The organism is Arthrobacter sp. D1-17 (assembly GCF_054130535.1).
Genome location: NZ_CP096382.1, coordinates 1881906 through 1997248, shown reverse-complemented (window position 1 = coordinate 1997248; position 115343 = coordinate 1881906). Strand labels below are relative to the sequence as shown.

General features: G+C 65.3%; 102 protein-coding genes (2 of these 102 cut by a window edge). 35 read left to right on the top strand and 67 right to left on the bottom strand.

The window, feature by feature from the left end; translation table 11 throughout:
* Together M1E01_RS09390 and M1E01_RS09385 are read right to left on the bottom strand one after the other, a co-directional pair.
* Positions 1-357, bottom strand: the beginning of a protein-coding gene (locus tag M1E01_RS09390; protein ID WP_457974755.1) for a lipid kinase. The gene continues 612 nt to the left of window position 1, outside the view; only the first 357 of its 969 coding nucleotides appear in the window; its start codon is at positions 355-357; the stop codon falls past the left edge of the window.
* Between the two features lie 93 nt (positions 358-450).
* Positions 451-1002 carry a dihydrofolate reductase family protein gene (locus M1E01_RS09385; protein ID WP_457974754.1) on the bottom strand — a complete coding sequence of 184 codons (552 nt, stop codon included), beginning with the start codon at positions 1000-1002 and terminating at the stop codon, positions 451-453.
* A 130-nt stretch (positions 1003-1132) separates the two neighbouring features.
* Between M1E01_RS09385 and M1E01_RS09380 the strand changes: the two genes are divergently transcribed.
* Entirely contained in the window at positions 1133-2647 is a 1515-nt protein-coding gene (locus tag M1E01_RS09380; protein ID WP_457974753.1) for an MFS transporter, read from the top strand.
* On the opposite strand, the gene M1E01_RS09375 is transcribed toward M1E01_RS09380, so the two are convergent.
* Together M1E01_RS09375 and M1E01_RS09370 are read right to left on the bottom strand one after the other, a co-directional pair.
* Positions 2617-2904, bottom strand: coding sequence for a dihydrofolate reductase family protein (locus M1E01_RS09375; RefSeq protein WP_457974921.1), 288 nt, complete (start codon positions 2902-2904; stop codon positions 2617-2619). The genes M1E01_RS09380 and M1E01_RS09375 overlap by 31 nt on opposite strands.
* Entirely contained in the window at positions 2892-3251 is a 360-nt protein-coding gene (locus tag M1E01_RS09370) for a dihydrofolate reductase family protein (protein ID WP_457974752.1), read from the bottom strand. Before M1E01_RS09370 ends, M1E01_RS09375 begins: the two co-directional genes overlap by 13 nt.
* Before the next feature lie 263 nt (positions 3252-3514).
* On the opposite strand from M1E01_RS09370, the gene M1E01_RS09365 reads away from it, so the two are divergent.
* From M1E01_RS09365 to M1E01_RS09350, 4 genes are all read left to right on the top strand, one after another.
* On the top strand, positions 3515-5113 hold the full coding sequence (locus tag M1E01_RS09365; protein ID WP_457974751.1) for a PucR family transcriptional regulator: 1599 nt from the start codon (positions 3515-3517) through the stop codon (positions 5111-5113).
* The gene (locus M1E01_RS09360) at positions 5110-6042 is read left to right on the top strand and encodes a glutaminase (RefSeq protein WP_457974750.1); all 933 of its coding nucleotides are present in this window, start codon (positions 5110-5112) and stop codon (positions 6040-6042) included. The genes M1E01_RS09365 and M1E01_RS09360 overlap by 4 nt, the downstream gene beginning before the upstream one ends.
* A 101-nt stretch (positions 6043-6143) precedes the next feature.
* Positions 6144-7691: an amino acid permease gene (locus tag M1E01_RS09355; protein ID WP_457974748.1), complete on the top strand. Its 1548-nt coding sequence runs from the start codon at positions 6144-6146 to the stop codon at positions 7689-7691.
* A 44-nt stretch (positions 7692-7735) separates the two neighbouring features.
* A complete protein-coding gene (locus tag M1E01_RS09350; RefSeq protein ID WP_457974747.1) occupies positions 7736-9499 on the top strand; it encodes a thiamine pyrophosphate-dependent enzyme in 1764 nt (587 codons plus the stop codon).
* 49 nt (positions 9500-9548) lie between these two features.
* Here the strand turns inward: M1E01_RS09350 and M1E01_RS09345 are convergent, their stop codons facing one another.
* Complete coding sequence (locus M1E01_RS09345; protein ID WP_457974746.1) at positions 9549-10523, bottom strand: SDR family oxidoreductase; 975 nt, start codon at positions 10521-10523, stop codon at positions 9549-9551.
* Positions 10524-10744: 221 nt separating this feature from the next.
* On the opposite strand from M1E01_RS09345, the gene M1E01_RS09340 reads away from it, so the two are divergent.
* A complete protein-coding gene (locus tag M1E01_RS09340; protein WP_457974745.1) occupies positions 10745-11905 on the top strand; it encodes an MFS transporter in 1161 nt (386 codons plus the stop codon).
* Between the two features lie 60 nt (positions 11906-11965).
* Entirely contained in the window at positions 11966-12763 is a 798-nt protein-coding gene (locus M1E01_RS09335; protein ID WP_457974744.1) for a GAF domain-containing protein, read from the top strand.
* Between the two features lie 13 nt (positions 12764-12776).
* Here the strand turns inward: M1E01_RS09335 and M1E01_RS09330 are convergent, their stop codons facing one another.
* Entirely contained in the window at positions 12777-14939 is a 2163-nt protein-coding gene (locus tag M1E01_RS09330) for a transglycosylase domain-containing protein (RefSeq protein ID WP_457974743.1), read from the bottom strand.
* A 232-nt stretch (positions 14940-15171) separates the two neighbouring features.
* On the opposite strand from M1E01_RS09330, the gene M1E01_RS09325 reads away from it, so the two are divergent.
* Entirely contained in the window at positions 15172-16635 is a 1464-nt protein-coding gene (locus M1E01_RS09325; protein WP_457974742.1) for a sugar porter family MFS transporter, read from the top strand.
* A 153-nt stretch (positions 16636-16788) separates the two neighbouring features.
* Positions 16789-17826 carry a LacI family DNA-binding transcriptional regulator gene (locus tag M1E01_RS09320; RefSeq protein WP_457974741.1) on the top strand — a complete coding sequence of 346 codons (1038 nt, stop codon included), beginning with the start codon at positions 16789-16791 and terminating at the stop codon, positions 17824-17826.
* Here M1E01_RS09320 and M1E01_RS09315 read toward each other — a convergent pair.
* Positions 17823-18296, bottom strand: a complete 474-nt coding sequence (locus tag M1E01_RS09315; RefSeq protein ID WP_457974740.1) for a VOC family protein — start codon at positions 18294-18296, stop codon at positions 17823-17825. The genes M1E01_RS09320 and M1E01_RS09315 overlap by 4 nt on opposite strands.
* Positions 18297-18407: 111 nt before the next feature.
* On the opposite strand from M1E01_RS09315, the gene M1E01_RS09310 reads away from it, so the two are divergent.
* On the top strand, positions 18408-18815 hold the full coding sequence (locus M1E01_RS09310; protein WP_457974739.1) for a DUF3054 domain-containing protein: 408 nt from the start codon (positions 18408-18410) through the stop codon (positions 18813-18815).
* Positions 18816-18881: 66 nt separating this feature from the next.
* Entirely contained in the window at positions 18882-19160 is a 279-nt protein-coding gene (locus tag M1E01_RS09305; RefSeq protein WP_457974738.1) for an Lrp/AsnC family transcriptional regulator, read from the top strand.
* Positions 19161-19191: 31 nt separating this feature from the next.
* Here the strand turns inward: M1E01_RS09305 and trpD are convergent, their stop codons facing one another.
* The gene (gene trpD / locus M1E01_RS09300; RefSeq protein WP_457974737.1) at positions 19192-20250 is read right to left on the bottom strand and encodes an anthranilate phosphoribosyltransferase; all 1059 of its coding nucleotides are present in this window, start codon (positions 20248-20250) and stop codon (positions 19192-19194) included.
* 112 nt (positions 20251-20362) lie between these two features.
* Between trpD and ctaE the strand changes: the two genes are divergently transcribed.
* The 4 genes from ctaE (at position 20363) to qcrB (ending at position 24730) form a co-directional block, all read left to right on the top strand.
* Positions 20363-21037, top strand: a complete 675-nt coding sequence (gene ctaE, locus M1E01_RS09295) for an aa3-type cytochrome oxidase subunit III (RefSeq protein WP_457974736.1) — start codon at positions 20363-20365, stop codon at positions 21035-21037.
* Between the two features lie 84 nt (positions 21038-21121).
* Complete coding sequence (gene qcrC / locus M1E01_RS09290; protein WP_457974735.1) at positions 21122-21910, top strand: cytochrome bc1 complex diheme cytochrome c subunit; 789 nt, start codon at positions 21122-21124, stop codon at positions 21908-21910.
* A 101-nt stretch (positions 21911-22011) separates the two neighbouring features.
* On the top strand, positions 22012-23082 hold the full coding sequence (gene qcrA, locus M1E01_RS09285; RefSeq protein WP_457974734.1) for a cytochrome bc1 complex Rieske iron-sulfur subunit: 1071 nt from the start codon (positions 22012-22014) through the stop codon (positions 23080-23082).
* Positions 23060-24730: a cytochrome bc1 complex cytochrome b subunit gene (qcrB, locus tag M1E01_RS09280; RefSeq protein ID WP_457974733.1), complete on the top strand. Its 1671-nt coding sequence runs from the start codon at positions 23060-23062 to the stop codon at positions 24728-24730. The genes qcrA and qcrB overlap by 23 nt, the downstream gene beginning before the upstream one ends.
* Before the next feature lie 107 nt (positions 24731-24837).
* Here qcrB and M1E01_RS09275 read toward each other — a convergent pair whose 3' ends face one another.
* On the bottom strand, positions 24838-25629 hold the full coding sequence (locus M1E01_RS09275; RefSeq protein ID WP_457974732.1) for a GntR family transcriptional regulator: 792 nt from the start codon (positions 25627-25629) through the stop codon (positions 24838-24840).
* A gap of 160 nt (positions 25630-25789) precedes the next feature.
* Here M1E01_RS09275 and M1E01_RS09270 point away from each other — a divergent pair, with 160 nt between their 5' ends.
* Positions 25790-26107 carry an HPr family phosphocarrier protein gene (locus M1E01_RS09270; protein WP_457974731.1) on the top strand — a complete coding sequence of 106 codons (318 nt, stop codon included), beginning with the start codon at positions 25790-25792 and terminating at the stop codon, positions 26105-26107.
* A 96-nt stretch (positions 26108-26203) separates the two neighbouring features.
* Here the strand turns inward: M1E01_RS09270 and M1E01_RS09265 are convergent, their stop codons facing one another.
* The 5 genes from M1E01_RS09265 to M1E01_RS09245 form a co-directional block, all read right to left on the bottom strand.
* Complete coding sequence (locus M1E01_RS09265) at positions 26204-26605, bottom strand: cytochrome c oxidase subunit 4 (protein ID WP_457974730.1); 402 nt, start codon at positions 26603-26605, stop codon at positions 26204-26206.
* The gene (gene ctaD / locus M1E01_RS09260) at positions 26602-28332 is read right to left on the bottom strand and encodes an aa3-type cytochrome oxidase subunit I (protein WP_457974729.1); all 1731 of its coding nucleotides are present in this window, start codon (positions 28330-28332) and stop codon (positions 26602-26604) included. Before ctaD ends, M1E01_RS09265 begins: the two co-directional genes overlap by 4 nt.
* A 10-nt stretch (positions 28333-28342) precedes the next feature.
* Positions 28343-29215: an aa3-type cytochrome oxidase subunit II gene (gene ctaC, locus M1E01_RS09255; protein ID WP_457974728.1), complete on the bottom strand. Its 873-nt coding sequence runs from the start codon at positions 29213-29215 to the stop codon at positions 28343-28345.
* Between the two features lie 188 nt (positions 29216-29403).
* Positions 29404-29793: a HesB/IscA family protein gene (locus tag M1E01_RS09250; protein ID WP_309076474.1), complete on the bottom strand. Its 390-nt coding sequence runs from the start codon at positions 29791-29793 to the stop codon at positions 29404-29406.
* 216 nt (positions 29794-30009) lie between these two features.
* The gene (locus tag M1E01_RS09245; RefSeq protein ID WP_457974727.1) at positions 30010-31440 is read right to left on the bottom strand and encodes a M20/M25/M40 family metallo-hydrolase; all 1431 of its coding nucleotides are present in this window, start codon (positions 31438-31440) and stop codon (positions 30010-30012) included.
* A 104-nt stretch (positions 31441-31544) separates the two neighbouring features.
* Between M1E01_RS09245 and M1E01_RS09240 the strand changes: the two genes are divergently transcribed.
* A complete protein-coding gene (locus M1E01_RS09240; protein WP_457974726.1) occupies positions 31545-32144 on the top strand; it encodes a DUF3043 domain-containing protein in 600 nt (199 codons plus the stop codon).
* A 123-nt stretch (positions 32145-32267) separates the two neighbouring features.
* Here M1E01_RS09240 and M1E01_RS09235 read toward each other — a convergent pair whose 3' ends face one another.
* Positions 32268-33344 (bottom strand): quinone-dependent dihydroorotate dehydrogenase, encoded by a 1077-nt coding sequence (locus M1E01_RS09235; RefSeq protein ID WP_457974725.1) that lies wholly within the window; start codon positions 33342-33344, stop codon positions 32268-32270.
* Between the two features lie 137 nt (positions 33345-33481).
* Here M1E01_RS09235 and M1E01_RS09230 point away from each other — a divergent pair, with 137 nt between their 5' ends.
* On the top strand, positions 33482-34483 hold the full coding sequence (locus M1E01_RS09230; RefSeq protein WP_457974724.1) for an alpha/beta hydrolase: 1002 nt from the start codon (positions 33482-33484) through the stop codon (positions 34481-34483).
* A 33-nt stretch (positions 34484-34516) separates the two neighbouring features.
* Here M1E01_RS09230 and M1E01_RS09225 read toward each other — a convergent pair whose 3' ends face one another.
* The 3 genes from M1E01_RS09225 to leuA form a co-directional block, all read right to left on the bottom strand.
* Positions 34517-35359, bottom strand: a complete 843-nt coding sequence (locus tag M1E01_RS09225; protein ID WP_457974723.1) for an isoprenyl transferase — start codon at positions 35357-35359, stop codon at positions 34517-34519.
* Positions 35360-35361: 2 nt separating this feature from the next.
* The gene (gene recO, locus M1E01_RS09220) at positions 35362-36114 is read right to left on the bottom strand and encodes a DNA repair protein RecO (RefSeq protein WP_457974722.1); all 753 of its coding nucleotides are present in this window, start codon (positions 36112-36114) and stop codon (positions 35362-35364) included.
* Positions 36115-36218: 104 nt separating this feature from the next.
* Positions 36219-37961: a 2-isopropylmalate synthase gene (gene leuA, locus M1E01_RS09215; RefSeq protein ID WP_457974721.1), complete on the bottom strand. Its 1743-nt coding sequence runs from the start codon at positions 37959-37961 to the stop codon at positions 36219-36221.
* A 254-nt stretch (positions 37962-38215) separates the two neighbouring features.
* Here leuA and M1E01_RS09210 point away from each other — a divergent pair, with 254 nt between their 5' ends.
* A complete protein-coding gene (locus M1E01_RS09210; protein ID WP_457974720.1) occupies positions 38216-40168 on the top strand; it encodes a M13 family metallopeptidase in 1953 nt (650 codons plus the stop codon).
* A gap of 53 nt (positions 40169-40221) precedes the next feature.
* Here M1E01_RS09210 and M1E01_RS09205 read toward each other — a convergent pair whose 3' ends face one another.
* From M1E01_RS09205 to M1E01_RS09185, 5 genes are all read right to left on the bottom strand, one after another.
* Positions 40222-41802 carry an LCP family protein gene (locus tag M1E01_RS09205; RefSeq protein ID WP_457974719.1) on the bottom strand — a complete coding sequence of 527 codons (1581 nt, stop codon included), beginning with the start codon at positions 41800-41802 and terminating at the stop codon, positions 40222-40224.
* Positions 41803-41987: 185 nt separating this feature from the next.
* Complete coding sequence (gene era, locus M1E01_RS09200; RefSeq protein WP_457974718.1) at positions 41988-42947, bottom strand: GTPase Era; 960 nt, start codon at positions 42945-42947, stop codon at positions 41988-41990.
* Positions 42931-44289, bottom strand: coding sequence for a hemolysin family protein (locus M1E01_RS09195; protein WP_457974717.1), 1359 nt, complete (start codon positions 44287-44289; stop codon positions 42931-42933). The genes era and M1E01_RS09195 overlap by 17 nt, the downstream gene beginning before the upstream one ends.
* The gene (gene ybeY / locus M1E01_RS09190) at positions 44286-44759 is read right to left on the bottom strand and encodes an rRNA maturation RNase YbeY (protein ID WP_457974716.1); all 474 of its coding nucleotides are present in this window, start codon (positions 44757-44759) and stop codon (positions 44286-44288) included. The genes M1E01_RS09195 and ybeY overlap by 4 nt, the downstream gene beginning before the upstream one ends.
* Positions 44756-45898, bottom strand: coding sequence for a PhoH family protein (locus tag M1E01_RS09185; RefSeq protein ID WP_457974715.1), 1143 nt, complete (start codon positions 45896-45898; stop codon positions 44756-44758). Before M1E01_RS09185 ends, ybeY begins: the two co-directional genes overlap by 4 nt.
* Before the next feature lie 388 nt (positions 45899-46286).
* Here M1E01_RS09185 and M1E01_RS09180 point away from each other — a divergent pair, with 388 nt between their 5' ends.
* On the top strand, positions 46287-47201 hold the full coding sequence (locus tag M1E01_RS09180) for a GerMN domain-containing protein (protein WP_457974920.1): 915 nt from the start codon (positions 46287-46289) through the stop codon (positions 47199-47201).
* Positions 47202-47264: 63 nt separating this feature from the next.
* On the opposite strand, the gene M1E01_RS09175 is transcribed toward M1E01_RS09180, so the two are convergent.
* Genes M1E01_RS09175 through hrcA form a run of 3 tightly spaced genes read right to left on the bottom strand, consistent with a single transcriptional unit; the run spans position 47265 to position 50236 of the window.
* Positions 47265-48035, bottom strand: a complete 771-nt coding sequence (locus M1E01_RS09175) for a 16S rRNA (uracil(1498)-N(3))-methyltransferase (protein WP_457974714.1) — start codon at positions 48033-48035, stop codon at positions 47265-47267.
* A gap of 2 nt (positions 48036-48037) precedes the next feature.
* A complete protein-coding gene (gene dnaJ / locus M1E01_RS09170; RefSeq protein WP_457974713.1) occupies positions 48038-49165 on the bottom strand; it encodes a molecular chaperone DnaJ in 1128 nt (375 codons plus the stop codon).
* 57 nt (positions 49166-49222) lie between these two features.
* Entirely contained in the window at positions 49223-50236 is a 1014-nt protein-coding gene (gene hrcA, locus M1E01_RS09165) for a heat-inducible transcriptional repressor HrcA (protein WP_457974712.1), read from the bottom strand.
* 209 nt (positions 50237-50445) lie between these two features.
* Here hrcA and M1E01_RS09160 point away from each other — a divergent pair, with 209 nt between their 5' ends.
* Positions 50446-51297: a DUF3097 domain-containing protein gene (locus M1E01_RS09160; protein WP_457974711.1), complete on the top strand. Its 852-nt coding sequence runs from the start codon at positions 50446-50448 to the stop codon at positions 51295-51297.
* Here the strand turns inward: M1E01_RS09160 and ftsH are convergent.
* Entirely contained in the window at positions 51294-53327 is a 2034-nt protein-coding gene (gene ftsH, locus M1E01_RS09155) for an ATP-dependent zinc metalloprotease FtsH (protein ID WP_457974710.1), read from the bottom strand. The two genes, M1E01_RS09160 and ftsH, sit on opposite strands and share 4 nt — an antisense overlap.
* Positions 53328-53499: 172 nt before the next feature.
* On the opposite strand from ftsH, the gene M1E01_RS09150 reads away from it, so the two are divergent.
* From M1E01_RS09150 to M1E01_RS09140, 3 genes are all read left to right on the top strand, one after another.
* Entirely contained in the window at positions 53500-53733 is a 234-nt protein-coding gene (locus M1E01_RS09150; RefSeq protein WP_457974709.1) for a hypothetical protein, read from the top strand.
* Positions 53734-53939: 206 nt separating this feature from the next.
* Entirely contained in the window at positions 53940-54095 is a 156-nt protein-coding gene (locus M1E01_RS09145) for a hypothetical protein (RefSeq protein WP_457974708.1), read from the top strand.
* Positions 54096-54363: 268 nt separating this feature from the next.
* Positions 54364-54783, top strand: coding sequence for a DUF4870 domain-containing protein (locus M1E01_RS09140; protein ID WP_457974707.1), 420 nt, complete (start codon positions 54364-54366; stop codon positions 54781-54783).
* A 133-nt stretch (positions 54784-54916) separates the two neighbouring features.
* On the opposite strand, the gene hemW is transcribed toward M1E01_RS09140, so the two are convergent.
* Together hemW and lepA are read right to left on the bottom strand one after the other, a co-directional pair.
* Positions 54917-56146, bottom strand: a complete 1230-nt coding sequence (hemW, locus tag M1E01_RS09135; protein WP_457974706.1) for a radical SAM family heme chaperone HemW — start codon at positions 56144-56146, stop codon at positions 54917-54919.
* A gap of 36 nt (positions 56147-56182) precedes the next feature.
* On the bottom strand, positions 56183-58036 hold the full coding sequence (gene lepA / locus M1E01_RS09130; RefSeq protein WP_457974705.1) for a translation elongation factor 4: 1854 nt from the start codon (positions 58034-58036) through the stop codon (positions 56183-56185).
* Between the two features lie 399 nt (positions 58037-58435).
* Here lepA and rpsT point away from each other — a divergent pair, with 399 nt between their 5' ends.
* Positions 58436-58696 (top strand): 30S ribosomal protein S20, encoded by a 261-nt coding sequence (rpsT, locus tag M1E01_RS09125; protein ID WP_457974704.1) that lies wholly within the window; start codon positions 58436-58438, stop codon positions 58694-58696.
* Between the two features lie 109 nt (positions 58697-58805).
* Here the strand turns inward: rpsT and holA are convergent, their stop codons facing one another.
* The 8 genes from holA to M1E01_RS09085 form a co-directional block, all read right to left on the bottom strand.
* Positions 58806-59822, bottom strand: a complete 1017-nt coding sequence (holA, locus tag M1E01_RS09120; RefSeq protein ID WP_457974703.1) for a DNA polymerase III subunit delta — start codon at positions 59820-59822, stop codon at positions 58806-58808.
* Positions 59756-61663 (bottom strand): ComEC/Rec2 family competence protein, encoded by a 1908-nt coding sequence (locus M1E01_RS09115; protein WP_457974702.1) that lies wholly within the window; start codon positions 61661-61663, stop codon positions 59756-59758. The genes holA and M1E01_RS09115 overlap by 67 nt, the downstream gene beginning before the upstream one ends.
* A gap of 118 nt (positions 61664-61781) precedes the next feature.
* Positions 61782-62885, bottom strand: coding sequence for a ComEA family DNA-binding protein (locus M1E01_RS09110; RefSeq protein ID WP_457974701.1), 1104 nt, complete (start codon positions 62883-62885; stop codon positions 61782-61784).
* A gap of 125 nt (positions 62886-63010) precedes the next feature.
* Entirely contained in the window at positions 63011-64105 is a 1095-nt protein-coding gene (locus M1E01_RS09105; protein ID WP_457974700.1) for a DegV family protein, read from the bottom strand.
* A gap of 71 nt (positions 64106-64176) precedes the next feature.
* Positions 64177-66702: a leucine--tRNA ligase gene (gene leuS / locus M1E01_RS09100; protein ID WP_457974919.1), complete on the bottom strand. Its 2526-nt coding sequence runs from the start codon at positions 66700-66702 to the stop codon at positions 64177-64179.
* A 359-nt stretch (positions 66703-67061) separates the two neighbouring features.
* On the bottom strand, positions 67062-68576 hold the full coding sequence (gene glpK / locus M1E01_RS09095) for a glycerol kinase GlpK (protein WP_457974699.1): 1515 nt from the start codon (positions 68574-68576) through the stop codon (positions 67062-67064).
* A gap of 105 nt (positions 68577-68681) precedes the next feature.
* Positions 68682-69428 carry an MIP/aquaporin family protein gene (locus M1E01_RS09090; RefSeq protein WP_457974698.1) on the bottom strand — a complete coding sequence of 249 codons (747 nt, stop codon included), beginning with the start codon at positions 69426-69428 and terminating at the stop codon, positions 68682-68684.
* A gap of 148 nt (positions 69429-69576) precedes the next feature.
* Positions 69577-71379 (bottom strand): glycerol-3-phosphate dehydrogenase/oxidase, encoded by a 1803-nt coding sequence (locus tag M1E01_RS09085; RefSeq protein ID WP_457974697.1) that lies wholly within the window; start codon positions 71377-71379, stop codon positions 69577-69579.
* 135 nt (positions 71380-71514) lie between these two features.
* Here M1E01_RS09085 and M1E01_RS09080 point away from each other — a divergent pair, with 135 nt between their 5' ends.
* Complete coding sequence (locus M1E01_RS09080) at positions 71515-72477, top strand: sugar-binding transcriptional regulator (RefSeq protein WP_457974918.1); 963 nt, start codon at positions 71515-71517, stop codon at positions 72475-72477.
* A gap of 117 nt (positions 72478-72594) precedes the next feature.
* Here the strand turns inward: M1E01_RS09080 and M1E01_RS09075 are convergent, their stop codons facing one another.
* Positions 72595-73269 (bottom strand): haloacid dehalogenase type II, encoded by a 675-nt coding sequence (locus M1E01_RS09075; protein ID WP_457974696.1) that lies wholly within the window; start codon positions 73267-73269, stop codon positions 72595-72597.
* 16 nt (positions 73270-73285) lie between these two features.
* Between M1E01_RS09075 and M1E01_RS09070 the strand changes: the two genes are divergently transcribed.
* The 4 genes from M1E01_RS09070 (at position 73286) to M1E01_RS09055 (ending at position 76904) form a co-directional block, all read left to right on the top strand.
* On the top strand, positions 73286-73573 hold the full coding sequence (locus tag M1E01_RS09070) for a hypothetical protein (protein WP_457974695.1): 288 nt from the start codon (positions 73286-73288) through the stop codon (positions 73571-73573).
* 435 nt (positions 73574-74008) lie between these two features.
* Positions 74009-74878 carry an aldo/keto reductase gene (locus M1E01_RS09065; RefSeq protein WP_457974694.1) on the top strand — a complete coding sequence of 290 codons (870 nt, stop codon included), beginning with the start codon at positions 74009-74011 and terminating at the stop codon, positions 74876-74878.
* Between the two features lie 11 nt (positions 74879-74889).
* On the top strand, positions 74890-75819 hold the full coding sequence (locus M1E01_RS09060; protein WP_457974693.1) for an alpha/beta fold hydrolase: 930 nt from the start codon (positions 74890-74892) through the stop codon (positions 75817-75819).
* Positions 75816-76904 (top strand): glycosyltransferase family 4 protein, encoded by a 1089-nt coding sequence (locus M1E01_RS09055; protein ID WP_457974692.1) that lies wholly within the window; start codon positions 75816-75818, stop codon positions 76902-76904. Before M1E01_RS09060 ends, M1E01_RS09055 begins: the two co-directional genes overlap by 4 nt.
* Here the strand turns inward: M1E01_RS09055 and M1E01_RS09050 are convergent.
* The 13 genes from M1E01_RS09050 to pyrR form a co-directional block, all read right to left on the bottom strand.
* Entirely contained in the window at positions 76901-79072 is a 2172-nt protein-coding gene (locus M1E01_RS09050) for a primosomal protein N' (RefSeq protein ID WP_457974691.1), read from the bottom strand. The genes M1E01_RS09055 and M1E01_RS09050 overlap by 4 nt on opposite strands.
* Before the next feature lie 154 nt (positions 79073-79226).
* On the bottom strand, positions 79227-80462 hold the full coding sequence (metK, locus tag M1E01_RS09045) for a methionine adenosyltransferase (RefSeq protein ID WP_457974690.1): 1236 nt from the start codon (positions 80460-80462) through the stop codon (positions 79227-79229).
* A 76-nt stretch (positions 80463-80538) separates the two neighbouring features.
* Positions 80539-81795, bottom strand: a complete 1257-nt coding sequence (gene coaBC, locus M1E01_RS09040) for a bifunctional phosphopantothenoylcysteine decarboxylase/phosphopantothenate--cysteine ligase CoaBC (protein WP_457974689.1) — start codon at positions 81793-81795, stop codon at positions 80539-80541.
* A gap of 42 nt (positions 81796-81837) precedes the next feature.
* Positions 81838-82098 (bottom strand): DNA-directed RNA polymerase subunit omega, encoded by a 261-nt coding sequence (gene rpoZ, locus M1E01_RS09035; protein ID WP_400480083.1) that lies wholly within the window; start codon positions 82096-82098, stop codon positions 81838-81840.
* 39 nt (positions 82099-82137) lie between these two features.
* On the bottom strand, positions 82138-82710 hold the full coding sequence (gmk, locus tag M1E01_RS09030) for a guanylate kinase (RefSeq protein ID WP_457974688.1): 573 nt from the start codon (positions 82708-82710) through the stop codon (positions 82138-82140).
* A 43-nt stretch (positions 82711-82753) separates the two neighbouring features.
* A complete protein-coding gene (gene mihF, locus M1E01_RS09025) occupies positions 82754-83071 on the bottom strand; it encodes an integration host factor, actinobacterial type (RefSeq protein WP_457974687.1) in 318 nt (105 codons plus the stop codon).
* A gap of 113 nt (positions 83072-83184) precedes the next feature.
* Complete coding sequence (gene pyrF / locus M1E01_RS09020) at positions 83185-83982, bottom strand: orotidine-5'-phosphate decarboxylase (RefSeq protein WP_457974686.1); 798 nt, start codon at positions 83980-83982, stop codon at positions 83185-83187.
* Positions 83983-84055: 73 nt separating this feature from the next.
* The gene (carB, locus tag M1E01_RS09015; protein WP_457974685.1) at positions 84056-87355 is read right to left on the bottom strand and encodes a carbamoyl-phosphate synthase large subunit; all 3300 of its coding nucleotides are present in this window, start codon (positions 87353-87355) and stop codon (positions 84056-84058) included.
* On the bottom strand, positions 87355-88689 hold the full coding sequence (gene carA, locus M1E01_RS09010; protein WP_457974684.1) for a glutamine-hydrolyzing carbamoyl-phosphate synthase small subunit: 1335 nt from the start codon (positions 88687-88689) through the stop codon (positions 87355-87357). Before carA ends, carB begins: the two co-directional genes overlap by 1 nt.
* Positions 88670-89185: a PH-like domain-containing protein gene (locus tag M1E01_RS09005; protein WP_457974683.1), complete on the bottom strand. Its 516-nt coding sequence runs from the start codon at positions 89183-89185 to the stop codon at positions 88670-88672. Before M1E01_RS09005 ends, carA begins: the two co-directional genes overlap by 20 nt.
* Positions 89185-90558 (bottom strand): dihydroorotase, encoded by a 1374-nt coding sequence (locus tag M1E01_RS09000; RefSeq protein ID WP_457974682.1) that lies wholly within the window; start codon positions 90556-90558, stop codon positions 89185-89187. The genes M1E01_RS09005 and M1E01_RS09000 overlap by 1 nt, the downstream gene beginning before the upstream one ends.
* Entirely contained in the window at positions 90558-91553 is a 996-nt protein-coding gene (locus M1E01_RS08995; protein ID WP_457974681.1) for an aspartate carbamoyltransferase catalytic subunit, read from the bottom strand. The genes M1E01_RS09000 and M1E01_RS08995 overlap by 1 nt, the downstream gene beginning before the upstream one ends.
* Entirely contained in the window at positions 91550-92134 is a 585-nt protein-coding gene (gene pyrR, locus M1E01_RS08990) for a bifunctional pyr operon transcriptional regulator/uracil phosphoribosyltransferase PyrR (protein ID WP_457974680.1), read from the bottom strand. Before pyrR ends, M1E01_RS08995 begins: the two co-directional genes overlap by 4 nt.
* Positions 92135-92283: 149 nt before the next feature.
* Here pyrR and M1E01_RS08985 point away from each other — a divergent pair, with 149 nt between their 5' ends.
* Positions 92284-93552: a PrsW family intramembrane metalloprotease gene (locus M1E01_RS08985; RefSeq protein ID WP_457974679.1), complete on the top strand. Its 1269-nt coding sequence runs from the start codon at positions 92284-92286 to the stop codon at positions 93550-93552.
* Between the two features lie 78 nt (positions 93553-93630).
* On the opposite strand, the gene nusB is transcribed toward M1E01_RS08985, so the two are convergent.
* From nusB to M1E01_RS08915, 14 genes are all read right to left on the bottom strand, one after another.
* Positions 93631-94041, bottom strand: a complete 411-nt coding sequence (gene nusB / locus M1E01_RS08980; protein WP_400480072.1) for a transcription antitermination factor NusB — start codon at positions 94039-94041, stop codon at positions 93631-93633.
* Positions 94041-94604 (bottom strand): elongation factor P, encoded by a 564-nt coding sequence (gene efp / locus M1E01_RS08975; RefSeq protein ID WP_400576102.1) that lies wholly within the window; start codon positions 94602-94604, stop codon positions 94041-94043. The genes nusB and efp overlap by 1 nt, the downstream gene beginning before the upstream one ends.
* 158 nt (positions 94605-94762) lie before the next feature.
* Positions 94763-95269 (bottom strand): tetratricopeptide repeat protein, encoded by a 507-nt coding sequence (locus M1E01_RS08970; RefSeq protein WP_457974678.1) that lies wholly within the window; start codon positions 95267-95269, stop codon positions 94763-94765.
* Positions 95269-96357, bottom strand: a complete 1089-nt coding sequence (gene aroB / locus M1E01_RS08965) for a 3-dehydroquinate synthase (RefSeq protein WP_457974677.1) — start codon at positions 96355-96357, stop codon at positions 95269-95271. Before aroB ends, M1E01_RS08970 begins: the two co-directional genes overlap by 1 nt.
* The gene (locus M1E01_RS08960; RefSeq protein ID WP_457974917.1) at positions 96354-96923 is read right to left on the bottom strand and encodes a shikimate kinase; all 570 of its coding nucleotides are present in this window, start codon (positions 96921-96923) and stop codon (positions 96354-96356) included. The genes aroB and M1E01_RS08960 overlap by 4 nt, the downstream gene beginning before the upstream one ends.
* A gap of 59 nt (positions 96924-96982) precedes the next feature.
* Complete coding sequence (gene aroC, locus M1E01_RS08955; protein WP_457974676.1) at positions 96983-98182, bottom strand: chorismate synthase; 1200 nt, start codon at positions 98180-98182, stop codon at positions 96983-96985.
* A 26-nt stretch (positions 98183-98208) separates the two neighbouring features.
* Entirely contained in the window at positions 98209-99069 is an 861-nt protein-coding gene (locus tag M1E01_RS08950) for a shikimate dehydrogenase (protein ID WP_457974675.1), read from the bottom strand.
* Positions 99066-100769, bottom strand: a complete 1704-nt coding sequence (gene mltG, locus M1E01_RS08945) for an endolytic transglycosylase MltG (protein ID WP_457974674.1) — start codon at positions 100767-100769, stop codon at positions 99066-99068. Before mltG ends, M1E01_RS08950 begins: the two co-directional genes overlap by 4 nt.
* A complete protein-coding gene (ruvX, locus tag M1E01_RS08940) occupies positions 100766-101365 on the bottom strand; it encodes a Holliday junction resolvase RuvX (protein ID WP_457974673.1) in 600 nt (199 codons plus the stop codon). The genes mltG and ruvX overlap by 4 nt, the downstream gene beginning before the upstream one ends.
* Before the next feature lie 7 nt (positions 101366-101372).
* Positions 101373-104051: an alanine--tRNA ligase gene (gene alaS / locus M1E01_RS08935; protein WP_457974672.1), complete on the bottom strand. Its 2679-nt coding sequence runs from the start codon at positions 104049-104051 to the stop codon at positions 101373-101375.
* A 121-nt stretch (positions 104052-104172) separates the two neighbouring features.
* The gene (locus tag M1E01_RS08930; RefSeq protein ID WP_457974671.1) at positions 104173-104403 is read right to left on the bottom strand and encodes a DUF6167 family protein; all 231 of its coding nucleotides are present in this window, start codon (positions 104401-104403) and stop codon (positions 104173-104175) included.
* Positions 104404-104420: 17 nt separating this feature from the next.
* The gene (locus M1E01_RS08925; RefSeq protein ID WP_457974670.1) at positions 104421-104795 is read right to left on the bottom strand and encodes a DUF948 domain-containing protein; all 375 of its coding nucleotides are present in this window, start codon (positions 104793-104795) and stop codon (positions 104421-104423) included.
* 145 nt (positions 104796-104940) lie between these two features.
* Positions 104941-105567 (bottom strand): 30S ribosomal protein S4, encoded by a 627-nt coding sequence (gene rpsD, locus M1E01_RS08920; protein WP_400576083.1) that lies wholly within the window; start codon positions 105565-105567, stop codon positions 104941-104943.
* A 170-nt stretch (positions 105568-105737) separates the two neighbouring features.
* The gene (locus M1E01_RS08915) at positions 105738-107246 is read right to left on the bottom strand and encodes a replication-associated recombination protein A (RefSeq protein ID WP_457974669.1); all 1509 of its coding nucleotides are present in this window, start codon (positions 107244-107246) and stop codon (positions 105738-105740) included.
* A gap of 63 nt (positions 107247-107309) precedes the next feature.
* Here M1E01_RS08915 and M1E01_RS08910 point away from each other — a divergent pair, with 63 nt between their 5' ends.
* Positions 107310-108014, top strand: coding sequence for an acVLRF1 family peptidyl-tRNA hydrolase (locus M1E01_RS08910; RefSeq protein ID WP_457974668.1), 705 nt, complete (start codon positions 107310-107312; stop codon positions 108012-108014).
* A gap of 92 nt (positions 108015-108106) precedes the next feature.
* On the opposite strand, the gene aspS is transcribed toward M1E01_RS08910, so the two are convergent.
* Positions 108107-109894 (bottom strand): aspartate--tRNA ligase, encoded by a 1788-nt coding sequence (gene aspS / locus M1E01_RS08905; RefSeq protein WP_457974667.1) that lies wholly within the window; start codon positions 109892-109894, stop codon positions 108107-108109.
* 96 nt (positions 109895-109990) lie between these two features.
* On the opposite strand from aspS, the gene M1E01_RS08900 reads away from it, so the two are divergent.
* The gene (locus tag M1E01_RS08900; RefSeq protein WP_457974666.1) at positions 109991-111265 is read left to right on the top strand and encodes an APC family permease; all 1275 of its coding nucleotides are present in this window, start codon (positions 109991-109993) and stop codon (positions 111263-111265) included.
* Positions 111266-111358: 93 nt separating this feature from the next.
* On the opposite strand, the gene hisS is transcribed toward M1E01_RS08900, so the two are convergent.
* Entirely contained in the window at positions 111359-112711 is a 1353-nt protein-coding gene (hisS, locus tag M1E01_RS08895) for a histidine--tRNA ligase (RefSeq protein ID WP_457974665.1), read from the bottom strand.
* A gap of 261 nt (positions 112712-112972) precedes the next feature.
* Here hisS and M1E01_RS08890 point away from each other — a divergent pair, with 261 nt between their 5' ends.
* Both M1E01_RS08890 and M1E01_RS08885 read left to right on the top strand, forming a co-directional pair.
* Positions 112973-113767 carry a peptidylprolyl isomerase gene (locus M1E01_RS08890; RefSeq protein WP_457974664.1) on the top strand — a complete coding sequence of 265 codons (795 nt, stop codon included), beginning with the start codon at positions 112973-112975 and terminating at the stop codon, positions 113765-113767.
* Positions 113768-113837: 70 nt separating this feature from the next.
* Positions 113838-115343 carry the 5' portion of a DUF349 domain-containing protein gene (locus M1E01_RS08885; RefSeq protein ID WP_457974663.1) on the top strand. It continues 189 nt past the right edge of the window, so the window shows 1506 of its 1695 coding nt (coding positions 1-1506); the start codon lies at positions 113838-113840; its stop codon lies beyond the right edge, outside the window.

The window sequence follows — 115343 nt, the reverse complement described above, 5'->3', positions numbered from 1 at the left end:
GCCTGCGACGGCAGCGCACGCCTTGTCCAAATCAGTTGGTATCTCAAGCGTGCGGGCGAGGTCGTTTGCAGTGCCGAGCGGAAGGACGCCGAGCACGACGTTGGTGCCAGCAACGCTACCGGCGGCGGTGGCAACAGTCCCGTCTCCGCCACCGACAATGACCAGCTCGTGCCCGTCCGCAACCACCCGGTCGAGCGTTTCGGCCAGCTCCGCACCGGAGAGCACGCGGTGCACGGAGGTGATCGGCACGTCTGCCTTTCGCAGCGCGACCACGGCGCGTTCGTGCGCCGCCGCTCCCCGGCGGGACCCGGCGTTAATCACCACGGCAGCAGAGCCTGCGTCTCGGGCAACTTTCATGTGGTAAGTCCATCTACTTGAGAAGTCCCTGCGATAGCCACAGCACCGCCAGCCGCTACTGTGGCACCGGCGTGCCCCAGCCCAAGCCCAGCCCTAGCCCTCAAGCCGCCCGTATGTGCTGATCACGTTGCCCTTGCTGGTCCGGGACTGGTCCTGAAGTTCCAGCCGGGTGAGCGGGTCGCCGTCCTCGAACAGGCGGCGGCCGCTTCCTGCGACCACAGGGTGGGTCATGAGTGTGAGCGAGTCCAGAAGCCCGGCGAACAGCAGCTGCCGCGTCACCGAGATGCTGCCGCACACTGCGATCTCGCCGCCGCCGCGCTCCCTCAGCTTCGCTACGTACTCCTCCAGCGGGGCATCCATCAGGTGCGAGTTCTGCCATTCCAGAGGCTTGCTGAGCGTCCGCGACGCCACGTACTTCTCAACAGGGTTGATGAAGGCTGCGAAGTCCTCGTCCGCTGCGGCGGTGGGCCAGTAGCCCGCCCACTCCTGGTAGCTCACCCGCCCCAGCACCACCGTGTCCACAGTGCCCATCATCCTGGTCAGTCCCTGAGCGAGTTCGTCGTCGAAACTGTCGAATTGGAACATGAACGGATCCGACACTATGCCGTCAACGGAATGAAACAGGCCGGCGGTGACTTTACGCATTTGGGACCTCCCATGGAACTCAAGCGGACAAGGGCCACCGTACTGGGATACCCGAGCGGGCGGAAGATGCCAATGGACGGGAGCCATGAAACCATGTTCCCGCGCGAAGGTCGTCAGTAAACTGGGACGCATGACCGAGCAGGAACCGGCACCGTCAGGGGCCGCTGCGACTGCAGACGGCGGCGCGGGCGTCCCCGATGACGTGGCCGTTACCTCAACGCAGGTCGAGGATGCAGGGGCAGCCCGCCTGGCTGATCCCGGCGCCGTCGACACGTCCTTGCGCAGCCCGGCGCAGCGTTCCCGTACATTCGCCGGAATTCTGGTGAACACCGCCCTCGCCAACATCACTACCAGCTACCTGTGGTTCGCCCTGACATTCTGGGTGTACCTGGAGACGCGCAACGTGATCGCCACGGGGGTGATCGGCGGGGCCTACATGCTGCTGATCGCACTGTCCAGCATCAGCTTCGGCACGTTCGTGGACCGCTACCGAAAACTGGCTGTGATGCGGTCTGCCGCGGCCTTCACCTTAGTGATGTTCCTGCTCTCCGGAATCATGTTCCTGCTGACACCCACTGCACAGCTGCTGCACCTGACCCAGCCGTGGTTCTGGCTCTTCACCCTGATCATCCTCGTCGGAGCGGTGGTGGAGAACATGCGCAACGTTGCCCTCTCCACCACAGTCACCATCCTCATCGAACCGGACCGGCGGGCCAACGCCAACGGAATGGTGGGCATGGTGCAGGGGCTGGCCTTTATCGTCACCTCGGTGCTGTCCGGCCTGTCGATCGGGTTACTGGGCATGGGCTGGACTGTCGTGGTCGCCGTCGTGCTCACGGCGCTGGCCTTCGTGCACCTGCTCACGCTGCGCATGCCCGAGGAGGTGCGGGTGGCCGCCACAGACGCGCACGGGGCGTTCGACCTGCGCGGTTCGCTTGCGGCCGTGCTTGCCGTCGCCGGACTGTTTGCCCTGATCTTGTTCTCCACGTTCAACAACTTCATTGGCGGCGTCTACATGGCGCTCATGGATCCCTATGGCCTGGAGATGTTTCCCGTGGAGTTGTGGGGGGCCGTCTTCGCGCTCGGTTCCACCGGGTTCATTGTGGGCGGCGCGCTAATTGGCAAGTTCGGCCTGGGGCCCAACCCGTTGCGCAGCATGCTGCTCGCGGTCATCGTGATGGGGGTCCTCGGCGCTGTGTTTACGGTCCGGGAATGGGCATGGCTGTACGTCGCCGGCATCTGGCTGTACCTGGTCCTGATACCTGTCGTGGAGGCCGCCGAGCAGACGGTCATCCAGCAGGTTGTGCCACTGCCCAGGCAGGGCCGGGTGTTCGGATTCGCCATGGCGTTTGAGTCTGCGGCAGCACCGGTCACCGCGTTCGTCATCGCGCCCATCGCCCAGTTCTGGATCATTCCGTACGCACGGTCGGCTGAAGGCGCCGCCCAGTTGGCCCCGCTGCTGGGCGAGGGCGTCTCGCGCGGCATCGCCCTGGTGTTTCTGATCGCCGGGATCATCATGGCCGTAGCCGCGTTGCTCGCCTTCCTGACTCCGGTTTACCGCCGGGTCTCGGCGTCGTACGCCCGGGCGGCTGCCGATGCATCGGGGACGGCGGGTCACACCTCTCCCCCGCCCAAGGATGAGTAGGAACCCGCATACTTGGGACGCCCGAGGGGCCGGTAAGCCTGGATGGTGATTCCCCCGGGCGTAGTCCGCGAGCTCACCAGATCGAGCGCGATGTCCGGCCCCGAATCGGGGAACAGACGCTTGCCCTGGCCCACGACGACGGGATACGTAACCAGATCGAGCTGGTCGACCAGCCCGTCGGCGAGTAACCATCGGACGAGTACGCCGCTGCCCGGAACCAGCAGATCCCCGTCGTGATGCGTCTTTAGGTCAACGATGGCCGCGGCGATGTCGCCGTGCAGGACCGTGGTGCCCGCCCACTGGGGTCGGCGAGACTGGTCGACACCACGTATTTGGGCCGGCTGTTCAGCGCGGAAGCGATGGGGTTTGTGCTCGAATCTGCCATCACTCCCCAGTAGCCGGCGAAGATCCCGTACGTCCGCCGGCCGAAGAGGAACGCGGCCGCGCTCCCGTAGACCTGGTTGAGATAGTCACCGGTTTCCGCGTCAAGAAGCGGCATGGCCCATCCCCCGCGCTCGAAGCCGCCCGTGCGGTCCTCATCAGGCCCGCCCAACCCCTGCATCACGCCGTCCACGGAGACGTTGGTCGTGGTTCTCAGCTGCATGTCGTGTCACCTCGTCGAACAACGTCCGCAGACGCTTCTTGGTCTATTCTGCCTGCTACAGCCAAGCACGCACGCGGGGGGCCTTGCGAGGGCGAAGCCCTATTTCAAGCCTCGGATTCTTCGAGCACGTGCGCCGCATTGGGCTGGAAACCGAAAACCGGCGCTTTCGTTTGGATTTGCTCACATATTTTGGACCGTAACAGCTCGCTACCATGAGGTGACCGGACAAAGCCGTCCGGGCGGATCGACGCAGAAGGAAAGCCATGACCGCGGTTACGGTGGACGACATCCTTTCGGACGTCCCTTTGGGTTTCGCCAGCCTCATCCTGCGCCCCGCCCCCGAGCGTTCGGTCATCGAGCGGTTCCTGATTGTCGACGGCGATGATGAGACGTCCGACGCCGGTGCCGCCTTTGTGCTGCTGATCGGCGTCCGTGGGCGCTCGGCCTTGCCCGCGCTTCGGCGGCTCCTGGGGAACCCGCCGCCGGTCGTCGCCGTCAAGGGAACGCGCGAAGAGCTGGCTGACGCCGAAGAACTCCTCAGTGCCGCAGGAACCGGGCTGCTGCTCGTGGAGCCGTCCGCCGACTGGGACCGGCTGCTGTCCATCTCCAAGGACCGGATCCAGCCGCGCAGCTACCAGAGCGAAGTGCTGACGCTGCTCGAAGAGGACCTGTTTGCCATCGCCCAGACCACCGCCCGGCTGACCTCCAGCCACGTGGTCATCGAGGACGCCGCCAACAAGGTCCTGGCCTACTCCACCGTTTCCAACGACATCGACGAACTGCGCAAGGCATCCATCCTGGCCCGGCGCGGCCCGCGTAAATACGAACTGCTGCTCAAGGATCTCGGCGCGTACCGCGAACTGCACAGAACCCGGCTGCCCGTGCGTGTGCCTGCGCGCCCGCAGGACGGCTTGCGGGAACGCGTCGCAATTACGCTTTTCGCCGGAGAGCGAGTCATGGGTTACATCTGGCTTCAGGAAACCGGGGACGGCTTCGGCAGTGACGTTGACTATGTACTGACAGGATCAGCAGCCAGGGTTTCCGCCGAGCTCATCCGTTATCGCAACCAGCAGTCCGTGCACATGCGCGAGGACGTGATTGCCCGGATCCTGTCCGGCCCTGCGGAGGCCGCCGCCACTGCCCACAGCGGGAAGATTCCCGTAGACCGACCCGCGGCGCTGATCCTGATCGGAATGTCCCAGTCGGACTCCCAGGCTGATGACGCGGCGCTGAAGCACGGCGAGCTTGCAAACCTTGCGTCCATCCATGCGGCCGCCTACAAGGCGTCCGCGGTCATCGGCCAGTTCAGGGGCGACACGGCCGTCATCATCCCGGGCCTGCAGTCCGCCGCGTCCGAACCCGGTCTGCGCAGCATGGCTGAATCCATCGTCCGCGACGCAGCCAAGCACCTGGGCATCAGCCCTTTTGCCGCCGTCGGCCCGGTAGCCCCTGACCTGCTGACACTCCATACCGTCACCCCAGTCACCGAGGCCCTGCTTGACTGTGTAGGGGCCTCCGGTGAAGCCTCCGTCGGGACGGTGGCTGAATTCGAGGGCGAAATCCTCTACCGCGATGCCGTCCGGAGCTTTCTGTCGTCGACGTTCCGCCACCGCAGCCTGTCCGCCCTTTTACGTGACGACGGCGAACTCGCGGAGACCCTGCGGGTGTACTTTGATGCCTCGCTCGACGTTGCCGAGTGCTCCAAACGCATGGGACTGCACAAGAACACCGTCTACTACCGCATCAGCAAGGCCGCCCGGGTCACCGGGCTGGACTTCGGCGATCCACGCGATGCACTGGTGGCCCTGCTCCATGTACAGGAATGGGCGGACATCCACAAAGAACCTCAAGGCAGGAAATGACCACAACGCTCGATGCGCCGCCCTTGAAACCGCTACTTGATGACATTGTCCGAACCCATCGGCCGCAAAGGGAATCCGGCTCCGTCCCGACCCACATTCCCTCCCTGGCAGCAGTTCCCTTCAACAGGTTTGGGATAGCTGTGGCTACGGCGTCCGGGGAGGTCTTTACTGCAGGGGACGCCCATATTCCGTTCTCAATCCAGAGCATCTCCAAGGTGTTCACGCTGGCGATCGCCCTACAGCGTGGCGGACCGGGATCGGTGTGGTCACGGGTGCTGCGGGAACCTTCCGGCACCGCCTTCAACTCGCTGGTTCAGCTGGAAGTGGAGCACGGCATCCCGCGTAACCCGTTCATCAACGCCGGCGCCTTGGTGGTCACCGACCACCTGATGGAGGAAACCCCCGACGCCGCCACCGCACTGCTGCGCTTCCTCACGGGCGAGGCGGGCGGACCGGGGCCGTTCATCGACGAGCCAGCGGCCGCCAGTGAACTTTCCAACAGCAGCCGCAACCTCGCCCTGGCCCACTTCCTCAAAGGCTTCGGGAATCTCCGGCAGTCCGCCGGGTCCGTGGTGGAAAGCTACGTGCGCCAGTGCTCGATCATGATGACCTGCGTGGAACTGGCCAAGGCCGGGCTCTTCCTGGCGCGGGACGGCCGCGGAAACTCCGGAACAGTGCTGTCCCGGAGCGAGGCAAAGCGCATCGGTTCCATCATGCTGACCTGCGGCATGTACGACGCCGCCGGTGAATTCGCCTACCGTGTGGGACTGCCCGGGAAAAGCGGCGTGGGCGGCGGCATCCTGGTCATCGTTCCGGGCCACTGCACCATCTGCGTCTGGAGCCCCCGTCTGGACGCCAAAGGCAACTCCCTTGCGGGCAGCGCTGCCCTCGCTGACCTGTCCGACCGCACCGGCTGGTCTGTTTTCTGATCTGCGACGCCCGGCTCTCCCCCGCGGTGCCCGGCCCGGCGCCCACATCCGCCACTCATAGCCTCCACCAGTCAGATCTTTCCCGGATCGAAAGGAACACCATGCCTTACAACAACCCCAATGATGCGGTTGCGTTGCACCAGGCTGTCCCGCACCCGGCCGTCACGGACCACACGGTCCCGGCGCAGGCGCATGCCACCGAGACCCTCCTGCACGCCGAGGATAAGGGTTACCACAAGAGCCTGAAGCCGCGGCAGATCCAGATGATCGCGATCGGCGGTGCGATCGGCACCGGCCTGTTCCTGGGTGCCGGCGGGCGCCTGAACGCCGCGGGCCCCTCCCTCGTGATTGCCTACGCGGTGTGCGGGTTCTTCGCGTTCCTGATCCTGCGCGCCCTGGGCGAGCTGGTCCTGCACCGGCCCTCCTCGGGCTCGTTCGTCTCCTACGCCCGCGAGTTCTACGGCGAGAAGGCCGCGTTCGTCTCGGGCTGGTTCTACTGGATCAACTGGGCCACCACCACCATCGTGGACATCACCGCCGCAGCCCTGTACATGAACTTCTTCGGCAACTACGTCCCCTGGATCGCCGCCGTGCCGCAATGGGCCTGGGCGCTGATCGCACTCATCGTCGTGCTGTGCCTGAACCTCGTCTCCGTGAAAGTCTTTGGCGAGATGGAATTCTGGTTCGCCCTGATCAAGGTCGCAGCCCTGGTCGGGTTCCTGATCGTGGGCACCTACTTCGTCATCTTCGGCACCCCCGTCCCCGGGGCCGAAACCGGCTTCAGCCTCATCACCGACAACGGCGGGATCTTCCCCACCGGCCTGCTGCCCATGATCATCCTGATGCAGGGCGTGCTGTTCGCCTACGCCTCCATCGAACTCATCGGCACCGCCGCCGGCGAAACCGAAAACCCCGAAAAGATCATGCCCAAAGCCATCAACTCCGTGGTCTTCCGCATCGCGGTGTTCTACGTCGGCTCCGTGATCCTGCTGGCCCTGCTGCTGCCCTACACCTCCTACGAAAAAGGCGTCAGCCCCTTCGTGACCTTCTTCGGCTCCATCGGCATCCAGGGCGTGGACGTCATCATGAACCTCGTCGTGCTCACCGCGGCCCTGTCCTCCCTGAACGCCGGGCTCTACTCCACCGGCCGGATCCTGCGCTCCATGTCCGTCGCCGGCTCCGCCCCCAAATTCGCCCAGCGCATGAACAAAGCAGGCGTCCCCTACGGCGGCATCGCCATCACCGCCGGAGTGTCCCTGCTCGGCGTGCCGCTAAACTACCTCGTCCCCTCCCAGGCCTTCGAAATCGTCCTGAACGTCGCCTCCGTAGGCATCATCGTCACCTGGGCCACCATCGTGCTGTGCCAAATGCAGCTCAAACGCTGGGCCGACAAGGGCTGGCTGAAACGCCCCTCCTTCCGCATGTTCGGCGCCCCCTACACCGGCTACCTCTCCCTGCTCTTCCTCCTCGGCGTGCTGGTCATGGTCTTCATCGACTCCCCCCTGACCCTGCTCGTCACCCTCGTCGCCTGCGCCCTCATGACCGCCGGCTGGTACGCCTGCCGCAAACAAATCCACGACATCGCCCAAACCCGCGAAGGCTTCACCGGCATGTCCCCCGTCATCGCCAACCGCACGCCCCTCAGGTAACGGCCACAAACCCCGCCAGTCCGCTAACCAGCCAAAGAAAGCACATGACAACAGAGTCTCAGTCCACGTTGACCGCATCCGACAACCGTTCCCGCGATGAACGGCCCCACGAACCACAGCCCGGGCCGGCCGGCTCCACAGGCGGAGCCGAAGCACATCGCCCTTCCCTGAAATCCGCCGGCCATGTCATCGTTGATTCACTCGCGGCCCATGGCGTGGAACGGACCTATGTAGTGCCCGGTGAGAGCTTCCTGGACGTCCTGGACGGGCTGCACACCTCGGACATCGAGACCATTGTGTGCCGGCACGAGGGCGGGGCAGCCTATATGGCCGAGGCAGACGGAAAAATGAACCAGCGTCCCGGGGTGGCCATGGTCACGCGCGGCCCTGGGGCCGCCAATGCGCACGTCGGACTGCACACAGCATGGCAGGATTCGACTCCGATGCTGCTGTTCGTCGGGCTGATTCCGTTCGCGCACCGGGACCGTGAAGCGTTCCAGGAGTTCGATATCAAGGCCTGGTTCGACACCGGCGCCAAGCGGGTCATGGTCCTCGACCACGCGGAACGGGCATCCGAAATTGTGGCCGAGGCGATGTTCGCCGCGATGAGCGGGCGGCCGGGCCCGGTGGTGGTGGGTCTTCCCGAGGACATCATCCGGCAGCAGATCCACCCGGAGCTGCACCCGGCTATTCCGGTGGCAGCGGGCGGCATGAGCAGCAGGGACGCCGAGGCCCTGAAGACTGCGCTGGCCCAATCAAGCAAACCTCTTTTTGTGACGGGCGGCAACGACTGGAGCCAGTCGGCGGCTGACCGGCTCACCGCCTGGCTTGAGCGGCACCAGATACCCGCTGCTGCGGAGTGGCGCACCCAGGGAACCGTGTCCTGTGATTCCCCGTCCTATGTTGGCCCCATCGGCTATGGCCGCCCGCGGCCCACATATGACCTGCTCGAGGAAACTGATCTCCTGGTATTTGTGGGCACGGTGCCGGGAGACGTGATCACGGACGGATTCGTCTGCCGACAGGACTGGAGCAAGAAAAACTTCCTGGTGACCGTCGACCCCTCCTTGCGAGGCCGGTCGGGGCCGGTCTCACGGCAAATCCTGGCGAAACCGGAAGCGTTCGTCCTTGGCTTAGCGGAGATCGAGCTGCCGGTGAAGGAGGAGTGGAAGGCATGGACGGGCCGGATGCGGGCTGAGCAGGAGTCCTTCGCCGCGCTCCCCCCGTCCACTCCCGCCGCCGGACGGGCAAGAATGGACACGCTGATGGCGCACCTCGTCCCCGGACTGCCGGAGGACGCACTGGTGACGTTCGGGGCCGGCGAGCACACCAACTGGGCCCACCGGTACTTCCCCACCCGCCGCTACGCTTCGATGATCAGCGCCCGGAACGGCTCCATGGGCTACTCCATCCCCTCTGCCATCGCGGCGTCCCTGGCGGAACCGCACCGCCGCGTGGTGACCATTGCCGGCGACGGGGAATTCCTGATGAACGGCCAGGAACTGGCCACCGCTGCCCAGTACGGTGCCACCCCCCTGGTCATCGTCATGGACAACCAGGAGTACGGCACCATCCGCACCCATCAGGAGCGGCATTACCCCGACCGTGTTTCCGGCACCCAGCTGAAGAATCCGGACTTTGGCCTGATGGCCAGGGCATTCGGCGGTTTCGGTATCACAGTCACCGAGGACAAGGCCGTTCCGGCGGCCCTGGACGCGGCTCTGGCCGCTATTGATGAAGAGGGCGTCTTCGCTCTCATCCATCTCGTGGTCGAACAGCGGGTCAAGGCGTACCCGACAACCGTCTGACGGGACGGCGGACGACGGCGGGACCTCCCGCCGTCGTCCGCGTTCCCTCTCAGCGTAAGCGGTTTTTGAGGGCCACCACCCCGGCTGCGGCAGCCAGGGCAGTAAAGGCCCTGCGCCTTGCCGTCCGGCGGGCGCCGTGCCATCCGCCGGACACGGACGCCGCCCGTACCCGGCTTGAGGGCTGATACAGGTTTCCCGACGAGTCCTGCGCAGCGCGCTTCCGGGACAGGTGCGTCTTGTCCACCTGGACAGCCATGACATTTTCAGTGAGGCCGGGAAGAACCCTGTGCTTCAGCACCATGTAGCGGCCTGCCGGACCCACTACTGCTTCCCGGCGCGGCCTTTTCAGGACATCCGTTATTGTCCTGGCCACGCGCGCCGCGGTGTAAACCGGGGGCATGGCAACCACGCGGCGGCCCGTGTGGTTGGCCGCGTGCTGGAAGAAAGGCGTGTCGATGGCTGCCGGCAGAATAGTGCAGACTTTGACACCCGTCACCCCGTCCAGCAGGAGTTCCGACCGAAGGCTCACCCCGAGCGTCCGGACTGCCGCCTTCGACATGGAATAGGCAGCAGTGTAGGGCTGGCCGATTTCGCCCACTATTGAGGCCACATTGACGAGCACGCCCGAACCCTGGGCCTGCATGTATGGCAGGGCAGCCCGGGCGCCATGGACGTAGCCGTTCACGTTGACATCGAGCACCCGCTTGAAGTCCTGAAGCGGAACCTCCGTCAGCCGGCCGAAAACGGACACCGCTGCATTGTTTACCCAGGCGTCGAGCCGCCCGAACTCCTCCACGGCGCGGGAAGCCAAGGCCTCCACGGCCTCGGCATCCGTCACGTCCGTGGCGATGGCGATAGCCTTCCCGCCCCGCTTACGGCATTCCTTGGCCAGCGCCTGGAGCACCTCTTCCCCGCGGGCAGCGAGAACGAGACGGGCACCTTTGTGTGCCAGGTGCAGGGCCGTGGCGCGGCCAATGCCGCTCGATGCACCTGTGATGACGACAACGCTGTCCTCGAGTCTCATGGGCTCCCTCATCTTTCGGCGGAATCTGTTCAGACGTCGGGCCCGTAGAAGCAATAAGCAGGCTTAGTTTGTGATGCTACCCATCGTCCCGGCGTGCGGCAACGGTCTGGGAAGTGCTCCTGAATGCCGGACCCTTGTTTGAGCAGGGACTCCTCGTAGTTCATGATGTGACGTAACCCTGTGAGACCACTTCGCCGTCGAAAGGCTGCCGTAACCCAAGCATGACTGCGCTCGGATATCTTGCTGCTTCCGTGCCGCCGAGAATGGCCATGGCCGGCTCGGCAGTAGCGATCCCCATCCTGGCCGTTCAGCAATTGGACGACGTGGGCGTGGGCGGCGCCCTGGTTGCTGCATCGCTCGGTCCGAGTGTCCTAGCAGCCCCGGTCGCAGGTGCAGCGCTCGACGCCGCCCGCCGCCCGGGCGCTTTGGTTGCCGCCTCCGTAGTGCTGACAGCCGTTGCCTTCGCGGTCACCTCGTTCCTCGGCCAGATCCCCATGCCGGTTGTGTTCGCGGTGCTGGCATTGGCCGGAGCGGCCGCGCCCTTCTACATGGGCGGGCTCTCGAGCTTCGTGGCCGACGCCATACCCGACGGACGCAGGGCATTCGCCTACGACGCCCTCTCCTACAACTTCTCAGCCGTGGCGGGACCGGCCCTTGTCGCCGTCATGCTGGCCTTCTTCCCGGCCGGCGCTTCCCTCACAGTGCTGGCAGCCGCCGCGATGGTGGGCGCAGTCTGCGTCAGCGTTATCGGTCTTCGACCGCATGCTGCGGGCACAATTTCCCCGCGGCGCGCAGTGGCTGCAGGGCTGCACCGGATTTTCCGACACCGGCCGCTGGCGGTGGTGACTGCGGCGTCAACGCTGAGCCAGCTCGGCCAGGGCGGATTGGCGATCGCAGCGGTTGCTCTCTCGATTGACCGGATCGGCTCACCGAGCGAAGGCGCGCTGGTGGTGACGGCTTTCGCCGTCGGCAGCCTGCTGGGCGCCCTGTATGAAACTGCCCGCCCAACCAGGGCACGCCCCCATGTTGTTATGATGGCCGGTTTCCTGGGGACCGGGCTGCTGACGATCGGCGCCGCGCTCGACCTGGGAACGCTCTGGACCGTAATCACCATCGGTGCTTCCGGCGTCTTTACGGCGTCCACCGCAGCGGCAATGCTTTTCCTCCGCAACCTGCTGAGCCCGCACCACCTCAAGTCGCAGATCTTTACTGTCGGCGCGGGCCTGCGCGCCAGCGCCTCCGCAGCCGGCGCTGCCCTGGCTGCCTCCGCGACGGGCTTTGGCGGCGCATTCACGGTGGCGGTCATCGGACTTGTATGGGTCCTGTCGGCGGCGGTCATGGCGGCCTATCCCACGTCCTCAGCGACCGTCAGCGCCGCCTGACGTATGCTTGTGCTACAGGTTTAGCAGCAAGCCGGTGCGGCTTTCTGCTGGACGTGGAGCATGGCTGAAGCTTCCCCTTCCAATCTCGGGCCCGGGTTCCAGGCCGCTTTTCCGGTTGCGGTTCTGGCCACTCCCGACGTGGAGAATTTCCTCCGTGACGCCCTGCACGAGTTTGCCTATTCCATCGGTAACGAGTCACGTGACGTGCTGTGGGCTGTCTCGTTGGTGGGCGGTGAAACCGTCCGGACCTGGGTGTCCGGTTCACCTGACGCCCGTAGGGTCGACGCCCTTCACGGCTCGTTCGACGACGGTCCGCTACGCGCAGCCGTACGTTCCGGTGAGTTCGTCCATATAGCCGACGTGGCCACGGAACGGCGGTGGCCAGGCTACGCCACCTTCCTGGCCGGGCACGGCGCCGCCTCCCTGCTGACAGTTCCCCTGATGGTGGGCGGCGAGATCGGTGCTGCCCTCACGCTTTATGCCCCCATCCCCCATGCGTTCACGAGCGATGACATAGCCGGCGCCGCTGCATGCGCCCGGCGGATTGCCGCCGACATCCACCTACTGCTGCAGCTGGCGCAGCGGGCAGAGGCCACTGCCGTTGAAAGCCCGCTTTCCCTGGTGGACCTTGCGGTGTGGTCCCTGATGCGGGAATACGGGTTGAGCCGGGACAATGCGGCCCAGTATCTCCAGGAAGTTGTCCAGAACCGCGTCTCCGGGCCGCCGGGCGCGGGCATCACGGCTGTCCTGCCGACTTCCGGGCTGGCCGCCGACGGCGGGCTGGCCCACGACGACGGGAGCCGCCCGGTCGCGAACGCCACGGCCAAGCGCCGCCGTGCTGCGGGGCGGAAATCATAGGCCTTCGCCAGGGTCAGCTTGTGCGTTTGCCCACTATGGACGCGGGCGGCTTGGGGAAGGCCTTGGCGGGGTACATTTTGCCCACTTTCAGCATGTAATGTGCCCACTGGGGACCGGCAATCATGTATCCGTCGATGCGCTTGTAGACCTTGCCGTTGATGTTCAGGTTCCTGCCGGCCCGGCTCTGGCCTTCGAGTGTGTCGCCGAAGAATGACGCGGTGGCGATCCCCGTGGTGTAGCCCACCACCCAGGTGGCGCTGTTGATGTTGTTTGTCCCGGTTTTGGCCGCCACGGGCATGCGGTCGTGGACCGTAGGCTTGATATAGACGCCGGAGCCCTTCTTTAGGGTGTCCTGCAGGACGGCGTTCACGCCCCTGGCCACCTTCGGATCCACAGCGTCCCGGCACTTAATCTCCGGGACCGGCAGCTGCTTCCCGGCACGGTCGGTGAGGCGCGTCATCGAGATGGGCTGGCAGTAGCGGCCATCCGCAGCGAAGGTGGCAAAGGCATTGGCCATTGTCAGCGGTGCGACTTCCGTGCCACCCAACAGGTTGCCGAGCTGGTGCATGTTGATCCGGTCGCCGTCCAGTCCGCTGTGGAGGCCCACTGCGTCCACCATCTTCTGGATGCCGCAGAAGTCCAGCTGAGCCGCTTCGGCGAAAGTCGCAGTGTTGATCGAGTTGTAGAGCCCGTAGTCAACCGGCATCTTCCGGTAGTAGCCGGCGTCAGCGTTCTGCAGGTCGTCTGCCGCCTCGAGGCCTGCCGCCCGCTGCTTGCTGCTGTAGCCGCCGACGACTTTCCCGCAGGAGGACTGCCAGCGGAATCCGAGCGGGTACTCCCGCTTGGAGGCGTCGACCACTGTTGTCATGGTCTTTCCCTGGTCCAGCCATTCCGCGAAGATGAACGGCTTCATGGTAGATCCTGGCTGGAAGCCGCCCGCGCCGTTCAGGCCGTTGCCGTTGGGGTCCTTGGCTTCCACATTGAAATTCAGCTGAGTATCGAACTTTCCGCGCTGCGGGAGGAAGACCGTATTCTGAGCCATGGAGAGAATCTTGCCCGTCCCCGGCTGGATCGAGACCAGGGATGCACCCCATTTGGTGGGGTTCGCCCCGGCCGTTGCGTTCACCTGAGACTGCGCCGCGGCCTGGAGCCGGCTGTCGAGCGTGGTGGTGATAGTCAGTCCGCCGCGTAGCAGCTTCTGTTCCCGCGCTTGCCTGTCCGCACCGTACGCGGGGTTGTTGAGGAACAGCTGTGCAACGTAGTCGCAAAAGTAGGGAGCCATCGCCGCAGCGGCACAGCCCTGTTTGGAGGGCTTGATCTTCAGGCCGACGCCGCTGGCCACAGCCTTGTCATGCTGGCTCTGGCTGATCTTGCCCTGCTCCAGCATCGCGTTCAAGACCTGGTTGCGGCGCTGGATGGAGTTCTCTGGGTTCGCCACAGGATCGTAGAGGCTGGGGCTGTTGACGAGGCCGGCAAGCAGGGCTGCCTGAGGCAGTGTCAGCTTGCTCGCAGGAACACTGAAGAAGTACTGGGAGGCCGCTTCGATGCCGTAGGCACTGCGGTTGAAGAATACGATGTTCAGATACCCCTCAAGAATCTGGTCCTTGGTGAACTTCTTCTCCAGCGCCAAGGCCAGGCGCATCTCACGCAGTTTGTCCGCAACATTCTTCTGCCCGCTGAGAATCACTTGCTCCTCGCGCCCTGCGGAGATCCTGGCTTCATTCGCCACATTGGTGACGTACTGCTGGGTTAGCGTCGACGCTCCCTGCCGTTCCCCCTCCGCCAGGTTGGTCGTCAGCGCACGGAGAATACCCTGCGGGTCAACACCGCGGTGCTCATAGAAACGGCTGTCCTCAATGGCAACGATCGCATCCTTAACGTATGGCGACATCGTTTTCAGCGGAACCCGCACGCGGTTTTCCTCGTAAAAGGTCGCAATCAGCTTTCCATCGGCCGTCACCATCCGCGTGGTCTGCGACGGCGGCTGCACCGCGAGTTCCGTAGGCAGACTGTTGAAATAGTTGATCGAGCTGCTGAGGGTGGTTCCGGCTAACGCAACCTGTGGAACCAGATAGGCGGCCACCAGGACGCCACAGAAGCTACTCAGGACCACGAACCCGAGCATCGTTGCCACGAAACTGCGCAATCGGGATGACTGGCGCTTGCTTGCCATCATTAGAACTCACCTCATCCCGTGACACTACGATACGCCGCCCGACACCGCTGATCCAGAACGTAGGCGGGGTAAAACTAAGACAAGCGATTTTTGATTTGACGCTATGTCAGGACAAAGTTTTGACGTGGCGGTTAGAGCGCTCTAAGGTTGTTGGCACGTGACCTTGCACACTTGCAGGAATGCCTTATTCATGGCCGAAGCATCTCGGCCAAACAATCCAAGGAAGTCGACAATGTCGTTGCATGCAGCACGCCCTCCCGCAACTGGATCCAAGCACCGCGGATATCTTGCCCGCCTCACCGTCATTTCCACGCTCGGCGGACTCCTCTTCGGCTATGACACCGGCGTAATCTCCGGGGCCCTGCTGTACATGCAGGACTCGCTCAGCATGACTCCCGTGGAAGAAGCGACTGTGGTCAGCGCCCTGCTCTTCCCGGGGGCCGCGGTTGGCGCCCTGAGCGGCGGCCGGCTCGCCGACAAGCTGGGACGCCGCGGCAGCCTGCTCGTGTGCGCTTTCCTCTTCCTTATCGGGGCCCTGGGATGTGCCGTCGCTCCCAACGTGGGCTTCATGATCGTGGCCCGTGTCATTCTTGGCCTTGGCGTCGGCGCAGCAGCCGTAACCTGCCCCCTCTACTTGGCTGAGATGGCGCCCGCCCACCTGCGCGGCCGCATGGTGACCATCAATGAACTGATGATCGTGACGGGCCAGATGCTCGCCTTCGCCATCAACGCCCTCCTGGACACCCTCATTCACGACCCGGAAGTCTGGCGGCTCATGCTGGGCGTGGCATCGATACCCGCCATTGCGCTCCTGATCGGCATGCTGGTCCTGCCCGAATCACCCCGCTGGTTCGCCATCCGGGACCGCTTCGCTGACAGCCGCCGGATCCTGGACCTGAGCCGCAGCCCGGAAGAGGCAGACTTCGAGTACAAGGAAATCGTGGAAGCCGCCACAACCGCGCGCAACGAGCGCTCCCATGCATGGCGCGACCTCAAGGAGAATCCGTGGATGCGCAAACTGCTGTGGATCGGCATTGGCCTGGCCGTGGTTCAGCAAGCCACCGGCATCAACACTGTGAACTACTATGCACCGTCGATCCTTGAGCGCAGCGGGCTGGGCGTCAGCGCATCATTGGTGGCAACCGTGGCAGTGGGCCTGACATCAGTTGTGATGACTATTCTGGGCATCTGGCTGCTGGGCTTCGTCGGACGCCGGCGGATGCTGGTTATCGGATTCTCCGGCGTCGTTGCCTCCCAGGCGCTGCTCGCCGTCGTCTTCATGCTGCCGCAGTCGGATCTGGTCAGCTACACGATCCTTGCCGCCATGATGCTGTTTGTTGCCTTCGTGCAGTGCTTCATCGGTACCTGCGTCTGGCTGCTCCTCTCCGAGATCTTCCCGCTGGCAATCCGGGGCTTCGCCATGGGTATCGCCGTCTTCGCCCTGTGGACCGTCAACGCCGCCATCTCCTTCCTGTTCCCGATCCTGGTGGTCGCTTTGGGCTCGACGGGGACGTTCACAGTCTTCGTGCTGGTCAATATTGTTTCGCTCGTCTTCGTGGCCAAGTGCGTGCCGGAAACGAAGGGGCATTCGCTGGAAGAACTGGAAGTGCACTTCCGCACCGGCAGCCTGCCTGTCATCGTGCCCCCGGCTGCCTCCGCAGGGAAGGCCACGGCGCAGAAGAAGACCACGGCATAGTAGAAGGCCACGGCGCAGTAACAGGCCGAGCCCCAAACGCGCGTTCCTGCAGCCGTGGACAACCGGCGTACCGAGAAGGCAGCGGCGGCCCCAAAGCAGCCGCTGCATTCACGGTACGCTAGCGGCAGGAAGTGGATATTGCCGGGGAGTGAAGTGAAGACTCAGGGAGCGGCCAGGCGCCCCACCATAGAGGATGTTGCGCGGGAGGCAGGGGTTTCCCGCGCCCTGGTTTCACTGGTGCTTCGGGGCTCGCCCAAGGTCAGCGAATCCAAGCGGCAGGCAGTATCAGACGCGGTGGCCGCACTGGATTACCGGCCGAGCAATGCGGCCCGTTCACTGGCCAGTGGACGGACACGCATTGTGGGGGTTCTGCTCGATGACCTGGCGAACCCGTGGTTCGTCGACCTGCTCGACGGCCTGCAGTCAGTGCTTGGAGAGCAAAACCTGCGGATGGTCCTCGGGGACCCCCGCTACCTCGCCCGCCCGGGAGAAAGCCCGGTGTCCCCCTTCATGGAAATGCGGGTTGAGGGGCTTGTCATCGCGGGAGAGCTTCGGCCCGACGATGACCTTACACGTGCAACCTCACATACGCCGGCTGTAGTAGTCGGGGCCCGGGCCCTCACACTTCCAGCAGCGGACCGCGTGTCCAATGACGACGCCGACGGCGCCCGCCAGGCAGTTGAGCACCTGCTCGGACTGGGGCATCGGGACATAGCTTTCCTTACAGCCCCCACTGGCCCCGCCGCAGTGCGAGAGGCCTCGTATCGCGAAACTATGGAACGCCATGGACTGCAGGAGTACATCCGGGTCCTGCAGACGGACATGACAGAGCAGTCCGGTTACGAGGCACTCGGCCTGCTTATCGACGGCGACCAGGCACCAACGGCGGTGGTCGCCTCCAACGACATCCTTGCCGTGGGCGCCCTGTCCGCAGCCAACGCGCGGTCGGTCAGCGTTCCTGATGGACTATCAATTGTCGGGTATGACAACACCTACCTGTCTGCAATGGGCCACCTGGCGCTGACCACAGTAGATCCGGTAAGCCGTGACGTAGGCGCCTCGGCGGCGCAACTGCTCCTGGACCGCATTGCCGGACCCGCCCAGCCGCAGCGCAACGAAACGCTGAAGCCGCGGCTGGTGGTCCGGAAGACCACCGCGCCCGCCAAGCGCCCTTCAGCCAGGCGGAACTAGCCGCCGTCGTACGCCTTCCGGAGTTCGGCAATGTCCAGTTTCTTCATGCCCAGCATCACCTGCAGGGCGCGCTGGGAACCGGCGGAATCCGGCCCGCCGATCAGCCCGCCCAGCGCTGAAGGGACCACCTGCCATGAGACCCCGTACCTGTCCTTCAACCAACCGCACCGGCCCTCACTTCCGCCGTCGGTCAGTGCTTTCCAGTAACGGTCTACCTCATCCTGGGTGGAACAGTCGATGACGAAGGACACCGCCTCTGTGAAAGTGAACGTCGGCCCGCCGTTCAGGGCCTGGAACTTCTGGCCTTCAAGGTCGAACTCCACAGCCATTGCCTCGCCTGCCGGGCCGGGGGCGCCCTCCCCGAAACGGGAAATGCTGGTGATTCGTGCATTGTCAAAGACGGAGACGTAGTATTCTGCGGCTTGTTCGGCCTGATTGTCGAACCAAAGGCAGGCGTTGATCTTCTGCATGCTGCTTCCTCTCCCTGGAACCCATCGAAGCCCGGCCAGCGGCATCGCCGACCGGTGCCGGTTGAGCGTAGCCTCCAAACGCCGCCGGCGGAAGAAGCTAGGCTCGAAGGCATGCGTTCGACAGAAATCCCGGCCCCCCGGCCGGCGCCCGCCATCGCCGGCGCCGCAGCCGCAGATGCCCTGCTCATCATGGTGTTTGCCGCCATTGGCCGTGACGCCCATGCCCGCGGAGATGTCATAGCCGGTGTCCTGCTGACGGCGTGGCCCTTCCTCACGGGTGCGGCTGTCACCTGGGTTGTCCTGCGGCTCTGGCGCGGACCGCTGGCGCTGTGGCCGGCCGGCGTTGCCGTATGGCTTGGCGCCGCCGGAATCGGCATGGCTCTTCGCGCTGTCACCGGACAGACAGTGGTGCTGCCCTTTGTCATCGTCGCGCTGACCAGCCTCGCGGTGCTGCTCCTTGGCTACCGCCTGCTCGTGCTTGGACTCCTGCGCCTGCGGCGGTCACGGCGCAAGGCCTGATGTAATAGGCTGGCACCACGGCAGGCATCCGCGCTGCCGGAGCGCAACGATCCGGAAGGATAACCAGTGGTCACCGCATTCGTCCTGATCAAGACTGACGCTTCCCGCATCCCCGAGACGGCTGAAGAAATCTCTGCCATTCCGGGCATCAGCGAGGTGTACTCCGTCACCGGTGAGTGGGACCTGATCGCGGTTGCCCGCGTCTCGCAGCACGATGAGCTTGCCGATGTCATTGCTGACAAACTTTCAAAGGTTCCTGCAGTGGTCCACACGACCACACACATTGCTTTCCGCGCGTACTCCCAGCATGACCTGGACGCAGCGTTCGCACTGGGCTTCGAGTAGGCGGCAGCCCTCTATAGCGTTCGACGGCCGGCTATGCCTGGGTCAGGCCGACCCATTTCCCCAGGACGGCAGCGGCCGCACCGGAGTCAATGGACGTGGCGGCCCGTTCCAGGCCGTGCTTCATGCGCTCTGCCAGCGTTCCCTCGGCCTCGAGGTCAAAGGCCACGAGGCCGGCCGCGGCATTAAGCAGGACGGCGTCGCGCGCCGGTCCGGCTGCCCCGTCAAGCACCTGACGGACGACGGCGGCGTTCGCTTGGGCGTCCCCGCCGCGGAGTTCCTCGACCGTCGCCTGACGAATCCCGAGTTCTGCAGGCGAAAACAGCTGTTCGGTGACTCCGCCGTTGCGGATTTCCCACACGGTTGACGGACCGGTGGTGGTCATCTCGTCAAGCCCGTCGCTGCCCCGGAAGACGAGCCCGCGGCTGCCGCGCTTGGCCAGGACGCCGGCCACCAGCGGCGCCATGCGCGCGTTGGCGACGCCGACCGCCGAAGCCTGCACCCTCGCCGGATTGGTGAGCGGACCGAGGAAGTTGAAGGCGGTGGGAACCGCAAGCTCACGCCGAGGTACGGCCGTGTGGCGGAAGGACGGATGGAACACCTGGGCAAAGCAGAATGTGATTCCTGCCTCTTCGGCACAGCGCGCCACGCCCTCGATGGGCAGGTCAAGGCGGACACCGAGTGCCTCCAGCACATCCGCCGAACCCGAAGACGACGACGCCGCGCGGTTGCCGTGCTTGACCACCTTGGCGCCCGCTCCGGCACACACGAGCGCAGCCATGGTGGAGATGTTAACGGTGTTAAGTTGGTCACCTCCGGTGCCAACGATGTCGAGCTTCTCCCCGGAGATCTCAATGGGTTTGGCATGGGCCACCATGGCTTCAACCAGGCCGGCGATCTCGTCCACCGTTTCGCCCTTGGCCCGCAGCGCCACAAGGAATCCGGCGATCTGCGCCGGCGTAGCCTCACCCGACATGATGGTGCCCATGGCCCAGGCCGTACTTTCCGCCGTAAGGTCCTCGCCGTCAATCAGGGCGGAAATGAGACGCGGCCAGGTGTTAGCTGCCGCCTGTGCCGATACCTGTGAAGTCACCTTCCGATGCTATCGAGCCGCGGCTTCCAAAGACCAATGTGAACCCATCCCGGAACTTTTCCGCGCGAATTCGCGGCTTTGTAGAAAAAGTCCCCGCAAAAGGCGGTTTGCGTTGGGCAGGACGAAGTTTTACAGACATAATGTCTATGTGACATCTGCGACCCATGCCCCCAGTACCCCGGCGCACCCCACGCTGAACCGCCCCAATATGGTTTCCGTCGGAACCGTAGTTTGGCTGTCCAGCGAGTTGATGTTCTTCGCCGGTCTCTTTGCCATGTACTTCACGCTCCGGTCCACCTCCGGACAGATGTGGGCTGAAGAGACGGCCAAGCTCAACTTCCCCTTTGCGCTTGTTAACACGATCGTCCTTGTGGCGAGCTCCTTCACTTGCCAGATGGGGGTCTTCGCCGCGGAACGGCTCCAGCCGCGGCGCAGCGGCGGCCCGCTGCAGTTCACCCGCTGGGGCATGAACGAGTGGTTCACCCTGACCTTCCTCATGGGTGCCTTCTTCGTGGCAGGCCAGACGATGGAGTACGCCATGCTCGTCTCCGAGCACGTCTCGCTCTCGTCCAACGCCTATGGATCGGCCTTCTACATGACGACCGGCTTCCACGGCCTGCACGTCATCGGCGGCCTCGTGGCATTCCTCCTCATCATGGGCCGCTCCTTCGCCGCGAAGAAGTTCGGTCACTTCGAGGCGACCTCGGCGATTGTCACCTCGTACTACTGGCACTTCGTGGACGTTGTCTGGATTGGCCTCTTCCTGGTCATCTATGTCCTCAAGTAATCAAGGCTTGGCTCTTTCACAAGAGACTGATTTTCAAGAAGCGGCTCCTGGAGCCGACGCACGATCGAATAAAGGAACCACCACGTGAAGGCACTTTCGCAGAAGCGACGTCACCCACTGGCAGCCATAGCGCTGCTGTTGATGGGCCTCCTCCTCACTGGTGGGCTGTACGCCGTTGCCACCACCGTCAACGAGGCGAAGGCCAGCACCACCAACTTCAGCGCCAGTGATGTCGAGGAAGGCGAGAAGCTCTTCGAAGCGAACTGCGCCACCTGCCACGGCATGGGTGCCGGCGGCACCCAGGACGGTCCGTCACTGGTAGGCGTCGGCGCCGCTGCCGTCGACTTCCAGGTCGGCACCGGCCGTATGCCCATGCAGGCGAACGGCCCCCAGGCATATGAGAAGCCTGTCCAGTTCAACGAGCAGCAGACCCACCAGCTCTCGGCGTACGTCGCCTCCCTGGGCGCCGGCCCGGCCATCCCCGAAGCAGCCCTCCTGGACGAACAGGGTGACGCAGCCAAGGGCGGCGAGCTGTTCCGCACCAACTGCGCCATGTGCCACAACGCGGCGGCAGCCGGCGGCGCACTGACCCGCGGCAAGTTCGCTCCGGCCCTGGCCGACACTTCGGGCAAGCACATCTACGAGGCGATGGTGACCGGTCCGCAGAACATGCCGGTCTTCAGTGACTCCAACATCACCCCTGAAGGCAAGCGCGACATCATCACATTCCTCAAGCAGATCGAGACCACCGGCTCCCCCGGCGGCGCTGACCTTGGAGCCCTTGGCCCCGTATCCGAAGGCCTCTTTGTCTGGATTGCAGGCCTTGGCGTCATCATCGCCTTCACCATCTGGCTGACGTCCCGCACGTCCTAGGACGCGCAGGCAACCTAAGAAATGTCCCGCTGACCGTTCAGCGGGTTTGAAATTGAACACTAACTCGGCACCGCCGAGACGAGAGAAGGATGAGGCGAATCATGGGCAACCATAGTGACGGCAGTCCGATCCACTCGGGCACCGTAGCTACGGCTGGTCAGAATGAGGTGGAGAAGTTCCAGGACCCTGGAATTCCTCCGCATCGTTTGCGCCTGGCTGACACGGACCCGAAGGCCGCAAAGCGAGCAGAACGGCAGGTAGCCGCGCTGTTCGGCACGTCGGTCGTTGGCACCGTGATCTTCCTGGTGGCGTACTTCGCCATCGATCTGGGCGGCGACTCCACGATAGCCACTATCAGGCTGCAGAACATGTTGCTTGGCATCGGCACGGCCTTTGCCATGCTTGGCATCGGCACCGGCATCGTGCACTGGGCGAAGGCCCTCATGCCGGACCACGAAGTCTCCGAGGAGCGCCACGCCATCCGCGAGGAGGATGACCGCGCGGCAGCAGTCCGGATCGTCGATGACATCGTTGAGGAAACCGGCATCAAACGCCGTCCCCTCATCCGCAACACCCTGCTCGGCGCCGTGGCACTTGCCCCGCTCCCGGCACTCGCGGTGTTCGGCGACCTTGGTCCGCGCCCCGACGACAAGCTCGCCCACACCTTGTGGGCACCGGAGGGCGACAAGCTCAAGCGCCTGGCGCGTGACCCCGACGGCACCCCCATCAAGGCCTCGGATGTCACCATCGGCTCCGCCTTCCACGTCATCCCGGAAGGCCTCAACGACCTCCACGAAGGCAAGCTGAACGAGAAGGCCAAGGCCGTCGTGCTGCTCATGCGCCTCGACCCGGCAAAGCTGAACCCTTCCGCAGGCCGTGAGGACTGGGGTTACAACGGCATCGTTGCCTACTCCAAAATCTGCACCCACGTCGGTTGCCCTGTCGCCCTCTATGAGCAGCAGACGCACCACCTGCTGTGCCCGTGCCACCAGTCGACCTTTGACCTGACCCAGGAATGCAAGGTTATCTTCGGCCCCGCCAGCCGCCCTCTCCCCCAACTGCCTATCGCAGTCGACGACGAGGGCTACCTGGTCGCAACCAGCGACTTCAAAGAACCCGTAGGACCAAGTTACTGGGAGCGTGATCAGCATGAGCGCAGCATCAACAGCTAAGGCCCCCGCTTATGTAGCCAACACCAAAGTCGGACGTGTTACCGACTTCGTCGATGCACGCGTCGGCGGCTCCGGAATTCTTCGCGAATTCGGCCGCAAGGTGTTCCCGGACCACTGGTCCTTTATGTTCGGCGAAGTCGCGCTGTACTCCTTCGTCATCCTTCTGCTCTCCGGAACGTTCCTGACGTTCTTCTTCGACCCGTCCATGGCGGAGACGCACTACAACGGCTCGTACACTCCGCTGAAGAATGTTGAAATGTCGGTGGCGTACAGCTCCTCGCTGGACATTTCCTTCGACGTCCGCGGCGGCCTGTTCATGCGCCAGGTGCACCACTGGGCAGCCCTGCTGTTCGTGGCCTCCATCGCAGTGCACATGCTCCGCGTGTTCTTCACCGGCGCGTTCCGCAAGCCGCGTGAGTTGAACTGGGTGGTGGGCGGCGTCCTGCTCATCCTGGCCATGGCCGCCGGTTTCACCGGCTACTCGCTCCCCGATGACCTGCTGTCCGGCAACGGCCTCCGCATCATCGACGGCGTGATCAAGTCCATTCCGGTCATCGGCACGTACATCTCCTTCTTCCTCTTCGGCGGGGAGTTCCCCGGCACGCTGATCATCGGCCGCCTGTACGTCCTCCACATCCTGCTGGTCCCGGCACTGATCCTCCTGATGATCGTCCTGCACCTCTTCATGGTGGTCGTGCACAAGCACACCCAGTACCCCGGCCCGGGCCGCAACGACCACAACGTCGTCGGCTACCCGCTCGGTCCGGTCTACGCCGCCAAGGCCGGCGGATTCTTCTTCATCGTGTTCGGTGTCATTGCCCTGATGGCAGGGTTCTTCACCATCAACCCGATTTGGAACTACGGCCCCTACGACCCCTCCCCGGTTTCCGCAGGCACGCAGCCTGACTGGTACATCGGCTGGGTTGACGGTGCGCTTCGCCTCATGCCCGGTGTGATTGGCGACTTCCACTTCGAGTACGTCATCTTCGGTTACGTGCTGACGCTGAACGTCCTGCTTCCGGCCCTGGTGCCGGCTGGCATCGTCTTCACCGTTCTGTTCATGTACCCGTGGATTGAGCGCTGGGTCACGAAGGACGACCGGGAACACCACGTTCTTGACCGTCCCCGCAACGCCCCCACACGGACCGCGATCGGCATGGCCGGGTTCACGTTCTACTGCGTCATGTGGGCTGCAGCCAGCTCCGACCTCATCGCGACCCACTTCATGGTCTCCCTGAACGACGTCACGTACTGGCTGCGTGCACTGTTCTTCCTCGGACCGATCATCGCCTTCGTCGTCACAAAGCGCGTGGCCCTGGCTCTGCAGCGCAAGGACCGCGAGATCGCCCTCCACGGACGTGAGACCGGACGTATCGTGCGGCTTCCGCATGGTGAGTTCATTGAAGTTCACGCTCCGCTCGATGAATACAAGCGCTACAAGCTCGTCGGATTCGAGTCGCCGGCTCCGCTGCCTGCCGAGCCGAACGAGCACGGCGTCGTCACCAAAAACGAAAAGCGCCGTGCGGCACTCTCCCGCTGGTTCTTCGAGGACAGGGTTGCCCCGGCCACTCCTGCCGAATTGGCAGCCGGCCACGGCCACCACGAAGCCGTTGAGGCTGGCGAGGGACAGAAGACCCTCAGCCACTAGGAGCATCCTCAGCCACTGTCTCAGCTGCTGACGAGAAAGAAGCCCGGTCCCCTTGGGACCGGGCTTCTTTTGTGGAAATCAGGCTCTTTGTGTGCAGACGAGCGAGGTCAGGCGTTGCGGTATCCGGAGGCGTAATTGCGTGTCGGCCGGACGCCGGGGCGCTGCAGCGGCACCCACAGCTTGTACCGGTCAGCACGGTAAAAGGACACCGAATAGTCCACCATGGCCCTCGCGACAAACGCGTGCCGCTGGATCTTCAGCAGGGGCGCCCCGATCTCCACGTTGAGCAACCGTGCGGTGGAGGGTGAGGCTGCAGTGGCTTCAATCATGTCCTCGCCCCACTCCATCACCAGGCCGTACTGTTCGCTCAGCACGTTGTACAGCGAGGTGGGCGGCTCGCCGTCAAGGAGCCCGGGTACACGGTGGGCCGGGATAAAGTTCTCATCCACGCTCATGGGCTCATTGTCGGCCAGCAGCAGCCTTCTGAACCGTACCAGCGGTGTTCCCTCCTCCAGCTGCAATTCCCGGGCGAGGAAGGCGCTTGCGGCGATCTGCTCGAAGCTCAGCACCTTTGCTGCAGGAACCATGCCGCGGCGCTGCATTTCCTCGCTGTAGGAGGTGAGCTTGACCTGGAGGTCCAGCTTTGGCTTCCGGACAAAGGTCCCGAGGCCGACCACGCGCTCAATGACCTCCTCTCCCACCAAGGCGTCGATGGCCTGGCGGACAGTCATGCGCGCAAGCCCGAACCGTTCGGCGAGGTCCCGCTCCGAAGGAAGGGCGGAACCCGGCGGGCAGGATGTAGCGATGTACGTCCGGAGGATTTCCCGGAGCTGGATGTAGATGGGGACGCCGCTTTTCCGGTCGATCTCGCCGGCGATGGCTGCAGCACTAGCAGCCATGGGTGCTCCTGCTGAATATGTTCACACTTCAAGATTAGGCTACCCGGGAGGGGTCTAGACCAGGAAGCGTGCCGTCACCGCCGGATAAGCCGCGAGGATACTCTTAAGGCGCACGTTTATAGGCGGCGGCACCTCCACCGCCCGGATAGAGGAGTACTCATTGCCAGTACGTAAGGCAATTGTCACAGCGGCCATCGGGCTGCATGCCCGCCCTGCGGCCGAATTTGTCCGCGCCGTCAACGAGACCGGCTTGCCCGTGACCATCAGCAAGGCCGGCAGCGACGCCGTTGATGCCCGGTCACTGCTTGAGGTCATGGCCGGCGACTTTAACTGCGGCTGCCAGGTGGAACTGGGAATTGCGGAGGAAGCCCTTCCGGCCGGGCGGACCCTCAACGACGCGGAAGAGGCCCTGGACAACCTTGCGGGCCTCCTGTCAGCTCAGGCAGCACAGGCGCCAAAGGCACCGGCAGCACCGTAATAATCAACTGAAGCACCAATAACGACGGCGGGCCCCCACCACAAGGTGGGGACCCGCCGTCGTTATTTCTGCCGTGATTACGGCTGGCTCAGGAGCCTAGTGGGCGTGATCGCCCCGGCTGTACTCGTACACCCAGCCGATGAGTGCCACGACCGCCATGCCTGCGGCGATGAACACGATCCAGTAGCCCACAGCAAGGCCAAGGAAGCCAGCGGCACAGGAGAGGCCAAGCATCAGCGGCCACCAGCTCCAGGGGCTGAAGTGGCCCTGTTCACCGGCGCCCTCGTGGATCTCGGCGTCGGCGCGGTCCTCGGGGCGCAGCCCCACCCGCTTGCCGGTGAAGCCGAGGTAAGCCCCAATCATGCCCGCGAGGCCCCCGACGAGCAGGATGCCCAGGACACCGACCCACTCAGACCAGTTGGTGAGGAAACCGTAAATCAGGGCGACCGGTACGAAGAAGAAGACTCCGGCTCCAAATATCCATGATTCGATCTTCACTGCGAGGCGTCCTTCTGATCGGCGTTACCGAGCACAGCTGCTGCCGGTGCCGGTGACTCAATGGTGTGTGACTGGGAAAGCTCAGGGTGGTGCAGGTCCAGCGCGGGACGCTCTGAGCGGATACGCGGCAGCGACGTGAAGTTGTGCCGCGGCGGCGGGCAGGACGTTGCCCACTCCAGGGAAGCCCCGAAGCCCCAAGGATCGTCCACGAGGACTTTTTCGCTGCTCCGGGCGGTGATGTACACGTTCCAGAAGAACGGGATCAGGGACGCGCCCAGGACGAACGAGGAGATGGTGGAGAACTGGTTCATCCAGGTGAAGTTGTCCTCGATCATGTAGTCAGCATAGCGGCGGGGCATGCCTTCCACACCGAGCCAGTGCTGGATGAGGAACGTACCGTGGAAGCCCAGGAACAGCAGCCAGAAGTGGATCTTGCCCAGGCGTTCGTTGAGCATCTTGCCCGTCCACTTCGGCCACCAGAAGTAGAAGCCGGCGAACATCGCGAAGACCACGGTGCCGAAGACCACGTAGTGGAAATGCGCCACCACGAAGTAGGAGTCCGAAACGTGGAAGTCCAGCGGCGGTGAAGCCAGGATGATGCCGGTCAGGCCGCCGAAGAGGAACGTGATGAGGAAGCCGATGCTCCACAGCATCGGGGTCTCGAACGTCAGCGAACCCCGCCACATGGTGCCGATCCAGTTGAAGAACTTCACGCCGGTGGGAACCGCGATGAGCATGGTCATGAAGGCGAAGAACGGCAACAGCACCGCACCGGTCACGTACATGTGGTGCGCCCACACCGTCACCGAGAGGGCCGCGATGGCGATGGTGGCGTAGACCAGGCCTTTGTAACCGAAGATCGGCTTACGGCTGAACACCGGGAAGATCTCCGAGACGATACCGAAGAACGGCAGCGCGATGATGTACACCTCCGGGTGGCCGAAGAACCAGAACAGGTGCTGCCAGAGCACGGCACCGCCGTTTTCCGGATCGAAGATATGAGCACCGAAGCGGCGGTCTGCACCCAAGGCGAACAGGGCGGCGGCCAGCGGCGGGAACGCCATCAGGACGAGGATGGCCGTCACGAGGGTGTTCCAGGTGAAAATCGGCATCCGCCACATGGTCATGCCCGGAGCGCGCATGCAGATGATGGTGGTGATGAAGTTGACCGCACCAAGGATGGTGCCGAAACCGGACAGTGCAAGGCCGAAGACCCACAGGTCACCGCCCACACCGGGGCTGAAGGTCGTGTTGGACAGCGGCGCGTAGGCGAACCAGCCGAACGATGCAGCACCCTGCGGGGTGATGAAGCCGGAGACGGCGATGGTGGAGCCGAAGAGGAAGAACCAGAATGCCAGGGCGTTCAGCCGCGGGAAGGCAACGTCCGGGGCACCGATCTGCAGGGGCATGATGACGTTTGCGAAGCCCGCAAAGAGCGGGGTGGCGAACATCAGCAGCATGACGGTGCCGTGCATGGTGAACATCTGGTTGTACTGCTCTTTGGTCTGCAGGATCTGCATACCGGGTTCGAACAGCTCGGCGCGGATGAGCAGGGCCATCACGCCGCCGAGGCAGAAGAACACGAAGGACGCAATCAGGTACATGTACCCAATGGTCTTGTGGTCAGTGGAGGTGATCCAGTTGACGACGATGCGTCCCTTGGATTTGGGAACCACAGGTGCTGCGGGAGCTTCCAGGGTCCCGGCGGATTGAGTGTAAGTAGTCACGTCGCTCCCCTTACTTCGATTCGGTCAGGCCGGGGTTGCGGTCGTACTCTTCGCCGAGCAGGCCCGTGTTGCCGTCCTGGCGCAGCTGGTTCATCTTCGCCTGGAACTCGGACTCGGAGACGACCTTCACGCGGAAGAGCATTTCGGAGTGGTACTCGCCGCAGAGCTCGGCGCACTTTCCGTCATAGGTGCCTTCCTTCGTGGGCGTGAACCGGATGTAGTTGGTCTTGCCCGGGATCATGTCGCGCTTCTGCAGGAACGCGGGGACCCAGAAGGAGTGGATGACGTCGCGGGCGTTCAATTCAACGTCAATGGACCTGTTGACGGGCAGGTAAAGCGTCGGAAGCTTTTCCTTGTCGACGGCGTTGCCGGTCAGATGCGCCTGCACGCCGGCTTCGTAGACGTCTTCCTGGATGACCTCACCCTTCTTGTAGTTGAAGTCCCAGGCCCACTGCTTGCCGCGGACGTCGACAACGACGTCGGCCGGCTGGGAGCGGTCATCGATCGCCTGCTGGTCGCGGTCGGTGAAGTAGAAGAACACCAGCACCATGAACAGCGGAATGGTCAGGTAGAAAACTTCCAGCGGAAGGTTGAAGCTGGTCTGCCTGGGGAAGCCAACGGTCCCCTTGCGGCGCCGGTAGGCAACGAGGCACCAGACGATCAGGCCCCAAGTGATGATGCCCACCGCGAGAGCGGCAATCCATGAGTTGACCCACAGGTCCATGATCCGGTCGGTGTTACTGGTGGTCCCGCGCTCGGTCGGAAGCCACCCCTTCTCTACCAATGGCGAACATCCAGTCAAAACCAACGCGCCGGCAGTTGCCAAGCCAGTGATCTTAGCGATCTTTTTGCGTCGGCTGCCGGTTCGGTTCTGCGAACTCACAGACGGCCCTTCCTACTTGTTGCTGTTGCCTGGGCGGCCTTCGTCGTCCCGGGCACACGAAAAGAGTTTTACTACTCGGTGTAGAGCTTACCGCTCTCCGCGCGTTTTCGCCCACACGTCCTCATCAGTGTGGCGGCGCCGGTAGAAACCGGCACCGCCACAGGATGAGGGAGGGCTGCAAGGCCTGCTTAGTGGAACGAATCGCCGCAGGCGCAGGACCCGCCGGCATTGGGGTTGTCGATAGTGAACCCCTGCTTCGAGATGGTGTCCTCGAAGTCGATGCTGGCACCGCTGAGGTACGGCACGCTCATCTTGTCGACAACGACCTCCACGCCGTCAAAGTCACGTACGGCGTCCCCGTCCAGGAGGCGCTCGTCAAAGTAGAGCTGGTAAATCAACCCGGAGCAGCCGCCAGGCTGCACGGCGACGCGGAGGCGGAGGTCAGTCCTGCCTTCCTGCTCAAGGAGGCTGCGGACCTTGCCTGCGGCAACGTCGGTCAGCTGAACCTCGTGGGTCGCCAGTTCGGCACTGGCGGTGCCGTTGGATTCAGTGCTGTTTTCATTGGTCGTAGTGCTCATTGGCCTACCTTCTAACGACGGTCCTGGCGGCCCCGCGTGAACGGCGCCTGCCCCTACGGATACGGTACGGGCTATAGCTACATGCTACGTCGCTCGGACGCGTAGCTCTAACCTCAGGCGTAACCATGGCCGAACACTAGTTGTTCCCGCAGAGCGCAGGCAACCCTATTTTTGAGGCCGAACTTGCTGGGTTGAGGCGGGGCAGGAGCGAAACCGTCAGTTCAGACCCTCGCTGTTAAGTCGGGCCAGCAGCAGCGCCTCTGCCACAACAGCGTTATGGAAATCCCCGATGTGAAGCGATTCGTTGGCGGAGTGGGCCCGGGAATCCGGGTCCTCGACCCCGGTCACGAGGATCTGGGCTTCCGGGTACACCTCTGTCAGATCTGAGATGAACGGAATGGAACCGCCGATGCCCATTTCCACCGCCGGCACACCCCATGACTCCCCCAGCGCCCACATCGCATATCCTGCCGCCTTGGATGACCTGTCGGCCAAGTAGGAGTTACCGCTCTCGCCCGGGGTGAAGACAACCTTCACCCCGAATGGCGCATGGGCCTGCACATGCCGCCGCACCGCTTCCATGGCTTCAGCCGGCACCTGACCGGGCGCCAGCCGGAGGCTGAACTTGGCCCGGGCGCGCGGTAACAGCGTATTCGAGGCCATCTCTACTGCCGGCGCGTCGAAACCGATGATGGACAAGGCCGGCTTGGTCCACATGCGCGATGAAATGCTTCCGATGCCGGCCAGCTTCACTCCGTCGAGCACCGAGGCGTCCGCCCGGTATTCGTCCTCGGTAAGGTCCACAGTGGCTTCGTCATAGCCCACCAGGCCCTCAATCGCCACGCTGCCCTCGTCGTCGTGCAGGGTGGCAATGAGGCGTGACAGCAGCGTTGGAGCGTCCAGCACCGGACCCCCATACATCCCGGAGTGGACAGCGTGCTCCAGGACCTGCACTTCGATGGTTCCGTCGATGAGTCCCCGGAGGCTCGTCGTCAGCGCGGGCACGCCTACCTTCCAGTTGCTGGAATCAGCGACAACTATGACGTCCGCCCGGAGCAGTTCGCGGTAGTTCTCCAGGAAGGTGCGGAAGGTCGGTGAACCTGCCTCCTCCTCCCCCTCGAAGAACAGCGTCACTCCGAGCCCGAACTCTTCGCCCAGGACCTCGGTTGCTGCCGCATAGGCAGCAAGGTGCGCCATGATGCCGGCCTTGTCGTCGGCGGCACCGCGGCCGTACAGCCGTCCATCGCGTTCGACGGCGGCAAACGGCTCGGATTCCCACAGGGCCGGGTCGCCGGGCGGCTGGACGTCGTGGTGGGCGTAAAGGAGGATGGTCGGCTTGCCTGCGGCCGCCTTCCGCCGGGCCACAACAGCCGGGCCTCCCGGCGTTCCGTCAGCTTTATCACACCGCAGGATCCCGACGTCGGAAAAGCCTGCCTCGCGCACCAGACTGGCAACGGCGTCCGCGCTGCGGTCCAGTTCCGAAGGATCGAAGCTAGTCCAGGCAATGCCCGGGAAACTGACCAGATCTCGAAGCCGGGACATGGTGGTGCCAAAACCGGCGGTGACAGCGGATCGGAGGGCGTCAGTGTCGACGCCGGATACCGTGCTGCCGGAGGGGGGCGGAAAGGCCGCTGATGCTGAAGTCATGGCAAAACACTACCGGTGCCACGCGTTCCAGCCCCGGCATTCCGGGGTGAGCCCTTCCCCATCCCCATAACAGACTGCCGGGCGCTGCAGGGTATTCTGTTTTGGTGTTTGGACGTAAAAAGGAAGCGCCAGCGGCGCAGGACATAGTAGACCAGCAGGCTGCTGACGCAGCTGCCCGGCAGGGCGGCGCAGGCAAGGGAGCACCCACACCCAGGCGCAGGGATCAGGAAGCTGCCCGCAGGCGCCCCCTGGTGCCCGAGGACCGCAAGGCCTCCAAGGCGGCAGAGCGTGCCGCCGTGCAGGAGCAGCGCCTGAAGATGCGCCAGGCCCTCGATACGGGTGACGAGCGGTTCCTCCCACTCAGGGACAAGGGCCCGCAGAAGCGGTTCGCCCGCGATTACGTGGATGCCCGGTTCAGCCTGGGCGAGTACCTCATGTTCGGTGCTTTGATCTTCGTGATCGTCTCCTTGGTGGTTCCGTCCACAAGCGAGCAGATGATCTACGTCCTCGGTGGATTCTGGGTGATGTTCCTGGCTGTCTTCGTGGACGTGTTTATCCTGTCCCGCAAACTTCGCAAGAGGCTCGCGGAGAAGTTCGGCGAAGTGGAGCGCGGCACTGTCTGGTACGGATCGATGCGGTCCCTGCAGTTCCGGAAGCTCCGTCTCCCCAAGCCCCAGGTCCGGCGCGGCCAGTACCCCTCCTAATACCGTTCCTCGGTCATTTCGGGGTGTCCCCCCAACCTGATGCACAACAGCCCCCGGCAGTTCAGTACCGTCGGGGGCTGTTTCGCTATCTCCACAGTGGACTGGCCTTGTCAGGAGTCCAGGTCAGGACTTGTGCCGCCCTGCCTTGGCCAGCTCCCGGTTGATGCGGGCCGCCCAGAAGGGTCCTTCGTAGAGGAAGGCCGTGTAGCCCTGAACGAGGCTTGCCCCTGCCTCCAGTCGCTCCTGGACGTCCTGTGCCGTCTCGACGCCGCCTACCGAAACAAGCGTGATCTTGCCGTCCGTTGCGTCCCTCAGCCTGCGCAGCACCTCCAGCGACCGGGCTTTCAGGGGCGCACCGGACAGCCCGCCGGCTCCGCAGGCCTCGACTTCCCCTGAGTCTGCACGGAGACCTGAGCGCCCGATGGTCGTGTTCGTGGCGATGATGCCGTCCAGCCCGAGATCCAGTGCGAGCTGTGCGACGTCGTCGATATCTTCGTCGGTGAGGTCCGGTGCGATCTTCACCAGGAGGGGCACATGCCGGCCTGCGGCTTTGTCGGCTTCTTCCGCCACTGCTGTCAGGAGTGGCCGGAGAGTGTCCACGTTTTGCAGGAGCCGGAGCCCCGGAGTGTTGGGCGAACTGACGTTCACCACGAGATAGTCTGCGGCCGGAGCGAGACTGCGGGCGCTGATGCGGTAGTCCTCCACAGCGTCCTCGAGCTCCACCACTTTGCTCTTGCCGATGTTGACACCGATAAGCGGGCGCACCTTCGGATGGCGCCGCTGCAGGGCGGCCCGGGCTGACTTGAGCCGGGGAGCCACAGCAGAGGCGCCGTCATTGTTGAACCCCATGCGGTTGATGACCGCGCGGTCTTCGATGAGCCGGAACAGCCTCGGCCGCTCATTGCCGGGTTGGGCCTGGCCCGTGATGGTGCCGACCTCAACGTGACCGAAGCCGAGCTCCGTCAGGGCTTCGATGCCGTGCCCCTCCTTGTCGAAACCGGCAGCCAGCCCGAACGGGGACGGGAAGGTGAGTCCGAACGCACGGGTCTGCAGGGAGGCTGGCGGCGCCGTAAAGCGGGCCAGCAGCCGGCCGGCTCCGGTGGTGTGGGCCAGCCGGATGCCTTTGAAGCCGATCTTGTGGGCGCGCTCGGCGTCCATCCATGAAAAGGCCAGCCTGAAGAAAGTGGGGTATACGCGCATGCCTCTAGTTTTCCGTCTCGTGCAGTCCAGACCAAACCGGTGCAGACCAAACGGGTCCAGATGGGACCAATAGAGACCACATCTGGCTAGTGGAGGCCAAACAGCACTCACGGTTGCGTAGCGTCTAGGCTGATTCCATGGAGTGGCAGAGTGACATCCTCGGCGGGGGCTTTGAGTCCCACGCCTTTGATGCCCTGGGCGCGGACGGCGTTACCCGGACCGCCACACTCGTCCGGTACGCTCCGGTCCGGGAGGCAGAGCTTTTCCCGGCTCAGGACATCAGGCGCCCCCACCGCCGGGCCGTGCTGTTCCTGCACGGATGGAGCGACTATTTCTTCAACACAGAGCTGGCCCGCTTCTGGCACAGCCAAGGCTATTCCTTCTTCGCGTTGGATATGCACAACCACGGCCGCAGCCTGCAGCCCGAAGAGCATGGCGGCTATGTTGGGGACCTCTCGAACTACGACGCCGAGATCCACTGCGCCGTCAGCATGATCCGGGACATGCGGCCCGGGCAGCCGCTTCAGCTGGTCCTGATGGGGCATTCCACGGGAGGCCTCGTGGCGGCGCTCTGGGTGAGCCGCAATCCGGGTGTGGTGTCACAGCTGGTGCTGAACAGTCCTTGGCTGGAGATGCATGGCAGTTCCCTGGGGCGGCGGGCTGCATGGACCATGGTGGAACCCCTGGCCCGGCTGAAGCCTGAGGCTGTGTTGCGCCTGCCCGAGCGTGGTTTTTACTGGCGCAGCATCAGCAACGCCGCTGAGGGAGAGTGGGCCCTCGACGACCGGTATCGGCCGCCCATGGCGTTTCCGGTCCGTGCCGGCTGGCTGAGCGCCGTCCTCGCCGGGCATGCCCAGGTTGCCCGGGGGCTCCGCATCGAAGTCCCTATCCTGGTCCTGATCTCCGGGGCCAGTTCTACCGGTCCCTTCTGGAGGGAGGAGATGCGGAGCGCCGATGCCGTGCTCGACGTCAATGTCATCGCCGTCCGGGCATTGTCTTTAGGCCGGAGCGTCACTGTGGAGCGGATCGACGGCGCCCTGCATGACGTCTTCCTCTCCCGCGCTGAGGTGCGCGCCGACGCGTACCGGCGGCTGGAACGGTGGATCCGCGGCTATGCGGATGGCCCAAACGTAGGCTGAACCAACCGGGGGACACGCCGCTTCAGGCAGCCGCTAGCCCGGCGGGTTGACAGCCGCTCCGGTATCGGCGGCGTCCACCGCTCCCCCATACCGACGGTCCCGCTTGGCGTAGATGCCCACGGCATCCCAGAGCGTCCGGCGGTCCACATCCGGCCACAGGGTGTCGAGGAAAACAAACTCCGCATACGCCGACTGCCACAGCATGAAGTTGGACAGCCGCTGCTCGCCTGAACTCCGGAGGAAAAGGTCGACGTCGGGGAGGTCCGGCTCGTCGAGGTACTTTTGGATGGTTTTCTCGGTGATGGAACCGGGCTTCAGGCGTCCGGCGGCCACGTCTTCGGCGATGGCCGAGACGGCGTCGGCAATCTCAGCACGCCCGCCGTAGTTGACGCACATGGTCAAAGTGCAGGTGCTGTTGCCGGCCGTGTAGGCCTCGGCCTCCTCCAGCTCGCGGATGACGGAGCCCCACAGCTTCGGCCGGCGGCCGGACCACCGCACCCGGACTCCCCATTCGTCCAGCTGGTTCCGCTGCCTGCGCAGCACATCCTTGTTGAACCCCATGAGGAACCGCACTTCCTCCGGGGATCGCCGCCAGTTCTCCGTGGAGAACGCGTAGACGGTCACATACTTGATGCCGAGTTCAATGGCACCGGCCACCACGTCGAGCAGGGCCGGCTCCCCCGCCTTGTGGCCCTCGATGCGGGGCAGTCCCCGCTGGTTCGCCCAGCGCCCGTTGCCGTCCATGACGATGGCCACGTGCCTGGGAACGAAGTCCTCGGGGATTGCAGGGGCGACAGCCCCGGAAGGATGTGGATAGGGGCGGACCACCGGAGAGGTCCGGTGCCGGGCAGGGGTGGTCTTCTTTCCCAAGGACACTGTCAGGTACGCTCCACATGTTTGAGGGATTTCAGGACTCGTTCAAGGTGCCACTGGAGATAACTGGCCACCAGGCCGGCAGCCTCCCGGCGGTGCAGCGGCAGTGAGGAATCCGCCGTCGTCCAGTTGCCGGTCAACAGCGCGCCCAGCAGCGCCACCGTTTCCGGCGCGGGGGCCGCTGAGCCGGGGGGACGACAGTCACCGCACACCATGCCGCCGAGCGGCGCGGAGAAAGCATTATGCGGTCCCGCCGCTCCGCAGCGTGCGCAGTGGGTGAAGCTCGGCGCCCAGCCGCCCGTGGCCAGGGCGCGCAGCAGATAGGAGTCCAGGATCAATTCGGGTGTATGGTCCCCGCGGCTCAGGGCAGCCAGTGCGCCTACGAGCAGATTGTACTGCGCGGTGCCGGCCTCGCTGTCGACGTCGGTCAATTTTTCGGCGGTTTCCGTCATGGCGGCAGCAACGGTGTAACTCGCATAATCCGCCGCGATGTATCCGCCATAGGCGCCCCTCGCGACGGCCTGGGTCACGATGTCCAGGGACTTGCCGGAGACCAGCTGCAGGTCCGCCACCATGAAGGGCTCAAGGCGGGCACCGAAGCGGCTGCTGGTGCGGCGGACGCCCCTCGCGACCGCCCGCACCTGGCCATGGTGCTTGGTCAGCAGGGTGATGATGCGGTCCGCTTCGCCCAGCTTGTGGGTACGCAGCACCACGGCCTCATCGCGGTAGGCCCGCGCTGCAAATGACTGTTCGACCACGCTTAATCTTCGCACTCTCCCCCGGAAAACCCTGCTTCCCGGGTGGCAGGTGCGCCGCCGCGCACAGCGCCGGCGCACCTGCACATCATGCCTGCACCTGCCGGCTACGCCTCCTGGGCGTCCCGGACGGCGCGGTTCACGGCCGAGATGACGGCCTTCAGCGAGGACATGCTGGTGTTCGGGTCAATGCCGATTCCCCACAACACGCGCTCCCCCACAGCGCACTCCACGTAGGCAGCGGCGCGGGCGTTGCCGCCTTCGGACAGGGCGTGTTCACTGAAGTCCAGCACCCGGACATCCACGCCGTCCTGGCCAAGAATGTCCAGCAGAGCAGCGATGGGACCGTTGCCGGTGCCGGTCCGCTTGACCTGGACGCCGTCCACGGAGAGCGTGGTGTGCAGCGTCATGGTCCCGTTGTCGTCGGTCTCGGTCTTGACCGTTCCGAGCGAGTAGCGGCCCCACTGGCGGTCGGCTGAATCGGAGGGCAGGTACTCATCCTGGAACACCTGCCACAGCTGGGCGGCGCTGACCTCCCCACCCACAGTGTCTGTGCGGCGCTGGATGACGCCGGAGAACTCGATCTGGGCACGGCGCGGCAGGTCGAGGTTGTGCTCGTTCTTCAGCAGGTACGCCACGCCGCCCTTGCCGGACTGGGAGTTGACGCGGATGACGGCTTCGTAGCTGCGCCCCAGGTCCTTCGGGTCAACGGGCAGGTAAGGGACCTGCCAGGTGAAATCGGCAACGTCCTTGCCTGCGGCGGCGGCATCCTTCTCGAGCGCCTCAAAGCCCTTCTTGATGGCGTCCTGGTGGGAGCCTGAGAAGGCGGTGAAGACGAGATCGCCGCCGTACGGGGCCCTCTCGGGCACTGGCAGCTGGTTGCAGTACTCCACGGTGCGGCGGACTTCGTCGATGTCGGAGAAGTCGATCATGGGGTCGATGCCCTGGACGAACAGGTTCAGTCCCAGGGTCACGAGGTCAACGTTGCCGGTCCGCTCGCCGTTGCCGAACAGGCAGCCCTCGATGCGGTCCGCGCCGGCCAGGTAGCCCAGCTCGGCTGCAGCGACACCGGTGCCGCGGTCGTTGTGCGGGTGCAGGGACAGGATGATGCCTTCACGGGGGTGCAGGTTCCGGCTCATCCACTCAATGGAGTCGGCGTAGACGTTCGGGGTTGCCATCTCAACGGTGGCCGGCAGGTTGATGATCACCTGGCGGTCAGCGGAAGCCTCGAAAACATCTGCGACCGCGTTGCAGACCCGTACGGCGTACTCGAGTTCCGTGCCGGTGAAGGACTCCGGAGAGTACTCGTAGGTGATGTGGGTGTCTGCCAGCGTCTCTTCGTACTTCTTGCACAGGCGGGCACCTTGGAGCGCGATGTCCAGAATGCCGTCCTCGTCCTGGTTGAACACGACCCGGCGCTGCAGGACCGAGGTGGAGTTGTACAGGTGGACGATCGCCTGTTTGGCGCCGACCAGCGACTCGTAGGTCCGCTCGATCAGGTGTTCGCGGGCCTGCGTGAGGACCTGGATGGTCACATCATCCGGAATGTGGTTGCCCTCGATGAGCTGGCGGACGAAGTCGAAGTCGGTCTGCGAAGCGGAAGGGAAACCGACTTCGATCTCCTTGTAGCCCATGCGCACCAGCAGTTCGAACATCTTCAATTTGCGGGTCGGGCTCATGGGATCGATCAGCGCCTGGTTGCCGTCGCGCAGGTCCACCGCACACCAGCGCGGGGCCTTGGTGATGACCTTGTCCGGCCAGGTGCGGTCAGGTACCTCGACCTTGATCTGGTCCTGGAACGGAATGTAGCGGTGGACGGGCATCCCGGAGGGCTTCTGTGCGTTTCGCATTACTATCGTGGCCTTTTCTGTGGTTCCTGAGTGAAAGGGTGGCCGGGCAACACAAACTCCGCAGCGAGGGTGGGCCTTGCGCTAGATCGCGTCTGAGGCCTCGCCGCGGCAGCTAAGGAGAAGCAGTTCTGCACGCACCATTTCACACTAACACGCGTGCGTAAGATGAAGGAGCAACACCTCCCGCAACGTCCACCATGCAGACGCTGCACCGGTGCCAGCGCCGGCAGCAGCCCGTCAATGAAGGAGCATCTGTGCCACATTCGGGGATTGCCCTGTCAAATATCGATCACAGCGTCAGGCCGCAGGACGACCTATACCAGCATGTGAACGGGGCATGGCTCAAGAGCACCGCGATTCCGGATGACCGCCCGCTGGAGGGGACGTTTACCTCGTTGCGCGATGGCGCGGAACTGGCGGTCCGGGAAATTATCGAAGAAGCGGCCGCCAAGGGTGAGGCTGCGAGCGGCATCGAACGCAAAATCGGCGACCTGTACAGCAGCTTCATGGACGAGGCCGCCGCAGAAGCGAAGGGTATGGAACCTATCCGTGCCCGGCTTGCCGACGTCTTCGCCACCTCCGGCATCAGCGAGCTTGTCGCACTGACCGGGCGGCTTTTCCGGTCCGATGTGTCCGGGCTCTTTTACCTGTACCCGGCTCCTGACGCGGGAAACCCTGAGCGCGTGCTGCTGTACACCGGGCAGGGCGGCCTCGGGCTCCCGGACGAGTCCTACTACCGCGAGGAGAAGTTCGCGCCGATTGTTGAGTCATACCGCGACTACGTGCGTACCATGTTCACTTTGGCCGGTATCCCGGATTCAGAGAACGCTCCGGCCCGCGTCGTGGCCTTGGAAACCGCCCTCGCCTCCCACCACTGGGACAACGTCACTCTCCGCGATCCGCAAAAGACCTACAACCTGAAGTCCGCCGACGAGGCGCGTGAGATGTTTCCCCTGCTGGATACCTGGTTTGAAGCCGCGGACATCGTTCCGGACAAGCGCCAGGAGATGGTGGTCAGCACACCGGACTTCTTCACCGGCGCCGCCGCCCTGCTCAGCACGGAGTCGCTCCCCGTGTGGCAGGAGTGGCTGGCGCTGCGGGTGATCAACGCGGCCGCCCCATATCTGTCCCCGGCCTTCGTGGACGCCAACTTTGCCTTCTACGGCACGCGGCTGAGCGGTACCCCCCGGAACAAGGACCGCTGGAAGCGGGGCGTTGCCGTCGTCGAAGCGGCTCTGGGTGAAGCGGTGGGACAGATATACGTGGCCCGCCACTTCCCGGAGACCCACAAGGCCCGGATGCAGACCCTCGTGGACAACCTGATCGAGGCTTACCGCCAGAGCATCACGGACCTGCCATGGATGGGCGAGGAAACGAAAGCGGAGGCGCTGCGAAAATTGGGCTCCTTTCGGGCCAAGATCGGCTACCCGGACGAGTGGATCGACTACTCAGCCGTCACCATCGACCCGGCCGACCTGCTCGGCAACGTGGAGCGCGCCCATAACGCCGACGTCGACCGCCACCTCGACGAGGTAGGCAAGCCTGTGGACCACAACAAATGGCTGATGACGCCCCAGACGGTCAACGCCTACTACCATCCGATGCTGAACGAGATCGTCTTCCCGGCCGCGATCCTGCAGCCGCCGTTCTTCACGGCAGACGCCGATGACGCGGTTAACTACGGGGGCATCGGAGCGGTGATCGGGCATGAAATCGGCCACGGGTTCGATGACCAGGGCTCGCAGTTCGACGGCTCCGGCGAACTCCGCAACTGGTGGACCGAGGATGACCGGAAGGCATTCGAGGCGCTAACAGGACGGCTGGTCGAGCAGTTCAACGCCCTCTCCCCGTATGCGGCGCCCGGGCACACCGTCAACGGACGCCTGACGCTGGGGGAAAACATCGGAGACCTCGGTGGGCTCACCATCGCCTACAAGGCCTATCGGCTCAGCCTGAACGGGCAGGAGCCCCCGGTGCTGGACGGCCTGACCGGTGAGCAGCGGTTCTTCGCCTCGTGGGCGGCCGGCTGGCGCCAGGTCATCCGCGAAGAGGAGGCCATCCGGCGGCTCGCTACCGATCCGCACTCCCCGAACGAGTTCCGCACCAACGCCATCGCCAAAAACCTGGATGCCTTCCACGCCGCATTCGGTGTCACCGAGAAGGACGGCATGTGGATGCCGCCGGAGGAGCGCGTCAGCATCTGGTAAAAGCAAAATGCCGGGCCGCCCCTAGGGACGGCCCGGCATTTTTTGTGGGCGCGCTACCGGACGATCAGCTCCGGGTTCGCCGTCTGGCATGTTGCGTCCTTGGCCGTCTGGTTCACGATGTCCTTGGGGACCGATGTCTTGCCCAGCTTGGACCCGGAGGCAAAATCGGCACCGAGGTAAATCTGGACTCCGGAGACGCCTTCCGACGGCAGCACCCGGTTCGCGGGGATGCCGAACAGCGCAGCCACGTCCGCTGCCACATCGGCGAAGTCGGTGCCGTAATACACCATGGTCGTTTCAACCGGGCTGGCGTCGAGCTGGCCCACCTGGGTAAACCCGCCAGCGACGAGCGCTTCTACGATTTCCTGCGTCCTGGCCGGTACCGGCGAGCCGTTGGCTACCGTAACGGGCTGCAAGGACTTGTCGTAGGCCGGCGCCGAAGGTGTGGGCTTGGGTTTGGCAGTCGGGGTCGGGCTGGTGGTCGGCTTTGGTGTAGCCGACGGCGAGGGGCTCTCTTTGCCCTCGGGGTCGGTGAGGTCGATGTCCTTTTTCAGGGCTTCAAAGAGCTGGGATGCCGCCGGCTGGGCCGGGTCCAGCCTGTTGGGGTCGCTGGCTGCGGGAACGGTCGGCACCGCAACGAAGGCGACCTTGCCGACGTCGATCGTCTTAAGGCGGTTGCCAATGGTGATCATCGCCGGAACAGAGGACAGCCCGTCGTCGACGGTAAGGTTCTTGGTCACGACGTCTGCGATGTTGAGCATCTTCACCGGATCGGAGAGGGTGCCGTCCTCCTTGATTTTCCTGGTCAGGGACGACAAGAACCCCTGCTGGGCCTTGATGCGGCCGAGGTCTCCCCCGTTGCCGAAGGCGTGGCGGGTACGCAGGAAGGCAAGGGCCTGCTCACCCTGCACCTGCGACTTGCCCTTGGGCAGCCGCAGCCGGGAGTCGGGGTCGTAGACTGCGTCGCTGATGCAGACCTCCACGCCGCCGACGGCATTGGACAGCTCCTTTACGGCGTTGAAGTCAGCCATCATGAAGTGGTCCACCTCGAGGCCGGTGAGCTTGTTCACGGTGTCCACGGCGCAGCCGATGCCCGCTTCACCCATGGCCTCGTTGATCATCACATCCTGGCGCGCAGGGTACTTTTTGCCGGTTTTTTGGTCGGTGCAGTCGGGGATGTCCACCAGAAGGTCCCGGGGGAAGCTGACAACGCTGACCCGTTTGTTGTCCTCCGAGATGTCCATCAGCATCATGACGTCCGACTTGCCGTAGCCCTTGGAATCATCGGCCGTGCCGTAATTGGCGTTCTTGCCGTCACGGGTATCGGATCCCAGGATGAGGATCTGCAGCCGTCCGGTGGCGTCATCGACAGAGTCGGTCTTGTCACTGCCGGCCCCCAGGGCAGACGACGAGATGTTCGACTGCAGCCTGAAATACCAGTAGCCGGCAAACGCGAGGCCTCCGAGCAGGACAAGGGACAGGACGCCGGTTGTCACCTTCAGCCACACAGGCACGTGGCGCAAGTTCAAATGCCGGGCAGCGCCCACGCGGGGGTCTGCGGCATGCCGGGCAGCTGGCTCGGTCCGGGCGGGTGTGCCCGGTCCTTGGGCGCGGTTGTCGCGGCGTAGCACCACAGGGTGTACCTTCCTCTAAAAATGAAATCCGCCCTATTTTAGTTGCCGAGGCTGGGAAAACCCCGCAAGCGGCACCCGGAGCAGCCCGCCGGGCGCGGCGAAGCAGGCTCCTGCGGTCGGCGGAGCGCTCCTGCCCGCGCCGTTGGGACTCGGGCCGTTGAAACTCGGGCCGCCTGAACGGGCGGCTAGAATCCCAGCTTTACCAGCTGCTTGGGGTCCCGCTGCCAGTCTTTCGCGACCTTGACGTGCAGGTCGAGGTAGATCCGCGTGCCCAGCAGGGCTTCAATGCCCTTGCGGGCGTTCGTTCCGACCTCCCGCAGCCGGCTTCCGCCTTTGCCGATGATGATGGCCTTCTGCGAGGGACGTTCCACGTAAAGGTTCACGCGGACGTCGAGGAGCGGCTTGTCCTCGTCCCGCCCTTCACGCGGCACGATCTCCTCGACAACGACGGCCAGGGAGTGCGGCAGTTCATCCCGGACGCCTTCAAGTGCGGCCTCCCGGATAAGCTCGGCCACCATCACGGCCTCCGGCTCGTCCGTCAGCTCACCGTCCGGGTACAGCGGCGGCGACGGTGGCATGTGGCTGATCAGGACATCGGTCACGGTGCCCACCTGGAAACCGTCCGTGGCCGAGACCGGCACAATGTCCTTCCAGCCTTCTTCACCGAGGACTTCCCGACCCAGCGCGGCGACGGCGAGCAGCTGTTCGGTCAGCGCCTGCTTGTCAACGAGGTCCGCCTTCGTGACAATGGCGATCACGGGCTTGCTGCCCACGGCTGCAAGCTGGGCGGCAATAAACTTGTCGCCCGGGCCGATCTTTTCGTTGGCAGGGATGCAGAAACCGATGGCATCCACTTCTGCCAGTGTGTCTGCAACAAGATCGTTGAGGCGCTTCCCCAGCAGCGTGCGCGGCCGGTGGAGGCCTGGTGTGTCCACCAGGACCAACTGAGCGTCGTCCCGGTGCACGATGCCCCGGATGGTGTGGCGCGTGGTCTGTGGTTTCGCGGAGGTGATGGCCACCTTTTGGCCCACCAGGGCGTTCGTCAACGTCGATTTTCCGGCGTTCGGCCGGCCCACCAGGACCGAGAATCCGGCGCGGTAACCACCAAAGGGGGCGCCGCCGTCGGCCTTATTCTGCTTGCTCACGTGGAACTCCCTGTTGCATGTGTTCTGCCTCGTCGAGAAAGTCGTCAAGGTCAGTATCGTTTGGAACGTCATTGGTTGGAACAGCGTCTTGTGGAACCGCGGCCGCAATGATGTGGCTGACGCGGTTGCGGCGTCCTTCGAGCCGCTCCGCCCGCAGCAGTACGCCGTCAACTTCAACGGTGCTGCCGACGATCGGAACGCGGCCCAGCGCCTTGGCCAGGAGGCCGCCCACGGTGTCCACTTCGTCGTCGTCAAGTTCGAGGTCAAAGAGTTCACCGAGGTCATCGATGCTCATCCGGGCGCTCACACGGAACGTGCCGTCGCCCAGGTCCACAGCTTCGGCACTTTCGCTGTCATATTCGTCCACGATCTCGCCGACCAGCTCCTCGATCAGGTCCTCGAGGGTCACAAGCCCGGCCGTACCGCCGTACTCGTCAATGACAATGGCGACGTGCGTGGACTCCTTCTGGAGTTCGCGCAGCAGGCCGCTTACGGGTTTGGAATCGGGAACGTAGCGCACTTCGCGGGCCAGCTCATCAACCAGCGGAGGTTCCTCGCCCGGCGCCAGGTTGTGTAGCACGGCCGCGACGTCCTTCAAATAGATGATGCCGAGGATCTGGTCGGTGTTTTCCCCAATGACCGGGATCCTTGAGTATCCGGAGCGGAGGAACAAGGACATGGCATGGTGCAGGCTGGAACCTGCCTCAATGCTCAGAATGTCCGTGCGCGGAACCATGACGGAGCGGACCAGAGTATCGCCGAAGTCGAAGACGGACTGGATAAGCTCCGCCTCGTTGTCCTCGATCACGTCGGACTCGGTGGCCCTGTCCACGAGCTCACGGAACTCTTCCTCGCTGAAGAACGAGTCGTCTCCGCCCGGCGAGCCAGGCGCCACCGCGCTGCCAAGCCGCACCAGCCAGGCGGGGATGGGGCCGAGGATCCAGGCGAGGAACCTGACCATCGACGCTGAAGACAGCACCACGCCCGCCGAGTGGGAGCGGCCCAATTGGCGCGGCGAGACGCCTACAATCACGAAACCCAGCACGGCCATAATGCCCGTTGCAGCCAGGCCGGCCAGCCATACGTTGTCCAACAGGCTGTAGAAGAGCACCGCGACGGCCACCGCCGAGGCCGTCTCGAACCAGATGCGCCAGAACCTGAGCGCACGCATGTGAGTGATGGGCTGGTCCAGGATGCGCCGCAGTGCCGTGCCGCGGCTTTTGAGGAGCGCCTGTTCGGCGTCGTGCCGCGGGAGGAAACTGAATGCGGCCTCGGCGGCCGTCAGGAATGCCGCGACGGCCAAAAACACCAGCGCCACGCAGACAAGGAGCAGGGACGTCACTGGATAGTCTCGGAAGGAGCTTCTTTGCCGGTGAACTCCGCAAGCAGCTCACGCTGCAGGCCGAACATTTCTGCTTTTTCTTCGGGTTCCGCATGGTCATAGCCGAGCAGGTGCAGGATGCCATGCGTTGTCAGCAGCAACATCTCGTCCTGGGTGGAGTGGCCGGCACTGCGTGCCTGGGCCTCCGCCACCTGGGGGCAGATGGCGATGTCGCCGAGCATCCCCTGCGGCGTGGGCTTGTCCGGGGTGCCGGGGGTGAGCTCGTCCATGGGGACGGAGAGCACGTCCGTAGGGCCTGGCTCATCCATGAGCTCGATGTGGAGTTTTTCCATGGCCGGTTCATCAACCAGCAGGAGGGACAGCTCGGCCTGGGGATGGATGTACAGCTGTTCGAAGATGAACCGGGCCAGGGCCACCAGCTGGGCCTCGTCCACCTGCACGCCCGATTCGTTGTTCACTTCAATGCTCATGCGCGCTCCCCCCGTTTTTCGCGGGCACCGCTGGCCTGCCTGGTCTCGCTGGCTTCGCGGGCTGGCCGGGCATCCCGGGTGGCAGCGTGCTTGACCCGGTTCCGCTGGGCTTCATCCCAGATGCTGTAGGCGTTGACGATGTCGCCCACCAGCCGGTGCCGCACCACGTCCGCGGCATCGAGGACCGAGAAGCTTACGTCGTCGATGCCCTGCAGGATGTTTTCGACGATCCGAAGGCCCGAGCGGGTACCGAACGGGAGGTCCACCTGCGTGATGTCACCGGTCACCACCATCTTGGAGCCGAAGCCCAGACGGGTCAGGAACATCTTCATCTGTTCGGGCGTGGTGTTCTGTGCCTCGTCCAGGATGATGAACGCGTCGTTGAGGGTGCGGCCCCTCATGTACGCGAGCGGCGCCACTTCGATGGTGCCGGCGGCCATGAGCCGGGGAATGGATTCCGGGTCGATCATGTCGTGCAGCGCGTCGTACAGCGGCCTCAGGTAGGGATCGATTTTGTCGCTGAGCGTTCCGGGCAGGAACCCAAGCCGCTCGCCCGCCTCCACCGCGGGACGGGTCAGGATGATCCGGTTGACTTCCTTTTGCTGCAGCGCCTGCACAGCTTTGGCGACCGCAAGATAGGTCTTGCCCGTGCCCGCCGGTCCGATGCCGAAGATCACGGTGTTGGCGTCGATCGCGTCCACGTAGTTCTTCTGGTTCAGGGTCTTGGGCCGGATGGTCTTGCCGCGGCTGGACAGGATGTCGTGGGTCAGGACCTCCACGGGGTTCTGCAGCGACTGGCTGCGCAGCATCAGCACCAGCTGCTGCAGCACTGCCGGGGTGATGACCGTGCCCCGGGCTACCAGGCCCCGCACTTCATGAAGAAGGCGCATGATCCGGGGAACGTCCGCTGCGGGTCCGCTGATGGAAAGCTCGTTGCCCCGGACGTGGAAGCTGACGGCCGGGAACTGCTCTTCAATGAAGCGGAGGGCTTCATCGTGGCTGCCGAGGGATTGCACCATCTGGTCTGAGTCATCAAAGATGACCACCTCTGTTCGGATCCCTGGCAGAGTATGCGGGAATTCCCCCGCAGTGCGGTCCCCCGTGTTGAGGCGGCGCTTTCCGTTTGCTGGTTCAGTCATGGTGCCGGCCGGTTGGCCTGGGGTTCCCTCCAGTTCGAAGTATCTCTTAAGGTTCTTCCATATTACGCCAGTGCCGGGCGCTGCCCACCGCGGACCGGCAGCTGCGCAGGCGTTCGGATTCTGTAACGGGTTCCCGGGTTTTGGTATCAACTTCGTATCGGCCTCATATCGTTCCCGTTGCAGTTCGGCGGGCCGGCACCGGATCGGGCCGGCGCTGCCGGGCCTTGTGCCATGCTGGAAATACAGCCGGATGACGTGGCTCAGCCCTGCCCGCAGCCGCTGTAGTTGCTGCCGCCTGCGGCTAGCGACAGGCACTCGCCGCCATCACGAGAGGAGCAAGGACATCAGGAAGCCAGGATTGACCGGCCGCGCCGCGGCAACCGGGCGCATGCGCTGCGCACTGTTGCTGGGGCTGCTGCCTGCCGCCTTGCTCCTGTCCGGATGCATTGCCGATCCCGGCCCCGCCCAACCCACCGCCGGCAGCCCCACCCAGACGCGGCTGTCCGACGGGGTTGACAGTGCCCCCACCACAAGCGCACCGCTGGAAACGATGCAGTCCTCCAATAAGGCCCCTGTCTACTGGATTGGCCGCAGCAATACGGACGTCTACCTGTATCGCGAGTTCAGGGACGTGCCGGGCGAAGACAACCCCATCACAAAGGCTCTCCGGGCCATGATGTCCGAGGCTCCCCTCGACCCTGACTTCTTCACCCCCTGGCAGAACCCCAAGAACCTCGCCACCTCCATTTCGGGGACGAACGTCATCACGGTGGATGTTTCCGCCGACGCCTTCAACAGCAACCTGGACGCGGACATGGCCCAGCGCGCCATCCAGCAACTCGTGTATACAGCGACGGCCGCCGGAGCGAGTTCGGGCCTGGTTGATGCCGCCCAGCCACTCGAAGTGGTGATCCTTGTCGACGGGCACACGGACTACCACGCCTTCAAGCACGTTAGGCTCGGGGCGCCCATGCCCCGCAGCGTTGGCATGGTCGCCCCGGTGTGGATCATCGATCCCCAGGAAGGCGTCGAGGTTGCGGACGGCCGGGTCAAGATTAACGGCCGCAACACGGTTCGGGGGGGAAAGCTGCGCTGGCAGATCCTGAAGGTCCAGGAAAACGGCGAGAAAGAAAAGTATCTCAATGGGGAGGCCACGGCCGCCACGGAGGCTGATACGTCTGGCGTCTTCAGCATCAGCGTGAAACTGGCACCCGGCGACTACGAGATCCGTGTGTCCCAGCTTGATCCAGACCGGCCCGAGGACGAACCCAACGTGGACACCAGGGGCTTCTCAGTCCGCTAGCCGATCATGCCGTAATCACTGATCCGGCAGCCGCGGATGCGGGGTGCCGCTGTTTTTCGGCCGCTACCAGCGGCCCAGGACGTCACTCGCGACGACGACGGCGGCCGGGCCCGCCGTCGATGACCGGAGCACGTGCGGTCCCAGGAGTGCCGTCACCGCTCCGGCGCTGCACAGCTTTGTGACCTCCCGCTGGCTGATACCGCCTTCCGGACCAACGATCAGCAGCACCTCGCATGGCTCCTGGCTCCGGAGCGCGGCTTCCTGCCACGCCTCCAGCACTCCGCGCAGGGGCCTGACGGCGTCTTCATGTAGGATCACCGCCAGCGCGGCGTCCGCCACCTGCTTTACCAGGCCGGAGGTGTCGACGGCGGCACGCACCTCCGGGATCCAGGCCCGGCGGGCCTGCTTGGCCGCAGCAGAGACCGCCGACTGCCACTTGCCGTGGGCCTTTGCAGCCCTTTCGCCCTTCCAGCGCACAATGGACCGGTCGGACTGCCACGGAACCACCGCGTCGATCCCCAGCTCCGTGGCTGTTTCGATCGCCAGTTCATCGCGGTCGCCCTTGGCCAGGGCCTGGACGAGCACCAGGCGGACCGCAGGGCGGTCCTCCTCGGTGACAGACGAACATTCGACGGTCAGCTCCGCGGGCGCCGCCTTGGTGACAGTGCCCGTGAGCCGCCGTCCGGCGCCGTCGGCGATGTCCACAGACTCCCCCGCCGCCAGCCGCCTAACTGTCACTGCATGGCGTGCCTCGGCACCGTCCAGCACGAACAGCGAACCCTCGCGAACCTCATCCAGGGAACCTGCGGGCGTGAAGAATACCGGGTTGCTCACCGCTACAGGTTACCGAAGCGGTCCCGGAGCTTTGCGAAGACGCCGCCGCTCGCGGCCAGCTTCCCCTCGGAGTACTGCTCGCCGCGAAGCTTGGCCAGCTGCCGCAGCAGGTCCTCCTGGGCGGCGTCGAGTTTCGTGGGCGTCTCGACCTGCAGATGCACCTTGAGGTCTCCGCGGCCGTAACCGCGCAGGTGCGTCACGCCCAAGCCCCGGAGAGTGATGATCTCACCCGACTGCGTTCCGGCCTTGACGTCGATGTCCTGCTTTCCGTCGAACGTGTCCAGGCTCAGTTCGGTGCCGAGCGCGGCCGCAGTCATGGGGATGTGCAGCGTGGCATGCAGATCGTCGCCGTCGCGAACGTAGGTGGGGTCGTTGTTGACCCGGATTTCGACATAGAGGTCGCCCGACGGCCCGCCGGCAGGGCCGGCCTCGCCCTGTCCGGAGAGCTGGATGCGGGTGCCGGTGCCAACGCCTGCGGGAACTTTAATCGTCAGCGACCTGCGGCTGCGGATGCGGCCCTGGCCGCTGCACTCGTTGCAGGGATCCTTGATGACGGTCCCGAAGCCCTCGCACGAGCCGCAGGGTGCGGATGTCATGACCTGGCCGAGGATAGAGCGGACCGCCCGCTGCACCTGGCCGCTGCCGCCGCAGATGTCGCAGCGTTCCGGATGTGTGCCTTCACGGCAGCAGGAGCCTTCACAGGTGGGGCAGACGACGGCGGTGTCAACCTCAATTTTCTTGTTCGCTCCAAAAACGGCGTCGCGCAGGTCGATGCGTACGCTGATGAGGGCGTCCTGGCCGCGGCGGACGCGCGAGGCGGGGCCGGCGGTGCCGCCGGCGCCGAAGAAGGTGTCGAAAATGTCCTGGAACGCGAAGCCCTGGCCCGCGTAGCTGCCGCCGCCGAAGCCGTTGTCCGTGCCGTTCTCGTTGCCCGTTGTGTCATAGACCCGCCGCTTCTGCGGATCGGAGAGCACCTCGTAGGCGTGCGTGACTGCCTTGAAGCGGTCAGAAGCCTCGGGTCCGGGGTTGACGTCCGGGTGCAGGGTGCGGGCCAGCTTTCGGTAGGCCTTTTTGATTTCTTCTCCGGTGGCTTCCGGGGAGACGCCAAGAACGTCGTAGTGGCTGCTCAAGTTTGTATCTCTTCCTGGTTATGGTGCCTGGGGTGCCTGGTTTCGCGGGCCGCGGGGTTACGGGCCGAGAATCCTCGAAAGGTAGCGGGCCACCGCTCGGACGGCGGCCATGGTGGTGGGATAGTCCATCCGGGTGGGCCCGAGGATGCCGACCTTGGCGGTGGCGTCCGGCCCATAACCGGTGGCGACTACTGACGCCTCGGCCAGCCCGTCGTAGGGGTTTTCCCGTCCGATGCTGACAGCGATGCCGCGGTGGTCCTGAGCCATCTCGCTGAGGAGGCGGAGCATGACCACCTGTTCCTCGAGCGCTTCGAGGACCGGGCCGATGCTGAGCGGGAAGTCGACGTTGGAGCGTGCGAGGTTGGCGGTGCCGGCCATGACCATGCGGTCTTCCCGGCTGCTGTGCGAGAGCACCTCAAGGGCCTTGCTCAGGGCCTGCGCTGCGGGGCGCTCATTGGGGGCACACCCCGCGACGACCGCCGCCGAATGCTGGGCCAGCTGTGTCAGCGGGGTTCCGGCAAGGCCCGTCAGGAAGCGGGTGCGGAGGGAGGTCAGCGCATCATCGCTGAGTTCCTGGCCTACGTCGATAACACGCTGCTCGACCTTCCCCGAGTCGGCTATCAGCACGATCAGGACCTTGCGGGGTGCCATCTGCACGAATTCGATGTGCCGCACCACGGCGCGGCTCAGGTGCGGGTATTGCACGACGGCGACCTGGTTTGTCAGTTGCGCCAGGAGCCTGACGGTACGGTCCAGGACGTCGTCGAGGTCCTCGGAGCCCTCCAGCAGGGACTGGATGGCCCGCCGTTCGGCGGCCGACAGCGGCTTCACAGCCGAAATCTGGTCGACGAAGAGCCGGTATCCCTTGTCGGTGGGAATCCTGCCGGCGCTGGTGTGGGGGGCAGTGATGAGCCCCTCGTCTTCCAGCGCTGCCATGTCGTTGCGGATGGTAGCGCTGGAGACGCCCAAGTGATGGCGTTCAACAAGAGCCTTGGATCCCACGGGTTCTCGGGAATGAACGTAGTCCTCGACAATGGCGCGCAACACTTCGAGCTTGCGCGGTTCGCTCACAATCCACCTCCGATCGACCGTTACTTGGGCAGCAGCAGGGCAGCGCCGGAATCCACGGTTAGCACTCGACATCCCTAAGTGCTAACAAGTCTAATATGAGACCGCCCGTTGTTAGCATTGGTACCGCTTCGGGCGAAATTCCGGAGCCGTTCCGACGGAAGCCTGTCCGGTGACGGGCGGCCGACTCCTAGTGCAAAGCGGTGTTATCGATGCAGTACCAGTCCTGGGGCCCGCAGGAGATGTCAGCGCCCGCCAAGAACGAGTTGCCCGAAGTTCCCGTGCAGCGCGGAATGGTTCTCGAAGATGTCCAGTCCGGTTGGGTGGGTGCTGTGACCCGGGTGGAGAAGTCAGGCGGTATGCACGTTGTGGCCCTCGAGGACCGCCGTGGCAAGTCACGTTCCTTCAAGCTCGGTTTCGGGTTCCTGCTGGAAGGCCGGCCCATCCGGCTGGTGCCGCCTGCTCCGGCCGCCCGGCAGGCCGGCTCGGTTCCTGGCCGGACGGCCTCCGGGTCCGTTCGCGTCGAGGGCCAGCGCGCCCAGGTGGCCAAGGCCAGCCGTATCTGGGTTGAAGGCAAGCATGACGCCGAACTGGTTGAGAAGGTCTGGGGAGATGACCTTCGGGTGGAGGGCATCGTCGTCGAGCCCCTGCACGGCATTGACGATTTGGCGGGGGCGGTGGCAGCGTTCCGTCCCGGGCCCGGCCGCAGGCTGGGAGTCCTCGTGGACCACCTCGTTCCCGATTCCAAGGAGTCCCGGATCGCGGAGGCTGTGATGGCCTCTCCCGGCGCAGCGGGAAATGTGCTCATTGTGGGCCATCCCTACGTGGACGTCTGGCAAGCGATCCGGCCCTCGGTCCTCGGCATCGCGCAGTGGCCCGTGATACCCCGCGGCACCGACTGGAAGACCGGGATCCTCGCAGCTTTTGGCTGGCCGCACGAGACGAAGGAAGACATCGGGCTGGGCTGGCAGAAGCTGCTGGGGGCAGTGCGCACCTACGCCGACCTTGAACCGGCCCTGCTGGGCAGAGTGGAGGAAGTCATCGACTTCCTCACGGTGCCCTAACTCTCCGCCTGCAATGCGGGCTCGTTCTCCCCGGGGTCCTGTTGCAGCGGGGCCGCCCCTGTCCGCCCGCCGCCTGCTACGCGGGGACGTTCAAGGCCTGCTGCCTCGTAAATTTCCTGCTCGTCCAGCGTCTCCTTCTCCAGGACCCGGCGGGCCAGCGCGTCCAGCCGCCAGCGGTGCTCCTGCAGGAGTTTGCGGGCGCGCCGGTGGCAGTCATCCACCAGCGCCCTGACCTCTTCGGCCACCGCGTCCAGCATCCCCTCAGAGACACCGGCGAGGCGCGGGTCGCCCTCTTCCGGCAGTACCTGTACCGGCCCGATGCGCTCTGACATTCCCCAGCGGCCCACCATCATGCGGGCCAGATGGGTACTGGTCTGAAGATCGCTTTCCGCGCCGGTGGTGACGACCCCAAAGACCAGTTCCTCGGCTGCCATCCCGCCCAGCGCACCCACGATCCTGCCTTTGAGATAGTTTTCGTCGTAGCCGTACCTGTCGGTGTCAGGTGTGGACAGTGTCACGCCCAAAGAGCGGCCGCGGGGAATAATGGAGATCTTGCGGACCGGATCGGCCCCCGGCTCGAGCATGCCCAGCAAGGCGTGGCCGGATTCATGGAACGCCGTCCGCCTGCGCTCCTCTTCGGGCATCACAACATTTCGTGCTGTCCCGAGCTGCACCTTTTCCAAGGCATCCAGCAGGTCCCGCTGGCTGACGGCTGCGTGACCGCGCTTCACAGCCAGCAACGCAGCCTCGTTCACCAGGTTGGCCAGTTCGGCGCCGGTCATTCCCGGCGTCGCGCGGCTCACAGCGTCAAGGTCCGTGTCAGGGTCCAGCCGCACATTCCGGGCATGGACCCGCAGGATCTGTGCCCGCCCGTTCTGGTCCGGGGCGTGAACCGTGATGGAGCGGTCAAAACGCCCGGGGCGCAACAGCGCCGGATCCAGGACATCCGGCCGATTCGTCGCGGCCAGGACGACAACGCCCTCCGAGGAGGAGAAACCATCCATCTCGGTCAGGATCTGATTCAGGGTTTGCTCCCGTTCATCGTGTCCCCCCACGGTCAGCGACCCCCCGCGCTTGCGGCCAATGGCGTCAATTTCATCTATGAAAATGATCGACGGCGCGGCGTTGCGGGCCGCTTGGAAAAGCTCACGCACCCGGCTGGCCCCGACGCCAACCACCATTTCCACAAATTCAGACGAACTGGCGTGGAAGAACGGCACGCCCGCCTCACCCGCCGTCGCCCGGGCCAGGAGCGTCTTCCCCGTCCCGGGAGGACCGCTGAGCAGCACTCCCTTTGGCGGTTTCGCACCGATCTGCTGATATTTCCCGGGTGCCTTGAGGAAGTCGACGACCTCAGAAATCTCAGCCTCCACCTCATCGATTCCGGCGACGTCCTTGAAGGTGACCCGTACCTTACCGGGATCCACGGGCTGGAATTTCTTGCCGCCTCCCATCCCCAACAGTCCGGACTGGCGCTTAAGCAGCCACAGGTAGAAGAGCACCAGTAGGAGTATGGGGGCGACTGAGATCAGCAGATTGAGGAGGATGCCCCGCTCCTGGACCACGGGGGTCGCCCTGACAATAACCTCGTTGCGTTCCAGCGCACCCAGCAGATCATCGGTTGCAAAGACGGGCCGCTCAGTGACGAACTGGCGGTACATCGTGGCGTCGGACCCCGGCAGCTGCCTTTCCTGCCGGAGGCTGCCCTCGATGGTGTTGGCCCGGGAAAAGATCTCGGCCACGTTGTTGGACGCCACCTGGGATTTGAATTCGGTATAGGAGACGGGCTGCGGCCTTCCCGACTGGTCCTGCAGCGACAGCATCACGAAAACACCGAGATACAGCACCAGTGCCCAGAGCATGGCTTTCCACCAGCCGCCGGGCGCCGGGGCGTTTTCCTGACCGCGGGTCCCGGACCTGTCATCAGCCAGCCCTTCCGTGCGCCATGGGACAGGCCAGCCGGGCCGGCCGCCCCCGCCCGGCTGTACCTCCTGTTGGCCCTGCTGGCCCCTGGGTAAATGATCTGACATGACCGCCACCTCCCCGCCTTACCGGTACTGCACGTTCACCTAAGGAAGATTTATACCGCCGCGCGATTCCGGTCAACGCCCGCACCCTGCTGCAACGCGGGCAGCGTAGACACGCCGAACCGCCCCTTGTACTCTGGATTTCCCAGCCGTCCCATTGTTTTTGGGGGTCGCAGTGGCAGAGCCCGATACAGATGACGAACACTTCTGCGAACTCGAGCAGAACAGTTACCCCGCGAAGCATTTCGGCATAAGCCCGGATGGGCAGATCATCCACATCAAGGTCAGGCCCAACTGGAACAATCCCGGCCAGGGGCACACGCTCACCGGATGGGACGTCTGGTTCGAAGGCAAGGAAGTTGATTTCCAGCCGGAATGGGACTTGAGCAGAGTTTGGCCGCGGCCGTGAAACCTGGCAGCGTTGGTTGAGCCGATTAAGACAACGGTTCATCCGTCTGCTGGGGAACGGTACCACCCGGCTTCCCGCTGCCTTGGGCCTGGACAATGACCCCGAGTGGCTGAACAAGTCACGCGTGAGGAGAATGTTGCGCGCCGTGCGAGCCCGGCGAATGCAGACGCTGCTCGGCGTCCCCCAGCTCTTTGTCGGGACACGGGTTGACAGGGAAAGGGGCCCCCACCACGGACTGGCCGAAGCTCGACCCCGCAGCCGCTGGGCTGCCTGCGCAGCTGTCCGTGGAACTGTACAAGCAGCAGGTCACCGAGGCGGCCGCCGCGAGGGCCAACGAGCAAAAAGCCTACTTCTGTCCCTGAACCGGCCGCGTACTTTTGGTTCCTCCTCGGCACCGGCGCCGTAATTACACTGGCCGGCGCTCTGCTTCCCCTCAAGGCACAGGGCAAACCCGGCACTGCCATGCTGTAGCTGGATTCTGCTGGCCGGGGAGCCGGTCGTCCAATGCGTTCGCGACCCAGTATTCTTGGAAGGGCGCCACTCGCGCTGCCGCCGTCCGGTTCCGCCGGGCGGCCGCGAACCTGAACTACCGGCAACACCGCACCAACGCACGTTTAAGGAAGACACACCGTGGCAGACGACGCTCGAGACCGCAGGGACCTCCAGTCCGGCCCTGACCGGCCCCAGTACCATGGCGTGCCTGCGAATGCGCTTCCGCTGACCGCCAGCGAAGACCGCCAGTGGGCAACCCTGTCGCACTTCGGCGGCATCCTCGGCTGCGTGCCGGCACTGCTGATCTATCTGATCTTCAAGGACCGCGGCCCGTTCACCGCCCAGGAATCCAAGGAAGCCCTCAACTTCACCCTGCCGCCTACCATCGCTGCTGTCCTGGCCAACCTTTTGGTACTGCTCCCGGTGGTGGGCAACATCTTCGCCGTGCTCGCGACCCTGATCTGGATTGCACTAACGTGCTTCTCGGTCTCGGCCGGCATCCACGTGAACCGGGGCCAGCCGCACCGCTACCCGTACAACCTCCGCTGGATCAAGTAGTCCCCACCCGCGAACTTGTGCCCACGCCCGCAGGGTCCCCTGGCCGTGGAGCCGCTCCGGCGAGGGCCCCGGCCCGAGCTTTGCGCGGGCAGCGAGCCGGATCGGACTTGCGAGGTTAGGGTGCGGGTGGGGACTAGTCCGGCAGGATCCTGCGGACCACCGCATCAGCGAGGAGGCGTCCCTTAAGCGTCAGGACGAGCCTTCCGCGGAATGCCTCAGTGGGCTCCACGAGCCCGTCTGCAATAAGGCCCGCAACACCGCGCTTGCCCTGATCGGACAGCATATTGACAGCGAGCCCTGAGGCCAGGCGCGTCTCGAGCATGACCCGTTCGATGGCCCGCGTCCCCTCGTCAAGGGTCTCGCGGCCGGCTGCGGGTGACACCCCGGAACCGAGCCTGCCCGCGTAGGCGGTCGGGTGCTTTACGTTCCACCAGCGCACGCCGCCGACATGCGAGTGCGCGCCGGGTCCGACGCCCCACCAGTCATCCCCGCGCCAGTAGGCCAGGTTGTGGCGGCATGCCTGTTCGGCAGTGGCCGACCAGTTGCTGACCTCATACCAGCGGAGGCCGGCGTCGGTGATCATCTGGTCGGCGAGTTCGTATTTGTCGGCATGGTCGTCGTCGTCTATTCCGGGAACTTCACCCCGGCGGATCTGGGCGGCCAGCTTGGTGCCGTCCTCAACGATCAGCGCGTAGGCGCTGATGTGGTCCGGCTGGTACGACAGTGCCGTCTCCAAGGAAAAGCGCCAGTCTTCAAGGGACTCCCCGGGAGTTCCATAGATCAGGTCCAGGCTGACTGCGAGCCCGGCGTCGCGCGCCCACTGCACCACAAGCGGGACACGGCTCGGACTGTGGGTGCGGTCAAGGACCTTCAGCACGTGCGGCACCGCGGACTGCATGCCGAAGGAAACCCGCGTAAAGCCCGCATCGGCGAGCAGCTGCAGGGATTCCGGCGTGACTGAGTCCGGGTTGGCTTCGGTGGTCACTTCGGCGCCCGGTTCGATCCCCCACCGGTCTATGGCGGCACCGAGTATTCTGGCCAGGTCCTCTGCCGGCAGCAGTGTCGGCGTGCCGCCGCCGAAAAACACGGTGCGCAGCTTCCGGGCAGGCAGGCCCGACTGCTCGAGGACCCGCACGGCAAAGTCCACTTCCGAGATGGCGGTGGAGGCGTAGGCGTCCTGGGACGCGCCGCCGCCGAGTTCGGTTGCGGTATAGGTGTTGAAGTCGCAGTAACCGCAGCGCACCGCGCAAAACGGGATGTGCACATAGAGCCCGAAGGCCCTGTCGGCTGCACCGTCCGCCGCCTGCTGCGGCAGCAGGCCGTCCGACGGCGCTGGGTCACCCAGGGGAAGAACGCTAGGCATGTGTGCGGCCTCCGGAGGTTCCGGCCACGGTCATCACTACTTCTTGGCCTTGTCCTTGGATTCGTCGGTGGTCAGGGCTGCGATGAAGGCTTCCTGCGGCACTTCCACGCGCCCCACCATCTTCATGCGCTTCTTGCCTTCCTTCTGCTTTTCCAGCAGTTTGCGCTTACGGGAGATGTCACCGCCGTAGCACTTTGCCAGAACGTCCTTGCGGATGGCTCGGATTGATTCACGTGCGATGATGCGCGAGCCGATGGCTGCCTGGATCGGCACCTCGAACTGCTGGCGCGGGATGAGCTCGCGCAGTTTGCCGGTCATCATCACGCCGTAGGCGTAGGCCTTGTCCTTGTGGGTGATGGCGCTGAAAGCGTCCACCTGTTCGCCCTGCAGCAGGATGTCCACCTTGACCAGGTCGGCAACCTGTTCGCCGTCAGCCTTCCAGTCCAGAGAGGCGTAGCCGCGCGTCTTGGACTTGAGCAGGTCAAAGAAGTCGAAGACGATCTCGGCCAGCGGCATCCAGTACCGCAGCTCAACCCGGTCTTCGGACAGGTAATCCATGCCGCGCATGACGCCGCGGCGGCCCTGGCACAGCTCCATGATGGCACCGACGAACTCGTTGGGGGCCAGGATGGTCGCGGCCACCATGGGTTCGCGGACCTCATTGATCTTTCCGGAGGGGAACTCGCTGGGGTTCGTCACGGTGACCACGTTCTTGTCCTCGAGCGTGACCTCGTAGACCACGTTCGGCGCGGTGGAAATCAGGTCCAGGTTGAATTCGCGTTCGAGGCGCTCACGGACGATCTCCAGGTGCAGGAGGCCGAGGAAGCCCACGCGGAAGCCGAAGCCGAGGGCTGCGGAGGTTTCCGGTTCGTAGATCAGGGCTGCGTCGTTCAGCTTAAGCTTGTCCAGCGCGTCGCGCAGCACAGGGTAGTCGGTGCCGTCCAGTGGGTAGAGGCCTGAGAACACCATCGGCTTGGGATCCGCGTAGCCGCTCAGGGATTCCGCAGCGGGCTTGGCGAGGTTGGTGACGGTGTCGCCCACCTTCGATTGGCGGACGTCCTTCACGCCGGTGATGAGGTAGCCCACCTCGCCGACGCCGAGGCCCTTGGAGGGCGTCGGCTCCGGGGAGCTGACGCCGATTTCCAGGAGCTCATGGCTGGCCCTGGTGGACATCATTTGGATGCGCTCGCGCGGATGCAGCATGCCGTCAACCACACGGACGTACGTGACGACGCCGCGGTACGTGTCGTAGACGGAGTCGAAAATCATGGCGCGGGCAGGTGCCTCCGGATCACCGACCGGGGCGGGAAGGTCGCGCACGATCTTGTCCAGCAGCGCTTCGACGCCAACTCCGGTCTTCCCCGAGACCAGCAGCACGTCCTCGGGGTCCCCGCCGATGAGGCTGGCCAGTTCGGCGGCGTACTTCTCGGGCTGGGCGGCGGGGAGGTCGATCTTATTCAGGACCGGGATGATGGTGAGATCGTTCTCCATGGCCAGGTACAGGTTGGCCAGCGTCTGGGCCTCGATGCCCTGCGCGGCGTCCACCAGGAGAACCGCACCTTCGCAGGCGGCCAGGGAACGGGACACCTCATAGGTGAAGTCCACGTGACCCGGCGTGTCGATCATGTTCAGCGCGTAGTTCACACCATCCAGTTCCCAAGGCATGCGGACAGCCTGGGACTTGATGGTGATGCCGCGCTCACGCTCGATATCCATGCGGTCCAGATACTGGGCCTTCATGTCGCGGGACTGCACGACGCCGGTGAACTGCAGCATTCGGTCGGCCAGGGTGGACTTACCGTGGTCAATGTGCGCGATGATGCAGAAATTCCGAATGATGGCCGGATCTGTCGCGGCGGGCACCGGGGCGGTGCGGGCCATGGGAGACACGCAGGGTCCTTACTGTTGGCATTTCAGCGGCGTCATTCCGGCAATGTCCTGCCGTCCTGCTGCTGCCGCGTTACTGAACCTCCAGTCTCCCACGTTCGGGCCCCGTGCAGTACATTTTGGGACTGCGCCCGGTACTTGGCTTCCGGCAGGCTACAGCTTCCGCAGCATCCCGGGTATGCAGCATTCCCCCGGCATTCTCCAGGCGCCATGGGGAGCGGGACGCGCCGCACCACGCCAAATGGCTCTTTCGGCCCGGATTCTGCTAATATTTCTAGCTGTGTGTCCGTGCAGGTCGACGGCCACTGATGGTTGGCCGCCATAGGTATCCCCACGCCGCTCAGTCAATGGCCAGCCTGAAAGCCCTCTAGACCATTTCCGCATTAAAAAGAGAGTTCACACGTGGCAAATATCAAGTCCCAGAAGAAGCGCATCCTGACCAACGAGAAGGCTCGCCAGCGTAACAACGCCGTCAAGTCCGAGCTCAAGACTGCCATTCGCGCCGTCAACGCGGCCGTTGAGTCCACTGACAAGGAAGCTGCTACTACTGCGCTCGTTACTGCCAGCCGTAAGCTGGACAAGGCTGTCAGCAAGGGTGTTCTGCACAAGAACAACGCTGCAAACCGCAAGTCGGCGATCTCCAAGAAGGTCAACGCACTCTAAGGTTTTCCAGTTCAACTGAACTGATGGTTATGGCCGGCGCCTGATGGTGCCGGCCATATCTCTTTAAGGGAGTCTCGTTTTCAGGGAGTCTCGTGGCGGCCGCAGCGACTTAGCGGCCGCGGGCCGATGTTGCTATGACGGTGACTGCATGCTCCACCGCGTAGACCGGGTCGCGGGAAAGTCCCTTAACTTGTGCATCGGCCTCCGCCGTCACCTGAATGGAACGGGCCAGGCCCTCCGGCGTCCAACGCCTGACATCACGTTGTGCCTGTTCCACGAGCCAAGGCTGCATGCCCAGCTGCTTGGCGATCTGGGCCGATGATCCTTGGGCGCCGGCTACCTTGGCAACCGTCCGCAGCTTGGCGGCCAGCGCGGCCACGAGCGGAACTGGGTCCGCTCCGGTTGCCAGCGCGTGACGGAGAGTGGACAGCGCCAGTGGACCGTTTCCTGCCATGGCAGCATCTGCCACCTTGAAGGCCGTAGCCTCTATCCGGCCTCCGTAATAGCGTTCGACCATGTCCGCGTCCACCGTTGTGGAGGCATCGGAGATCAGCTGGCTGCACGCCGCGGCGAGCTCCGAGAGGTTGGCTCCGACTGCGTTCACGAGAGCCTGCACCGCAGCCGGTTCGATGCGCCGCGAGGCCGCCTTGAACTCCGCGGCGACGAATGCGGTTTTTTCCGCGTCCTTCTTCAGCGGCTGGCAATCCACAACGGGCCATCCTCCGGCCTTGACGGCGTCCAGAAGTTTCTTGCCCCGGACCCCGCCACCGTGCCGGAGGACCAGGACAGCTTCCTGCTCGGGCTGCTTGAGATAGGTCAGGGCGTCGGCCAGGAACGCATCGTTCATGGACTCGAGCCCCTCGACCTCGATGAGTTTGCTTTCGCCGAACAGCGAGGGACTGACGTTCATGGCCAGCGAGCCTGCTTCGTAGCTGCCGGCGTTGAGCCGGGTCACTTCGACGTCCGGGGCAGCGGCACGGACCTGCGCGCGGACACGGTCGATGGCCCGGATGCCGAGGTATTCCTCCGGACCGGTAATCAGCACTACTCCTGCGGGTTTTACGTCCCGCCAGGTGGCCGTATTGGCCGCCGACGTCCTGGATCGTTGGGTCTGGGCTGCCGCCACTCTTGGTTCCTCCTGGGGTACAGACTACTGATTCTAAGCCTTCCGCGGCGCACCGGCCGCACCAAACGGCGGGCAGGCGGGCCCGGTCGGCACAACCCTCCTTGCCGCAGGTCCCGGCTGGACAGGTGCTTTCGCTCACTCCGCTCCAGCGCTGCGGTCAATGCCCGGTGCGCGCGAAAAACAGCCTGCAGCGTCCGGCGCGGGCGGACGGCGAGCCAGACGACCAGGATGTTGAGGGCCGAAAACAGCACCATGGTGAGCAGGCCAAAGGGGCCTTCGGGCCAAGGTGGGGCAGCGCCCGGCAGCCCCGCCATGAACCTCGCCACTCCGGCCACCCCTGTTGCAAAGAGCCCGGCAGCTCCGATCAGCGCTGCCGCTGCGATCGGCACCAGCGGAACAAGTGGAACTGCCATGGTGCCCAGAATGGTTACCGGCGCCACGAGCGGTCCCACCAGCACATTGGCCAGCAGCGAGTAGGTTGAGAACTGAGGCTGGAGCAGCACGACCACGGGGCCGCAGAGCAGCTGTGCGGATAACGGCACGGCCAGGGCCGCGGCCAGCCAACGCGGCACGGAGTGCGGAACCCACCCCGCAATTTCACTGCCCAGCAGAATGATTCCGAGGGTCGCCAGGATTGACAGCAGGAACCCGAAGCTGGTGCCGAGCGCTGGTTCAATCAGCAGGAGTCCGATCACTGCGAGGCAGAGGAAGCTCAGGCCTCGCCCGGTTCTTCCGCATGCGAGGGACGCCAGCGCTATGGCACCCATCAGGGAAGCCCTCAGGACGCTGGCATCCGGTCCCACCATCAGCACAAACATGGCCAGGCCGGCGAGGGCCAGGAGTGCCGCGGGCAGACGGGGCAGCCGCAGGCTCCTTGCGCCCAGCAGCAGTGCTCCCAGAATCAGGCTGCAGTTAGCGCCGGAGACGGCCGTCAGATGCGTGAGGCCCACGGCCTGCATGGACGCCTCCAGCTGCTCATCCAAATGTCCCGTGTCCCCCGTGACCATCCCCGGAAGGAGTCCCCTGGCGTCAGGATTCAGCCAGCCGGCTGCATGTGCGAACTCCTGTCCCAACGAAGCGGGCCCCGCTGCCCAGGCGCCGGCCGGTTCAAGCGGCAGTGGGGCCGTGGAAGCGGACAGCAGGCCCGCCTCCACCTGCCCGGGATCGGGCGGACGGAGCTTTCCGGCAGCCCGAATTTTCTGCCCCGGAAGCACGTGCTGCCAGGCCGGTCCCCCCATAATGACAACCGCCGTATCAGCGTGGAGCAACCGGCCACCGGTGCTCAGCGACCTGAGGTTGGCGTTCACGGCCCACCGGGATGACAGGCCTGGACCGCCTGATGCTGTCAGGGCCCGCGGGGCGCCCGTAATTTCGAGTTCTGCAAAGGACGATGCCTTAGCCGCGATTGCGCCAGCCACCGGCCCCTCATGCCGCTGGACGGACGAGACGGCTGAGTGCGCCGCAACGGCAACAGCCAGGAACAGTGCCGCCGCGACGGTCAGCAGGAAGCTCCGGCCGGCGGCCTGCCCTGCTCTGCGCCGCTGCCGTACTGACTTGGCCAGCAGCATGGCAGCGGCGAAGGTCATCACACTACAGAGGCCAAGCAACCCGGCGGGAGCAAGCCAGGGACCGGCACCGGCGGCAGCCCAGACGAGGAGGGCGGCCGGTACGAGGCGAAGGTCTAACCGGCGCCGTCTTGTGTCGTCTTCCCCGGCTGCACGTTCCTCTGGCACCAACCGGGAGCGCAGCCCGTCGCGGAATCCACTCAGCAGTGCCAAGTCCGGCCGGCACTTGGAAGCACGTGTATCCCTGGCAGGAGCGCCGGCGGCAGGGATGGTCACGGATGCTTCTTCAACGGCTGGACCACCACGGGGACGTTCGGTCCCCGCCGAATCCCGGACCGCCGCCTCGACGAATCGGTGCCAGCGGCTGACGCTGTTTGTTCGGTTGCTGTCCATGTCAGACCGTTACCAGCGGCAGCAGAGCCTCCAGCATTTTGGGCCCGACCCCGTCCACGGCGTCGAGCTCCTCCACGGCCCTAAAGTGGCCGTGTTCTGCGCGCCAGTCAACGATGCGCTGCGCCAGTACAGGCCCCACCCGGGGCAGACCGTCCAGTTCCTCCACGGTGGCGGTGTTGAGATTGACCTTGGCCCCTGATGCACCGCTGGCGCCGCCCGGTCCTGAGTCTGCACCGGCTGATCCGGCTGTGCCAGTGCCCGCTGTGCCTGAGCCTGCGGTGCCTGAGCCTGCGGTGCCTGGCCCTACCGCCCGGGGCCCTGCCGGCGGGGAGCCTTCCCGCTGCCCTCCATCGACCGCACTCTCCTGCTGGGCCGGTTCCCCCTGCCGCGGGACGTGGATCTTTTGGCCGTCCTGCAGGACGGCTGCGAGGTTGAGCCTGTTGAGGTCCGCTGCAGCCGTCCCACCGCCGGCCGCCACGATGGCGTCGTGGACGCGGCTCCCCTTCCGTAACGCGACCACCCCGGCCTTCTTCACGGCTCCCGCGACGTGTACCACTGCGGTTCCCCCGGAATCGTCAGCGCCGCCACCTGCGGATCCGGACTGGGAGCCGCTGCCGGCGCCGTCGGACGTTTCCGCGTCATCCTCCCCAGCGGTGGTGCCGGTTCCGGCGTCGGCGGTGCCTGTTTCGGTGACGGCGATCAGTGGCGTCACTTCGGGAACGGCGGTTGCAATCCGCCACCAGAACCAGGCACCGGCGGCCAGCGACAGGACGCCCAGCAACACCGCAGCCCGCAGCCCCAGCCGCCACCTGAGCCGGGGTGCCACCGCGGCGGTGGAAGCCGGTAAAGAACTGCCGGGTCCGGCGCCGAATGACAAGTCCTCGCCTCCGCCCGTGTCGAGCAGACCCGGAGGCCCGTTCGCGCCATGGTGCGCGCGGGCAGTGTCTACGTGAGCAGGGTCTGCGCGGGCAGGGTCTGCGCGGGCAGGGTCTGCGCGGGCAGAATCCACGCGGGCAGGGTCGCGGGCACGGGCCAGCGTGGCGGCCAGGCGGCTGGCAGGCAGCATGGCATCAGTGGCTGCAGATCCCGTGGTCCGGTGTGGCATACCGTTCACGGTAGAAGCCGCACCACCGCGGCTGACAGGCCAGGACAGGCTTATGTGGATAGACCGGAGCCGTCCTGGCCCGGTGCCGGCTAGTGGCCCGGTCCTGGCTAGTGGCTCGGTGCCGGCTAGTGGCCCGGTTCCTTGCCCGGCTTTCCCTGAACACCCGGCGCGGGAGCCGCGGCAGGCGCGGGTGCGGGCCCGGATGGCCCGGAAGCAGGTGCCGGGGCGAGCACGCCGGCGCCGCAGACGGTGCTCTCACTGACGATCACAGCGAGTACCCCGAGCCCGGCGTGGGCGGCAAGCACGGCCGGCAGGGAGCTGATCTGCGCCGGCGGGGTGTCGGGCAGGGCCGCTGCAAGCCTGGCGGCAAGGAGTTCGGCTTCGGACTGGTTTCCGAAATGGTGGATGGCCAGCCGGGCTTCCCCCTGCGGCCGCCCCGCTGCGTCGGCCGCCACAAGCTCCTCGAGCCGGGCAACAGCCTTCGGTGCAGACCGGATCTTTTCCAGCGGAACGATCTTCCCGCCGTCGATGGCGAGAATCGGCTTTATCGAGAACATCGTTCCCACGAGGGAGGCAGCTGCCCCGATCCTGCCGCCCCGCCGCAGCTGTTCCAGACTCGGGACATAGAAATAGACCTTGGTCTTGGCGAGGCGTTCCTCAGCGAATTTCCGGACTTCCTCGGCACTGCGGCCATCAGCAGCAGCGACAACGGCGCTTTGCACCGCCAGCCCCTGGGCCATGCCGACGGTCCGGCTGTCCAGCACCTCAACGGGAATGCCGACGCGGGCGGACGCGATCCGGGCAGCATCGGCGGTGCCGGACAGGTCGCCTGAGATATGGATGGATACCACGGCCTCATAGCCGCGGGCTGCTGCCGCCTGGTATGCCTGTTCAAACTGCCCGGGGGAAGGCCTGGACGTCTTCACCGGGGTGGCGGCCGCGAGGGCAACCGCGATAGTTTCGGCGATGTCGTCCTCTCCCTCGCCGTAGATTTCCTCGCCCACCATGACCGGCATGGGCACCACCGCGAGCCGGCCGTCCAGGGAAAAGCCCCGGACCCAGTCGGCGGGCAGCGCGGCAGCGGAGTCGGTCACCACCGCGGTGCGAACGACGACAGCCGGTTCCGCCGAGGACTGCAGCCGCCCGGGAACAGTGGCCTGGCGGAGGCGGGCCAGATGGTCCTTCAGCCACAGCCAGGCGCCCGGCTCACGGTCAATCACGGCGCACCTCCTGCAGATCGGGCCGGCCGCCGGGAAGCCGGCGGCCGGTGCCCGGCCAGTAAATCGGGAACCTAGGCCGGGACGATGTTGACCAGTTTAGGGGCGCGCACAATGACTGTGCGGATCCCGCGTCCGTCCAGCGCCCGCTGGACATTCTCCGAGGCCAGGGCCAGCCCGCGCAACTCGTCCTCGGAGATGTCCGGGGACACCTCGAGACGGTCCCTGACCTTGCCCTGAACCTGGACCACGGCCGTGATGGTGTCCTGCACGAGCAAGGCCTTGTCGTGGGTCGGCCAACCCGCATTGGCAACCGAGGCGGGGTGCCCCAGCACGTTCCACAGGTCCTCGGCGGTGTAGGGCGCGAACAGGCTCAGGATGACTGCCACGGCTTCCGCTGCTTCCCGGACTGCCGGATCCGCCCCGCCGGCGCCTGTGTCGATGGTCTTGCGCGTGGCGTTGACCAGTTCCATAAGCTTGGCTACCACGACATTGAACTTGTTGTTGTCCAGCAGTTCCGCAGCGTCGGCAACCGTCCGGTGCGTGACCGCGCGCAAGGCACGGTCACCGGCGCTGAAGTCGACCCCGGGCTTGCTGGCCACATCCTGCCCCAGCCGCCAGGCGCGGGCGAGGAACTTGGCAGATCCGGACGGCGAAACGTCCGCCCAGTCGACGTCGTCCTCCGGCGGGGAGGCGAAGATCATCGTCAACCGGACGGCGTCCACACCGAACTTGTCCAGCTGCTCCCCCAGGTCCACGCCGTTGCCCAGGGACTTGCTCATCGCCTTACCCCCGTTAAGGACCTGCCCCTGGTTCAGCAGCGCACTGAAAGGCTCGTCCGCCGCCAGGAGGCCCATGTCATGAATGACCTTGGTGAAGAAGCGGGCATAGAGCAGGTGCAGGATGGCGTGCTCTACGCCGCCGACATACTGGCCGACCGGCATCCAGTCGTTGATCTTCGCCGGGTCGAACGGACCGTCCGTGTAGTGCGGGGAGACGAAACGCAGGAAGTACCAGGACGAGTCCACGAACGTGTCCATGGTGTCCGTGTCCCTCTGGGCTGCGCGTCCACAGTTCGGGCACTCAACGTTGACCCACTCGGCGGCCGCGGCCAGTGGCGACGTGCCCCGTGGTGACAGCGCCTCGCCGCGCAGATTCTCAGGAAGCCTCACCGGCAGCTGTTCGTCAGGGACCGGCACTTCGCCACACTCCGCACAGTGAATGATGGGGATCGGGGTGCCCCAGAAGCGCTGTCGGCTCAGGAGCCAGTCACGCAGCCGGAAGTTCACAAACTTCTCCCCTGTGCCCTGGTCCTCGAGGATCTTGATGGCCGCGGGGATGGCTTCGCCCTTGGGCATGCTATCCAGCGGACCGGAGTTGATGAGCGTGCCCTCGCCGGCCGTTGCCTTGCCGGAGACGCCCGGGTCCTCCTCGCCGGTGTCCAGTACCGCGCGCACGGGCAGGCCGAACTCCTTGGCGAAGTCGAGGTCGCGCTGGTCATGCGCAGGAACGGCCATGATGGCGCCGGTGCCGTAGTCGGCCAGGACGTAGTCCGCCGCCCATACGGGAAGCCTCTCACCGTTCAGGGGGTTGATGGCGTAGCGGCCGGTAAAGACACCGGTTTTTTCGCGCTCGGTGGACTGGCGTTCGATGTCAGAGAGTGCCTTGACCTTTTCGCGGTAGGCCATGAGTGCGTCGTGGTGTTCCGGCGTGACCAAGTCCAAAGCCAGGTGCGCGTCCGCGGCCACGACGAAGAATGTGGCGCCGTACAGGGTGTCCGGACGCGTGGTGAAGACTGTGACTTCGCGCTCGTCCCGTCCGCCCGACGCCTCGATCACGAAGCGGACGTGGGCGCCCTCTGAACGCCCGATCCAGTTTCGCTGCATCGCCAGTACACGCTCAGGCCAGTGCCCCTGCAGCTCGGACATGTCATCCAGCAGCCGGTCGGCGTAATCGGTGATCTTGAAGTACCACTGGTTCAGCGACTTCTTGGTCACCGCCGTGCCGCAACGCTCACAGGCGCCGTTGACGACCTGCTCGTTGGCCAGCACGGTCAGGTCCTTCGGGCACCAGTTGACCGGCGAGTCCTTGCGGTAAGCGAGTCCGCGCTCGTAAAAGCGTTTGAACAGCCACTGGGTCCACCGGTAGTACTCCGGGTCGGACGTGTGCAGGCGGCGGGACCAGTCAGCAGAGATGGCGTACCGCTTGAACGAGGCTGCCTGCGTCTCGATGTTGGCGTAGGTCCACTCACTCGGGTGCGCGTTGCGCTTGATCGCCGCGTTCTCGGCCGGAAGTCCGAAGGAATCCCAACCGATCGGGTGCAGGACGTCAAAACCCTGCTGGCGCAGATACCGTGCAACGACGTCGCCCATGGCAAAGGCCTCAGCATGCCCCATGTGAAGGTCGCCGGATGGGTAGGGGAACATGTCCAGGACATAGCGGCGCTCGCGCGAACCGTCGTCCACGGGGGTGAAGACCTTAAGGTCCTCCCACACTTGTGGCCACCGGGCCTCCATCGCCGCGAAGCTGTAGGACCCCTCCTCGGGGCTTTCGGCTCCACCTGCTGTTGCTCCGGTCTCGGTCTCCGGCTGAACGCTCACTGCTGCCCTCTTCTGTTCTGTCATGACGTCTGTCTGTCATAACGGTCTGATCCCCTGCCGCCCGCCGGGAATGTGTCCCGGACACACAAAAGCCCCTCGACATGGAGGGGCGGCCGCTCGGTAGTCCGTATCTCCGGGATACCGGGCGGCTAGCTAAGCAGGAGGATCGCACGCATACAGCAACCTTACCGCTTGTCCACCGATACATGGAAACAAGCGATGGCGGCCGGCAGTCCGTGAAGGTTGGGGAAAGGCACCCCCTCGCCCGGGTGTGCTGCGCACCCGTGGGAGCAGCCGCGGGCGGGCGGGGCAGGGCCGCCTTCCCCTCGAAGGTGGGGCGGCCCCGCTCGAAGGTTGGACTACCTCACGTCCTCGTCTACCCAGTCCATGGACTTGGTCACGGCCTTCCTCCAAAGCCGCAACTGCCGTTCCCGCTCTTCCGCGTCCAGGTTCGGCTCCCAGCGCTTGTCCTCAGACCAGTTGGCGGACAACTCGCCGAGGTCCTTCCAGAATCCGACCGCGAGGCCGGCGGCGTACGCTGCCCCGAGCGCGGTGGTCTCCACCACCTTGGGCCGGATGACGGGGACGCCGAGGATGTCCGCTTGGAACTGCATCAGGGCGTCGTTGGCGACCATGCCGCCGTCGACCTTCAGTTCACTGAGCGGAACGCCCGAGTCCGCGTTGACGGCGTCGAGCACCTCGCGGGTCTGGAAGGCGGTGGCCTCCAGGGCGGCCCTGGCGATGTGGTTCTTGTTGACATACCGCGTCAGGCCAACGATGGCTCCCCGGGCATCCGAACGCCAGTAGGGCGCGAACAGGCCCGAGAAGGCAGGGACGATGTACACCCCGCCGTTGTCCGGCACGGAGGCCGCCAGCTTTTCCACTTCGGGTGCGCTGCTGATCAAGCCCAGGTTGTCCCGCAGCCACTGGATCAGTGAACCGGTGACGGCGATGGACCCTTCCAGCGCGTAGTGCGGGGCCGCATCCCCCAGCTTGTACCCCACGGTGGTGAGCAGGCCGTTCTTGGAGTGAACGATCTCCTCGCCCGTGTTGAAGATCAGGAAGCAGCCGGTGCCGTAGGTGTTCTTGGCTTCACCGGTTTCGAAGGCGGCCTGGCCGAACGTGGCTGCCTGCTGGTCGCCCAGGATGCCGGCGACCGGCACCTCGCGCAACAGCTGCGACGTGTGCACCGTCCCGTAGACCTCCGATGAGGACTTGATGGCCGGCATCATGGACACCGGGACGCCGAAGATGCCCAGGATCTCCTCGTCCCACTGCAGCGTATCTAGATCCATGAACAGTGTCCGGGAGGCGTTGGTGACGTCGGTGACGTGCACGCCGCCGTCCACACCGCCTGTCAGGTTCCACAGCACCCATGCGTCGGTGTTGCCGAAGACCAGGTCTCCCGCCTCCGCCTTGGCCCGTGCGCCGTCGACATTGTCCAGGATCCACTTGATCTTCGTTCCGGAGAAATAGGTGGCCAGCGGCAGGCCGACCTTCTGCTTGAAGCGGTCCGCCCCGCCGTCCTTTGCAAGCTCATCGACGATGGGCTGGGTGCGGGTGTCCTGCCACACAATGGCGTTGTAGATGGCCTTTCCGCTGGTCTTGTCCCAGACCACGGCCGTCTCACGCTGGTTTGTGATTCCGACGGCGGCGATATCGTGCCGCGTCAGGTTCGCCTTTGAGAGCGCGGAGGCGACGACCTCGCGCGTGTTGTCCCAGATCTCCGCGGGATTGTGCTCCACCCAGCCCGCCTGCGGGAAAATCTGCTCATGTTCCATCTGTCCTGAAGAGACGATGCTGCCCGACTGGTCGAAGACGATGGCGCGGGTGCTGGTGGTGCCCTGGTCGATGGCGATTACGTACTGGCTCATGATGACGTCCTTGTCTGTAGCGGGTGGATCTGTCGGTAGCGGAGTGGATCTAAGGAATGAAGAAGTTGGGACAGGAGTAAACGCCCAGGGAGCGTCCGGCGGGGATCAGGTAGCCGCTGTGAAAACGATCGGCAGCAGTCCCGCCAGGCCGGCCAGTGTTCCGCCGATCAGGGGGCCGACTACCGGGACCCAGGAGTAGCTCCAGTCGCTGGAGCCCTTGCCCTTAATGGGCAGCACTGCGTGGGCCACCCGGGGGCCAAGGTCACGGGCAGGGTTGATGGCGTAACCGGTGGGGCCGCCCAGGGAAACGCCGATGCCCACAACCAGCAGCGCCACAGCCAGCGGGCCAAGGCCCGAGGGGGTTCCTCCGAACGTGAGGATGACGAAGACCAGAACGAAGGTGCCGATGATCTCGGTGACGAGGTTCCATATTTTTGAGCGGATGGCCGGGCCCGTGGAGAAGACGCCCAGCTTGTTCGCCGGTTCAGGTTCCGCATCGAAGTGCTGCCTGTACGCCAGCCACGCGATTACGGCTCCCAGGAAGGCCCCCAGAAACTCTCCACCGAAGTACGTTAGCGTCGAGGCCGCGTTCACCGGCACGCCAGGGGCATATTCCTCCTTGCCGTTGACGAGAAGGCCCAGAGTGACGGCGGGATTAATGTGGGCGCCGGACCTGGCGGCTACGTAGACGCCGGCGAAAACCGCGATGCCCCACCCCCATGTGACCATCAGGAACCCGCCGTTGTTGCCCTTCGTACCCTGGAGCGCGACGTTGGCCACAACGCCGCAGCCCAGGAGGGTCAGCATGGCAGTTCCGAATACTTCGGAAAGAAAAACCAATTCAAGAGACATCGTTGACTCCTTGTTTTCTGTTGTCAGTCCTTCGCGGGTGTGAAGGACGGCTGTGCCGCCGGGGCGTTAGCCTTTGGCGGCGGCAGGGACGGCCGCTGCTGGCCGGTCCCCGCTCCTGCGCACGGGCTGCCCTGCCCGAGCGCACGTCTTAGGCGACGAGGCTGTGTACCTCGACGCCGTGGTACCGCTTGAGCACCTCCTGAGCGTGATCGATCTCGGCGGCGCGCTTGGACGCGTCCCACCCGAGCGGCTCCGCCAGGATGTCAGCGACCTCGTTCAGCAGCTCGCCCGTGACCAGCCCGCGGAAAGCCAGGGATGTCCGGCGGATCAGGACGTCGACGAGATGGCCCACCTGCTCATTGGCTGCCATGAACTCCAGCTCCCGCCTGCTCAGTTCCCGGGTAGAACGGAGCAGGTGGTCGGGGCCGCCGTCGAGATAGCGGATGACCTCCTCAGCGCGGGTACCGTACCGGGTCAGCAGGCCGGCGGTCCGGTCGGCATCCCGTGGTCCGTTCATGTGCGCTTTGATCCAGTTCTGGACTCCGGCTTCAGAGTCCGGAAAGCCTGCGCCGCCTCCAATGGGAAGTTTCGCCGTCGAGACTTTCCGTTCCATACCCAGTTCCGTGAGGACGTCATTGCTGAGGTGCTCGGCAAGCGCCCGGAACGTGGTCCACTTTCCGCCGACAAGGCTAAGGACGACGGCTCCGCTGCCGCCGGCTTCGGGAGCACGCCGCTCGATGCGGTAGTCGCGGGAGACGAAGCCCGGCTGGGTGGCATCATGCCTGGGCAACGGTCGGACGCCAGAGAAGGTGTAGACGATTTGTTCCCGGCCCACCGCGATGTCCGGGAACACGTGGCCGATGAGGTCGAAGAAGTAGTCGATCTCGGCTTCCGTACAGACCGCGTCTTCCGCCATGTCAGCGTCCACGTCAGTGGTCCCGACAAGCACACGGTCACCCATCGGGTAGATCAGCACGATCCGACCGTCCGTGTGTTCAAAGAAGATCTCGCGGCCATCGCAGGCTGCGAGGAGGTTGGGGTGGTCGAGGACTATATGGGAGCCCTTGGTGCCGCCCATGAAGGCGGAAGCCGCGCCCATCGCCTGGTTTGTGACGTCCACCCAGGCGCCTGTGGTGTTAACGATCACATCGGCGGTGAAATCAAAGACCTCGCCGGTCAGTTCATCGCGCAGCTCCGCGGTACTGGAGCCATCCGACTGCGGCTTCACCGTTACCAGCGACAGGTAGTTGCTGGCCCGGGCGCTGCTGGCAGCGCCGTTGGCGGCGGGGTTTGCAGCCCCTGCCTTCTCGCCGTCCTGAAGCACATCCAGCGTGAGGCGCTCGGGGTTGTGAACCGAGGCGTCGAAGTAGGTGGCGGTGTATTTGACGCCGGGGTGCAGCATGGGAAGTTCGGTCAGGGCTTTGGCACGGCCCCGGAACTGATGGCGGGGGACGCTGCCGCCGTCGCGGGAGAAGGAGTCATAAAGGCTCAGCCCAAGTTTGATGAGGAACGCGCCGCGTTCCTTCGGCTTGCCCCGCTGCTTGTGTGTCAGGAAACGCAGCGGTGCCGCGAGTACGCCGGAAAAGGTGCTGAAAATGGGGATGGTGGTCTGCAGCGGCTTGACGTAGTGGGGCGCGATCCGCAGGAGGCGGTTTCGTTCGGCTACGGATTCCCGGACGAGCCGGAACTCGCCGTTTTCCAGGTAGCGGATGCCGCCGTGGATCATGTGGGAGGAGGCACCGCTGGCGCCCTGGCAGTAGTCGCCGCGCTCCACAAGTGCCACGTCCACCCCCTGCAGGGCAAGGTCCCGGAAGGTACCGACACCGTTGATACCGCCGCCGACAATCAGAACGCGGGCTGCAGGCCGCTGCCGGAGGCTGGCGACCGAGGCGCGGGGAGTGCCCCCTGCGCCGGAGGTGTACTTATGGCCGGATGAATCCTTGAGTCCCAAAACTGCTCCTTTGGGTTTGGTCCGTGGCTGTCATAAGCGGCCCGCCATGCAGCGTGCCGCCTTTCATCCACTATTCTTCGAAGCAATGGAAAATATCGTCAAGGAGTATGCACAAACGTGCAGAAAGAGAGCAGCGTGTCCCGTCCCCGCCATTCCGACGCTCTTCGCGCCGCCCAGCTGTATTACATGCAGGACCTCACGATGGACGCCATCGCCCGGGAGCTTCGCACGTCCCGCTCCACAGTTTCGCGGCTGCTTGCAACGGCCCGCGAGACGGGTCTGGTCCAGATCCAGATCCGCAGCCCGCTGGACACCGGACCTGAGCTTGAACGCCTGATCCGGACCCGGTACAACGTGGATGTGCACGTGGTGCCCGTGCTGGACACCCTGAATGAAGCGGAAACACTGGACCGGGTGGCGATGCAGGCTGCCCGCACCATCGGCCCGCTTGTCGATTCCAACGCCATCATCGGTGTGGCTTGGGGCTCAACCCTCAGTGCAGTCAGCCGGCACCTGACCCGGAAGATCACCCACGACACCGTCGTGGTGCAGCTGAACGGGGCGGGCAATATGCAGACCACCGGCATCACGTACGCCAGCGACATCATGCGGCGCTTCGGCAGCGCGTACGGGGCACGGGTGGAGCAGTTCCCCGTGCCGGCCTTTTTTGATCACGCGGCCACGAAGACGGCCATGTGGAATGAGCGAAGCGTGCAGCGCATCCTCGATCTGCAGGCGCGGATGAGCATCGCAATCTTCGGCGTCGGCTCGGTGGATGCGGACTACCCCAGCCACGTGTACGCCGGGGGCTATCTCGACGAAGCCGACCTCAACGTTCTTGCCAGTTCAGACGTGGTGGGCGACGTGGCCACCGTCTTCTTCCGCGCTGACGGCTCCTCAGACGGCATTACCCTGAACGAACGGTCCACTGGACCCTCCCTGGACCAGTTGCGCCAGGTGCGGCGGAGGATCTGCGTAGTGTCGGGCGCGTCCAAGATCAACGGTCTGCGCGGGGCCCTGGCGGCCGGGCTTGCCACCGACCTGATCCTGGATGAAGCCTCAGCCAGACGGCTCGTCAGCCTTGAACATGGAACCTGAGGGACCGGACGCAAGCACCGGGCGATCTTCCCGAGGCTTCAAGAAGCCTGCCAGCAATTGCTGGCAGGCTTCTTGGGGAGTGGAAATGCTCAGTTCGTCCGCTGTCACAATGTTGGTTTAGAGACCGAGGTGCTTGTTGAGTTCGTCGAGGGACCTGACCGTGGTGTAGTCGTAGCCCTCGGTAACGGGGTCATAGCCGCGGTCCAGCAAAACAAGGTTCCTGAAGCCCATGTCGTGCATCGGCATTATGTCGTACCGTGTGTGGCAGGAGACATGCAGGAAGTCCTCCGGAGCCGCGTTGAGCTGGTCAAGCATGTACTCGAAGGCCTGGTAGCGCGGCTTGTAGGCCTGGGCCTGCTCAGCGGTAAACACGGCGTGGAAATCGGCGCCCAGTCTCGGAATGCTGATGTCCAGGAAGCTGTCGTCTGCGTTGGACAGAATCACCAGCTTGTAGTTGTCGCCCATGAGCTTCAGCGGAGCCGGCACGTCATCGTGGGCACCCCAGCCGCGTACAGCCTCGGCGAACTCGGCGCCGGCGCCTTCGGTCGGCCCAATGCCCCAGCGCTTGCACACCCGGTCAAAGGAATCCTGAAGGATCGCCTCGTAGGGCTTGTAGTCGCCGCAAACCTCGTCGAACCGGTACCCGCGGAACATCTTCTTGAACGCAGGCCACTGCTCTTCAGGCAGACGGCCCCCGAGCAGCCGGCGGGCGGTGGGATCAGTATTCCAGTTGATCAGTGTGCCGTAGCAGTCAAAGGAGACGTACTTCGGCCGGAAGTTTGTAGTTGACATTGCTCGTCCGTTCCTCGTGATCTTGATTCTCTTGGAGGCTGTGCTCTCCGAAGCCTTTCCCTCAAGGTTCTGGTGCCGGCTGGGCGGTCACTACCTCGGTCTTCTGATCGTGCTCGAGCGCGGGCCTTCCGGCCACGATCACCGCGGCGCGTTCCCATGGGCGTTTTCGGGCCACCCAACCCGGCGGACGGTAATGGACTGCCTCGCCTTGGAGCAGGGGCTCGAGGATGCCGCCACGAAGTTCATCGGCCCAGTCAAAAAACGAGAGATGCCACGCTACATCGTCCGTGTGAACGGCATCTGAGTCCGGCACTCGAGCTAGTAGACGATCGACCAGGGTGGTCTTGCCCGCCCCGCTCCTTCCATCTACCGCTACAATCCAAGGGCGGCTCGGACGTTGTCCTGCTGCCGGCAGCAGCCGCCGCACCAAGCCGTCCAGTGACTCGGCTTGCCAAGGTCCCGCATCGGGTTCGCCGACTTCCCGTTTCATATCCATGGATACCTCGACTTCGATCATCGGCCCCGTCCAAAGCTGCCCGGCACGGAGTCCCGCGAGCTGCCGTGATGAGCACAGGCTCCTTTCGTGGCTAAGGATATGCCCATGCTGCCGACTACCGCAGCTCTTGAGCAGCAGACGGCCCACCTTGGCCGACGGACTCCAGGTTAGCGGTCTTAAAGGACTGAAACGATGTCCCGCCGGTCACCCGACCCGCGCCGCGGTGTCGGTAGAGTCATAGCCATGACTACCTCATCCCGCCTCAGCCTGAACAACGGCGTGCTGATCGACCAGTTGGGATTCGGGCTCTACAAGGTGCCGCCGGAGGACGCGGCCAACCTGGTGATCATGGCGCTCGAAGCCGGCTACCGGCACTTCGATACTGCGGCCATGTACAGCAACGAGTCCGGCGTCGCGAGCGGCATCGTGTCCCTGTACGGCGTTGAGGGAGGGCATGGCGGGTCGGGCGAGTCGGTGCGGTCCACCGCACGTGACGACCTGTTCATCACCACGAAAGTGTGGAACGAAGACCACGGCTACGACGCCACGCTGCGCGCCTTCGACAGCTCCATGATCAAGCTGGGGCTGGAGTACCTGGACATGTACCTGATTCACTGGCCGTGTCCCCGGCGCGGACTGTTCCAGGAGACCTACCGCGCGCTGGAAACGCTCTACCATGAGGGCAAGGTGCGCGCGATCGGGGTTTCAAATTTCCAGCCCGAGCACCTGGACCGGTTGCTGGAGACCGCCGAGGTGGTGCCCGCCGTGAACCAGATCGAGCTTCATCCGTGGCTGCAGCAGGATGAGCTGCGGGAAAAGCACCGCGAGCTGGGCATCCGCACGGAAGCATGGAGCCCGCTGGGGCGCGGCCAGGTCCTGAAAGACCCGGACATCCTGGCGCTGGCGGCCGAGCACAGGGTGACGGCAGCCCAGGTCATCCTCCGCTGGCACCTGCAGCTGGGGAACATCGCGATCCCCAAAGCGAGCTCGTGGGACCGCATCAAAGAGAACTTCGACATTTTCAGGTTCGAACTTTCCGCCCTGGACATGGCCGACATCGCCCGGCTGGAACGAGGCCACCGCACCGGCTCCCACCCTGACAACGTCAACTAGGACCGCCCCTGATGAAAACCACAGGCTCCCGGCCCTCGGCCGCACCGGCCTTTTTCAGCAGCGACCTGGCAGCCCGCACCCGGGCCTTCACTATAAACCTCGCCGGCACGCCCGTGGCCTACTGGGTTTACGAACCAGTCCAGGCCACCCGCGACACCCGCACCATCCTGGTCATCCACGGCTTCCGCGGCGACCACCACGGACTGCTGAGGGTGGCCGACCAGCTGCCGGACATGCGCCTCATCATGCCTGACCTTCCCGGTTTCGGCGGTTCCGGGGCCTTCGTGGAAGGCGAACACAGCGTCCGCCGATACGGCCAGTTCATTAAGGACTTCATGGACGCCCTGGGCCTCGGTCCCGACACGGTTCTGCTGGGACACTCGTTCGGCTCCATCATCGCCGCCCATTTCGTGGCAGACCACCAGGACGCTGTCCGCCCCCTCATCCTCATTAACCCCATTGCGGCACCCGCGCTGGAAGGCCCGAAGGGCCTCATGACCCGTCTGGCAGTGTTCTACTACTGGCTCTCCGCCCGCTTGCCCCGCACACTGGGCCTGCGCCTGCTGCGCAGCCGCCTCATTGTCCGCGTGATGAGCGCCGCCATGGCTAAAACGAAGGACCCGGACCTCCTGCGGTTCATCCACGGCCAGCACCATGCCTACTTCAGTGCATTCGCAAACCGCGAGAGCCTGCTGGAATCCTTCACGGCCTCCGTAGGCAGCAACGTCACGGAGGTGGCGCACAAGCTCAGGCTCCCCGTCCTGCTGGTGGCAGGGGAAAAAGATGAGATAGCCCTGCTCCGGGACCAGCACACACTTGCCGGCGCTCTTCCCGACGGCAGGCTGGAAGTGATCTCCGGCGTCGGGCATCTCATCCACTACGAGACTCCGGAGCCCGCCGCCGACTTCATCCGGAGCTTCCTGAAGGACCATACTGCGTGAAAATTGTCATCGACGCCCGCTTCACCAGGACCGACCACCACGACGGCATCAGCCGCTACGGGGCGAGCCTGATCGCGGCCACGTCCAGGATCGCTGACGTCTCCATGCTGGTCAGCGACCCGCGCCAGCTGTCCCTGCTGCCCGACGTGCCCTACACCCTCATCAACAGCCCGCTCTCCCCCGCGGAACTGTTCGTAGCGGGGAAGGTCAACCGGCTCGGAGCCGATGTGGTGGTCTGCCCCATGCAGACCATGGGCACGTGGGGACGGAAGTACGGGCTTGTGCTGACCTTGCACGACCTGATTTACTACGAACACCCCGCCCCTCCCGGCTTCCTCCCGGCTCCCGTCCGCATCCTGTGGCGCCTCTATCACAAGGCCTTCTGGCCGCAGCGGCTCCTGCTCAACCGGGCCGACGTCGTCGCCACCATCAGCCACACCACCGAGGCGCTGATGGCGAAGTACCGGCTGACGGCCCGTCCCGTAAGGATCATCAGCAACGCCCCGCAGCCGGCGCAGCTCCCCCGCGACCCTGACGCGGGAAGGGATAAAACCTTGCTGTACATGGGTTCCTTCATGCCCTACAAGAACGTCGAAACCATGCTGGCGGCGATGGCCGAGCTGCCCGGCTACACGCTGCACCTGCTGAGCCGGATCACCCCCCAGCGGCGCGCCGAACTGGAGACCCTGATGCCCGCCGGCGCCAACATCGTCTTCCACAACGGCGTGACCGACGACGAGTACAGCAAACTGCTCAAGCGCACCGCAGCGCTCGTCAGCCTGTCGAAGGCGGAAGGCTATGGCCTTCCCATGGTGGAGGCCATGGCGCTGGGAACACCGGTCATCGCCAGCGACATCCCCATTTTCCGCGAGGTCGGCGCCGGCGCTGCCACCTACGTCGATCCGGAATCCCCCGCTGCCTTCGCCGCTGCGGTGCGCAGCCTGGACGACGATGCGCACTGGCAGGACGTATCGCGCCGCTCGGTGCGCCGCGCACAGGACTTCAGCTGGGAGGACTCGGCGCGGCAGCTGGTACAGGTGGCAGCAGAGATCATGGACATGCGCGGCAGAAGGCGGCCGCGCTAAAGAACGTCCACGCCGTCCAGCCGCAGCTGCACCGGAGCCTCCGTGCGCTTCGCCGCGCTGGCGGCCTTGACCGCCCGCAGTACCTGCGTCACGGTGCCGGCCTGGCTGTACGGAATGAAGAGCAGGGTGCGGACATCCCCGCCGTCAGCAGCTGCCATTGCCTGACCCGGCGCTTTGGCTGCCGTCTTCCCTGCGGGAGGAAGCTGGCCCGGCAGCAGCGGCGCAGGACCCGCAACGCGCAGTTCCACTCCCTCCGCCGTTAGCCGCCGGGTGACTTCCGCCGTGAAATGCCCGACGGCGGCGCTGCCGCCGGTTACGGAGGCCACCCTCACCGCCGGTGGCAGCTGCAACTCCGTGCGGAGCGAAAGTTCCCGCTGGGCATAACCCGCGGGGTCCCACCTCAGCAGCGCGCCTACGGCGGCCGTGTCGTCGGCCGTGATGACGACGATTCCGCCACCTGCAGCGGGGCGCACCAGGGACGCAGCGTTAAACCAGCGCCGCACGGCGTCCTCTCCCGCCCGGAGGTTTTCGCGCCGCAGAAGAGAATCGCCGTCGAGGAGCAGTGCCGCAGCGTAACCGCCGGCAGCCACCGGTTCGGCGCCGACGGTGGCCACCACGAGGGAACCGGTGTCCGGAACTGTGGCTTTGACGTGGTCGCCGGAGGACGTGACCACGGGCTTGCCGGGGAAGGCCCTTCCCAGTTCCTCGGCTGTGCGGAGGACCCCCGTGGCGCCGCGGCGCAGGCGGGTGTTGTTGCAGTGGCTGCAGCGCCAAGCCGGTGCCGGGGCTGAGCACCACCGGCACTGCGGCACGGCCGAACTGCCGGAGGCTCCGGCAATTGCCAGGGGCCCTTGGCACGACTGGCAGCGGGCCGGCTCGCGGCAGGTATCGCAGATCAGCGACGGGGCATACCCGGAGCGTGCCACCTGGACCAGCACGGGGCCGCGTTCCAGGCCTTCCTTGGCCGCACGCCATGCCGCGCCGGGGAGCCGGGCGATCCGCGCCAGGGGGTCACGTTCCTGTTCGAAGCTGTCTGCCGTATTGAGGACTCGCGGCACGGTGCTGCGGACTACCAGCCGTTCAGCTTCGACCGGCATGGCCCAGCCTACGTCCACGAGACGCTGGGCCTCGGTGCTGCGGGCATGCCCGGCGAGCAGGCAGGCGGCATTTTCCTGCTCTGCGCGCAGCAGCAGTACTTCGCGGGTGTGCGCGTAAGGAGAGCGTTGCTCGATGTGCAGATCATCGCCGTCATCCCAGCACACGACGAGGCCGAGGTTCTGAACGGGGGCGTAGGCCGCCGAGCGGGTGCCGACCGCGACGCCTGCCGTGCCCCTGAGGACCCGCAGGTAGTTGCGGTACCTGGGCGTCTGGCCGTCGTCCGCCGTCAGCCGGGCAATGTCTCCGGCGGAAAGGACCTCCTCGAGGGCGGCCTGCACCCGGTCAAGGTCACGATAGTCAGGGAGCACGACAACCGCGCCCCGTCCGGACTGCCGGACCGCTGCCACAGCTCCTGCAATGAGCTGCGGCCAGCCTGCAGCGCCGAAACCCTGCAAGGCATTGAGCACGGCCCGCGGCGACCCGCCGGCGCTGAGGTGGCGGAGGAACGCACTGCCGTTCCGGTACCGCGACCACGCCGGATCCTCGGACCAGGCCGGGCCGTGGGCGGGGACATGTGCCGGGAGCGGTACCGATTCCTCCTGCTCCCCGCCTTGAGCTCCCTCAGCACCATCTGCCCCAGACAATTCCTTCTCTACTTTGACCACGCGCGGCGGAATGGCAACACGCAGCACGTCACTGACGGTGCCCCCGTAGCGGGCGGCCACCCGGTTGGCGAGCTCCTGAAGTGCGGGCGTCAGGACAGCGACGGGCGACACGACTTTATGCAGCGGCACCAGCACATGGCCGGCGTCGGACTCCTCGGTCCGCTCCAGAATGTAGCCGTTAAGCTCCTGCCCGCTGAACTTCACCCTGACCCGCACGCCGGGCTGGGCTGATTCATCAAGTTCGGCAGGAACACTGTAGTCAAAGGGCCGGTCCAGGTGCGGCAGTGGCGATTCAAGCAGCACGCGCGCCACAGGAAGGTCCGCTGCCAGGGGCGGCCCCGGTGACCTCTTGGGAGGGACGCCAGGAAAGCCCTGCAGCAGGGAAAGCTGTTGCGGCTCGTTCATCGCTGCCTGCCTGCGTACTTCACCAGCATTCTCCACCCAGATTCCTGCACCGGACTTCTCGACCCGGCGGTTATCCGTTCCGAGCTGACCATCAGTCAACCACCCGGGTCAGACATCCGGTCCCCAGTGGCAGCGGACGGCTTCGGATTCCCTATCAGGCGTTGAAGTAGGCCTTGAGGTCGTCGACGCGGTCCAGGCGCTCCCACGTGAAGTCGGGATCGTCGCGGCCGAAGTGGCCGTGCGCCGCCGTCTTGGCGTAGATGGGACGCTTGAGGTCCAGGGCGTCGATGATGGCCCTCGGGCGGAGGTCGAAGATCTCCGCGATTGCGGCGCTGATCTTGGCCGGGTCCACGGTCTCAGTGCCGAAAGTCTCCACGTAGGTACCCACGGGGCGGGCCTGGCCGATCGCATAGGCGATTTGGATCTCCGCCCGCTTTGCCAGCCCTGCGGCCACGACATTCTTCGCCACCCATCGCATCGCGTAGGCAGCAGAACGGTCCACCTTCGAGGGATCCTTGCCAGAGAAGGCTCCGCCGCCGTGGCGGGCCATGCCCCCGTAGGTGTCCACAATGATCTTGCGGCCGGTGAGGCCTGCGTCCCCCACCGGACCGCCGATGACAAAGGCGCCGGCAGGGTTGAGGATATTGGTGGTGCGGGAGATGTCGAGGTCTGCGGCGGCCAGCACGGGGTTGATCACGTGCGCTGCAAGGTCTGCGCGGAGCTGGTCGAGGCTGAAACCCTCGGCGTGCTGGCTGGAGATGACAATCGTCTCCACCGACACTGGACGGTCGCGGTCGTACCCGATGGTCGCCTGGGTCTTGCCGTCGGGACGGAGGTAAGACAGTTCCCCGCTCTTGCGGACCTCGGTGAGGCGCTCGGACAGCCGGTGCGCAATCCAGATGGGAGTCGGCATGTAGGACGGCGTCTCGTCGCTGGCGTAGCCGAACATGAGGCCCTGGTCGCCGGCGCCCTGGAGGTCGTAGTCGTCCTCCTGGCGACCTTCGCGTGCTTCCAGCGAATTGAAGACTCCGCCGGCGATGTCATTCGACTGCTGGCCAATGGAGACGGAAACGCCGCAGCGGGCTCCGTCGAAGCCGTTGGCAGACGAGTCATAGCCGATGCCGAGGATAGTCTCGCGCACGATCTGCGGAATCTCCACGTAGGCGTCCGTGGTCACCTCGCCGGCAACGTGGACCAGGCCGGTGGTGGCCATGGTCTCCACGGCGACGCGCGATTCCGGGTCCTTGTCCAGGAGGGCGTCAAGGATGGCATCGCTGATCTGGTCACAGATCTTGTCGGGGTGCCCTTCGGTGACCGACTCAGACGTGAAGAGCCGGAGCGAGGAGGGCGCGGACCCGTGGGATTCAGGAAAGTGCAGCGGTAAAGTCACTCAACTACCTTACTGGTTGGCAATCGGCGGGGCGGCAGCGTGTGTCCCCATGCTAAGGAGACGTTGCTTACGCCGGTCAGGTTCGCGGGAAGACCCTGCTCAGCTCGGCGCTGATCCGGTCGATGACTACGGCGGCGACGTCCTGCTTAGTGCCGGAGGCCGACTGGGGATCAGAACCGTCCCGGGACAGGATGACCACTGAATTACGGTCCTGGCCGAACACCTTGTCCGATCCCACGTGGTTGACCACCAGCAGGTCGCAGCCCTTGCGCTTGAGTTTGGCCTCGGCGTATTCGAGGACGTCGCCGTGCGCATCCCCCGTCTCGGCGGCAAAGCCCACCACGAGCTGGCTGGTTCCGCCGGCATCGCGGACTTCGACGAGCTCCTGCAAAATGTCAGGGTTCCGGACCAGGGTGATGACCGGGTCGGCGTGGCCGTCCCGCTTCTTGATTTTGGTGCCGGAGATGTCCGCGGGGCGGAAATCCGCCACAGCGGCGGCCATGATAACGACGTCGGAACCGGCTGCCGCTGTCAGCATGGCTTCCCGGAGTTGCAGGGCCGTTTCGACCTGCAGCACCTCGACGCCGGGGGGCGGGGGCACTTCCATGTGGGCGGCGACCAGGCGCACCTGCGCCCCGGCGTCACGGGCGGCGGCTGCCAGCGCAACACCCTGCTTTCCGGAGGACCGGTTGCCCAGGAAGCGTACCGGGTCCAGCGGTTCTCTGGTGCCGCCGGCACTGATGGTCACGATGCGGCCGGCGAGGGGGAAAACAGCCGCCTCGGGTGAGCCGGGCCCGGCATCGCGGAGGCCCTGGACCAGGGCCATGGCGGCATGGAAGATCGACTCCGGCTCGGGCAGCCGCCCGGGGCCGGAATCAGAGCCGGTCAATCTGCCGCTCGCCGGTTCCAGTACGGTTACCCCTCTGCTGCGGAGGGTTTCCACGTTGGCCTGGGTGGCGGCATGCTGCCACATCTCGGTGTGCATGGCGGGGGCGAACAGAACGGGTCCATTGGCCATCAGCAGCGTATTGGTGAGGAGATCGCTGGCCTGTCCCGTCGCAGCGCGCGCGAGGAGGTCGGCTGTAGCCGGAGCGACAACAATCAAATCTGCCTCATGCCCCAGCCGGACATGGTTCACCAGGTGGACATCGTCAAAGACGCTGTTGCTGACAGGGTTCCCGGAGAGGGCCTCCCAGGTGGCCACGCCGACAAATCGGGTAGCGGCCTCAGTGGGGATGACGGAGACGTCATGGCCGGCTTCAGTAAAAAGCCGGAGGAGCGACGCCACCTTGTAGGCGGCTATCCCTCCCCCGACTCCGAGGACTATGCGCACGTGATCTCCGTCAGCAGGCAGTCAGTTCAACTCTTCGAACGTTTACTCGGACGCCTCGATGGGCGTTGAAACGAGCTTGCCCTCGTTGATCTCGCGCAGGGCGATGGACAGCGACTTCTCGTTCAGCTTGGTGTCGACCAGCGGGCCGACGTACTCGAACAGGCCCTCGTGCAGCTGGGCGTAGTAAGCGTTGATCTGACGTGCTCGCTTGGCACCGAAGATCACCAGGCCGTACTTGGAATCGGCTGCCTGGAGCAGCGAGTCGATCGGCGGGTTGATGATGCCTTCAAGGTTCGTGGACACGAATTCTCCAAATTTCTAACGGGCTGATGCCTTGTGCGGTTAGCGCGGGTGCGGGGTCAGCCCCATGAGTGAAACAAGCTCGTCCGCTGCCCGGCGAACGTCGTCATTAATGACGGTGTGGTCGAACTCCGGTTCAGCAGCAAGTTCTACTTTACCGGTTTCCAGGCGGCGCTGCTGTTCCTCGGCGGATTCCGTGCCGCGGCCCACCAGGCGGCGCACCAATTCTTCCCAGCTCGGCGGTGCCAGGAACACGAACTGCGCATCCGGCAGGGCCTTCTTGACCTGGCGGGCTCCCTGCAGGTCGATCTCCAGCAGTACCGAGCGGCCCTCCGCGATGGCCTTGTTCACTGTGCTCTTCAGGGTGCCGTACGTGTTCTGCCCGTGCACCACGGCCCATTCCAGGAATTCACCGGCGGCCACCAGGGACTCGAACTCTTCCTTGGACTTGAAGTAGTAGTGCACTCCGTCGACCTCGCCGGGCCGCGGGGCGCGGGTGGTCGCCGAAACCGACAGCCAGACTTCCGGGTAGTTGTCCCGGATATAGGTGGACACGGTGCCTTTGCCAACAGCCGTAGGACCAGCGAGGACTGTCAGTCCGGGTTTCTTGCTCACATATTCCTTTAGGCGGTCTTCAGATGACTCTGTTCGGATGGATCTATTTCTCGTTCATAAAATCTACCAGCGCCCGGCGCTGGTGCACGCCCAGTCCCCGCACCCTCCGTGACGCGGCGATCCCCACAGCCTCCATGATGGCCGCCGCCCGGACCTTGCCGATGCCCGGCAGGGCCTCAAGCAGCTCGGAGACGCGCATGCGCGCAATCGCATCTTCCGTGCCGCCCGAATCCAGCACCTCCGCGATGGTCAGGTCCCCTGCCTTGAGTCTTTCCTTGGCCGTGGCCCTCGATGCCCTCGCTGCGGCGGCTTTCTTCAGCGCGTCAGCACGTTCCTGGGCTGACAAGGGTCGCAAGGTCACGGTGTTCCCCCTGGGTAGCCAACGGATCCACGGCCGGAGGTCTGGAGCAGCCGAGGACTTGTCCTGAACCTACTCCCCGGCGGCTGCAGAAATCAATGCAGAATCAGGGCCTGTTAGGACCGGAGCCCGTCCAGTGTGCGCGCGGCTGCGGCAGCCAGGTCTCGGACTCCGGGGCCTGTTTTGAGGATGTCCCTGCTGGACGTCCCCAGCACCTGTGGATAGGCGGCGCCGAAGGTCGTGCGCAGGTCCGCGGGCGTGGCGCCCTGGGCGCCGAGGCCCGGGGCCAGGATGGGTCCGCGAACGGCCCCCAGGTCCAGGCCAAGGTCGGCCAGGGCCGATCCCACTGTGGCACCGACCACCAGCCCCACGGACCCGAGGTTCCCCTGGTACCGGGCGTTTTCCCCGGCCGCGGCCTCGACAATCCTGCGGGCAACGGAATCGCGGCCGCCAACGTGCTGGACTGACGCACCTTCAGGGTTGGAGGTCAGGGCCAGGACGAAAACGCCCCGGCCGTATTCCGCCGCGAGGTCCAGTGCCGGACGGAGGGACTCAAAACCCAGGTACGGGCTCAGCGTCACCGAATCGGCAGCCAGGGACGAGCCGTCACGCAGCCAGGCGTCGGCGTAGGCAGCCATAGTGGAGCCAATGTCCCCGCGCTTCGCATCGGCGATGCTCAGCACTCCAGCATCGGCCGCCGCACCCAGGGTACGCTCCAGAGCCGCCATGCCCGCCGAGCCGTGGCGCTCATACAGCGCCACCTGCGGCTTGACCGCGGCAGCGAGGGAACCAACGGCCTCCAGGACGGTGAGCGAAAAGCGCTCCACGCCGGCGGCGTCGTCGTTCAGTCCCCAGGCCGCGAGCAGCGCAGGGTGCGGATCGATGCCAACGCACAGCGGACCGCGCTCAGCCATGGCCCGCTCCAGCCTGGAACCAAAAGAGTCCGAGCCGGAACGTAGGGCTGGGGCGTCAGGCGTAGCGGGAGCCTCAGCCATGCCAGGATGCCTTGAGGTTGGCGCCATGCTCCTGCAGGCTCGTAACGGACCACGCGTAGGTGCGCAGCGCTTCGATGGCCTGGACGGCAGCGTTGAACTCGGCCACCGTGGTGATGCAGGGGATACCGATGGACGTGGCGGCGGCGCGGAGCTCGTAGCCGTCGCTGCGGGCTTCGCCGCCGGAGGGGGTGTTGAACACCATGTCGATCTCGCCCGCGATGACGAGGTCGGCGATGGTGCCCTCCCCTTCGGCGCTGCTGCCCTCGGCCACCTTGCGCACCGGGGTCGCCTGGATTCCGTTGCGGCGCAGCACATCGGCTGTGCCGCCCGTGGAGACGATCTCGAAGCCGAGGTCGGAGAGCCGCTTGACGCCCATGATCACCGAACGCTTGTCGCGGTTGGCCACGGAGACGAAGATCTTGCCCTCGGTGGGCAGCGCGTTGTTCGCACCGGCCTGGCTCTTGGCGAAGGCGGTGTCGAAGTGCTTGTCGATGCCCATGACCTCGCCGGTGGAGCGCATTTCCGGTCCGAGCAGGGAGTCTACGACCTTGCCTTCCGGGGTGCGGAAGCGGCTGAACGGCAGGACCGCCTCCTTCACCGAGACAGGCGCGTCCAGCGGCAGCGTGGAGCCGTCGCCGGTCTCCGGAAGGATTTTGTAGGCGCTGCGGAGCTGGTGGATGGTGACTCCGGTGCCGATCAGGGCGGCAGCCTTCGCCATCTGCACGCCGGTCGCCTTGGAGACGAACGGCACGGTGCGGGAGGCGCGGGGGTTGGCTTCCAGGACATACAGCACATCCGAGGCCAGGGCGAACTGGATGTTGATCAGGCCGCGGACGCCGACGCCTTCAGCGATGGCGCGGGTGGCGGTGCGGACGCGCTCCAGCACATTGCTGCCCAGGGTGATCGGGGGCAGCACGCAGGCGGAGTCGCCGGAGTGGATGCCGGCTTCCTCGATGTGCTCCATGATGCCGCCGAGGTACAGGTCCTTGCCGTCGAACAGGGCGTCGACGTCGATCTCCACCGCGTCCTCAAGGAACCGGTCGATCAGCACGGGGTGGTCCGGCGTGATCTCCGTGGCGTTGGCGATGTAGCGGGACAGGTTGGCTTCGTCGTAGACGATCTCCATGCCGCGGCCGCCCAGGACATAGGACGGCCGGACCAGCACCGGGTAGCCGATTTCGTCCGCGATCTTCTTGGCGTCCTCGAAGGACACGGCGGTGCCGTTCTTCGGGGAAACAAGCCCTGCTTCATCCAGCACACGGGCAAAGGCGCCGCGGTGCTCGGCAAGGTCGATCGCTTCCGGGCTGGTGCCGAGGATGGGAACGCCGGCATCGGCGAGCTGCTGGGCCAGCTTCAGCGGGGTCTGGCCGCCGAGCTGGACGAACACGCCCATGACGCCGCCGGTGCGCTCCTCGGCGGCGATGACCTCGAGGACGTCCTCCAGGGTCAGCGGCTCGAAGTACAGCCGGGTGGAGACGTCGTAGTCGGTGGAGACGGTTTCCGGGTTGCAGTTGACCATGACGGTCTCGTAACCGGCCTTGCGCAGCGCCATGGAGGCGTGGACGCAGGAGTAGTCGAACTCGATGCCCTGGCCGATACGGTTGGGACCGGAGCCGAGGATCAGGATGGACGGCTTGGAGTGCAGCGCCACCTCGTCCTCCTCGTCGTAGGAGGAGTAGTGGTAGGGGGTGTAGGCGGCGAATTCCGCGGCGCAGGTGTCAACCGTTTTGTAGACCGGCCGGATCCCGAGCGCCTGCCGGACGCCGCGGACCACAGCTTCCGGGTTGTGCGTCAGGGCGCCGATCTGCTCGTCAGAGAAGCCGTGGCGCTTGGCGCGCTGCAGCATGTCCTGGGTAAGGGCGCCGGACTTGCGGATCTCGCCGGAGATCTCGTTGAGCAGCTGGAGCTGGTCCAGGAACCAGGGGTCGATGCCGGTGGCTTCGTGGAGCTCCTCCACGGTGGCGCCGCCGAGCAGCGCCCGCTGCACCTGGTGCAGGCGTTCGGTGGTGGGGCGCTTCGCCTGCTCGACCAGCTCCGGTACTTCCCACTCGGGGACGGGGCTGAAGTCCAGCTGCGAGCCCTTCTGCTCCAGGGACCGGAGCGCCTTCTGCAGCGCCTCGGTGAAGTTGCGGCCCATGGCCATGGCCTCGCCGACGGACTTCATGGTGGTGGTCAGCGTTGGGTCCGCCGCCGGGAACTTCTCGAACGCGAAGCGCGGCACCTTGACAACCACGTAGTCCAGCGTCGGTTCGAAGGACGCGGGCGTCTTCTGCGTGATGTCGTTGGGGATCTCGTCCAGGGTGTAACCGAGCGAGAGCTTGGTGGCGATCTTGGCAATGGCGAACCCGGTGGCCTTGGAGGCCAGGGCCGAGGAGCGCGAGACGCGGGGGTTCATCTCGATGACCACCACGCGGCCGGTCTTGGGATCGATGGCGAACTGGATGTTGCAGCCGCCGGTGTCGACGCCGACCTCGCGGATCACGGCGATCGAGACGTCGCGCAGCTTCTGGTACTCACGGTCGGTGAGGGTCAGCGCCGGGGCCACCGTGATGGAGTCGCCGGTGTGCACGCCGACCGGGTCGAAGTTCTCGATGGAGCAGACCACCACGACGTTGTCGTTCTTGTCGCGCATCATCTCGAGCTCGTATTCCTTCCAGCCGAGGATGCTCTCTTCGAGCAGCACCTCGCTGGTGGGACTGTACTGCAGGCCCTGGCCGACGATGCGGATGAGATCTTCCTCGTTGTAGGCCAGGCCGGAGCCCAGGCCGCCCATGGTGAAGGAGGGGCGGACCACCATCGGGTAGCCGAGGTCGTCTGCTGCCTTCAGGGCCTCGTCCATGGTGTGGATGATGTGGCTGCGGGCAGATTCTGCGCCGCAGCGCTCAACGACGCCCTTGAACTTCTCACGGTCTTCGCCAAGTTCGATGGCGGCGATGTTCGCACCGATCAGCTCCACGTTGTACTTCTCCAGCACGCCGTTCTTGTCCAGCGCGATGGCGGTGTTCAGTGCCGTCTGGCCACCCAGGGTCGGCAGCACGGCGTCGGGGCGCTCCTTGGCGATGATCTTCTCGACCACCTCGGGCGTGATCGGCTCGATGTACGTGGCGTCCGCGAACTCAGGGTCCGTCATGATGGTGGCCGGGTTGGAGTTGACGAGGATGACGCGCAGGCCTTCGTCCTTGAGGACGCGGAGCGCCTGGGTGCCGGAGTAGTCGAACTCGGCCGCCTGGCCGATCACGATCGGGCCGGACCCGATGACCAGGACGCTCTTAAGGTCAGTTCTCTTAGGCATTACTTCTTGTCCTCAGTCTTGTTGTCAGTCTTGTGCGGCGCGGCGGCGCGATCGATCGGATTGTGCACAGAATCCACGGGTTCCTTTGACAGGTTGGCGGTGCGGCCGTCGGTGATTGACCTAGAGTCTTCCATCAGTGCAATGAAGCGGTCGAACAGGTACGCGGCGTCGTGCGGGCCGGCGGCCGCCTCCGGGTGGTACTGGACCGAGAACGCCGGGATGTCCAGGCACGCGAGTCCTTCGACGACGTCGTCGTTCAGGCTGATGTGGCTCACTTCCACCCGGCCGAACCGCTCCTCCGGCGCCGTGGTGGGGCCGTCGAGGGGGGCGTCCACGGCGAAGCCGTGGTTCTGCGAGGTGATTTCCACTTTGCCGGTGCGTCGGTCCATGACCGGCTGGTTAATGCCGCGGTGGCCGTACTTCAGCTTGTACGTGCCGAAGCCGAGTGCGCGGCCCAGGATCTGGTTGCCGAAGCAGATGCCGAAGTAGGGCAGCTTGTCGTCCAGAACGGAGCGCAGCAGCTTAACCTGGTTGTCGGCCGTGGCCGGGTCACCGGGACCGTTGGACATGAAGAAGCCGTCCGGGTTGAGCGCCTTGACGTCCTCCATCGTGGCGGTGGCAGGCAGCACGTGGACGCGCACGCCGCGTTCGGCGAAGCGGACCGGCGTCATGGCCTTAATGCCGAGGTCGATCGCGGCGATGCTGAACCGGGGCTCACCGTCCCAGCCGTGGTCCTTGGGCTCCACGACGTAGGCTTCGTCGATGCTGACTTCCTCAGCCAGCCGGGCGCCTTCCATGGGGGCGCTGGCGAGGACCGCCTCGAGCAGCTCCTTTTCGGTGGCCTCTGCGGCTGCGCCGGAGAAGATACCGGCGCGCATGGTCTTGTGCTCACGCAGGTGGCGGGTGATGGCGCGGGTGTCCACGCCCTGGATGCCCACGATCCCCTGCTCCTCGAGCTCCTCGTCCAGGGAACGCTCCGAACGCCAGTTGGACGGGCGGCGGGCCGCATCACGGACGATGTAGCCTGCCACCCAGATGCGGCGGGACTCGGCGTCCTCGCTGTTGACTCCGGTGTTGCCAATGTGCGGCGCCGTCTGGACCACCAGCTGGCGGGCGTAGGACGGGTCGGTGATGGTTTCCTGGTAGCCGGTCATTCCGGTCGCGAAGACCGCTTCACCGAGGGCAGTGCCTTGGGCGCCGTAGCTCCGGCCGCGGAAGATGCGGCCGTCTTCGAGCACGAGGGCCGCGGGGGTGGAAGGTGCCGTCTTGGGCGCCGTCTCTGTGTTTGCTGTCACTTCGGTTTCCGTCACTGTATTACTTTCCACTATGGGCATCTGCCTGCGGGCCTGCGGAGATTAATTCCTGAAGTTTTTGGTGGAGGGCCGGCTTGTCGGCCGCCCGGCGGGTGCGGAACCCGGTGTCGAGCTGGTGCGTCCCGAGGGTCCAGCTCAGGACCAGCAGCCCGTCCTTCTCGACGAACTTGCCGGCCATGCCGCTGTCCTGGCGGACGCCTGCCAGCGAGGCTGCCGGGATGAACAGCGGGCCGGCGCCGGACCTGTCCAACAGGACGCCTTCCGGATGGACGGTGAGCTGCGCATTGGTGCGGATCCCGAGGCCGTGTACCGCGATCCTGTCCAGCCAGTCCCCGGCAGTGGTGGTCGCCACGTACTGGCCTTCAGCCGCCAGCAGCGGTCCGCCGAGTTCGGGCACGGCAGGCAGCGCGGCGATGTCCGCCTGCCGCCGCAGCCGGTTTCGCCAGCCAAGGCCAAGGAGGACAAAGACGACGGCAATGATGGCCAGCATCGCCAGTCCGGGAAGAACTTTGTCCATCAGGCAGTGGCCGCCCTACCGACTCGAGTACCGGCTGCTACGGCATCAGACGGGTAGCGGTACGGGGTGTTGAGGCTGCCGTCCAGGACGGTGGGGTGGCCCTTGAAGAAGGTCGCCCGCACCTTGCCCGGAAGTTCCATGCCGCGGAACGGCGAGTTGCGGCCCATGGTTGCCATGGCGGAGGGGTCCACAGTCCAGCGCGCTGCCGGGTCTACAAGGATGAGGTTGGCGGGTTCGCCTTCCTCGAGCGGTCGGCCCTGGTCGGTCAGCCGGCCGATGGCGGCAGGCGCTGTGGACGTGGCCCGGGCGAAATCGGCCCATGTCATGAGGCCGGTCTCGATCATGGCGTGCTGCACCACGGAGAGGGCGGTTTCCAGTCCGGTCATACCCATGGCGGCCTGGGCCCACTCGCATTCCTTGTGCTCGCTGGGGTGCGGGGCGTGGTCGGTGCCGACGACATCGATGGTGCCGTCCGCGAGGGCCTCGCGCAGGGCCTGGACATCCGCGTCGGTGCGCAGCGGCGGATTGACCTTGTACACGGGGTCGTAGCTGCGGACCAGTTCGTCTGTCAGCAGCAGGTGATGCGGCGTCACCTCGGCGGTGACGTTGATTCCGCGGCCCTTGGCCCAGCGGATGATCTCGACGGACCCGGCGGTGGAGACGTGGCAGACGTGCAGCCGTGAGCCGACGTGCTGGGCGAGCAGGACATCGCGGGCGATGATGCTTTCCTCGGCGACGGCTGGCCATCCGGCCAGGCCCAGGACGGCGGAGACCTCGCCTTCATTCATCTGGGCGCCGGCGGTGAGGCGGGGTTCCTGTGCGTGCTGTGCGACGACGCCGTCAAACGCCTTGACGTACTCCAGCGCCCGGCGCATCAGGACGGGGTCGTGGACGCAGATGCCGTCGTCGGAGAAAACGCGGACGCGGGCACGGGAATCCGCCATGGCGCCGAGTTCCGCCAGCTGCTCCCCCGCGAGGCCGACTGTGACCGCTCCTACCGGGCGGACGTCGACCCAGCCGGCAGCGCGGCCGAGGCTGTGCACCTGTTCCACCACGCCGGCGGTGTCGGCAACGGGGGTGCTGTTGGCCATGGCGTGGACCGCGGTGAAGCCGCCCAGCGCTGCTGCCCTGGTTCCGGTTTCGACCGTCTCGGCGTCTTCACGGCCCGGTTCGCGGAGGTGCGTGTGCACATCGACCATGCCGGGCAGCGCGATCAGGCCGTCGGCGTCGATGATGGTGGCGCCGTCGGCTGCGTCTGTTGTGGACAGATCCGTTCCGCGCGCGGCGATGATGCCGTCGCGGATGAGGAGATCCGCGGCGTCATCGCCTAGGATTGCCGCACCGCGGATGAGGTACGTGGTTTGCTCAGCCATTATTTGCTCTCCTTCAGGGTGGCAGCTGGTTCGCGGGTGTCCCCGGAGAGCAGCAGATACAGGGCGGCCATACGGACGGACACACCGTTCCGGACCTGTGCCAGCACAGTGGAACGGGGTGAGTCCGCGGCGGCGGCGGATATTTCCAGGCCGCGGTTCATGGGGCCGGGGTGCATGATGATGGTGTCTTTGAGCCCCAGGCTGTCCAAGGCCTGGAGGCGGGTGTCATCGAAACCCCAGCGGCGTGAGTATTCGCGGGTGGTGGGGAAGAACGACGCGTTCATCCGTTCGCCCTGGACACGGAGCATCATGACGGCGTCAACGCCCCGCTCAAGGGTTTCGTCCATGTTGTAGCTGACCTTGCAGGGCCACTTTTCGACGCCGATCGGCAGCAGGGTGGGCGGCGCCACGAGGGTGACCTCAGCGCCGAGGGTCCGGAGCAGCCAGACGTTGGAGCGGGCGACGCGGGAGTGCAGGACGTCACCGGCGATAGCCACCCGCATGCCCTTGAGGTCCGCTCCCGAAGACGGCAGGCCGGAAAGCTTCGTCCAGTGCCGGCGCATGGTGAACGCATCCAGCAGGGCCTGGGTGGGGTGCTCGTGCGTCCCGTCGCCGGCGTTGATGACGGCGGCATCGATCCAGTCCGTCGCCGCGAGCCGGTGCGGTGCGCCGGAGGCCCAGTGGCGGATCACGACGGCGTCCGCACCCATCGCGGACAGTGTCTGGGCTGTGTCTTTGAGGGACTCCCCCTTGGACACCGATGACCCCTTGGCGGCGAAGTTGATGACGTCGGCGGATAGCCGCTTGGCGGCCGCCTCGAAGGAGATGCGGGTGCGGGTGGAGTCCTCGAAGAAGAGATTCACCACCGTGCGGCCGCGCAGCGCAGGGAGTTTCTTGACCTCGCGCTCGCCCACTGCCGACATTTCCTCGGCGGTGTCAAGGATGCGGACGGCGTTGGCCAGAGTCAGGTCTTCGGTGGAGAGCAGGTGCTTCATGCGCCGGCCTCGATAACCACCTCATTGACGGGCTGCCCGTCAATGACGTCGGTTTCCTCGAGGCGGACCCTGACTTTTTCCGAGGAGGAGGTGGGGAGGTTCTTGCCGACGTGGTCGGCACGGATGGGCAGCTCGCGGTGCCCGCGGTCAACCAGCACGGCGAGGCGCACGATCCGGGGTCGGCCAAGATCCACGAGGGCATCGAGGGCGGCGCGGATGGTACGGCCGGAGTACAGGACGTCGTCGATCAGGACTACAACTTTGTTGTCGATGCCGGTCAGCGGCAGCTGGGTGCGGTGCGGCGGCCTGGTCGGCTGGTGCGAGAGGTCGTCGCGGAACATGGTGACGTCCAACTGGCCGACAATCGCGGAAGCATCAACCGCACTGTCCGCGGCGGCAATCTTTTGGGCGAGCCGGACTGCCAGCGGGTAACCGCGGCGGGGAATTCCCAGCAGCACCAGGTCCTGGGAGCCCTTGTTGGCCTCGAGAATCTCGTGGGCGATACGAGTGAGTGCACGGTCTATGTCCGCCTGGTTGAGTACAACCCTGGCCGGAACCGGTGCCTGCGTGACAGGTGTCATCGCTCGTCTCCCCTTTCCCCGCCTCACGGGACGGAATTAAAAAAGGAACATTTGCCCTCCAAAATTACCACACGGCCGTTGGGCGCCCGGCCCGATCTGAGGCGTTATCGGTCACACTCCCGTGCCAGCCAACGGCTAGGCTCGTGTCTATGTCGATGAACCCGCAGCAGCCAGCGCCCGGACCGTCCGGCAACCGCCCCGGTGACCCGCAGTGGCAGTTCCATGAGCAGACGAACCCGAGCTGGATGGGCCACGTCCAGCAGCAAAACTACCGGCCGGCGCCCGGTCACCACGGCGGAGAGGTTTCCCAGGTCATACCGCCGTCGGCAACAACGGTGGCCGCCCGGCCGTCGTCGGGCGTGCTGTCCCTGGTGGTGGGCGGGGCGATTCTCGCCTTTGTCAGCCTGTTCCTGGTGATCCCCTTCCTCCTCGCCAATACGGGAGTCACCGGTTTTGCCGTGGGCTTTGTCGTTTCACTTATCCCATTGGGGGCCGTGCTCTTTTCGGTCCGCGTCATTGACCGCTGGGAGCCGGAGCCCAAACGCCTGCTGGTGTTCGCCTTCACCTGGGGCGCGGCGGTGTCCATCGCCGTCACCCTGTTGATCCAGCCGGTCTTCGCGCTGGCAGCCCCCACCGCCAGCGAGGAGTCCTTCCGGGATTTCATGACCACTGTCCAGGCCCCCGTCGTGGAGGAATTCGCCAAGTCCCTCGGCCTGCTCCTTCTGCTGCTGATGGCCCGCCGGCACTTCGACGGGCCGGTGGACGGCGTTGTCTTCGCCTTTACGATCGCCGGCGGCTTCGCCTTCACCGAGAACATCCTGTACTTCGGAAGGGCCATCGCCGAGTCCAGCACGCCCGGCAGCGACCTTGCGCAGATCTTCTTCCTGCGCGGCGTCATGTCGCCCTTCGCGCACGCAATCTTCACCGGCACCACGGGCCTGATCATGGGCTTCGCGGCGCGCCGCTGGCACTCCGGCCTGTCAGTGGCCGGGTTCGTCATTGGACTCATCCCGGCCATGATCCTGCACAACCGCTGGAACAGTATGGGCCAGGACTTCCTGGCCCAGTACGTGCTGGTGCAGGTGCCCATCTTCCTGCTGGCCGTGGGCTGCATCATTGCGCTGCGGGTTGCGGAGACACGGCTCACCCGGCAGCGGCTGCTGGAGTACTCCGCCGCCGGCTGGTTCACCCCCGCGGAGGTGGGCATGCTCTCTACCGCCGGCGGCCGCCGGCAGGCTGTACGGTGGGCTGCCGCGTACAACCGCGGGCCCCAGATGAAGGCCTTCGTGAAGGCGGCCACGCAGCTGGCTTTCACGCGCCAGCGCATTCTTAGCGGCAGGGATGTGCAGTCGCATCAGCAGGAAGAGCTGCAGCAGCTTCATCACCTCATGGCGCTGCGCGCCGCCGTCGGGCATTGACGACGGTGTCCCGTAGCACGCGGAAAGCCCCGGCCAATGTGCAGTTCACACACCGGCCGGGGCTTTTTCGTTGTGGCATCAGGCCAGCAGCGAAGGTTTTAGCTGCTGGAGACGGCCGAGGAGGCCATTGATGAACGACGGCGACTCATCCGTTGAGAGCGTCTTCGCCAGAGCGACAGCCTCGCTCACGGCGACGCCGTCCGGGACGTCGTCGTTGTAGAGCAGCTCCCAGGTTCCGATGCGCAGGATGATGCGGTCCACGGAAGGCATGCGCTCCAGGGTCCAGCCCTGCGAGTACGTCTCAAGGAACTCGTCGATCGCCGGCTGCAGCGAAACGACGCCTTCGATGATTTCAACCGTGTAAGGGTTGACGATTTGGTCGGTCTTCTCCCGCCGTGCGCGCAGCACATCGAACGGGGAAACCGAGCGCTGCTCAGCTTCAAAGAGGACGTCCAGGGCCCTGTTACGGGCTTTACCGCGGGCGCTCACTACTCGCTGACCCTGCCCAGGTAGCTGCCGTCACGGGTGTCGACCTTGACCTTGGTGTTGTTCTCGACAAACAGCGGGACCTGGATCTCGTAGCCGGTCTCAAGGGTCGCCGGTTTGGTTCCGGCGGAGGAGCGGTCGCCCTGCAGGCCAGGCTCGGTGTAGGTGATTTCGAGGACAACGCTCGGCGGCAGCTCGATGTAGAGCGGGGTGCCTTCGTGGATGGCGATGTTGACCATCTGGTTTTCGAGCATGAAGTTGGTGGCGTCCCCCACCGTCGCGCCGGAGACGGTGATCTGGTCGTAATCCTGGGTGTCCATGAAAACGAAGTCTGCGCCGTCCTGGTACAGGTACTGGTAGTCGCGGCGGTCCACGGTGGCGGTTTCGATTTTGAGGCCGGCGTTGAAGGTCTTGTCGACCACCTTGCCGGACATGACGTTGCGCATCTTGGTGCGCACGAACGCGCCGCCCTTGCCCGGCTTGACGTGCTGGAACTCGATGACGTTCCAGAGCTGGCCCTCGAGCTTCAGGACGGTACCGTTCTTGATGTCGTTTGTGGTTGCCACTGGTTTCCTCTGGTTTCTATCTGACTGCCTCTAGCTGCCAGCCGTGTATGCCAAGCCGGCGTGCCGAACGGCCCGCCAGCGTGTGTTTATCAAAAATCCAAGAACCATTCTAGCGGACAATAGCGGCCGGCCCCGTCGCCGCCGGCCGGGCCGGGTGCTCAGGAGGCCAGTTCGAGTACGTCCCGCGCGCGCTGCAGCGCCACCGTGGAGGAATAGATCTGCGCGGCGTCGGCTGACTGCTCGACCCTGAGGTCCAGCGCCCGCGTGAACGATTCCACAGCAGCTCCGATGTGCCCTGCGGCGAAATGGGTCCTGCCCAGGTACTGGTACACCAGCGCCTCATCGGAGGTTCCGGACACCTCCGCGAGCAGCTGCTTGAAAAGCTCGACCGCCTCGTCGTAGCGGTGGGAGACGCGCAGCACTTCAGATTCAAAAGCACGCAGCCGGAACGACTCCGGGTTTTTGTACCGGGCCTCCGCCAGCAGCTCCGCGGCGTCGGACGCGTGGCCCTCGACCAGCAGCACGAACACGCGGTCGGCCGGGTCGGTCGAAGCCTCAAGTGCGGCCGCGCATGTTTCCGGGCTGGTGATTTCGGGCAGCAGAAATTCCGGGTTGATCCGGATCCCGGGGAAGCCTCCGTCAGGCCATTCGATGACGTCACTCATCAGGACGCGATCTCCTGGTAGGCAGCAAAGAGCAGGGAGGTGTCGGGCACGTCCAGGATCCCGGGCTTGCCGATCCCGTCGAGCACGACGAAGCGGAGCAGGTCGCCGCGTGACTTCTTGTCGCGGCGCATGCCGTCCAGCAGGCCCTGCCAGCGGTCCTTGCGGTAGGTGACAGGCAGCCCGAGTGATTCCAGGATGGTGCGGTGGCGGTCGGCGTCGGCGTCCCCCAGCCGGCCCACGCTGCGGGCCAGCTCGGCCGCAAACATCATGCCGACGGATACGGCGGCGCCGTGACGCCAGGAGTAACGCTCCACGAGCTCAATCGCGTGGCCCAGGGTGTGGCCGTAGTTCAGGATTTCGCGCAGGCCGGATTCCTTCAGGTCTGCCGAGACGACGCGGGCTTTCACGGCGATGGAACGCTCGATGAGTTCGCGGAGCACAGCCGACTGCGGGTCCGTGACAGCGTCCGGATCCTTCTCCACCAGGTCCAGGATCACGGGATCGGCAATGAATCCGCATTTGATGACTTCGGCCATGCCGGAGACAAGCTCGTTCCTTGGCAGGGTGTCCAGCGTGTCGAGGTCAGCGAGCACGGCGGCGGGCGGATGGAATGAACCCACGAGGTTCTTTCCCTCGGCCGTGTTGATGCCCGTCTTGCCGCCGACGGATGCGTCCACCATGCCCAGCAGGCTGGTGGGCATGTGGATGACCTTGACGCCGCGGAGCCACGTGGCAGCCACGAAGCCTGCGAGGTCGGTGACGGCTCCGCCGCCGACGGCCACCACAGCGTCCGACCGGGTGAAGTCGTTCTGCCCGAGCACCTGCCAGCAGAAGGCGGCCACCTGGATGTGCTTGCCTTCTTCAGCGTCAGGTATTTCCGCGGTCAGGGCGGTGAAGCCGGCTGCGGCCAGTTCATCCCGGACCGTGTCACCCGTGAGGCGGAGCGCCCGAGGGTGGATCACAAGGACGCGCCGGACGCGCTCGCCCAGCTGTTCGGGCAGGGCGCCGAGCAGGCCGCGGCCAACTACGACGTCGTAGTTGTTGGCGGCCGATTCGCCCGTGACCTTGATGACAGTTGATTCGCTCACTTTTCAGCTTCCTGTTTAGCGGCCGTATTGTCCCCGGCCGCTGCGTCCGCGGCGTTGTGCGCCGCGCGTTTATAGCCCGCTTCCGTATACTCCTGCAGCGCCGTTTCAAGCCGGCGGCCCAGTTCCGCCACCGATCCCCGCCGCACATCGAGGACGATGTCCGCGAGGCGTTCGTAGACGGGTTTCCTCGTCGCAAAGAGGTCCTTCCACCGGCTGATGCCGTCACCGGCCAGCAGCGGACGGCCGGAGTTCCTGGCGATCCGGGCAGCCACGGTGTCGACGTCGCACTCCAGGTAGACCACCGTGCAGCGCTGCAGCAGCTGCTGGGTGCCGGAGTCCAGGACGGATCCGCCGCCGAGTGAAATGACGGTGTCCGTACCGGCGGCGGCTTCGACGACGCGGGCTACGGTCCGTGCCTCAATCTCCCGGAAGGCGTGTTCACCACGTCCTGCGAAGATGTCCGCGATGGAGCCGTGGTGCTCGACGATGACGGAGTCGGTGTCCACGAACAGTGCACCAAGCTGCTGTGCCAGTTGGTGGCCGAGGGCGGACTTCCCCACTGCCATGGGGCCGATGAGCACGATGGGACGATTCCCCGGGGTGCGGGGTGTATTGCTGGGGGGCACTAGAGTCCGATCGAGTCCAGCGACGCCGGAATGTTCTGCAGGTAGCCCTTGATGTTGCGGGCAGTCTCCTCCACCGAGTCACCGCCGAACTTCTCGGTGACAGCCTCGGCGAGGACCAGGGCAACCATGGCCTCGGCGACAACACCCGCCGCCGGGACTGCACAGACGTCGGAGCGCTGGTGGTGGGCCTTCGCGGCCTCGCCGGTGCTGATGTCGATGGTCTTCAGGGCGCGCGGGACGGTGGCGATCGGCTTCATGGCAGCCCGGACGCGCAGGACGTCGCCGATGCTCATGCCCCCTTCGATGCCGCCGGCACGGTTGGTGGTACGGACAATCCTGCCGTCGGCGTCCTTGACGATTTCATCGTGGGCTGCCGAACCGCGCCTGGCGGCGGTGAGGAACCCGTCACCGACTTCCACACCCTTGATGGCCTGGATGCCCATGAGGGCGGCGGCAAGGCGGGAATCGAGGCGGCGGTCCCAGTGAACGTAGCTGCCCAGTCCAGGCGGGAGCCCGTAAGCCAGCACCTCCACTACCCCGCCGAGGGTTTCGCCTTCCTTGTGGGCTGCGTCCACCTCCGCCACCATGGCATCAGAGGTTTCGCGGTCGAAACAGCGCAGGGGGTCGGCGTCAAGCGCTATCACGTTGACCGGAAGCGGGCGGGGCCTGCCTTCGGGAACGGCGACGCTCGCGATCGATACGGTGTGGCTGACGAGTTCGATGCCCAGGTGCTTCAGGAACTGCGCAGCGACGGTGCCCATGGCAACGCGCGTGGCGGTTTCGCGGGCGCTGGCACGCTCCAGCACGGGCCGGGCCTCGTCGAACCCGTATTTCTGCATCCCGGTAAAGTCTGCATGTCCTGGCCGCGGACGGGTCAGCGGGGCGTTGCGTGCCTGGTCGGCCAGCAGCTCGGGGTCAACGGGGTCGGCAGACATGATCTGCTCCCATTTGGGCCATTCGGTGTTCCCCACCTGGATGGCAACGGGGCCGCCTTGGGTCAGTCCGTGGCGGACTCCCCCAAGAATGGTGACAACATCCTGCTCGAACTTCATCCGGGCACCGCGGCCATAGCCAAGGCGGCGGCGCGCCAAGGCATCGGCGATCTGTCCGCTGGTGAGTTCAACACCGGCGGGGACGCCTTCGATTATTCCGACAAGTGCCGGACCATGGGACTCACCGGCAGTCAACCAACGCAACATACAATCCATCCTGCCATGTAGGGCGGTCAGAGTACGCGCCGGGGTGCCCCGACTGCGATACACATCACATCTATGACTTCGGCGCTGGCGGCGTCTTCGCGGCCGGTGAAGTAGCGCACCTGTTCGACCGCCTGGTAGAGCAGCATCTCAAGTCCGGGCACCACGGTTCCGCCCCCTTGCTGCCATGCGGCGGCGATTTTGCTGGGCCATGGATCGTAGGCGACGTCGAGCAGGATCCCGTCTGTTGCCTGGCCCCGCTGCTCAAGCTCAGCCGCCATTCCGTCCGCCGCCCGCGGCGGCAGGGTGGAAATGACGACGTCGGCAGCCGCCATTGCGTCAACGGCGCCACTCATGGGGTGCACACCGATGTCCATGGCCAAACCACGTGCTGCCGCCCGCGCTTCCGCGGCGCGGCCCGTGTTCCGCACGAAGACGTCGACGGACTGCGCGCCGAGTTCCTGCAGGGCCGCCACGGCGGCCGCTGCCGTTCCGCCGCCGCCCAGCACCACGGCGGCCGGAGCCTGAACGGCGCCGGCGTTGCGCAGGGCGTTGACGATTCCCGCGACGTCCGTGTTGTAACCGATCCGCCGTGCGGACTCTCCTTCGCCCTCAAACACCACCGTGTTGATGACACCAAGCACGCGGGCAACGCCGCGGACCTCGTCGACTTCACGCACCATGGCCGTCTTGAGCGGCATCGTCACGGAAAGCCCGCGCCAGCCCTCCTGGCCGCGAACACTCGCCATGAAGGCGGGCAGGCCCTCCTCGGTGACATCAATGGCGCTGTAACCGATGTCCTCCCCCAGCCGGGCATAGGCGGCGAGATGCAGGGCCGGGGATTTCGAGTGGCCGATCGGATGACCGAGGACGGCCGCGCGCAGGCTCATACGCAACGGCCGGGGTTGGCCTCACACCAGGCATTGTACTGATCAACGTAACGCTGGTGCTCCGCCAGTGTTTTGGAGAACTTTGTTTCCTTGGTATCCAGGTTGATGGTCACCCAGTACATGTACTCGTTCTTGTTCGGCTGCGCCGCCGCATCGATGGCCGTCTTACCCGGCGAACCGATAGGGCCAACGGGCAGCCCCTGGATGGCGTACGTGTTGTACGGGTTGGACTTGTCCGCCTTTTCCTCTTCAGTGATGTGGAAGCTTTTCCTGCCCAGGCCGTAAGTGACGGTGGCGTCGGACTGGATCAGCCCGGCCGTCTCTGTGTTGTTCGGCTTGAGCCTGTTGTAGATGGCGCCGGCAACGTCCTTGTACTCTGCCTGGCCGCCTTCGGCCTGGACGATGCTCGCCACCGTCAGGACCTCGTACTGCTTGGCCGGGTCAGCGACGCCCTGGGCATTCAGTTCCTCGGTGGTGATCTTGACAAGCTGCGTCAGGATCTCTTTGGGCGTGGTCCCCAGCGGGAACCGGTGCTCGCCCGGGGCGAGGTAGCCTTCAAGATTCTTGGCCTTAGCCGGCAGGCCAAACTGCTGGGGAGAGTCGCTGAGGGTCTTGAACTGCGACACGGGGATCCCGGAGCCTTCGGAGATGGCCTCCAGTGATTCGTTGATCCGCAGGCCGGCGCTCAGAGCGACGTACATGACCTTGGACTGGCCCTCGTTGAGCAGGACGGCGACGGCGTCGGAATTCTTCATTTCCTGTTTGAAGTCGTATTCACCGGGAGCCAGGGTGCCGCCCGAAGCGGCAAGGGCTGACACGAACGTGTCGGCGTTGGCCACCACCTTAGCGTCCTCGAGCTTGGCGGCGACGGACATCGGCCCTTCGCCGGGCTGGACTGCCACAGTGACCTGTCCCGTGCCCGGTCCCGGGTAGTCGCTGGGCCTGCTGTCGCCCAGCAGCGGTTTGAGGAACTGCGCCCCGACGACCGTCGCAGTGACGAACAGGGCAAGCGTCAGCAGCAGCGCGACGATCCGGCGCCTGCGGCGGACTTTCTTCGAGGGACGGGGTTTGACGACCTCAGGGGTGCCGAGCAGCTGCTGGCCGACGGAGTCGTGCCCGTAGTGCTCATGGTCCTCATACGTCCCTGCGTGCGGGTCCTGGTGGAGGAGGTCGTGGTGGTGCGCGTCATCCGGGTGCGCCCCGTGGTGGTAGGCCGTGTAGCCATCGCCGGCATGCCCGCCGTCGTGATGGGGTTCGGCATTGTGGTGGGGTTCGCCATAGTGCTGGGTTTCGGCGGAGGAGAACACATGCTCCTCGTGCCTGCCCTCGGCGTGGGCTGCGTGGTGAAGGCGGTCCGTATGGGCTTCAACTGCTGGCGTGCCGGGGGCGCCGGCGGCGTGCATGCCGTGTTCGCCTGAGTGGCCGTCCCCGTGTTCCGCGGCAGGAACCGCAATGGTGGGCGGCGCAGTCGGAACCATCGGAACGCCGGTGGTGGGCGCACCTGTAGTCGCCTGCGCTGTTGGAAGGCGCTCCGGAACGTCCGGGCCATCGTTCCCGGACTCGTAGGCCTGTTCGGGCACGAGGTTCCCGGAATCCGCCGTGAGGGACTTCTCCCGCGCACGGATTTCCTTGCGCGTCAGCGCCCGTCCGGCGCCCCTGAAGTTCCTGCCGGAGGAGTCGTCACTGTTGACCGGGCTCACTGTTGCCTTCCATCTTTTGAAGATTGCATGTCTTTCCCCGGGACGTCCTGCCCGCCATCATCTGCTGCGGCGTCTCCGGTCAGCCCCGGCTGGGCAAGCGCGCATACGCGGCTTCCCACATCCGTTCCCCTGGCCTTTTGCATATCAATGGCGTGCTGCAGAATTCCCGCAGCAGCAACCTGATCCACCACTTTACGGTGATTTTTGCTGCTCATGCCAGCTTCGTGCAGGTGTCGGTGCGCGGTGACCGTGCTTAGCCGCTCGTCCACGAGGTGCACCGGCACGTCTGCTCCGGCCCGGTTCAGCGCGTCGGCCAGCAGCTGGGCGTAATCCGTGGCCATGCGCGCGGAAGCGTGTTCCTCGCCTTTCAGGGTGCGCGGAAGACCTACGAAAACCTGCACCGCTCCCCTGTCCACTGCCAGGGCAGCGAGGGCCCGCACGTCGGAGTTCTTTTTGGGGTTGCGGTCCAGCGTTTTTAGCGGGGTGGCCAGGATCGCATCCCTGTCACAGATGGCAACGCCCACACGGACGGTCCCCACGTCTACCCCCAGTTTAATTCCCTGGGGGTAGGCGGGCGACTCAGCAGTTGACGACACGGGTCCGTTAGCGCCGGGTCACGGCATCGACGATGGCGGACAGCGCGGCTCCGACCTTGGAGGCGTCGGTGCCGCCGCCCTGGGCGACGTCGTCCTTGCCGCCTCCGCCGCCGCCCAGGATGCCGGCCGCAAGGCGTACCAGCGCTCCAGCCTTTACACCGGCCGTGCGGGCAGCGTCGTTGGTGGCGATAAGGATGACCGGGCGGTCGTTGCTGACGCCGGCCACGGCTACCGCGGCCGCCTCGGAGCCAAGGCGGTTCCGCAGGTCCAGGGCAAGGCCCCGGAGATCATCCGCACCGCCCACCTGTCCGGCGTCGTGGGCGATGACACGCACTCCGGCAGCGTCCTTGGCAGTTCCGACGAGCTGCGCGGCAGCTGCTGCGAGCTGCTCCTTGCGGAGCCGTTCGAGTTCCTTTTCGGCTGTCTTGAGCTTCGTCAGGGTGGCTGCAATGCGGTCGGCAAGCTGCCCCGAGGGCACCTTCAGCATCTCAGTCAGCTCGGTAACGAGTGCCCGTTCCGCGGCCAGGTGCCGGAAGGCGTCCATGCCCACAAAGGCCTCCACACGGCGGTTCCCTGAGCCTACGGACTGCTCACCCAGCAGCGACAGGCTGCCGATGAGCGACGTGTTCGGCACATGCGTACCGCCGCACAGCTCGCGTGACCATGCGCCGTCGATTTCCACCACGCGCACTTCGCTGCCGTAGTTTTCCCCGAACAGCGCCATGGCACCGAGGGCCTTTGCTTCGGCGAGGGGCATGACCTTGGTGTCCACCTGGAAGTTGTTCCGGATGGCGAGATTGGACACTTCCTCAATCTCCGAACGGGTCGCGGTGCTCAGTCCCTCGCCCCAGGCGAAGTCGAAGCGCAGGTAGCCGGCCTTATTGAAGGAGCCGCGCTGGACGGCCTGCGGTCCCAGGATCTGGTGCAGGGCAGCGTGGACAATGTGGGTGCCCGTGTGGGCCTGCTCAGCGGCATGGCGGCGTTCCCGGTCAACGGCCGCACGGACCAGCGCGTCGGAGGCGATCTCACCTTCGCGGACGATGGCCTTGTGGACGCTGAGTCCCTTCACCGGCCGCTGGACGTCCAGCACCTCGACGACGAACCCGTCACCGGTGATCAGGCCTGTGTCCGCGGCCTGGCCGCCGGCTTCGGCGTAGAACGGCGTTTCGGCGAGGACAAGCTCAATCTCGTCGCCCGTGGCGGCCTGCGATACCTTACGGCCGGCGCTCAGGATCCCGCGGACCCTCGATTCGCCTTCAAGGTCGGTGTAGCCGGTGAAGACGGTCTCACCCTCCGCCAGCAGTTCCTGGAAGGCACTAAGGTCGGCGTGGGCGCCCTTCTTGCCCTTGGCATCGGCCTGGGCACGCTGGCGCTGTTCGAGCATGAGCTTGCGGAACTCGGGCTCGTCCACTTTCAGGCCGGCTTCCTCGGCCATTTCAAGGGTGAGGTCGATAGGGAACCCGTAGGTGTCGTGCAGGGTGAAGGCGTCGGCGCCTGAGAGCGGGCGGCCTGCTGCCTTGGATTCCTTCACGGCGTCTTCCAGCCGGGCAGTGCCGGAGGCGATGGTCCGCAGGAACGCCTTTTCTTCCGCGTAGGCGATCCGGCTGATGCGGTCGAAGTCCGTCTCCACGATCGGGTAGACGCCCTTCATGGCATCGCGGGAGGCGGGCAGGAGATCCGGCAGGCAGGCCTTTTCGACGCCCAGCAGGCGCATCGAGCGGACGGCGCGGCGGATCAGGCGGCGCAGCACGTAACCGCGGCCTTCGTTGGAAGGCGTTACCCCGTCGGCGATGAGCATGAGGGCGGAGCGGATGTGGTCTCCGACCACCCGCATGCGGACGTCGTCGGCATGGTGGGGGTCATCCTCCGTCTCGGCGGAGGTGTATTCCTTGCCTGAGAGCTTGGAAGCCATGTCGATGACCGGGCGGACCTGGTCGGTCTCGTACATGTTCTCGACGTCCTGCAGGATCATTGCGAGACGTTCCATGCCCAGGCCGGTGTCGATGTTCTTCTTGGGCAGTTCGCCCGTGATATCGAACTCCACTTTCGAACGGACGTTGTCGATCTGGTACTGCATGAACACAAGGTTCCAGATCTCGACGTAGCGGTTCTCGTCGGCGATCGGTCCGCCTTCGACGCCATAAGCGGGGCCGCGGTCGTAGTAGATTTCCGAGCAGGGACCGGCCGGGCCGGGCTGGCCGGTGGACCAGTAGTTGTCGGCCTTGCCCATGCGCTGGATGCGCTCCGCGGGCACGCCCGTGTTCTTCAGCCAGAGTTCCTCGGCTTCGTCGTCCTCTTCGTAGACAGTCACCCAGAGGCGTTCCGGCGGAAGCCCGTACCCGCCGTCGTCCACGCTGGTGGTGAGCAGTTCCCAGGCGAACTTGATGGCGTCTTCTTTAAAGTAGTCGCCGAACGAGAAGTTGCCGCACATCTGGAAGAAGGTGCCGTGACGGGCGGTCTTGCCCACTTCTTCGATGTCACCGGTGCGGATGCACTTCTGCACGCTGGTGGCGCGGGAGTAGGGAGCTTCTTCACGGGCCGTCAAGTAAGGGATGAACGGGACCATGCCCGCAACCGTGAACAGCAGGGAGGGGTCGCTGGAGACCAGCGACGCGGAGGGAACCGCGGTGTGGCCTTTGCTGACAAAAAAGTCCACCCAGCGCTTTGTGATCTCCTGCGACTTCATGAGCTGATTACATACCCTTCTTGGTTCACGCTTCTGGTGCGTGAGGTTTTGGTTCAGAGCGGATCGGGATCAACGGATGTTGAAAGGACCGACCGTTTAATTCTCGCGTATTCCGCCGCGGCTAGCGGCCGGCAACGTCCTGGGGCTCGACGCCGAGCGCCGTGCGCAGGTCGGTCTCCCGCTCACGCATGCCGCTTCGGACGGCATCGGCAAAGTCGTAAACACCGTCCGCCAGCCGGCCGACCGCACGGTTCAGGCCTTCCGGTCCGAGGGTGGCCTGCGCCTCGGTGACCTTGTGGAACGCGATGACACCGATGGCAACGCCGATGCCCATCCAGACAAGTCTCTTCATTTTCGGTTCTCCGGAAGTTAGCGGCTGCGACGGCCGGTGGCGGGCTTCTTGCGGGCGGCCAGGGCGGAGCGCACGCCGTAGCTGAAGGCGGCGACCTTGATCAGCGGCGAACCGACAGTGGCGGCCATCAGCGAGGACAGCGCGGAGATGTTGGCCGTGGCGTCCGACACGTTGGAGGCGATGCCGTCGACCTTCTTCAGCTGCTGGTTGGTGGCGGAAACGGTCGCGGTGACTTCGTCCATGAGGGGAGTTGCGCCGTCGCTGATGGAACGGATGGAGGTCCGCACCTCATCAAAAACCCGCCCCAGCTTAAGGATGGGGACAGCAAGCAACAGGACCAGGAGCGCAAATACTCCGGCCGCGATCAGGCCGGCAATATCGCCACCAGACATAGATGTTCATCTCCTTGAAACTCAGTGGATCGGGACCCTGTGCGCGGCAGCAGCATGCTGTAACCGCCGATGTCCCCCAAGTACCTTACATACAAAGAAGCCCGCGGCGCTTGCCACGGGCTTCTCTGGATACGCTGCGGAGAATTTAGCGTGCGTAGAATTCGACGACGAGCTGCTCTTCGCAGGTCACGGGGACCTCGGAGCGCTTCGGGCGGCGGACCAGGCGTGCCTGCAGGGCGTCAAGCTTGACGTCCAGGTACGCCGGAACGGCGGGCAGGACGTCGCGGTGTGCGCCGGCTGCTGCAACCTGGAAAGGAGGCATGGTTTCGCTGCGGCTGTGAACGTGGACCAGCTGGCCCTCGCCGACGCGGAACGACGGGCGGTCAACGCGGATGCCGTCAACCAGGATGTGGCGGTGCACAACCAGCTGGCGGGCCTGGGCGATGGTGCGGGCAAAGCCGGCACGCAGTACGAGGGCGTCGAGACGCATTTCGAGCAGTTCGATCAGGTTTTCACCGGTCAGGCCCTTGGTGCGGCGTGCTTCTTCGAAGGCGCGGGTCATCTGGGCTTCGCGGATGCCGTACTGAGCGCGCAGGCGCTGCTTTTCGCGCAGACGGACGGCGTAGTCGGAGTCCTGCTTCTTGCGGGCGCGGCCATGCTCACCGGGGCCGTACGGGCGGCGCTCCATGTACTTAGCGGCCTTGGGGGTCAGAGCGATGCCGAGGGACCGCGAGAGGCGGGCCTGACGGCGAGCACGAGTGTTGTTAGCCACTTGTGTCCTTCCAATATCTGCGGTGTGTCAGTGTTACTGGCCTCCACGATGGAGAGCATCGGCCAACCGCTGCCTTTTGCTACTGGGCACAGGGCACAGCTCCATCGAACAGAAATTCGGGGATTGTGCGTCCGTGCCTTGCCAGACAAGCATCCATCCTACCACGGCGCTCACTTGCCCCGGATAATCTTGCGGAGCCGTTCGAGCCGCACCGCGATGTCACGCTCCGCCCCGTTGGCCGTCGGCTCGTAGTAATCGCGGCCCACGAGGTCGTCCGGAGGATACTGCTGGGATGCCACCGAGTGGGGGGCGTCGTGGGCGTACTTGTAGCCCAGTCCGTGCCCCAGCTGCTTCGACCCAGGGTAGTGCGAGTCCCGCAGGTGGGGCGGAATTCCGTTGCCCAGCCCCGCGCGGACGTCCGCGATGGCCTTGTTAATGCCCATGTAGGCGGCGTTGGACTTTGGCGCCGTGGCGAGGTGGACAACCGCCTCGGCGAGGATGATCCGGCCTTCCGGCATTCCGATGAGCTGGACCGCCTGCGCCGCCGCGACGGCCGTCTGCAGCGCAGTGGGGTCGGCCATGCCGACGTCTTCAGCGGCGGAGATCACAATACGGCGGGCGACGAACCGCGGGTCCTCCCCCGCTTCGAGCATCCGGGCCAGGTAGTGCAGTGCCGCGTCCACGTCCGAACCCCTGATGGACTTGATGAAGGCACTGGCAACGTCGTAGTGCTGGTCCCCCGCACGGTCGTACCGAACGGCCGCCACATCAAGGGCACGCTCCGTATGCCGCAGTTCCACGGTGACCGGATCGCCGGGGCTGCCGCCGGCAGCGCCACCCTCCCCGGAATCGGAACTTCCGACGTCGTCCGCGTCGCCGAACGCGACGCCGGCGGCCGCCTCCAGCGCCGTAAGGGCCCGCCTGGCATCCCCGCCCGAGAGCCGGACGAGGTGCGCCAGTGCCTCGGGGCTGAGCCGGACTTCGCCGCGCAGGCCGCGGGAGTCCTCCACGGCCCGCAGCAGCAGGCCCTCGACGTCGGAGTCGGTCAGCGGTTTCAGCGTGAGCAGCAGGGAACGGGACATCAGCGGGGAGACCACGGAGAAGGAGGGATTCTCGGTGGTCGCTGCCACGAGCACCACCCAGCGGTTTTCGACGCCGGGCAGCAGAGCGTCCTGCTGGGCTTTGTTGAATCGGTGGATTTCATCCAGGAACAGCACCGTGGTGGTTTTGTAGAGGTCGCGGGCAGTCAGCGCATCATCCATGACCTTGCGCACGTCCTTGACTCCGGCGGTGATCGCCGAGAGCTCCACGAACTTCCTGCCGGGCCCCCTGGCGATGACATGGGCCAGCGTGGTCTTGCCGGTGCCAGGCGGACCCCAGAGGATGACCGAGCTGGGGCCTGCGGGGCCGCCGGCGTCTGCCCCGGCTGCCAGCTGGCGCAGCGGCGAGCCCTGGCCCAACAGGTGCTGCTGGCCCACCACATCGTCCAGGGTGCGGGGCCGCATGCGGACGGCGAGGGGGCTGCGGGGCGCGGCGTTTCGCGAGGCGCCGGCCGTCCTGCCAGTAGCACCGCCGCCGGCCGTCTTGTCGGCAGTGCCGCTGCCGGCAGTGCGGTCGGCAGCGTCAGGCGAGTCGCCGTCGTCGTCATTGCCCTGCCCCGGGCCAAAGAGATCATCCACATAGATAGGCTACTCATAGATCCATCGGGGCAAGTCCCGTCGCGGGAAGCAGGGGAATCGGCGATGCCACACAGTGCTACAGCAGGCGGAGCAGCGGGCCGGGCTACGCCCGGCGGCCATCCGTCACCGCCGTCGCGGACCGCGTTCGTATCCGGTCCCCGGCTGGCCGGCTGGGTGGAGCGGTTCCGGTCCAGTCACGGCGTGCTGGAGATCGAAGACCACGACGACGGCGTGCGGCTTCTCGCAGCCGACGGCGCCAGTGCACTGCTGCAGGCGCCTTGGCCGGCGGACGGCAGGCCAGGGCGCGGACCCGGCTTGGTGGAGCGTCTGGCTTCCCTCGCCTCCCAGCCGCGCAGGATCGGCCTGGTCCTGGTGCGCCGGGGTGGGTACGGTGTGGCGGTTGCCAGCGAGGGGCACATCCTGGCGTCCAAGACCGGCTCCAAGTATGTGCAGTCACGGACCGCTGCCGGAGGCCAGTCCCAGCAAAGGTTTGCGCGGCGCCGTTCCAACCAGGCCGATGCGATGGTCGAGGCAGTGGCGGAACAGGCCGGGCGTGTCTTCAGCGGGGAGGTCTTCGAGTATGTGCTGCCTGGCGGGGACCGCGCGCTGGCGGACCTTGTCCTCGAGCAGCCTGCCCTCAAGGCTTATGCCCGGCTGCCGCGCCTGGCGTACCTCGATGTCCCCGATCCACGCGCTGCGGTCCTGAAGAAGGCCGCGGCGGACGCGTGCTCGGTGCGGATCACAGTCAGCGACCCGCCGGCCCCCTAACTGCTCCGTTTCGACGGTTCCCTGCGGTTTCGACGCTTCTTAGCGTCGAGTGTGCAGGGAACCGTCGAAACGGGCTGCCGGCAGCCTTGCGCCTACTCGGGCTTTTTGTCCTCGAGCTTCTTCACCTCGGGCCTGAAGTCCACCCCGGCTTCCTTGCGCTGCTGCGGGGTGATGGGAGCCGGAGCGTCCGTGAGGGGGTCGTGGCCTCCGCCGGACTTCGGGAACGCGATGACGTCGCGGATGGAGTCAACGCCTGCCATCAGTGCAACCACGCGGTCCCAGCCGAAGGCGATGCCGCCGTGCGGCGGGGCGCCGTACTTGAAGCCTTCGAGGAGGAAGCCGAACTTGGTCTGGGCGTCTGCCTTGTCCAGGCCCATGAGCTCAAAGACCCGTTCCTGGACTTCGCGCTCGTGGATGCGGATGGAGCCGCCGCCGATTTCGTTGCCGTTGCAGACGATGTCGTACGCGTAGGACAGCGCAGATTCGGGGTCTTTGTCGAAGGTCTCCAGGAACTCCGGCTTGGGCGAGGTGAAGGCGTGGTGGACGGCCGTCCACTGGCCGCCGCCCACGGCAACGTCACCGGAGGCCACCGCGGCAGCGGCCGGCTCGAACATCGGGGCGTCGACAACCCAGCAGAACGCCCAGGCGGTGGGATCGATCAGCCCGGTGCGGTGGCCGATTTCAACACGGGCAGCACCGAGCAGTGCCCGGGACGGGGTCTTCTCGCCGGCGGCGAAGAAGATGCAGTCGCCCGGCTTGGCACCGACGGCATCGGCCAGGCCGGCACGTTCGGTCTCGGTGAGGTTCTTGGCGACCGGACCCGCAAGCTCGCCGTCTTCCTTGTAAAGGACGTAGGCCAGGCCCTTGGCGCCACGTTGCTTCGCCCATTCCTGCCAGGCGTCCAGGGCCCGGCGCGCCTGGGAGGCGCCGCCGGGCATGACAACTGCGCCGACATAAGGCGCCTTAAAGACACCGAAGTTGGTGTCCTTGAAGAACTCGGTCAGCTCGGTCAGCTCCTGGCCGAAGCGGAGGTCCGGCTTGTCGGAGCCGTAGCGGGCCATGGCGTCGGCGTAGGTGATCCGCTGGATGGGCGTCGGGATGTCGACGTCGATCAGCTGCCACAGGGCCTTCACGATGCTTTCACCGAGCGCAATGATGTCGTCCTGGTCAACGAAGCTCGCCTCGATGTCCAGCTGGGTGAATTCGGGCTGCCGGTCCGCGCGGAAGTCCTCATCGCGGTAGCAGCGGGCAATCTGGTAGTACTTCTCGAAGCCGCCCACCTGCAGCAGCTGCTTGAAAAGCTGCGGCGACTGCGGCAGCGCGTACCAGGAACCCGGCGCCAGGCGGGCGGGGACCAGAAAGTCACGGGCGCCTTCCGGCGTCGATCGCGTGAGTGTGGGGGTTTCGATTTCCACGAAGCCCTCCTTGTGCAGGAGTTCACGGGCGACGCGGTTGGCCTCGGAACGGAGGCGGAGGTTGCGGCTGGGGCCGGGGCGGCGCAGGTCGAGGTAGCGGTGCTTGAGGCGGGCCTCCTCGCCCACTTCCACGTGCTCGTCGATCTGGAAGGGCAGCGCGTCCGCGGTGTTCAGGATGACCACCTTGTCGGCCATGACCTCAACCTCGCCCGTGGCGAGAGCAGGGTTCTCGTTGCCCTCGGGGCGCTTGGACACCGTGCCGGTCACCTGCAGCACGTATTCGTTGCGCAGGCCGTGGAACACCTCTTCCTCCCGGACCACGACCTGGGCGACGCCGGACGCGTCACGCAGATCGACGAATGCGACACCACCGTGGTCACGACGGCGGCCTACCCAGCCGGCCAGGGTTACGGTTTGTCCAATGTGCTCGGAGCGCAGGGATCCGAGGTCATGTGTGCGCAGCACAACATTCCTTTCAGAAGGAAGACAGAAGTTTTCGTTAGGATCGTTGCGGAAACGATCCGGTCCGAGTTTACCCGCTGGAAAGGCCCCTGCCCCGCCATGACCAAGCATCACCAGCTGCAGCGCAGGCTCGGTGTGTTCGATGCAACATCCATAGGACTCGGTTCCATGCTCGGCGCCGGCGTGTTCGTGGTGTTCGCACCGGCCGCGGGACTGGCAGGCACACTCCTTGTCGTTTCCATCGTCATCGCAGGGGCCGTCGCCTACTGCAATGCGGTGGCGTCCGCCCAGCTGGCCTCGAAGTATCCGCATAGCGGCGGCACGTACGTCTATGGGCGCAAGCAGCTGGGCGAGTGGCCCGGGTTCCTCGCCGGCTGGGGGTTCGTGACCGGCAAAACCGCCTCCTGCGCAGCGATGGCGTTGACCTTCGGACAGTACGTCTCGCCCGGCTATGCCACGCCGGTGGCACTAGCGGCCGTCGCCGTGCTGACCGGAGTAAATCTTCTGGGCATCACGCGGACCGCGTTTCTGACCCGCATCCTGCTGGGGATCGTCCTGGCCACCCTCGTCTTTGTTGCCGTGGCCAGTCTCATGGGACCTCATCCTGAGGGCGCCGGATCCCCGGCATCGCCTGACGGGCCGGGCGGTGCGGCGGGCGTCCTTCCAGCCGCCGGCCTCGTGTTTTTCGCCTTCGCCGGATACGCCCGGATTGCCACCCTGGGAGAAGAGGTCAGGGACCCTGCGAAGGTGATTCCGCGGGCCATCCTCGGCGCCCTCGCGGGAGCCTTCACCGTTTACCTCGTCCTGGCACTGCTGCTGCTGGGGCATCTTCCCTTGGCGCAGCTTGCCGCATCACCGGCCCCGCTGCTGGACGCGGTGAAGCACTCCCGGTTTGCCGCGGCGGCGCCCCTCGTCCAAGCGGGGGCGGCCGCGGCCTCCCTCGGCGCACTGCTTGCACTCATCGCGGGAGTAGGACGCACCACGATGGCGATGGCCAGGGAGCGCGACCTGCCCGCTCCGCTCGCCCGCGTCGGGGGACGGCACACCGTTCCGTTCGCGGCCGAACTGGCTGTGGCCGCCGTCGTCATTGTGCTGTTGCTGACCAGCAATGTGCTGACAGTGGTGGGGTTCTCCAGCTTTGGCGTCCTCATGTACTACGCCGTAGCGAACGCCGCTGCCTACACGCTGACGGAACGCCCATGGCACGCGCCGAGGTGGCTCAACGCACTGGGGCTCGCCGGATGCCTGGTCCTGGCCTTCACGCTGCCGCAGGCATCGGTCCTCACCATGGTGGCCGTGCTGGTTGCGGGGCTGGCGGGCAGGGCGGCGGTGCTGCGGATCCGCGGCCGCCGGGCCCAAGCCGTTAAACGCTAGGTGCTGAGCGCCTGAATGCCTGAGCGCGTGAGTGCCTGAGCGCGTGAGTGGCTGAGCGCTTGGGCGTGGCACCCAGGCGGAACTGCCTGCCGCCTACTCGGATGCGGCCGCGGTGACCTGGACGTACAGATCCTCATCCGACGGCGTCCAGGTGGCCGGATCGGCGTCGGTCTGCACGCCGGACCGGATGTCCTTGACCTGGTGCTTGCCGTCGTCATCTGTAAACCAGACGAAGGGGATGCCGCGGCGGTCCGCAAACTTAATCTGCTTTCCGAACTTCTCGGCCTTCGCGGCGACCTCCGTGGCAATCCCCCGGCTGCGCAGCTGCGTGGCGACGTCCTGCGCCTCGCCCCAGCTGTCATCGTTATTCAGCGCGACCAGCACAGCGGTGGGCACAGAGCGGGAGGCCTTGGCGAGGTCCTGGCTCAGGATGCGGGAGACCAGGCGGGTAACGCCGATGGAAAGGCCAACCCCGGGAAACTTCCGGTTGCCTTTGCTCGCCAGGGCGTCATAGCGGCCGCCGGAGCAGATGGAGCCAAGCTGTTCGTGGCCCACGAGAACTGTTTCGACGACCGTCCCGGTGTAGTAGTCGAGGCCACGGGCGATACTCAGGTCAGCCACGACCTTCCCCGGTGCGTGCTTCACGGCGGCCTCAATGACCTGCTCCAGTTCGTTCAGGCCTTCCTCGAGGAGTTCGTCGTTCACGCCGAGGGAACGGACCTGACCCACGAAGGAGGTGTCCTCGGTCCGTATGCCGGCCAGCTTCAGAGCCGCCTGCGCCTGGTCCTCGCTGGCGCCGAGTTCGGTCTTGAGAAGTTCGGCAACCTTGTCCGGGCCGATCTTCTCCAGTTTGTCGATGCTGCGCAGCACTCCGGCGGTGTCGTCCAGGCCGATGCCACGGTAGAACCCTTCGGCAAGCTTGCGGTTGTTGATGCGCAGGCGGAAGTCCGGAATGGGGAGGGCGCTCAAGGCCTCGGCGATGACCAGCGCGATTTCCACGTCATAGCGGAACGGCAGGTCGCCGTCCCCCACCACGTCAATGTCGGCCTGGGTGAATTCGCGGGCGCGGCCCTCCTGGGGACGTTCACCGCGCCACACCTTCTGTATCTGGTAACGGCGGAACGGGAACGCCAAGTAACCGGCATTCTCCACGACGTAACGGGCGAACGGAACCGTCAGGTCAAAATGCAGTGCCAGGGCGTGCGGATCGTGCTTGCTCCTGGACTCCTCGCCTTCGTCGTCCTGGAGGCGGCTGAGGCCGTAGACCTCTTTGTCGATCTCCCCCTTGCGCAGCAGTTGGCCCACAGTCTCCACCGCGCGGGTCTCGATCGAAGAGAACCCGTGCAGTTCAAAGGTGCGGCGCAGGGTGTCCAGCACATGCTGCTCCACCAGCCGTTCCTCGGGAAGCCACTCGGGGAATCCGGACAGGGAGGCGGTGCGTGCCATGGTGGAGTTTCTCCTCAGGTAACCGACGGCCGGAGTCCGCTGCGCTGAAATATTTGGATCCGCCATGTGGGCAAAGGCGGCAGCAGGCGCGGCAGCCCAGGCTGTTCTGCATAAACTAGGTGCGGCAGCCAGTTTATGCTTTCGGCGCGGGCATCTCTAATGCACGCTGCCGGGCTGGGGACGCTGCCGCCGTGCAGCTGCAGCCGGGGATGCCTTCAGCGGGTGACCCCTGGGGGCAGCCCGATCATCGAGGAGGAGCCTGTGGCGGCCAGTCCACGTGAAATGCGTGAAGCAAAGCGGCGCATTCAGCAGATGGAAGCCAAACGCGCGCTTCGGCGGGACCAGGAGAAACGGCGGAAGCGGGACAACCTCATTGCGGGGGCTGCCGGCGCAGCGGCGGTGATTCTCGCCGTCGTCCTCCAACTCGCAGTTTACTCCGGCAACCCGACCGAAGAGGAGTTTGCTGCGGCACAGGCAGGCCTGGAATCTCCGTCGGCTTCCCCGTCGCCCACCAACGCACCCAACATCCCCAAGCCGGAAACCGCCGCCGGAAAGGTCTTTACCGGCGAGCTCAGGCTGAACCGGGGCGCGCTGGGAGTGCAGCTGGACGGCACCAGGGCCCCGCAGGCCGCCGCTGTCTTCAAATCCCTCGCCGACGAGGGCTACTACAAGGGTGTCAGCTGCCACCGGCTCACCACTGCGGAAAACTTCGGCGTACTGCAGTGCGGTTCCAAGACCGGTGACGGCCAGGGAGACCCTTCCTACACATGGGGCCCACTGGAAAACACGCCGCCCGACAATAAATACCCGGCTGGCACCATTGCGGTGGCACGCACCGGCGGGAACGCCCACGGCAACGGCACTCAGTTCTTCATTGTGTATAGGGACACCGTCATTCCGGCTGACGCCGCAGGCGGCTACACAATAGTGGGCAAGGTGACCTCCGGACTGGACGTAGTCACAAAGATTGCGGCTGCAGGTCTTAAGAAGGGCGAAAACGCCACGGACGGCGCTCCTGTGGAACCAGTCACGATAGACTCGTTTTCTCTGAAGTAAGAAGCACCTGTCCCTCGTGGATAAGGACGGATTACGAGAGTATTTTCCTCCAAGCGAAAGACTTTTAGCGGTGACAGACAGTCAGAAATCCGACGAAACAGCAGCAGCAGACCTGATTGAGGTTCCGGCTCCTCCGGCCGAACCCAAGGAGGCTGCGGCTGAAGGTACCCAGGCCGAAGCGACTCAGCCGGAGAACACGCCGGCGGAGAGTGCGGCGGAGGAAAGCGCCCCAGAGGAAAGCGCCCCGGTGGAGAGCGTGCCAGAGGAAAGCGCCCCGGCAGAGAGCGCCCCGGAGGAAAGCGCCCCGGAGGAAAGCGCCCCGGTGGAGAGCGCGCCGGAGGCCGGCGCAGCTGCGGTTCCCGCCGCCAGCCCGGCTGCCCCCACCAGTTCGACGCCGCCACCCAGCCCGGCGCCGGCACCGCGCCCTGCGCCGTCTCCCGCTGCATTCGCGGCACGCCCCAAGGCGGGCACAGCTGCACCCGCTGTGTCCTCCCCTGCCGCGTCTGCCACGTCACTGGCGGAAGCTGCCAAATGGGGCCGCGTGGAGGGCGACGGTCACGTCTTCCTGACCATCGACGGCGAGGAGCACCCGGTCGGCCAGTACCCCGGCGTGAGCGACGACGAGGCGCTGGCCTACTTCGCCCGAAAGTACGACGACGTCGTGGCCCAGATCGTGCTGCTGGAGCACCGGGTGGCGTCCAAGGCGCCCACGACCGACATGCAGAAGACTGTCACCCACCTGCGTGAGCAGCTGGCCGAGCGGAACATGGTGGGGGACATCCGCTCCGCCGAAGGCCGCCTGGACACGCTGTCCACGCAGATCACGGAGCTCGAAAAGGCCGAAAAGGCCAAGCATGACGCCGTCCGGGCAGACGAACTCGCTGCCCGCGAGGCCATCGTGTCCGAGGCTGAGGCCATCTCCGGAACCGATCCGGCACAGATCCAGTGGAAGACCTCCAGCGCGCGGATGAATGAGCTCTTTGAGAGCTGGAAGGCCGCACAGAAGAGCGGTATCCGCCTCGGGCGCAGCAATGAAGACGCACTGTGGAAGCGGTTCCGTGCTGCCCGCACCGTCTTTGACCGCCACCGCCGTGCCTACTTCTCCCAACTGGACAGCAACAACTCGGCAGCAAAGGCTGCGAAGGAAAAGCTGATCGCCGAGGCCGAGGCACTATCCTCGTCAACGGACTGGGGCTTCGCGGCAGGGGAGTACCGCCGCCTCATGGACGAGTGGAAAGCCTCGCCCCGCGCCAGCCGCAAGGACGACGACGCTCTGTGGGCCCGGTTCCGCGCCGCCCAGGATATCTTCTTCACCAACCGCCAGGCAGCAAACGATGAGATCGACCAGGAGTACGCAGCCAACCTAAAGGTGAAGGAAGCCCTCCTCGAGGAGGCCAGCGCCATCCTTCCGGTTAGGGACCTCGGCGCCGCGAAGAAGGCGCTTCAGTCCATCCGTGACCGCTGGGAGGAAGCCGGAAAGGTGCCGCGCGCAGACATGGGGCGCATCGAGGCTGGCCTGCGCCGAATCGAAGACGCCGTCCGCCAGGCCGAAGAGGAAAACTGGCAGCGGTCCAAC

Bases quoted from the DNA above. Each gene is read 5' to 3' on its own strand.
- M1E01_RS09385 (WP_457974754.1), bottom strand. From the start codon at position 1,002: ATGCGTAAAGTCACCGCCGGCCTGTTTCATTCCGTTGACGGCATAGTG.
- M1E01_RS09380 (WP_457974753.1), top strand. From the start codon at position 1,133: ATGACCGAGCAGGAACCGGCACCGTCAGGGGCCGCTGCGACTGCAGAC.
- M1E01_RS09370 (WP_457974752.1), bottom strand. From the start codon at position 3,251: ATGCAGCTGAGAACCACGACCAACGTCTCCGTGGACGGCGTGATGCAG.
- M1E01_RS09365 (WP_457974751.1), top strand. From the start codon at position 3,515: ATGACCGCGGTTACGGTGGACGACATCCTTTCGGACGTCCCTTTGGGT.
- M1E01_RS09360 (WP_457974750.1), top strand. From the start codon at position 5,110: ATGACCACAACGCTCGATGCGCCGCCCTTGAAACCGCTACTTGATGAC.
- M1E01_RS09355 (WP_457974748.1), top strand. From the start codon at position 6,144: ATGCCTTACAACAACCCCAATGATGCGGTTGCGTTGCACCAGGCTGTC.
- M1E01_RS09350 (WP_457974747.1), top strand. From the start codon at position 7,736: ATGACAACAGAGTCTCAGTCCACGTTGACCGCATCCGACAACCGTTCC.
- M1E01_RS09345 (WP_457974746.1), bottom strand. From the start codon at position 10,523: ATGAGACTCGAGGACAGCGTTGTCGTCATCACAGGTGCATCGAGCGGC.
- M1E01_RS09340 (WP_457974745.1), top strand. From the start codon at position 10,745: ATGACTGCGCTCGGATATCTTGCTGCTTCCGTGCCGCCGAGAATGGCC.
- M1E01_RS09335 (WP_457974744.1), top strand. From the start codon at position 11,966: ATGGCTGAAGCTTCCCCTTCCAATCTCGGGCCCGGGTTCCAGGCCGCT.
- M1E01_RS09330 (WP_457974743.1), bottom strand. From the start codon at position 14,939: ATGATGGCAAGCAAGCGCCAGTCATCCCGATTGCGCAGTTTCGTGGCA.
- M1E01_RS09325 (WP_457974742.1), top strand. From the start codon at position 15,172: ATGTCGTTGCATGCAGCACGCCCTCCCGCAACTGGATCCAAGCACCGC.
- M1E01_RS09315 (WP_457974740.1), bottom strand. From the start codon at position 18,296: ATGCAGAAGATCAACGCCTGCCTTTGGTTCGACAATCAGGCCGAACAA.
- M1E01_RS09310 (WP_457974739.1), top strand. From the start codon at position 18,408: ATGCGTTCGACAGAAATCCCGGCCCCCCGGCCGGCGCCCGCCATCGCC.
- qcrA (WP_457974734.1), top strand. From the start codon at position 22,012: ATGGGCAACCATAGTGACGGCAGTCCGATCCACTCGGGCACCGTAGCT.
- qcrB (WP_457974733.1), top strand. From the start codon at position 23,060: ATGAGCGCAGCATCAACAGCTAAGGCCCCCGCTTATGTAGCCAACACC.
- M1E01_RS09275 (WP_457974732.1), bottom strand. From the start codon at position 25,629: ATGGCTGCTAGTGCTGCAGCCATCGCCGGCGAGATCGACCGGAAAAGC.
- M1E01_RS09250 (WP_309076474.1), bottom strand. From the start codon at position 29,793: ATGAGCACTACGACCAATGAAAACAGCACTGAATCCAACGGCACCGCC.
- M1E01_RS09245 (WP_457974727.1), bottom strand. From the start codon at position 31,440: ATGACTTCAGCATCAGCGGCCTTTCCGCCCCCCTCCGGCAGCACGGTA.
- M1E01_RS09235 (WP_457974725.1), bottom strand. From the start codon at position 33,344: ATGCGCGTATACCCCACTTTCTTCAGGCTGGCCTTTTCATGGATGGAC.
- M1E01_RS09230 (WP_457974724.1), top strand. From the start codon at position 33,482: ATGGAGTGGCAGAGTGACATCCTCGGCGGGGGCTTTGAGTCCCACGCC.
- leuA (WP_457974721.1), bottom strand. From the start codon at position 37,961: ATGCGAAACGCACAGAAGCCCTCCGGGATGCCCGTCCACCGCTACATT.
- ybeY (WP_457974716.1), bottom strand. From the start codon at position 44,759: ATGAGCATTGAAGTGAACAACGAATCGGGCGTGCAGGTGGACGAGGCC.
- M1E01_RS09185 (WP_457974715.1), bottom strand. From the start codon at position 45,898: ATGACTGAACCAGCAAACGGAAAGCGCCGCCTCAACACGGGGGACCGC.
- M1E01_RS09180 (WP_457974920.1), top strand. From the start codon at position 46,287: ATGCGCTGCGCACTGTTGCTGGGGCTGCTGCCTGCCGCCTTGCTCCTG.
- M1E01_RS09160 (WP_457974711.1), top strand. From the start codon at position 50,446: ATGCAGTACCAGTCCTGGGGCCCGCAGGAGATGTCAGCGCCCGCCAAG.
- ftsH (WP_457974710.1), bottom strand. From the start codon at position 53,327: ATGTCAGATCATTTACCCAGGGGCCAGCAGGGCCAACAGGAGGTACAG.
- hemW (WP_457974706.1), bottom strand. From the start codon at position 56,146: ATGCCTAGCGTTCTTCCCCTGGGTGACCCAGCGCCGTCGGACGGCCTG.
- M1E01_RS09110 (WP_457974701.1), bottom strand. From the start codon at position 62,885: ATGCCACACCGGACCACGGGATCTGCAGCCACTGATGCCATGCTGCCT.
- glpK (WP_457974699.1), bottom strand. From the start codon at position 68,576: ATGAGCCAGTACGTAATCGCCATCGACCAGGGCACCACCAGCACCCGC.
- M1E01_RS09090 (WP_457974698.1), bottom strand. From the start codon at position 69,428: ATGTCTCTTGAATTGGTTTTTCTTTCCGAAGTATTCGGAACTGCCATG.
- M1E01_RS09075 (WP_457974696.1), bottom strand. From the start codon at position 73,269: ATGTCAACTACAAACTTCCGGCCGAAGTACGTCTCCTTTGACTGCTAC.
- M1E01_RS09065 (WP_457974694.1), top strand. From the start codon at position 74,009: ATGACTACCTCATCCCGCCTCAGCCTGAACAACGGCGTGCTGATCGAC.
- M1E01_RS09060 (WP_457974693.1), top strand. From the start codon at position 74,890: ATGAAAACCACAGGCTCCCGGCCCTCGGCCGCACCGGCCTTTTTCAGC.
- M1E01_RS09050 (WP_457974691.1), bottom strand. From the start codon at position 79,072: ATGAACGAGCCGCAACAGCTTTCCCTGCTGCAGGGCTTTCCTGGCGTC.
- pyrF (WP_457974686.1), bottom strand. From the start codon at position 83,982: ATGGCTGAGCGCGGTCCGCTGTGCGTTGGCATCGATCCGCACCCTGCG.
- carB (WP_457974685.1), bottom strand. From the start codon at position 87,355: ATGCCTAAGAGAACTGACCTTAAGAGCGTCCTGGTCATCGGGTCCGGC.
- carA (WP_457974684.1), bottom strand. From the start codon at position 88,689: ATGCCCATAGTGGAAAGTAATACAGTGACGGAAACCGAAGTGACAGCA.
- M1E01_RS09005 (WP_457974683.1), bottom strand. From the start codon at position 89,185: ATGGACAAAGTTCTTCCCGGACTGGCGATGCTGGCCATCATTGCCGTC.
- M1E01_RS09000 (WP_457974682.1), bottom strand. From the start codon at position 90,558: ATGGCTGAGCAAACCACGTACCTCATCCGCGGTGCGGCAATCCTAGGC.
- M1E01_RS08995 (WP_457974681.1), bottom strand. From the start codon at position 91,553: ATGAAGCACCTGCTCTCCACCGAAGACCTGACTCTGGCCAACGCCGTC.
- pyrR (WP_457974680.1), bottom strand. From the start codon at position 92,134: ATGACACCTGTCACGCAGGCACCGGTTCCGGCCAGGGTTGTACTCAAC.
- M1E01_RS08985 (WP_457974679.1), top strand. From the start codon at position 92,284: ATGTCGATGAACCCGCAGCAGCCAGCGCCCGGACCGTCCGGCAACCGC.
- M1E01_RS08970 (WP_457974678.1), bottom strand. From the start codon at position 95,269: ATGAGTGACGTCATCGAATGGCCTGACGGAGGCTTCCCCGGGATCCGG.
- M1E01_RS08960 (WP_457974917.1), bottom strand. From the start codon at position 96,923: ATGGCAGTGGGGAAGTCCGCCCTCGGCCACCAACTGGCACAGCAGCTT.
- aroC (WP_457974676.1), bottom strand. From the start codon at position 98,182: ATGTTGCGTTGGTTGACTGCCGGTGAGTCCCATGGTCCGGCACTTGTC.
- M1E01_RS08950 (WP_457974675.1), bottom strand. From the start codon at position 99,069: ATGAGCCTGCGCGCGGCCGTCCTCGGTCATCCGATCGGCCACTCGAAA.
- alaS (WP_457974672.1), bottom strand. From the start codon at position 104,051: ATGAAGTCGCAGGAGATCACAAAGCGCTGGGTGGACTTTTTTGTCAGC.
- M1E01_RS08930 (WP_457974671.1), bottom strand. From the start codon at position 104,403: ATGAAGAGACTTGTCTGGATGGGCATCGGCGTTGCCATCGGTGTCATC.
- M1E01_RS08925 (WP_457974670.1), bottom strand. From the start codon at position 104,795: ATGTCTGGTGGCGATATTGCCGGCCTGATCGCGGCCGGAGTATTTGCG.
- M1E01_RS08910 (WP_457974668.1), top strand. From the start codon at position 107,310: ATGCCACACAGTGCTACAGCAGGCGGAGCAGCGGGCCGGGCTACGCCC.
- M1E01_RS08900 (WP_457974666.1), top strand. From the start codon at position 109,991: ATGACCAAGCATCACCAGCTGCAGCGCAGGCTCGGTGTGTTCGATGCA.
- hisS (WP_457974665.1), bottom strand. From the start codon at position 112,711: ATGGCACGCACCGCCTCCCTGTCCGGATTCCCCGAGTGGCTTCCCGAG.